Raw genomic sequence first — 113,063 nt, 5'->3', positions numbered from 1 at the left:
TGGGGCGTCCCTCGCTGCCGCCCTGCAGGACGACCACGTAGGAATCGGCGTCGGCGACCTGGGCCGCGTGACGCGGCACTTCGAAATGGGATGCATGTCCCGTCCAGGGACCGATCCGGTGCATCCCGCGCACGACGTTGATGTAATCGAAGACTTGGCCCTTGTTCTCGCCACCGCCGATGGCGATCCGGCGGCGGCGCATCACCGGCAGCAGCCAGAGCTCGGCCTTGGCGTCCGCCACGGAGCTCGCGGCGACGTCGATGCAGATCCGGTCGCCCTCCTCCCAGCTCCGGACCGGGACCTGGACCGGGCTGCCCGCCCGGGCGCGACGCAGCGCCCGCTCCAGGGAGTTGCGGTCCGAGCGGATCATCGAGGGCTCGCCGTTGACGATGGCCTGGGGCGTGAAGACCTGCCGCTCGCCGCGCAGGGACGCGTAGGCCCGCTGCCGCGCCGTGAAGGCGGGCTGGGCGTAGACATCTTTCCAGCCGAGATAGTCCCAGTAGGTGATCGGGAAGGTCAGGGCGATGATCCCGGGTTCGCGGGCGAACTCGGCGAGTACCCGCGATGCCGGCTGACAGGCGGCGCAGCCCTGGCTGGTGTAGAGCTCGATCACCACCGGGGTACGCTCCCCGGCCCGGACCTGGGCCGCACCCGCCGCCAGGACGCCGCCCGCGAGGAGCAGGGCAAGGCACAGGCCGGCGGTCCGGCGCGGGAGGGGCGTGGCGACGCGGCTCATGGGATCAGGATACCGTCGCCCGGCCATTCCCGGTCATCACGGTCGCTCGATTCCCGCCCGGCCCTGCCGCGTCCGGCCCCGGTGTCTGGGCCGGTTTCGGCTTCGGCAGCATCGCGGGGCGCCAGCGCCGGTGCATCCAGAGCCATTGCCCGGGATTCTCGCGGATCCATCCCTCGATCACCCGCGTCATCGCCTGCATCGCGCCCTGGACGTCGATGGCGCCGGAGGCATCGCGGGGCAGGTCGAGAGGTGGGGTCAGCTCGAGGTGGAAGCCCGACCCGTCGCGCCGGACCACCCGCGCGCCGTGGAGGGGGCATTCGTAATGGCGGGCGAGCTTGCCGAGCAGCGGGTTGACCAGGACGGGCTTGCCGAAGAACTCCACCACGACGCCGCGGGTGAAGTGCTGGTCGATGAGCTGGCCGAGATGGCCGCCGCGCTCGACCACGCCCTGCATGGCGAAGACCGCGCCCTGCCCCGCCGCCGCCAGGCCGCCCATGGTCTGGCGCCGGACCTCCTGCACCAGGCGGGCGGAGGCCGCATCGTTGGGGGGGCGGAAGATCGCGGTGGCGTCGAGGCCGAAGCGGGCCGCGCAGATCGCCGGCAATTCCCAGTTCGCCAGATGGGCCGAGAAGATCAGGCCCGGCTTGCCGTCATCGCGCAGATCGGCAAAGTGGCTCTCGCCCGCGACCGTGATGCGCCGGCTGGCCGTGAGATCGGCCGGGTCGATGTCGATCAGAGTGTGGAGATGGGCGTATTCCGCGCCGGTACGTCCGAGATTGTCCCAAGCCTCCAGGGCGAGGGCGCGGATTGCGGCCTCGTCGCGCTCCGGAAACGCGGCGCGCAGGTTCGCCATCGCGGTGCGGTGGGCGGGCAGGAAGGGGCCGATCGTCCGGACGATCCGGCCGCCGAGCCGGCTCGCACGCTCGGCCCCGAGGCTTCGCGCCAGCCAGAACAGGCCCCGGATCAGGGGAATCATCGCGAGCCCGGCGAGGCGTGGCAGGTTGCGCTTCAGGACGAGGGCGAGGCGAAGCAAAACGAATCCCGTGACGCGGGACGTTCCGGCGACGACCCTGGTTCCTGGCATAATTCATTTTTACGCGGGTGGGCACCCGTGTGCGCTGCAACTCAGAGCGTCACGAGGATCTTGCCGAACACCTTCCGCGATTCCAGCCGCTCGAGCCCCTGCGCGAAATCGGCGAGCGGCAGGACCGTGTCGATCACCGGCGTGATGCCCTGGGCCATCTTGCCCATCGCATCGCGGATGTTAACCATCGAGCAGCCGAACGAGCCGGTGATGCGGTACTGCTGCTGGAACAGCTGCATCAGGTTCATGGTGGTCGAGACGCCCGAGGTGGAGCCGCAGGTGACGAGGCGCCCGCCGCGCTTCAGGCACAGGAGCGAGCCGTTCCAGGTATCGGGTCCGACATGCTCGAACACCACGTCGACGCCCTTGCGCTTGGTCAGCCGCCGGACCTCGCCCTCGAAGCGCTCCTCGCGGTAGTTGATGACGTGGTCGGCGCCGAGCGCCTTGGCTTTCTCGCCCTTGGCGTCGTCGCCCACCGTGGTGAACACGGTGCAGCCGATGGCCTTGGCCATCTTGATCGCCGCGGTGCCGATGCCGGAGCCGCCGGCATGGACGAGGATGCTCTCGCCCGGCTCCAGGCGGGCATTGTCGAACAGCATGTGCTGCACGGTGCCGAAGGCCACCGGGGCGCAGGCCGCATCGGTGAAGCTGACGCCGTCCGGGATCTTGATGCCGAGGCGCGCCGGCATGGTCACCCGCTCGCGGGCGAAGCCGTCGATGTGGAAGCCCATCACTCCGGAGACGTCCTCGCAGAGGTTGTCGCGGCCCTCACGGCAGGCCTTGCACCGGCCGCAGGTCTGGGCGCCGTACATCGCCACCCGGTCGCCCTCGGCCAAGCCTTCGACGCCCTCGCCGACGCAGACGATCTCGCCCGAGGCCTCGGCCCCGACCGCGAGCGGCAGCTTGCGCTTGGCGAAGGCCATGCCGCGGAAGCCCCACACGTCGATGAAATTGAGGCCGACCGCACGCACGCGGATCTGGACCTCGCCGGGGCCGGGTGCGGCCGGTTCCGCGACATCCTCGAGGCGCAGGTCGCGGTCACCGTGGAGCTGGAGGGATTGCATGGGGCTCGCTTCTGTTCGCGGGGCGCCGCGGATGCCCCCGCGAGGGCCGGGCGTTCATGCGCCTCTCGCTAGCCTTCGCGGGACGAGGCATCAACCCGTGGGGTCGGCGTCACTCCGGCGACAGGTAGCGCCGTCGGGCCCAGCCGAGGATGGGGCCGGCCTTGACCCGGCACCAGGTCAGCCCGCTCGGGGTCTCGGCGGTGCAGCCGAAGCCGCGCAGGCGGGCGCCCACCGGGGCCTGCCCGAGGGCGGGCGCGGCGGCGTCGGGCGTCTCGCGGATGCTCAGGGACTCGCCGCGCGGAAGGCCATCAACGCGGAACGCCTCGGCCGCAGCGGTCGGGCCGGCGGCGAGGATCACGAGGGCCAGCGCGACGGAGACCGGGAGCATGAGGCGCGGGGACATCGAGCGCGGGGACATCAAGCCCAGGGACATGGCAGGCTCGCCCTCAGGAGCGGTGGACGCCCATCATCGCGGTGAGGCCACCGTCGACGGGCAGCACCGCGCCGGTGATGTAGGCGGCACCCTCGCCCATCAGGAAGGCCGCGAGGGCGGCGACGTCCTCCGGCCGGGCGAAGCGGCCGGCGGGGATCTGGCGCTCCATGCTGGCGCGGTAGGCGGCGTAGGGGGCCATCATCCCGGTATCGATGAAGCCCGGCGCGATCACGTTGACGGTGACGCCGCGCTTGGCCGATTCCACCGCCAGAGTGCGGCAATAGGCGATGAGGGCGCCCTTGGTGGCGGCGTAGGCGGCGTTGCCCGGATTGGCCCGCAGGGCCGCCACCGAGCCGATGGCGACGATGCGTCCCGCGCGCGCGCGGGTCATGTCCCGGACCAGGGACTTGGCCAGGCGCGTCAGCGACCAGAAGTTCACCTGCATGGCGGCCTCGGCCCGGTCCTGGTCCAGCATCGCCGCCAAGGCGTCGTAGGACTGGCCGGCATTGTGGACGAAGCCGTGGAAGCCGTCGCCGGCCTCGAGTTCCTCGCAGAACGCCTCGACGGCGGTGCGGTCGGCGAGGTCGAGGGCCTGCGCGGTGATCGTGCGGCCGGGATGGGCCGCCGAGAGCTCCCCGACCAGCCCCTCGGCGGCCTCGGCGGAGGAGCGGTAGGTGAAGGCGACGTCGTGGCCGGCGGCGACCAGCGCCCGCACGATCGCCGCGCCGAGGCCGGAAGTGCCGCCGGTGACGAGGACGCGGCGGTTGGGCTCCGTGTTGCTGTCCGTCCTCATGCCGGCTCGTCCGCCAGCACGAGGCAGGTGTTCTGGCCGCCGAAGCCGAAGGAGTTCGACAGCACCCGCCGCACAGGCACGTCGCGGGCCTCGGCCACGATGTCGAGGGGGATGGCGGGGTCGGGCACCGCGTAGTTGATGGTCGGCGGGATGCGGCCGTGTGCGATGGTGAGGAGCGAGATCACCGCCTCGACCGCACCGGCGGCCGTGAGGGTGTGCCCGATCATCGATTTGTTGGACGAGACCGGCAGGGCGCGGATGCGGTCGCCGAACACGGCGGCGCAGCTCATCGCCTCCATCTTGTCGTTCTCCGGGGTCGAGGTGCCATGGGCGTTCACGGTGTCGATGGCATCGGGGGCGGTGTCGGCGTCCTCCAGGGCGGCGCGGATGGCCGCGATGCCGGGAGCGCCGTCGGGGCTCGACCGGGTGCGGTGGAAGCCGTCGCCCTTCTCGCCGCACCCGAGCACGTAGCCGAGGATCTTCGCGCCGCGGGCGCGCGCCGCCGCGGCGTCCTCGAGCACGAGAGCGCCCGCGCCCTCGCCCATGACGAAGCCGTCGCGGTTCTTCGAGAAGGGCTTCGAGGCGGCCTCCGGCGGGTCGTTCTGCGTGGAGAGGGCCGAGAGCAGCGAGAAGCGGATCAGGGATTCCGGGTTCACCGAGCCGTCGGTGCCGATGCAGAGGGCGGCGGTGACCTCGCCGCGCCGGATGGCCTCGACGCCGAGCTGGATCGCGGTGGCGCCGGACGAGCAGGCGGTGGAGAGCGAGATCGGCGAGCCCTTGGTGCCGAAGCGGTCGGCGATGTGATCGGCCACCGTGCCGAAGATGAACAGGTCGTGCCAGGGGTCGAAGCGCCGGCTCGCGGCGGCGCGCTGCAGGTCGGTGTAGGTGATCGGACCGTTCTGGCCGGAGGCCTCGGCCAGGGCCTGGCGCTGCGGCCACTCGATCTCCACCGGAGGCACGGCGATGAACAGGGCACCGGGAAAGTCGCCGGGGCGGCCGATGCCCGATTGCGCGATCGCCTCGTCGGCGGCGGCCTCGGCGAAGCGCTGCGACAGGGCCGGCGCCACGAGCGGGTCGGTGTCGAGGAAATCGACGGTGCCGGCGATGCGGGTGCGCAGGCCCTCCGTGGGGAAGCGCCGGATGGCGTGAATGCCGGACCGGCCTGCCGTCAGCGCGGTCCAGTTGTCGGCCTGTCCCTGCCCCAGGGAAGTGACGATGCCGAGGCCGGTGACCGCCACCAGGGGCCGGCCCTTCGCGTCTCGGACCTTGTCGTCCCGGACTCTGGCGTCACGGAGAGGTTCGTTCGTCATTGCGCCGTCTTACACTCTTTTCGCACTCTTTTCGCCGCTGCCGGAGCCCGGGGGTCGTCCCGGGTCAGGCCGCCGTCACCCGAATCACGCCCTCGCCCCTGCGGTGGCCCACCACCGTCACCGCCACCTCGTGCAGGCCCCGCTCGGCGACGAGCGCTGCCGCCAGGGCTGCGCCGAAGGGCGCCACCGTCTCGAGGGAGTGGCCGGTGAGATCGCCCAGGGCCGTCACGGCCACGCCCGGCGCGAGGCGTGCCAGGGCAGCGCCTTCCTCGGCCGTGATCGGGGCGACGCCGGTGGCCCCGGCGAGAATCACTTCCGGAGCCTCGACGCCCGTCGCCGCCCAGAGGGCGGCAAGGCTGGCCTCGGTGCTGCCCGGTATGCGCTTCGTTCGGTCGCTGCCCACCGGGCCGAGACGGGCGAGGGCCCGCGCCCCGCGCGCGGCGGCGTGCTCGGCGGCTTCCAGCACCAGGAAGGCGGCAGCGCTGCCGAGGATGAAGCCGGCCTCGTCCTCCGGGCTGCGGTCGAAGACCGGGCGGAAGTCGCGGGCGCGCAGGTAGCCGCCCATCTCGTGGATCACCATGACGTCCGGGCGCTCGGCGCTGTAGGAGCCGCCCACCAGCATGCAGTCCACCTGGCCTGAGGCGATCCGCGCCTGGGCGATGCGCAGGGCGTCGGTGCCGGCGGCCTCCTCGCCCATGAAGGTGCGCGAGGCGCCGGTGACCCCGTGGACGATCCCGATATTGCCGGCGAGCAGGTTCGAGAGCTGGGCCAGGAAGAGGGTCGGGCGCAGGTCGTTCTGCAGGTGCTCGTTGAGATAGGCGCCCGGATCGGCGGCCTCGCGCAGGCCCGTGAGTATCGCGCCGTCCACCGCCGTGTCGCGCTCGCCGCCGCCGGCCGAGACCACGAGGTGCATGCGGCCCTTGAGGTCGGCATCGCCCTTCACCCCGGCGGACTCGAGGGCGAGGCCGGCGGCATAAACGCCGAGGCGCTGCCAGGGCTCCATCTGACGCTGGTCGGATTTCTTCGGGATCTGTCCGTCGAAGGCGAGCGGCGCGACCGGATGCACCGTGTAGGGCGCGAAGGTCTCTGTGTCGGTGCGCGCCGGCGTACCCGCTTCGAAGGCCGCGAGATGGGCCGCGATGCCCTCGCCCGCGCAGGAGACCAGGCCGATGCCGGTGACGACGACGTCGCGCGAAATGCTCATCTCACCCCGTCGCTCATCTCATGACACTCACGTCGGCACGGTCGCGGGCCGGCCCGGTCATGCGGGCTCGCCCGCGAGATCGAACAGCCCGATCCTGCGCGCCCGCTCGCGCATGGGCGCGTCGAGGCCGGCCGGGAACGGCATGGTGCGGAAGCGCAGTTCGGCATTGGCCAGCGGCTTGCCGTCGTGGCGGATCGCCGCCTTGGTCACCGCGTAGCCCGAGCCGTCATGTTCGAGGCTCGCCTCGATCTGCAACTCGGCGCCCGGGCCGACGAACGAGCGGAATCGCGCCTTGTCGACGCCCATCAGGAACGGCATCTGCCGAAACCCCAGATGGGCGAGCACGAGGTAGCCCGAGGCCTGCGCCATGGTCTCGGTGAGCAGCACGCCCGGCACCAGCGGGTGATCGGGGAAGTGCCCCTCGAAGACCGGGCTCTCCATCGGCACGCGGGCCAGGGCCTCGATCCGGCCGGCCTCCCGGTCGAACTGGGTCACGGCGTCGATCATCTCGAAATATTCGAGGCGCATGGCGTCCTAAGGTCCCGTGCGGGCGGGTGTTTCGAAGGGGCCGCGCCGGTGCCGAGAGGGCCCGGGCGGATCGGGCTCAGGCCTTGGCGGCCTTCTCGGCCACCAGGGCGTCGATGCGGGCGCAGAGGTTCTTCAGGACGAAGTACTCCTCGGCCGGCACCTTGCCCTCGTTGACCTCCTGGGTCCAACGCTCGAGGGGGAGCTTGATGCCGAAGGCCTTGTCCACCGCGAAGGCGATGTCGAGGAAGGCGAGCGAATCGATCCCGAGATCGTCGATGGCGTGGCTCTCGGGCGTGATCGTATCGCGCGGGATGTCGGCGGTGTCGGCGATGATGTCCGCGACGCGGTCGAAGGTTGCGGTGTGGGTCTGGTCGGACATGCGTTCTCGCCGTGTGACTGGGTATCCCACCGGATTCGGCCCGTGCCGATCGGGGGCCGGAGCGATCCGGCGCATGGTGCCCGGTGCCCCCGGTCGCGCAGCATGCCCCGTGGGCCGGCGCTGCTGCCGCCCTGGACAGTGAAGGCGGTCCCTTACACGAGGGGTGTAGGAGGGGCAACCTTGGCCATCACGGCGTCGCGATCGGGCCGTCGCCTCCATTCCGATCCCGCGACGATGGACTAGATGCACGGGCAGGACGTGCCGCCGCGGGCGGTCCCCAAGAGGTCGAGCGAGACGATGGCACATCTTCCCTCCGTGACGCCGGCCGGAGCGCCGCCCGCGGGCGGCCCCGACCCGCGCCCGGCCCCCGACCGTCCGACGCGTGCGGGCGCGCACCCGCTGCCGGGCCCGGCGCAGAGCCTGGCCCGGCTCGCCCTGGTTGTCGCTCTCGCGGGGCTCGGGATCTGGGTGCTGCACCACTTCATCCCGGCCCTGGTCTGGGCGGTGATCCTGGCGATCGCCCTCGGGCCGCTCTACGCCCGCGCCGAGCGGCGCTGGCCGCCGGGCCGGCACAACATCCTGCTGCCCCTCCTGTTCACTGCTGCGGTGGCCCTGGTCTTCCTGATCCCCCTCGTGGTGCTGGGGGTGCAGGCGGCGCGAGAGGCCCACGACGTGGTCGCCTGGGCGCGCTCCTTCGAGAAGTCCGGCATCCCGGTGCCGGACATCCTCGGCCATCTCCCCTTCGGCGCGGCGCAGGCCCAGGCCTGGTGGGCGGAGAACCTGAGTCACCCCGCCGCCGGCTCGGAGCTCCTGCACCGCTTCGACAATTCCTCGGTGATCGGGGTGACCCGTAGCCTCGGCGCGCAGATCGTCCGGCGCGTCGTGCTGTTCGGCTTCACCCTGGTGGCGCTGTTCTTCCTGTTCCGGGACGGCCGCGCGGTGGCCGCGCAGGTGCTCACCGCCAGCGCGAGGCTGTTCGGCCCGCGGGGCGAGCAGGTGGCGCGGCAGATGGTGGCCTCGGTCCACGGCACCGTGGACGGGCTCGTCCTGGTCGGCCTCGGCGAGGGCGTGCTCCTGGGGATCGTCTACTACCTCGCCGGCGTGCCGCACCCCGTGCTGCTCGGTGCGCTGACCGCGGTGGCGGCGATGATCCCGTTCGGGGCGCCGCTGGTCTTCGGCATCGCGGCCGCGATCCTGCTCGCCAACGGCGCGGTGGTGTCGGCGGTGGTCGTGGTGGTGGCGGGCTTCGTCGTCACCTTCGTGGCGGACCACTTCGTGCGTCCGGCGCTGATCGGCGGCACGACCCGCCTGCCCTTCCTCTGGGTGCTGCTCGGCATCCTGGGCGGCGTCGAGACCTTCGGCCTCCTCGGCCTGTTCCTCGGCCCGGCGGTGATGTCCGCGCTGATCCTGCTCTGGCGGGACTTCACGCAGGCCGAGCCCGCCGAGGCACCCCGGGCCTGAGGCCCGGGGTCAGGGGCCGCGCCTTACGCCGGGCGCGGCAGCTTGCAGCTGTCGAGGGCGTTCAGGGCCTTGGCACGGGCGGAATCGTTGAAGTAGCCGGTGCTGCGGTAGGCATCGAGTTCGCCCTTGTCGAGGCTCGCGAGCGTCTGGTTCGCGTAGCAGCCGCAGGGGCGCGCGAGGGAGACTTCGGAGACGTTCTGCAGGCGGGCCTGGGTGACGGTGCAGGCGTGGCGCACGCGGCCCGTCAGGTTGCCGGCGGAGGCCGTCTTCAGCGCCGGATCGGGCGTGTAGCCTTCGAGCGACGCGGTGGGTCCGGACTTGTTGGCGTTGCAGGCGGCGACGAGCGAGAGCAGGCCGGCGGCGAGCAGGAGCCGGCCGGTGCGCGGGGCGATGGAGCGCATGGAATGATGGGTCCGTGAAAGCGATTCGGGAACGAACCGGTTTCACGTCCGTGCCTCCGCCGCGCAAGGGCGCCGGAGCCACACTGGAACGGCAAACGCCGAAGCCTCCGGGAGGCTCCGGCGCACCGAGGGATTCAGCCGACGATGTCTGAATCCTGGAAGAACTGGGCGGTCTCGGCCTTGGCGTTCTCGAGGCTGTCGGAGCCGTGCACGGTGTTCTCGCCGACCGACTCGGAGAAGGTCTTGCGGATGGTGCCCTCGTCGGCGTTGGCCGGGTTGGTGGCGCCCATCACTTCGCGGTACTTGGCGACGGCGTTCTCGCCCTCGAGCACCTGCACGACGACCGGCCCGGAGGTCATGAATTCCACGAGCTCGCCGAAGAACGGGCGCTCCTTGTGGATCTCGTAGAACTTCTCGGCCTGGGCGCGGCTCATCTGGATGCGGCGCTGGCCGACGATGCGCAGGCCCGCCTTCTCGATCACGGCATTGACCGCTCCGGTCAGGTTCCGCTTCGTCGCGTCGGGCTTGAGGATGGAGAAGGTGCGCTCGCTGGCCATGGTCCGTCCGGTTGTGATCGCTCAGCCGAAAATGGCTTCGGCGCCGGGCTTATAGCGGGCGGGCTCCCGGCCCTCAACCCGAGGCGGATTCGCGGTGGATAACAGTGCCCACGGCGCCGATTTTCCCGCCGCCATGGCTTTGGCGCAACAGCGCCAGAAAAACGCCCGAATGCGGACGCCTCCTGTGGCCAGACGATCACGGCCCTCCCCGAGGGGGCAACTCCGATCCCTGCCGACCCTCTGGCCGCCGGCGTCCAGCCGCAGCCACGCCACATGGAGACCAGGACATGCGCGTCGCCTTCACCGCCGCCCTCATCCTCGCCGGCCTCGCCCCCGCCTCCGCAGCGCCGGCCCAGGACCCGTCGGGCACCTGGCTCACCGGGGACGGCCGCGCCAAGGTCCGCATCGACCGCTGCGGACCGGGCGCCGCCAACATCTGCGGGAAGGTGGTCTGGGCCAAGACCGCGACCAACGAGGACGGCACCCCGCGCACGGACATCAAGAATCCCGATCCGAAGAAGCGCGGCCGTCCGGTGATCGGCCTGACGCTCCTCGACAACCTGAAGCCCGAGGAGGCCAAGTTCTCCGGGGAGATCTACAACGCCGACGAGGGCAAGATGTATCAGGTCAGCCTGGAGCGGGAGAGCGGCTCGGAGCTGTCGGTCTCCGGCTGCCTGCTCAAGGTCCTCTGTGGCTCGCAGACCTGGACCCGGGTGCCGGACGTGAACCAGCAGGCCTCCGCGGCCACGCCCGAGACAACCCCGGCACCCCGGCCCGCGCCGAAGGCCGCCAAGGCCGCGCCCGCGAAGGCCGCTGCCCCGGCCGACTGACGGCGCCCCTGGCGACGGCACCCCAGATCGGGGCGCTCCAAGTCAGACCGCCGCGAAGCCCCGCTGCACGGCCGGCCGCGCCATGACGCGGTCGAGCCAGGCCCGCACGTGGGGCACGCTCGCGAGCTCGATGCTCTGCTTCTCGTGGTACTTCGCCCAGGGCAGGATCGCGATGTCGGCGATGGAGAAATCGCCCGCCACGTAGTCGCGGTCGGCGAGACGCTTGTCGAGGACGCCGTAGAGGCGCTGCGCCTCTGCCGTGAAGCGGTCGATGGCGTAGGGGATCTTCTCCTGGGCGTAGATGCGGAAGTGGTGAGCCTGGCCGAGCATCGGCCCGAAGCCGCCGATCTGCCAGAACAGCCACTCGTCCACGGCCACCCGCGCGCGCTCGTCGGCGGGATAGAGGCAGCCGGTCTTGCGCCCGAGATACTGCAGGATCGCGCCGGATTCGAACACCGTGATCGGCTCGCCGCCCGGGCCGTCCGGATCGACGATGGCGGGAATCTTGTTGTTGGGCGAGATCTTCAGGAAGTCCGGAGCCATCTGGTCGCCGCGGCCGATATTCACCGGCACCACCCGGTAGGGCAGCCCGCACTCCTCCAGCATGATCGGGATCTTCCAGCCGTTCGGCGTGCTCCAAGTGTGCACGTCGATGGGTTTTCCCGGCGCGTGTGCCATGCGGTTTTTCCGACCCAGTTCAGGCTCGCTCGATGCCCCGGAACAATCCGGGACGCGAGCGGAAGGTTGCAGACTCCGTGCCGGCGGCACGAACGGTGGATCGTGCCGATGCCCGTGCAGATGGCGCTTGCCCTCGCTCAGGGTTGTGGCTGTGATGCGGCCGGCCCGCCAGATGGCGGCGCCCAAACGTCCCGGGGGTCGTCATGCTGTCGTTCCGTTCGCGTCGCACCAGTGCTTTGTTCGCGGGCTTGCTGCTCCTGGCAAGCCCCCTCGTTGTGACAAGTCCCCTCGTCTCCGGCGGTGCGCTGGCGCAAGCGGTGGCGGCGCCCAAGCCCGCCAAGGAGCTCAGCGTCGGCCAGAGCGCGGCCCGCGAACGCCAGAAGAAGTGCGGCGCCGAGTGGCGCGCCCTCTCGGTCGCCGACAAGGCCGCGCAGGGACCGAAATGGCCGCAGTACTACAGCAAGTGCGTGAAGCGCCTGAAGCAGGTGAAGGCCTGAACCGCCCCCGCCGCCCGGCCTTCGTTCCGGGCGGTTCAGGGTCATTCGCGGACCACCGAGGAACGTAAGCCTGACCGTCCCGGTTTCCGATCCTGGCAGGGTGACTCCGGACGGGCGCGACGATGCGGGAACGGCAGGCGCTACAGCGCGCGGTGGCGGTGATGGCCCTGGTCCCGGTAGCGTCCGGCCTCTACGGCGTTCTGTTCGGCCTCAACGGGATCGGCCGCGGCGGCCTCGTCGACGTCTCGGCCGACAGTCATTTCCGCTACCTCTCCGGCCTGCACATGGGCATCGGCATCCTTTTCTGGACCTGCGTGCCGGGCATCGAGGCCAAGACCACCCTGTTCCGCTTCCTCACCCTGGTGGTGGCGCTCGGCGGCCTCGCCCGCTTGCTCGGCTGGGCGCTCACCGGTCTGCCCTCCTTCCTGATGATGGCGGCGCTGGCGGTCGAACTCCTCGTCACCCCCCTGCTCTGCCTGTGGCAGGCCCGGATCGCGGCCCGCCCGCCTGAGGCGTCGCCGCCCGGGATCGCCGGGTGAGCACCCTCGCCGATAGACGTCTCCGCTTGCCGGACCGGGTGCTCGCCGCCCTCGAGCGCGTGGTCCCCAAGCCCGCCGCCTGGGCCTTCGCCGTGCGGATCTGGCTCGCGATGATCCTCGCGCTCTACGCGGCCTTCTGGCTGCAGCTGTCGAGTGCCTCCTCGGCGGCCGTCTGCGTGGCGATCCTGGCCCAGCCCAAGCGCGGGCAGGCCCTGTCGAAGGCCCTCTACCGCTTCCTCGGCACCCTCGTGGGTGCGGCCGTGGCCATCGTCCTGATGGCGCTGTTCGCGCAGGACCGGGTCGTGCTCCTCGTGGCCTTCGCGACCTGGCTCGGCCTGTGCGTCTTCACCGCCCACTTCCTGCAGGATACGCGGGCCTATGGGGCCATGCTGTCCGGCTACACCGTGGCGATCATCGCCATCGCCCACATCGACACGCCGCAGAGCACCTTCGACGCGGCCGTCGACCGGGTCGCGGCGATCACCCTCGGCATCGTGGCGATCACCTTCATCAACGATGCCCTCGGCTCGCCGAGCATCTGGCGAACCGTCCGCGACACCCTCGGCGACGCCATCGCCGAGACCCGGACCTTCGCCCGCGAGACCCTGACGCGGGGCGATGCCGGCTCGGAGCGCACCGCTGCGCTGATCCGCAGGATCGCCGCCCTGCGGGGCGACGCCGGCGCCATCGCGGGCGAGCTCGACGACGGACCGGACCGGGCCGCAGGCGCCCGCAGCGCCATCGCGGCGCTCTACGTGATGGCGGCCGCCGCCCGCCACCTGCGGGCGGCCGTCGCCCGGCTGTCCGCCCCGACGGCCGCCGTCGCGGAGGCGCGCGCCCTCTGCCTCGCCCTGACCGAGCCGGAGCCCGATCCGGCCGCGGCCGTGGCGCGCCTGTCGGACCTGGTCGAAGACGCCGTACGCGCGAACGACCAGCCCCTCGACGCGATCCTGGCCCTGCAGCGCGCCCTCGACTTCGCCCGCGCGGCCCATTTCGCCGCCGACGGACACCGCGTCCTCGCCTGCGGCGGGCGTCCCCTGCGCGACGTGCCGCTCCCGACCCATCGCGACGTGCCCGAGGCCCTGCGCGGCGCGATGCGGGTGGTGATCGCCTTCGGCCTGACCGCTCTCCTTCTCGTGGCCGCCGGCTGGCCCGCCACCTCCTTCGCCCTGGTCCAGGTGGCGGCGACCTGCTCGCTCTCCTCGACCACGCCCGATCCGCGCGTCTTCGCCAAGGGCGTGCTCATCGGGATGCCGCTCGCCGCCCTCTGCGCCGGGATCGTGCTGTTCGGGGCACTCGCCGGCGTGCAGGGCTTTCCCCTGCTGGCCATCGCCATGGCGCCGGTGGTCTTCGCCGCCTGCTTCCTCAGCCTCAACCCGCCGACCTTCGGGATCGGCTTCATCCTGCTGGTATTCTTCCCCGTGCTGCTCTCGCCCGCCAACCCCCAGAGCTACGACCCGCAGGGGTTCCTCACCAACGCGTTCCTGGTGGTCTTCGCGGCGCTGATCCTGTTCTTCACCGTCCGGGTCATCCTGCCGGTCTCGAACTGCCGGCATCGGGCCTTCGCCCTCGACTCGGCCCGGCGCGCCCTGGTGGAGGCCCTGGCCGGCCGGGGCGGCGATGCCACGACCCGGACCAGCCTCAACAGCGACCGCCTTCTGCAATTCGCCCGCTGGAGTTCGGGCAGCGCCGCCGTGCGCCGGGCGAGCCTCGACCGCGCCTTCGATCTCGCCCGGATGGAATCGGCGGCCGCTCGCGCCCATGCGCAGTTGCGCGGCCTCGCCCGGGACGATGCCCTCGCGGCGGTCGCGGGCCAGGCCCGCACCGCTCTCGCGAGCGTCGATGCCGGCCGGATCCGGGAGGCGGCCGCAGCCCTCCTCGCCACGGGTGCACCGGCAACTCCGGCCACCCGCCTGCATCTCGCCCGGGCGGTGAGCGACCTCACCACGGTCGCCCACGTCGCCGAGGGCCAGGGGCGTTTCCTGCGCCGCCTCGGCATCCGGGCCTCCTGATGCGCAGCGACCTCGATCTCGGCGGCGTGCTGCTCTCGCCCTTCGTGGCCTACGCCGCCGGGGCGCTGGCGATCCTGGTCGTCCTGCGCCTACTCTTCGCGCGCCTGCGCATCGCCCGCTACGTCGCCAACCCGCCCCTGGCGGAGGCCGGCCTCTACGTCTGCATCCTTGCCCTCCTGATCGTGTTCCTGTGACGATGGCTCAAGACCCGCCCGCCGAGACCACCGCCGCAGAATCGAAGGCCCGGCCATCCGCCTCGGGGCCGGACACGAGCCCTCGCGCTCCCGGGCGCGGCCGCCGGGTGCTGCGCCTGCTGGTCACCGGGCTCATCCTGGCCTGCGCCTTCGTCGCGGCGGCCCTGGTCTGGCAGTTCTACGTCACCGCCCCCTGGACCCGCGACGGGCGGGTACGCGTGCAGGTCGCCAGCGTGGCGCCCCAGGTCTCGGGCCAGATCACGGAGCTGCGCGTCGCCGACAACCAGACCGTGAAGAAGGGCGACGTCCTCTACGTCATCGACCCCTTCGACTTCGAGGTCTCGGTGACCTCGGCCCAGGCCGAACTCGACAACCGCGAGGCCGACCTGCAGGTCAAGCAGACCCAGGCCGCCCGGCGCGAGGCGCTGACCACCCTCTCGACCTCCGTCGAGGAGAAGCAGCAATATGCCGGCACCGCCAAGATCGCCGAGGCAGCGGTGGCCTCGGCCAAGGCGCAGCTCTCGCAGGCCAAGGTCAACCTTCAACGCACCCAGGTGCGATCGCCGGTGAACGGCCGGGTGACGAACCTCCTCCTGCGCCCGGGCGACTACGCCACCACCGGCACGGTCAACATCGCCGTCATCGACACCGATTCGTTCTGGATCGACGGCTACTTCGAGGAGACCAAGATGGCCCATATCCACGTGGGCGACCCGGTCTCGGCCGAACTCCTCGGCTACGACCCCCTGATCCGCGGCAGGGTGGAGAGCATCACCCTGGGCATCAGCACCGCCAACGCCGCCGCGAGCACGCAGGGCCTGCCCAATGTCGATCCGGTCTACACCTGGGTCCGCCTCGCCCAGCGCGTGCCGGTGCGCATCCGGATCGAGCGGGTGCCCGAGGGCGTGACCCTGGTCGCCGGCATGACCGCCACCGTCTCGGTCGGCGAGCCCGGCGCCCACCGCCAGGACTGGCTCGCCCGCCTGCGCAGCCGCTTCACCGCGGCGGCTGCTCCCACCCCGTAGGCTGTGATGCCGGGCCGTCCGGTTGCATGGACGGCCAAGGGGCTGTGCTACAACACGTTTTCAAGGCTGCGGCGATGGGAATGAATACAGTCGCGAAAACGCGCAAATAGGCTCTTGACGCATCATCGATCTGGTCGCACCTTGTTGTGGTGCTTCGACGGCAAAGCACAGCTCAAGCAACGAGGAGGCCCTGATCGGTAAACGATCATGACCGACGAGAAGCAGGAGATGCGGGAATGACTCCACCCCAGCAGGCGGCTGCGGCGATCATCCAGGGCTGATTCGACCTGGACGTTGAGCAGCGCACGACGCGAATTACGGGACGGAAGCGGTCTCCGGGGCGCAGAAGCGGCCAGCACGGCACGACTTCAGACATGCACCAAGCCCCACCTCGGCCGCTTCCGCCGCCGATGTTCTCGGTCTGCTCATCAAGCAAGCCGCAGATTCATCAAAACTTCATCATAGTGACTGCTGTCGATTTTTAACGCACGTGGCTCTAGGCCATAGCGCATGAAACCCATGTTTTCGTACCGCCGAATGGCGGCGCTATTGCCTGCGCCGACGGAGAGTCCGAGATCTTCCACGCAGGTCAAAGCGTGTGCGACGACTGTCTGGATTAGGGCGGTCCCGACGCCAACGCGCCTCGTGTCGGGTCTGACATAGAGACCCCAGAGCGTACCCTTGTGCCGCAGTTTGCGCGCCTTCGGCACGTGAAATCCCGCTACGCCGGCAAGAGGCGCGCTTCCAAGCCAAGCTCCGAACACGACCTGTGTCTCAAGGGTCTCCGAGAACCAGGCGAGAGACTCCTCGGACGCCTCCTCCCAAGAGGCACCGAACGCTTCCGGATGGCGTTTCAGACCAGCGAGGCGAATGTCGCGGAAGGCCATCGCGTCTGCGTGGCCGAGGCGGCGACATAAAAGGCGTTCCATTACAACGCTCCGCGCGATGCCGCGCCCCATGCAGGTGGGCCGAGCATGTTCGGCGGCCCAGCACCACATGACTGATGCGGGCCGATACCCTGAGAGCCAGCGCCGATCGGCCTCGGACGCCAGATTGCGGCGACCGTCGCTGCCGCCGCGACAGGCCCTAGCCGTACGCGCCAGTCCCTCGACAAGTACGGATCCTCTCGCAATCCGCGAGTGGAAACACCCTATTGATCCGTCCGAGCGGCGTGAGCCCCCTCACTCGATCCCGAGCTTCGCCTTCAGCAGGGCGTTCACCGCCGCCGGGTTGGCCTTGCCGCCGGTGGCCTTCATGGTCTGGCCGACGAACCAGCCGAGCAGGGTCGGCTTTTCCTTGGCCTGCTGAACCTTCTCGGGGTTCTTGGCGATGATCTCGTCCACCGCCGCCTCGATGGCCCCGGTGTCGGTCACCTGCTTCATGCCGCGCGATTCCACGATCTGGCGCGGGTCGCCGCCCTCGGACCAGACGATCTCGAACAGGTCCTTGGCGATCTTGCCCGAGATCACGCCCTCGCCGATGAGGTCGACGATGGCGCCGAGCTGGTCTGCGGACACCGGCGTCGCCTCGATGCCCCTGCCCTCCTTGTTGAGGCGCCCGAACAGCTCGTTGATGACCCAGTTCGCCGCGGCCTTGCCGTCGCGGCCCTTGGCGATCGCCTCGAAGTAATCGGCCGAGGCGCGCTCAGCGATGAGAACGCCGGCATCGTAGGCGCTGAGCCCGTAGGACTCGATGAAGCGCGCCTTCTTGGCGTCGGGCAGCTCGGGCAGGCCGGCGGCGAGCGCGTCCACGTAGGCCTGGTCGAATTCCAGCGGCAGCAGGTCCGGATCGGGGAAGTAGCGGTAGTCGTGCGCCTCTTCCTTGGAGCGCATGGAGCGGGTCTCGCCCTTGCCCGGGTCGAACAGGCGGGTCTCCTGGCTGATCGTGCCGCCATCCTCGATGATCGCGATCTGGCGCCGGGCCTCGGTCTCGATGGCCTGGCCGATGAAGCGGATCGAGTTGACGTTCTTGATCTCGCAGCGGGTTCCGAGCGGGTCACCGGGTTTGCGGACCGAGACGTTCACGTCGGCGCGCAGCGAGCCCTTCTCCATGTCGCCGTCGCAGGTGCCGAGGTAGCGTAGGATGGTGCGCAGCTTGGTCACGTAGGCGCGCGCCTCCTCGGACGAGCGGAGATCCGGCCGCGAGACGATCTCCATCAGGGCGACGCCGGAACGGTTGAGGTCGACGAAGCTCTGGGTCGGGTTCTGGTCGTGCAGGGACTTGCCGGCATCCTGCTCCAGATGCAGGCGCTCGATGCCGACGGTGATCGACTCGCCGTCGGGCAGATCGACCAGCACCTCGCCCTCGCCGACGATCGGATCCTTGAACTGGCTGATCTGGTAGCCCTGCGGCAGGTCCGGATAGAAGTAGTTCTTCCGGTCGAACACCGAGCGATGGTTGATCCGCGCCTTCAGCCCGAGGCCGGTGCGCACGGCCTGAGCCACGCATTCCTCGTTGATGACCGGCAGCATGCCGGGCATGGCGGCGTCCACCAGGGAGACGTGGTCGTTCGGCTCGCCGCCGAATTCCGTCGAGGCGCCGGAGAACAGCTTGGAGCGGCTCGTGACCTGGGCGTGGATCTCCATGCCGATCACGACCTCCCAGTCGTGCAGGCCGCCCTTGATGAGCTTCTTGGGGTTCACGGCAGCGGTCATGATGGCCCGAGTTCAGCGTTGCGGGGCGCGGATGCGCGCCGGAGAGGTGGCGGGGCGCGTGTCTGCGCCGGAAAGGTGGAAGCGCCGGCCGGCGCGGTCAAGCGCGCAGGCGATAGAGCTGGTGGGCCAGGAAGCCCAGGGTGCCCCAGAGGAAGCCCGCGATCCAGCGCACGGGGAAGAAGGTCGGCCCGTCATGGCTCACCGGCGCCGGCCAGGGAATGCCGATCGCGGTCACGGCCCAGGACACCAGGACCGAGACCGCGAAGGCCATCAGCGAGACGAGGATGACCTTCACGAACTGGTCCGACTTCCAGCCCATCACCAGGGCGATGGCGATCAGCACCGGATCGAAGGCGGCCCAGATCCAGACGTCGAAGGGATAGACCGGGACCGTCATCGGGTGCGCCTCATGCCCACCACGCGGCGGGCAGCCGGGTCCGTCCGGCGGCGTCCTCGATCACCTGTGCGGCGGCGAAGAGCGTCTCCTCGTCGAAGGGGCGGCCGATGAGCTGGAGACCCAGCGGCAGCCCCTGCGCGTCGAGGCCGGCCGGCACCGAGATGCCGGGCAGACCCGCCATGTTCACCGTGATGGTGAACACGTCCTGCAGGTACATCTCGACCGGGTCGCCCGAGCCCTTCTCGCCGATGCCGAAGGCGGCCGACGGGGTCGCGGGGGTCAGGATCGCGTCGATGCCGGAGGCGTAGGCCTGCTCGAAGTCGCGCTTGATCAGGGTGCGGATGCGCTGGGCGCGCACGTAATAGGCGTCGTAGTAGCCGGCCGAGAGCACGTAGGTGCCGATCATGATGCGGCGCTTCACCTCGCGGCCGAAGCCGGCGGCGCGGGTGTTCTCGTAGAGCCCGGCAATGTCCTTGCCCGGCACGCGCAGGCCGTAGCGCACGCCGTCGTAGCGGGCGAGGTTCGAGGAAGCCTCGGCGGGAGCGACGATGTAGTAGGCCGGCAGGGCATATTGCGTGTGCGGCAGCGAGATCTCCCGCACCGTGGCGCCGGCGTCCCGGAGCATGGCCGCGCCCCGGTCCCAGAGCGCCTGGATCTCGGCCGACATGCCCTCGACCCGGTACTCCTTCGGGATGCCGATGGTCAGCCCCTTCACGCCGCGGGCGATCGCGGCCTCGAAGTCCGGCACGGGCAGGTCGGCGCAGGTGGTGTCGCGCGCATCCTGGCCGGCCATCGAACCGAGCAGGATCGCGCAGTCGCGCACCGTGCGGGCGATCGGACCGGCCTGGTCCAGGGAGGAGGCGTAGGCCACCGTGCCCCAGCGCGAGCAGCGGCCGTAGGTCGGCTTGATGCCGACGGTGCCGGTGAAGGCGGCGGGCTGGCGGATGGAGCCGCCGGTATCGGTCGCGGTGGCGCCGAGGCAGAGATGGGCGGCCACCGCCGCCGCCGATCCGCCCGACGAGCCGCCCGGCACCAGCTTGGCGTCCGATCCGGCACGGCGCCAGGGCGAGACCACGTCGCCGTAGGCGGAGGTCTCGTTGGACGAGCCCATGGCGAACTCGTCGAGGTTCAGCTTGCCGAGCATCACCGCGCCGTCGCGCCAGAGATTGGCGGTCACGGCCGATTCGTAGGCCGGGATGAAGCCCTCGAGGATCTTCGAGCCGGCCGTGGTCGCCACGCCCTCGGTGCAGAACAGGTCCTTGATCCCGAGGGGGATGCCCTCCAGCGGACGGGCCTGGCCTGCGGCGATCCGCGCGTCGGCCGCCTCCGCCATGGCGATGGCCCGGTCGGGCGTCTCGACGAGATAGGCGTTCAGCGCCCGCGCCTTCTCCATGGCGTCGAGATGCGCGCGAGTCAGGTCGGCGGCGGAGAAGTCCTTGGCCTTCAGCCCGTCGCGGGCCTCCGCCAGGGTGAGTTCGTTCAGAGAGGTCATGGGCGGCAGAGTCCTGGGCGCTCGTCCTGGTGGGTCCCGGGGAACCGCCGTCGCCGTTCGGGCGCCGGGCGGACCGTCCCTCGGGGCGGCCGGGTTTCGGGGTCGGCGGCGCGTGCGCCTACTCGACGACCTTCGGCACGAGGAAGTAATGGTCCTCGGTCTCGGGGGCGTTGGCCACGATGGCGTCGGCCTTGGCCCCGTCGGTGACCACGTCCTCGCGCTTCTTCATCGCCATCGGGGTGACCGAGGTCATCGGCTCGACCCCCGTCACGTCCACCGCGCCGAGTTGCTCGACGAAGGCCAGAATCGCATTGAGCTCGCCCTGCAGGGGAGCGACCTCGTCCTCGCTCACCGCGATGCGCGCCAGGTGCGCGATGCGCCTCACCGTCGTTGCGTCGACCGACATGCTGTCTTCAGATCCTCAGGCTCCCACCGCGGCCCGGCGGGGTTCCGCGGGCGATGGGGCGTCGGGCCGGGCTATAGCACCCGCCTTCGCGCGCTCGCAACGCCGGGCCTCTTCGCAGGCCGCCGCGCCGCGCGGATGCCGGGGCGTCAGGCGATCGCGTGATGGGGCAGGATCGGCGACTCGATGAGGATGCCGGCCTTGGACGGGACGAAGTCCGCCTGCCGGAACCCCACGAGCAGGATCTCGCAGGCCAGCGCCAGCATCAGTTTGTGCCGCAGGGGCATCCGGCGTCGCGCGGGGTTCGGCTGGGCGATCGGGTGGGGCATGCGGTCGGGTCCGGCGTCTTAACGATCGATTAACGATGCTCTGGCCGATCCGGTCCCGGCAAGGCTATGACAACGTTTCTTTAAGGTTAACGGCGAGCCGGAGGTGGATTTCATGTGGGAGACGGTGTTCTCGCCCTGCGCGCCGGGGCCGGTGGCGACCGAAGCGGCCCTCGACCGGGCCGAGGCCGAGCTCGGCTACGGGCTGCCGGAGAGCTACCGCACCTTCTGCCGGACCCTCGGGGCAGGGCTCGCGAACGGCTACTTCCGCGTGGCCGTCCCAAGCGAGGCCCCGGAGACCGACCTCGTCGCCCATTCCGAGCTGATCGCCCACAGCATCGCCACCGTCCTCGGCGACCGGCCTGAGCATCGCTTCGAGGTCGAGGGCGACGATCCCAGCGTGGTCGAGCGGGCCGGCTTCTTCGGGCGCTCCGAGGCCGGCGAGTTCCTGTTCTGGGACGTGGTGCCGGGGCGCGACGAGTACGAGATCTGGGTCCTGGGCGCCGATCTCGAATCCGTGCGCTTCGGCGGGGCCGACCTCGTCGACCTGATGCGGCGGAGCCAGGGACCGGCGGTGCGCGGCATCCTCGGCATGGGCGCCGAGCCCCTCCCCGCGAGCTTCGTCGGCGACGGCACCGAAGGCTCGGTCGGCCTGCACTGACCCGGAGATCCTGCACTGACCTGGCGGCATGGCTTGCCGGCCGGGGCCGGATCGCGCAGGAGAGGCGCCATCACGGGAGAGCGACGGACATGGACGAGGCCGAGATGCGGGCCTTCGCGGAGGCGTCGCAGGGCGGACCCCGCCTGATCGGGATCGACCTCGGCACCAAGACGATCGGGCTCGCCCTGTCGGATGTCGGGCGCCAGATCGCCTCGCCCCTGGAAACGATCCGGCGGGTGAAGTTCACCCCCGACGTCGCGCGCCTGCGGACCTTGTGCGAGATGCACGCCGTCGGCGGCCTCGTCATCGGCCTGCCCCTCAACATGGATGGCAGCGAGGGCCCGCGGGTGCAGTCGACCCGGTCCTTCGTGCGCAACATGAAGCCGCTGCTGCCCCTGCCCGTCCTCTACTGCGACGAGCGCCTCTCCACCGCCGCCGTCACCCGCGCGCTGATCGCGGCGGATGCCTCGCGGGCCAAGCGCGGCGAGGTCGTCGACATGCTGGCCGCCGCCTACATCCTGCAGGGGTGCCTCGACCAGATGCGCCGGGCGCTGGGCGACGGGGAACCCGACGACGACGCGTGACGGCCTTCAGCCCACCAGCGACACCGCCCCGCTTCCGTGGCGCTCGATGTGTCCGTCGAGCTCCAGCTCCAGAAGGATGGTCTGGACGACGCGGACGCCGAGGCCGGCGGTCCGCGCCAGCTCGTCGGTCCCGATCGGGGTCGGGCTGAGATAGGCGATCAGGCGGGCGCGGTCGTCGGCAGGTTCGGGCGCGACGAAATCCTCGGCCGGCATCGGCAGCACGATGCCGTCGACGTCGAGCTCGTCCCAGAAGATCGGGGCGTCGGCGAGGTCCGGCCGGTCGACGGCCAGGACCTCGGCGCTGCGCGGATCGGCGCCGCGCGCCAGCAAGGGGGCGATGACATCCGTGACGTGGCTGGTGTCGGAGACCAGCGTTGCCCCCTGGCGGATCAGGTCGTTGGTCCCTTCCGCCCGTGGATCGAGGGGCGAGCCCGGCACGGCGAAGACCTCGCGGCCCTGCTCCAGGGCGAAGCGGGCGGTGATCAGCGAGCCCGAGCGGCGGGCGGCCTCCACCACGACGGTCCCGTAGGCGAGGCCCGAGATGATGCGGTTGCGCCGGGGAAAGTCGCGCCCGCGCGGCTCCCACCCCATCGGCATCTCGGCCAGGACCGCCCCGCCCGCTTCCAGGATCGCCTCGACCAGGGCGGCGTGGTTGGCCGGGTAGATCCGGTCCTGTCCCCCCGCCAGCACCGCCACCGTGCCGGGCACCAGGGCGGCCCGGTGGGCGCGCGCATCGATGCCGCGGGCTAGCCCCGAGACCACGACGAGGCCGGCCTCGCCGAGGCCGTGGGCGAGGCGCTCGGTAAAGGCGAGGCCGGCGGCGGACGCATTGCGCGAGCCGACGATGGCGATGGCGGGGCGATTCAGGATCACGGCCTCGCCCCGGATCGCGATCAGCGGCGGCGCCGAATCGGCGGCCTGCAGCAGCTTCGGATAGTCCGCCTCCCCGAGCGCCACGAGACGCGCGCCGAGGCGACCGGCTGCGGCGATCTCGCCTTCGGCCTCGGCCCGGCTCGGCGGGGTGATGCGCCGACCGCTGCGACCGGTGAGGCCCGGCAGGGCCTCGAGGGCCGGGCCGGCGCCGCCGAAGCGGTTGATCAGGGTCCGGAAGCTGCGCGGGCCGATGCCCTCGCTGCGGATCAGGCGGAGCCAATCGAGACGCTGGGCATCGGTGAGCTGCATCGCCCTCCCCTTCCGGAGCGGGCGCTCAGGCCTCAGCCCTTCTGCCCGATGCGCCCCTCGGTCCCGTCGATCAGCCGGCGGATGTTGGGCGCGTGCTTCCACCATAGCAGGGCGGCGAGCAGGAGAAACAGAAATGCAACCGGTGGCTGTCCGAGCGCCCACAGGACGAGCGGCGTCAGGGCCGATGCCGCCAGCGCCGCGAGGGAGGAGTATTTCAGCGTGAAGGCGAGGCCGAGCCAGATGGCGGCGAAGGCCAGCAGGCCCAGCGGGCTCAGCGCCAGCAGGACGCCGAGGAAGGTCGCCACGCCCTTGCCCCCCTTGAAGCCGAGCCAGACCGGGAACAGGTGCCCGAGGAAGGCGCCGAAGCCGGCGACGAGGGCCGCCTCCAGCCCGAAGCGTCCGGCGAGGAGCACCGCGAGCGTGCCCTTCAGGGCGTCGCCCAGCAGGGTGGCGGCCGCGAGGCCCTTGCGCCCGGTGCGCAGCACGTTGGTGGCGCCGATGTTGCCCGAGCCGATCGCCCGCACGTCTCCGAGCCCGGCATAGCGGGTCAGGATCAACCCGAACGGGATCGAGCCGAGGAGGTAGCCCCCCGCCAGCGCCGCCAGCAGGAGGGGCCAGGGCAGTGCGTCGAGAGCGGTCACGCGGCGGCCTCGGTCTCTGTGGGCGCGCGGAAGACGAGGCGGCCCTCCACCATGGTCAGGACGGCGGCCCCCTGCAGGCGTGCCTCGTCGAAGGGCGAGTTCTTCGAGCGCGACTTCAGCGCGCGCTTGTCGAGGACATAGGGCAGGTCGGGGTCGATCAGCACGAGGTCGGCGGGGGCACCGGCCGCGAGGCGACCGGCCGCGCGCCCGAGGAGGGCCGCCGGGCTCGTGGTCAGGGCCGCCAGCAGGCGCGGCAGGGCGACGTCGCCGGTATGGACCAGCCGGAGCGCCGCGCCGAGCAGCGTCTCGATTCCGAGGGCACCGTCGGCGGCCTCGGCGAAGGGCAGGCGCTTGGTCTCGACGTCCTGCGGGTTGTGGTCGGAGACGACGACGTCGATCACGCCTTCGTTGAGGCCCGCCACCAGGGCGAGCCGGTCGGTCTCGTGCCGGAGCGGCGGCGAGAGCCGGCAGAAGGTGCGGTAATGGCCGATGTCGCCCTCGTTGAGGACGAGGTTGTTCACCGAGGCGCCGCAGGTGACGGGCAGCCCGTCCGCCTTGGCCCGGCGCACGATCTCGACCGAATCGGCGCAGGAGATCATCGCGGCGTGGTAGCGGGCGCCGGTGAGGCGCACGAGGCGGATGTCGCGCTCCAGCATCACCGTCTCGGCCTCGCGCGGGATGCCGAGGAGGCCGAGGCGGGAGGCCATCTCGCCCTCGTTCATCACGCCGTCGCCGACGAGGTCCGGCTCCTCCACGTGCTGCATCAGCAGGGCGCCGAAGTCGCGGGCATAGGTCAAGGCGCGGCGCATCACCTGGGCGTTGCGCACCGCCTTGAGGCCGTCGGTGAAGGCCACGGCGCCGGCCTCCTGCAGCAGGCCGAACTCGGCCATCTCCTGGCCGGCGAGGCCCTTGGTGATCGCGGCGGCCGGCAGCACGTGGACGCTGGCGGTGTCGCGGGCGCGGCGCAGCACGAAATCGACGATGGCCGGCCCGTCGATGACCGGGTTGGTGTCCGGCATGCAAACGAGCGTGGTGACGCCGCCGGCGGCCGCCGCCGCGCTGGCGCTGGCCAGGGTCTCGCGATGCTCGGCGCCGGGCTCGCCCACGAAGGCGCGCAGGTCGATCAGGCCGGGACTGAGCACATGGCCGCCGCAATTGATCGTCTCGGCCTCGTCCGGCACGCCCGCCAGCGGCCCCCAGCCGACATCGTGGATCAGGCCGTCGCGCACGAGGACGTGGCCGGGCGCCTGCCGGCCCGTGGCCGGGTCGCACAGGGTGGCGTTGGTCAGGAGGATGGGGCGCATCGTCATGCGTCGCGGTTTCGACCGGGCGCGCCGTGGCGTCAAGCGGCATGGGGGCGAGCACGCCGCTGCGGATGGCGACGGCGTGGCCTTCCAGGTCTCAGGCCTGTCGCCTCAGACCTCGTGGACCGGATCGTTGTCCGAGCCCTTGTTGAGCTTGAGGCCGTGCAGGCAATCCGCCTTCGCGACGTAGCTCTCGCTGCTCTTCGAGATCTCCTCGCCGTTCTTGGCGTAGTAGACCTAGTACCACTGACCCCGCGTGTCCTTCTTGACCTTGTAGCAGGGGTAGGAAATCGCCGACATCGTTTCGCTCCGCGGTCGACCGGTACCGCGCGCGGTATACCGGTAGGATTCAAACTCTAAGTTTTATATCCGCTGATTTGTTAACCTGAGAGAAATTTTTCAAGACAGTCGAGCCGAAAAAAAGGCCCCGCCCTTTCGGGCGAGGCCTCGTCATCGGGACGCCTGAGGTCTTACGCCGCCAGCGAGCGCAGGACGTAGGGCAGGATGCCGCCGTTGCGGAAGTATTCGAGCTCGTCGAGGGTATCGATGCGGCAGGTCAACGGGACCTCCCGCTTGGTGCCGTCGGCGGAGGTGATCTCGGCGATCATGGTCTGGCGCGGCTTCAGGTCGCCGGACAGGCCCCGGATCGAGACCGTCTCGTCGCCCTTCAGGCCCAGCGAGGCCCAGGACGTGTCGCCCTGGAAGACCAGGGGCACGATGCCCATGCCGACGAGGTTCGAGCGGTGGATGCGCTCGAAGCTCTCGGCCACCACGGCGCGGATGCCCAGCAGCTTGGTGCCCTTGGCCGCCCAGTCGCGCGACGAGCCGGTGCCGTATTCCTTGCCGGCGAAGACGACGAGCGGCGTCCCTTCGGCCTGATACTTCTGCGCGGCGTCGTAGATGAACATCCGCTCGCCCGAGGGCTGGAACAGGGTCCAGCCGCCCTCGACCACGTTGCCGGATTCGTCGCGGACCATCTGGTTCTTGATGCGGATGTTGGCGAAGGTGCCACGCATCATGACTTCGTGGTTGCCGCGGCGCGTGCCGTACTGGTTGAAGTCCTGCACCCGGACCTGATGCTCCTGCAGGTAGGCGCCCGCCGGGGAGTTCGCCCGGATGTTGCCGGCCGGCGAGATGTGGTCGGTGGTGATCGAGTCGAGGAACAGGCCGAGGATGCGGGCATCGACCACGTCCTCCACCGGCGCCGGGGTCTTCTGCATGCCGACGAAGTAGGGCGGGTTCTGCACGTAGGTGGAGGTCGAATCCCACTGGAAGGTCTCGGCCTCGGTGACCTCGACGGCCTTCCAGTAGTCGTCGCCGCCGAACACGTCGGCGTAGCGGGACTTGAACAGGGTCGAGGTGATGTTGGCCTCGATGAACTCCTGCACCTCGGCGCTCGAGGGCCAGATGTCCTTCAGGTAGACGGGCTGGCCGTCCGACCCGGTCCCCAGCGGCTCGGTGGTGATGTCGATCTGCATCGAGCCGGCCAGCGCGTAGGCGACGACGAGCGGCGGCGAGGCGAGGTAGTTCGCCCGCACGTCGGGGTTCACGCGGCCCTCGAAGTTGCGGTTGCCCGAAAGCACGGCGGCGGCGACGACGTCGTTGTCGTTGATCGCCTTCGAGATCGGGGCCGGCAGCGGCCCCGAGTTGCCGATGCAGGTGGTGCAGCCGAAGCCGACGAGGTTGAAGCCCAGGGCGTCGAGGGGCTTCTGCAGGCCGGCACTCTCCAGGTACTCGGCCACCACCTGGGAGCCGGGCGCCAGCGAGGTCTTCACCCAGGGCTTCGAGCGCAGGCCCTTGGCGACCGCGTTGCGGGCCAAGAGGCCGGCGCCGATCATCACGCTCGGGTTCGAGGTGTTGGTGCAGCTCGTGATGGCGGCGATCACCACGTCGCCGTGGCCGATGTCGAAGTTGGCGTCCTCCACCGGATAGCGCTTGGCGATGTCGGCGGCCTTCTTGAACTCGGTCTCCATGGACTGGGCGAAGCCGGGCTTGGCGCCGTCGAGGAGCACCCGGTCCTGGGGCCGCTTGGGGCCGGCGAGCGACGGGCGCACGTCGCCCATGTCGAGCTCCAGCGTGTCGGTGAAGACGGGGTCCGGCGTGGCCGCATCGCGCCACATTCCCTGCGCCTTGGCGTAGGCCTCGACGAGCGCGATCCGGTCGTCGGCGCGGCCGGTGACCTTGAGGAAGTCGATGGTCTTCTGGTCGATGGGGAAGAAGCCGCAGGTGGCGCCGTATTCCGGGGCCATGTTGGAGATCGTGGCGCGGTCGGCCACCGCCATGTCGTCGAGGCCGGGGCCGTAGAACTCCACGAACTTGCCGACCACGCCCTTCTTGCGCAGCATCTGGGTGACGGTGAGCACGAGGTCGGTGGCCGTGGTGCCCTCGGGCAGCTTGCCCGACAGCTTGAAGCCGACGACCTCGGGAATGAGCATCGAGAGCGGCTGGCCGAGCATCGCGGCCTCGGCCTCAATGCCGCCGACGCCCCAGCCAAGGACGGCGAGGCCGTTGACCATGGTGGTGTGCGAATCGGTGCCGACGAGGCTGTCCGGATAGGCGAGCTCGGTGCCGTCCTCGCTCTTGGTCCACACGGTCTGCGACAGGAACTCGAGGTTCACCTGGTGGCAGATGCCGGTGCCGGGCGGCACGACGGAGAAGTTGTCGAAGGCCGACTGGCCCCACTTGAGGAAGGTGTAGCGCTCGCCGTTGCGCGAGTATTCCAGCGCGACGTTGTCGGCCAGCGCCTTCGGGGTGCCGAACTCGTCGACGATGACCGAGTGGTCGATCACGAGATCGACCGGCACCAGCGGGTTGATCTTCTGCGGGTCGCCGCCCAGCGCCACCATGGCATCGCGCATCGCCGCCAGGTCGACGACCGCGGGCACGCCGGTGAAGTCCTGCATCAGCACGCGGGAGGGGCGGAAGGCGATCTCGGTCTCGGTCTTGCCCTTGTTGCCGAGCCAGGCGACGGTGGCCGAGATGTCGTCCTTCTTGACCGAGCGGTCGTCCTCGAAGCGCAGCAGGTTCTCGAGCAGCACCTTCATCGAGAAGGGCAGCGCGGTGGCGTCGGCGAGGCCCGACTTCTCGGCATGGGGAATCGAGTAGAAGGTGTAGGACTTGTCTCCGACGGTGAGGGTCTGGCGAGACTGGAAGCTATCGAGCGATGCCACGGCGTTGTAATTCCTCGCGAGCGGTTGGTCGAACACGCGCAGGCATAACCTGCGCCACGATAACACGTGTTCGGCTGGGAGCGCTGTGAAGCGCGCGCCGCCCCGGGGGTGCCCGGGTGAGGATGATGCGCGAAGGGCGATTTGGACGCCCTGAAACTCGCGCGGCGCAGCCTGCGCGCGTTATAGAACACTTCGAAACTGGCCGCTACCGGGGGCCTGACAGCGCGTGGGATCTGTTCGGTCGGCGCATGCACGTGGACGCTGCGCGGGGATAGGGATATGCGGACCTTCCGCTTCCAGCAGGACCCCCCGTGCGGCTGACCGCCCAAGACCTCGCCGTTCGCCGCTCCGGCCGCCGCATCTTCTCGGGCCTGTCCTTCGCCCTCGGGCCGGGGGAGGCGCTGACGGTCACCGGGCGGAACGGGGCCGGCAAGTCGACGCTGCTCGCGGTGTTGGCCGGCCGGCTCAAGCCCGAGGCCGGGACGGTCACGGTGGCGCAAGTCGGCGAGGCGACCCTGTCCGAGTGCCTGCACGTGGTCGGCCACCGCGACGGGCTGAAGAGCCCGCTGACGGCCGAGGAGAACCTCGCCTTCGCCCGTGACCTCCTCGGCGCGCCGACCGCGAGCCCGCGCGCGGCCCTGGAGGAACTCGGCCTCGGCCACGCCCTGCGGCTTCCCGTGGCCTACCTCTCCGCCGGTCAGCGGCGGCGGGTCGCGCTGGCCCGCCTCCTCGTCTGCCGGCGCCCGCTCTGGCTCCTCGACGAGCCGACGGCGGCCCTCGACGCCGCCTCGCAGGACGTTCTGGCCGGGATGATGGCGCGGCATCGCGCGGAGGGCGGCCTCGTGATCGCGGCGACGCATCAGGCGCTCGGCCTCGCCGACGCCCAGGACCTGCGGATCGAAGCGCCGGCCGCGCCCGCCGCGGCCCGGTCGATGGCGGCCGCCGACGAGGTGTGGTGGTGATGCGCGCCCTGAGGGCCCTCGTCGCCCGCGACCTCGCGCTCGCCGCCCGCGTCGGCGGCTCGGGCGCGCTCTCCCTCGTGTTCTTCCTGATGATCGTCGCCCTGGTGCCCTTCGCTCTCGGACCCGACCTCAACCTGCTCTCGCGGATCGGGCCGGCGATCCTCTGGCTCGCCGCCGTGCTCTCGACCCTGATCGGCCTCGACCGCCTGTTCCAGGCCGACGAGGAGGACGGCTCCCTGGACCTGATGACCGGCTCGCCGGCCCCCCTGGAGGGCGTCGTGCTCGCCAAGGTGCTGGCCCACTGGCTCACCACCGGCCTGCCGCTGGCGCTGGCCTCGCCTCTGTTCGGTCTCCTCGTCGCCCTCGATGGCCGGGCGATGGCGGCGACCGCCCTCACCCTCCTAGTGGGCACGCCGGCCCTGACCTTCGTGGGCGCGGTGGGCGCGGCACTGACCGCCTCGATCCGCCGGGGCGGACTCATCCTGGCGGTCGTGGTGCTGCCGCTGATGATCCCGACGCTGATCTTCGGGGTCTCGGCGAGTGAATCGGCCCTCGGCGGCACCGTCCCGTTCACCACGCCGCTGGCCATCCTGGGCGCCCTCAGCCTGATCGCGGGCGTGATCGGGACGCTCGCCGCCGCCGCCGCCCTGCGCTGGTCGGAATAGGGCGTCAGGCGATCGCCGTATTCCCCCGCAGGCCCGGACCTCGGAGATCCGATGCCGGGGCCTGGATGGCTGCCGGGAAGGCTTGACCGTCCGGCGACGCGGAGCGGGATTGCACCGCCCGGCCCGGGCGCCGGCCGATGCGCAGGGCGAGGCCGACGAACAGCGCGATCATGCCGGCCTCCAGGAGCAGCAGGGGGAGCCATGCATCGCCGAGGGGAATGGCGGCGAGATCGAGCGCCTCGCTGGCGATCACGGCCCCGATCGCGCCGGCGGTGAAGACCGGAAGGGAGCGACGGCCGAGGCGGGTCAGGAGGTGGTCGCGCGGCACCTGGTGCAGCAAACGGATCAGCGGGGCCCGCGGCAGGGCCATCACCACGTAGGCCAGGGCGAGAACGTGCAGGACGCGCAGGGGCGACTGGTAGGTCTTGCTCGCGCCGAACCAGAAGGTGTCGTTGCGCGTCGCGGCCCAGTCCGCCGCGGGCGGCCAGAGGCGGACCAGGACGACGGCCAGGACGAGGTAGCTGGCGAGATAGGCCAGCGCGAGACCGGTCAACCACCGGCTCCGCGGTAGGGCGACGCCGCCGACCATGCCCTGGCCGATCGCGATCCCGATGGAGAACACGAGAATCCAGGGCAGGATCGTCAGGGCGAAGGGCATGCCCGTGAGGCTGTTGGTCACCACCAGGTCGAAGTGACCGGCCGCGAGCCAGACGAGCAGCGCCGGCGGCAGGGGCGCCCAGAACCGCCATCCGGCGAGGCGCAGGAGGAGGGGCGCGACCAGCATCAGGGCGACGTAGAGGCGCAGGACGCCGGAATAGCCCACCGTCTGGCGCAGGCTCACGGCGTGGCTGAACACGCTCGGGAAGCCATGGTCCCGCAGCAGGCCGGTTTCCTCCGCATGCACGCCCGCGACGCCGCGCAGGGCTAGGATGGCCGCCAGGATGCCGAGCGTCGACAGGATGATGACGAGGTCGAAGGCGTAGATCCGGACGGCCCGCCGCCAGAGATGGGCGACGATCTCCGGGACCCGGCGTCGCGACGCCTGACCTCCCGCGAGGGCGACGGAGATTCCGCTGAGCAGGACGAAGATGTCGGCGCTGTCGGAGAATCCCAGCCGGGACGGCGAGACGGCTGCGATGGCGCCGTCCTGGATATGGTTCACGAAGATGTTGATCAGGCACAGGCCGCGGATGGCGTCGATCGTCGTCCTTCGCTGCGGCATGCCTCGCCCCGATCCGGCCCACACGCGGCAATCATAAGCACCGAGGCTTAAGGTTGCATTGCAACCGTCGGGCGTGATCCCGGGGAACGGTTCGACCGTGCCCCGGGCGGAGGATGCGCGCGCCTCACGCCGGATCGGCGTCGATCCGAATCCGCAGGATGGCGTAGGGCGGCGTCTGCAGGTCCTCGCCGCCGTTGTATTCCGGGCGGCGGTTCACCTGGGCGGACGAGACGTGCAGCCAGCGGTCCGGGGTGATCCAGAACGTGTCGGCCCAGATCAGGCGGGGGTCGGAGGCGATGATCGCCACGGTGCCGTCGGGGTCGCGCCGGCCGATGGCATTGAACTCCTGCATGGCGAGGTAGACCCGGTCCTTCGAATCGGTGGCGAGGCCGCCGGTCATGCCCTTCTCACCGAGATCCGTGACGCCGGCCGCCACCGCCGCGTCGCTGGCCTCTGGGTCGAGGAGCGCCGCGGTCTCCACAGCGTAGAGGCGGCGCCCGATCAGGGGCGCGTAGTACAGGCGCCGTCCATCGGGGCTCAGCGCGATGCCGTTGGCGCCGCCCTGGACCGGGCGCGGCGGCCCCTCCCCCTTCCGCTGCATCACGGGGCGGTCCTCGACGATCTTGAGGAGGCCCTTCTGCGACTTGGTGCTGGCATGGCCGGCGAGGCGCCGCACCACCCGGCCACTGGCGAGGTCGACGGCCAGGATGGCGCCCTCCCCGTCCTGGCCCTGATCGGTGACGTAGGCGCGGGCATACCCGTCGCGGATGTCCACCCGCAGGTCGTTGAGGGACGAGGTCGGGGTGATGCCGGCCTCCAACGGCACCACGCGCCGGATGCGGTTGTCGGCGAGATGGATCTGCACCAGCTTAGGCCCGCCCTTCACCGGCGGGCCGGAGCCGTCCGGCAGCCCGGCATCGAGGCACCACAGGGTATCATCCCGGTCGAAGACGCCGTTGGGCACGTGGAACAGGTGCGCCTGCGGCTGCTCGGGATCGGGTTGGTTCGTCGCCAAGTCGGGATAGGGTCGGACCTCGCCGTCCGCCAGCACCTCGCCCAGGGTGTAGGGCACCTTGGCATTGAAGCGCGGCATCATCACGAAGCGCCGGCCGCTGGCCGAGATGGCGAGGCCGGTGGGCGTCGAGGGCGCGTTCGCCGTGAAGGCGAGTTCGAGCCCGCCCGCCGCCCGGCTTGTGGCGACCTCCGGCGGCGACGCGGCCAGGGCCTCCCCCGGGAGAGTGAGGGCAGCCGCGCCGGTAAGGCCGGCACCGGCGAAGCCGGCAGCGAGGAGGTCACGGCGAGCGAGCGTCATGGCGAGATCCGGTCGAGCGGGACATGGGGCGTGGCGGGTCAGCCTCGGGCGGAGCCGCGCACCTTGAGGTCGATGGCGAGGACGTTCGCGCCCGCGCCGATGAAGAGGCGCCGTCCGTCCGGGCCTCCGAAGGCGACGTTGGCGGCGTCGGTCGCGGTGGCGATGCGGCCGAGGGGCGTGCCGTCGGGCGCGTAGATCCGTGCGCCGTCGAAGCAGGCGGCGTAGACCCGGCCCTCGGCATCCACCGCGAGGCCGTCCGGCACGCCGGCTTCGACGGTGACGAAGGGTTTCGGCGCGCCGAGCCTGCGGCCATCCATCACCGGGAAGGCCAGGATGGTGCGGGCGCCCTCCGGGTTCTTCAGGGCCGCGCTGGTGTCGCTGACGTAGAGGCGGGCGCCGTCCGGGCTGAAGGCGATGCCGTTGGGCTGGCCGACGGCGTCGGTCATGGCCTCGACCCGGCCCGACGGATCGATGCGGTAGACCCGCCGGGCGGCCTGCGCCGGCGTCGCCATCAGGCCTTCGTCCGGCATGGTGATGCCGAAGACGGGGTCGGTGAACCAGATCGCGCCGTCCGGCGCCAGGGCGGCGTCGTTGGGTGAATTCAGGGGGCGGCCCTCGAAGGCGTCGGCCAGCACCGTGAGGCGGCCATCCGGCTCGCGCCGCACCACGCGACGCCCGCGATGCTCGCAGGTGACGAGGCGGCCCTCGGCGTCAAGGGTGTTGCCGTTGGCGTTGTTCGAGGGATCGCGGAACACGCGTGAGCCGCCGTCGTCTGCGATCCGGATCATCCGGTTCGCCCGGACGTCGCTGACGATCAGCCCCCCGAGGCCGGGCGCGTAGCACAGGCCCTCGCACCAGCGCCCGCCGGCGTAGAGCGTGCGCAGCGGAGCGCCGGGATCGACCACGTCGCGGAGCCGCGGATCGTCGACCCGGACGATCGGAGTCGCTTCGGCCGGCCATCCCCGCAGGGCGAGGCCTGCGCCCGCGCCGGCGAGCCATGCGCGTCGTCGTATCGTCGGCATCGATCCTCGATCGGCGTCAGGCGTGGAAGGGTGCGCCGCCCCGGTCGGGGTGGCGCAAAGCGGTTCAGCGGGCGGCGGGGGGCGGCGCGGTCGAGCCCGTGGCGTCCGTCGCACCCGGCTTGAAGCTCCACAGCTCCGTCGGCAGGGCCGCGGGTGCACCGGGCTTGTAGAAGGCCGAATCCTGGATGTGCGAGGTCGTGACGTAGAGCGTCCCGTCGGGACCCTCGGCGAAGGTGTCGGGCCAGCGCAGGCGCTTGTCCTGCACCACGGTGCTCAGCGCATTCCCCTTGGCCGAGAAGTCGCGGACCTTGATCGAATCGTCCTGCGGCGAGGTCACGTACATCCGGCCGTCCTTGCGGGAGATGATCAGGCCGTCGGCCGGCCCATTCTCGCCCACGGTGTCGATGCGGCCCGCCACGCTCTTGTCGGCGAGCGCCGTCGGCATCAGCGCGGTGGTGATGCTCCCCGCGAGCGTCTCGGTGGGCAGGCTGTAGAGCGTCTTGCCCTTGATCGCCTGCCAGTACAGCGTCTTGCCGTCCGGGGAGAGGGCGATGCCGTCGGCGGCGAACTCGACGCCGCGGCCGTCCGGCCTGCGCAGGGGCTTGCCGTCATACGTCACGGTGACGCTCCTGTCCGGTTGCGTGGACGGATCGCCGTCGAGCACCCGGTGGGCGCGGCCGCCGTCGAGGTCGACCACCACCAGGGCGCCCTTCGCGCCGGAATCGGTGAGGTAGGCGGTCTTGCCGTCGGGGGAGAAGCGCACGTCGTTGAGGTACGAGCCCTGCGGCGCCACGCTCTCGTCGAAGGCGATGGTGCGCGCGGGCTGGTTGGTCTTCAGGTCGATCTCGACGAGCTTGGGACCCTCTGGCACCAGGGCTCCCATGGCGGGGGCGGCGGGATCGAGCACCCAGAGATTGCCGTTCGGGCCGGCCACGACGCTCTGCACGCAGACCCAGTGGTCCTTGGCCGCGATCTCGTCCTTGCGGGCGTTGCGCCAGGCGTTCCAGGCCGCATCCGGGAACGGCATCAGCGTGCCGTCCTTCAGTTCGGCCACCGAGACCTCGGTGTCCTCGGTCCAGCGGGGAAAGTTGACGAAGATGCGCCCATCCCTGGAGACGGTGACGCCGGTGACCTGATGGTCGAAGCTCGCCACCTTGGTGAGGGTCGCGGTCGGCGCGGCGGGGGCGCCCTGCGCCAGAACGAGTCCGGGCAGGAGGACGGCGCCCATCAGGGCGGCCGCGAGGGTCAGCGCCCGCTGCCCGGGGCGTGATTCGATGCGCGGAAACATCGGATTCGGGATCGTCGGTTGATCGGACAGGCGTCGCGTCATCGGCACATTCGGCATCGGAACCCTCGGTCTCGCAACGATCGGAGCGCCATGCGGCGCGAGCGATCATCGACGGCCCAACGCACGAGGCACCGGCCAAGGTTCATGGGCCGTGCGACGCGTGAACGGAGTTCGAAATCCCGGCGCGTGTGCTCCTGGTCTCCCCGGCGGCCCTCGAAATCGGGCCAGCGCCGCGGACTGTTCGCTCACGATTTTGTGATAGTTGCGACGAAGAGTTGAGACTGATTGGTTCTTTTTTAACAAACTCAGTGGATGAATTGTGCCGTTGAGCCGAAGTTGATGTTTTGTATTTATCAAATGCAACATCTAAGCCGGCCCTCACGGGCTGGCGACCGGCCGTCGGCTTCAGGCATGAGGATGTCAATGTTAGGGGCTGGCCTTCGCGCGACACTGGACGCTCTCGATCGATCACAGGGGCGGATCGAATTCGGTATGGACGGAACGATCCAGGATGCGAACCAGATCTTCCTCGACCTCGTCGGCTACACCTTCGACGAGGTTCGGGGCCGGCCTCACAGCCAGTTCGTTCCGCCCGAGGAGCGTGAGTCGCCCGCCTACCGGCAGTTCTGGGACTGCCTGCGCCGCGGCCAGTTCCAGGCGCGAGACTTCTGCCGGGTCACAAAGGACGGGCGCCGGATCTGGATCCAGGCGAGCTACAACCCGATCTTCGACCGGCGCGGACAGCCGATCAAGGTGGTCAAGTTCGCCACCGACATCACGGCCCAGACCGAACGGAACGCGGCCTATTCGGGGCAGATCGCGGCGATCAACCGCTCGCAGGCGGTGATCCACTTCACGCCGGACGGCATCGTCACCGACGCCAACCAGAACTTCCTCGACACCCTCGGCTACCGCCTCGAAGAGATCCAGGGACGCCACCACAGCCAGTTCGTGGCGTCGGAAGACCGGAATACGCCCGCCTATGCGGCGTTCTGGACGGCGCTGGCGGGTGGCGCCTATCAGGCCGGCGAGTTCCGTCGCATGGCGAAGGGCGGCCGCGAGGTGTGGATCTACGGCGCCTACAATCCTGTGCTGGGCGCAGACGGGCGGGTGCTCGCCGTGGTGAAGTTCGCCAGCGACGTCACCGCCCAGGTGGCCGACCGCCTTCGGCGGCTCCAGGGTCAGCAGGTGATCGACCAGGATCTCGGCCTGATCACGGGGTCCATCTCCGACGTCAGCCATCAGGCCACGCTCACGGCGCAGGCGGCGGCCCAGACCTCCGGCAACGTGCAGGCGGTGGCGGCCGGCGCCGAGGAATTCTCGGCGTCGATCGAAGAGTTGAGCCGTCACGCCGTCGAGGCGAAGGCCTCCTCCGACGAGGCGGTGGTCCGGGCCGAGGAGGCCTCCGGCATCGTCGCGGGCCTGACCTCGGCGGCCGACAAGATCGGCGAGGTGATCTCGGTCATCCGCTCGATCGCCGACCAGACCAACCTGCTGGCGTTGAACGCCACCATCGAGGCGGCCCGGGCCGGCGAGGCGGGGCGCGGCTTCGCGGTCGTCGCCGCGGAGGTGAAGGCCCTGGCCAACCAGTCCTCCCGGGCCACCGAGGAGATCGGGACGCAGATCGCGGCGGTGCAGAATTCCACCAATCAGGCGGTCAGCGCGATCGAAGCCATCGCCCGGACGATCGGCCATCTCAGCGAGATCTCGCTCAGCGTCTCGTCGGCGGTGACCGAGCAGGCCGCGGTGACCCGCGACATGTCCGTCAACATGCAGACCGCGGCCCGGAGCGTCGAGGTCGTGAGCCAGAACATGGACGGGATCGCCGCGGCCGCGATCGACGTCGATGCCTCTGTGCGCAAGGTGGGCGCCGCGGCCCGCGCCCTCGCCTGACCGGCGGATCGCGCGCGGCGCGCCCCTTCAATCCGGCCGATGCGCGGCCCCGGGCTGCATCATCGAGGGTTCGGAGGCCGAGCCCCGAACCCGGCCGCGCAGGGCCGGCGGCGTCCCGGCCCGTCCGGCTTCGCGCCGGTCGAGGCCGGGCACGACGCGCTCGGTGAGATCCACGCAGCGGCCGACCAACCACGTCATCCAGTTCATCGCGAAGCTCCCAACCGTGACCTGTCTGGATAGATCGGGTGCCGCATCCCCAAAGCGAGGGGGCAGGCGGGATTTTTCCGCGCCTGGTTCCGGGGCGGTGCGGGGGCTGCGCCCGGTCGAGAGGGCATCGCACGCCAGACCCCGATCCGACGGCGGGCGGATCGATGCTTCGCCCGGGCGCCGCCTCAGTCGAGGTCCTGCAGGTGGCGGGCGGCGATGACGGACGCGGCGGTGCGGTTCTCGACGCCGAGTTTCTCGTAGATGCCCTCCAGGTGCTTCGTCACCGTGCGGGGACTGAGCCCCAGGATCTCGCCGATGTCGCGGCTCGACTTGCCGCGCGAGAGCCAGAGCAGCACCTCCGCCTCGCGGCCGGTGACGCGCAGGCGCTGGCGCAGGCGCTCCAGCCCCGCCTCCGTGCCGTCCCGCGACAGGCGCAGCAGGATCTCGTCGCCGGTGCCGCCGATGAAGCTCAGGGCATAGGCCGTGCCCGCGCGGTCGGCGAGCGTCAGGGCCGGCGCGCCGGTGCCGGTCAGACAGGTCCGCAGCCAGGCGGCGCCCTGCGGCGGCAGGCTCAAGGGGGCGCCGGGCTCGGTGAAGCCGCCGAGCAGGCGGGCGGCCTGGGGCGTGCCCCACAGGACGGCGCCGTCGCGGTCCACCGCGAACAGGGTGCGGCCGGTGGTGTCGAGGGCGGCCCGGGCGCTCTGGGCCGCACGGGCACCCGCGAGGTGGACCCGGATGCGGGCCAGGATCTCGTCCGGCGCGATCGGCTTCGTGACGTAGTCGACGCCTCCCGCCTCCAGGCCCTTCACGATGTGCTCGGTCTCCGACAGCCCGGTCATGAAGATGACGGGGACATGGGCGAGGTGGCCCTTGGCCTTCAGGCGGCGGCAGGTCTCGAAACCGTCCATGCCCGGCATCATCGCGTCGAGCAGGATCACGTCCGGGGTGATCTCGTCGACCAGGGCCAGGGCGAGGTCGCCGGCCACCGCCACCAGGACGGTGGCGCCCGAGCGCTCGATCGCCTCGGTGAGAAAGCTCAGGGTCTCGGGGGAATCGTCGACCACGAGCACGGTGTCGCGCTGCGCCTCAGCCATTGGCGGCCGGCTCCAGCAATCCCTCGATCACCGCCCGGGCGCGGCGCAGGTCGAAGGCCGCGGTGAGTTCGCGCATCTGGGCGATGAAGGCCGTCGGCGCCGCGGGGCCATCCGCCATCTCGGCGAGCTTCGCCTCGATCCCGCGGACGTGGCCGATGCGCACGAGGCGCAGGAGGTCGGCGAGGTGCTCCGGGAGCGGGTCCGGCGAATCGGGTACGGGCGAGCCCGATCCGGAGGTCGGCGGCGCGGGGGCCTCCGCCGCCGTCCAGTCGAGCCCCAGGAGGCCGGTGACGCATTCGAGGAAGTCGCGCAGGTCGAAGGGCTTGGCGATGATCGCGTCGTGGGGGGCGTCGCTGCCGCGCGACGGGCTGATCTCGTGCACGTTGGCCGACATCATGGCGATGCGGGCGGTGTGGCCGGCCTCCCGCAGGGCCTTCGCCAGCACCCAGCCGCTCATGCCCGGCATGGCGATGTCGAGGAGGAACAGGTCCGGCGGGCACGTCGCGGCCAACGCCAGGCAGGCCGGGCCGTCGCCGGCCTCAAGCACCACGAGGCCGAGGGGCTCGAGGATGTCGCGCATCAGGCCGCGATGGGCGGCATCGTCGTCGGCGACCAGGATAGTGCGCCGCGCGCCCGTATAGCTCCGGGCCGGGGCGCTGGCCTGCGCCAGCACGGGCTTCGGGCGCGCCACCGAGGCGAGCATCAGGCGGACGCGAAAGCGCGTGCCGCGCCCGACCTCGCTCTCCACCGTGATCTCGCCGCCCATCACCTGGGCCAGCAGGTGCGCGATGGTGAGGCCGAGGCCGGTGCCGGGGGTCGACCGGGCCGCGGCGAGCGAGCCGCGCTCGAACGGCTCGAAGATGCGCTCCAGATCGTCCGGGCGGATGCCGAGGCCGGTGTCGCTGATCGTGAACACCGCGATCTGGCTGCGGTAGGTCAGGTCCAGGGTCACCGTGCCACTGGGCGTGAACTTGATCGCGTTCGACAGGAGGTTGAGCAGGATCTGGCGCAGGCGCTTCTCGTCGGTCGCGACCACCGCCGGCAGGGTCTCGGGCCGGGTGAAGCGGAACGCCAGGGCGGCGCCCTGCGCCTGGAGGCGGATCATGTCGACGATCTGGTCCAGGAAGTCGGCGAGCCGGACCTCGTTGCGGTGGATCTGGAGGCGCCCGGCCTCCATCCGGGAGATGTCGAGGAGGCCGTCGATCAGGCCGGAGAGGTGCTGGGCCGAGCGCCGGATCACCCGGATTCCGTTCTGGCGCGGGGCCGGGATCGAGGGATCGCCCTCCAGCAGTTGCGCGTAGCCGAGCACCGCGTTCAGCGGGGTGCGCAATTCATGGCTGATGCCGACCACGTAGCGGCTCTTGGCGAGGTTGGCGGCCTCCGCGATCTCCTTGGCCTGCTGCAGCTTGGCGTCCGTGACCTTATGGGCCTCGATCTCGGCCTGGTAGAGCCCGGTCTGCCGGGCGGTCTCCTCCAGGGCGACCCGGCGGCTCTCCTGGGCCAGCACGAACAGCCAGGCGACGATGCCCAGGATGACGATGAGGATCAGGAACACGCTGGTCAGCGCCGCGCCCAGCACCTCGCGGTGCTCGGGATGCTCGGCGCTCGCCCCCGCGTGCACGATGCCGAGGATCAGCCCGATCGCCGCCACCAGGGTGAGCATGAGGGCGAGGTAGCGGCCCAGCGGCGCGCCGATCCAGGCGGCGGTGCGGGCCGGGGCGACGCGCGCGAGCAGGTCCTGCGCCTGGGCCTCCAGGCGCCCGTGCGGCTTGCAGAGATCGCCGCAGCGGGCGTCCAGGGAACAGCAGAGCGAGCAGATCGGCCCGGCATAGGCGGGGCAGTGGGCCATGTCCTCCGGCTCGAACGGGTGCTCGCAGACCCGGCAGGTGATCTCGCTCGCCCCCTGCCAATCCGTCCGCGGGGTGCGGGCGAGGTAGTAGCGCCCGCCGGTGGCCAGGGCGATGGCGGGTGCGCCGAGACAGGCCACGGCCAGCGCCAGCATCGGCGCGAAAGGCACGGCGAGCCCGCCGAGCCAGCCCGCATGGGCCGCGAACCCGGTCAGGATCGCCAGCGCCATGGCGCCGGTGCCGACGGGGTTGATCGCGTAGAGGTGGGCGCGCTTGAACTCGATGCCGGGCGGCGACAGGCCGAAGGGCTTGTTGATGGCCAGATCCGCCGCCAGCGCCCCGACCCAGGCCGAGACCACCACGGCGTAGAGCGACAGGGTGCTGACGATGGTCTTGTCGATGCCGAGCTCCATCAGCAGGAGCGCGATGGCGACGTTGAAGACGAGCCAGACCACGCGACCCGGATGGCTGTGGGTCAGGCGCGAGAAGAAGTTCGACCAGGCGATGGAGCCCGCATAGGCGTTGGTGACGTTGATCTTGAGCTGCGAGACCACGACGAACAGCGTCATCAGGGCGACGGCGCCGAATCCCGAGGGCACCACGTAGCCGAAGGCGACCGCGTACATCCGCGTCGGCTCCCCGGCATGCTCGGCGGGCACGCCGTGCGCGAGGGCGAGGACGGCCAGGAACGAGCCGAGCAGGATCTTGAGCATCCCGGGCAGGATCCAGCCGCCGCCGGCGCCCAGCACCGCCGCCCACCAGCGCCCGGCACGGCCGGGCTCGCGCACGGGCACGAAGCGCAGGAAGTCGACCTGCTCGCCGACCTGGGCCAGCAGCGCCAGGAGGATGCCGGAGGCGACGCCGAAGCGGGGCCAGTCGAACCCGCCGATGCCGTCCGCCCCCGGATGCCCGAGCCAGGCCGAGACCGGCGCGTCACCGGCCCAGGCGATGCAGGCCAGGGGTAGCAGGTTGAGGACGATCCAGACCGGCTGCGTCCAGAGCTGGAAGCGGCTGATCATCGCGATGCCGTAGATCACCAGCGGGATCACCGCGAGCGCGCTGACGAGGTAGCCGAGGCTCGGCGGCAGCCCGAAGCAGAGCTCGAGGGCCAGCGCCATGATCGCCGCCTCGATGGCGAGGAACAGGAAGGTGAAGCTCGCATAGATCAGCGAGGTCACCGTCGAGCCGATATAGCCGAACCCGGCCCCCCGGGTGAGGAGGTCGATGTCGACGCCGTAGCGGGCGGCGTAGAGGCTGATCGGCGTCGCGGTGGCGAAGATGATCGCGCCGACGACGAGGAGGGCCGCCAGGGTGTTGGTGAAGCCGACGGTGAGCACCAGGGTGCCGCCGATCGCCTCCAGGGCCAGGAACGAGAGCGAGCCCAGGGCGGTCTGGGCGACCCGGAAGCCCGACCAGCGCCGCGCCTTCTTGGCGGTGAAGCGTAGCGCATAGTCTTCCAGCGTCTCGTCGGCCACGAGGCGGTTGTAGTCGCGCCGGATCGGCAGGATACGCTGGTGTTCGGTCATCGTGTGGCGCGGACGGTATCATGCGGCGCGGGGTCTGGCGCGGCATCCCGGCGCGTCCAAGACCGCGGCGCTCCGTCGTCCCCAGCTTAGCAAGGACCGTGCCCCGTCGATCGCGGTGCCATGGCGAAGCGCGCCCCGGTCCGGCGGGCGGCGCGGCGATCGGACCCGGGACTCGCGGGCAGTTCGCCAGCATGGGCCAGTGCGCCGGGCACCGACATACGCAAAACAGCGTATAGGCCGCACGACACGACGCGGCCTAGCCTTTGCGTCATCGATCCACGGCCATCCGACCGGCCGTGCGACGAGGATCAGGGGTTTTGGGCACGATGGCAGAGGACAAGGGCAACGGCCTGCAATCGGCGCTGCGGCGCAGGCTTCTCATGGGTCTGGCCGGCGCTCCGGCGATCGCCTTGATGCCGCGCATGAGCTTCGCGGCGGCACCGCCGACCTCGGCGGTGAACACCACCGGCCTCGCGGTGACCGATACCGAGGTCACGGTGGGGATCCTGCACTCGGCCACCGGCACGATGGCGATCTCCGAGACCGGTTCGATCCAGGCCGAGAAGCTCGCGATCTCGCAGATCAACGAGATGGGCGGCGTGCTCGGCCGCAAGATCAAGGTCATCCAGGAGGACGGCGCCTCCGACTGGCCGACCTTCGCCGAGAAGGCCAAGAAGCTTCTCGTCAACGACCATTGCGCGGCCGTGATGGGCTGCTGGACCTCCGCCTCGCGCAAGGCCGCGCTGCCGGTGTTCGAGCAGTACAACGGTCTCCTGTACTACCCGACCTTCTACGAGGGCCTGGAGCAGTCCAAGAACGTCTTCTACACCGGCCAGGAGGCCACGCAGCAGATCCTCGAATCGCTGAACTGGGTCACGAAGGAGAAAAAGGCCAAGACGTTCTTCTTCATCGGCTCGGATTACATCTGGCCGCGGACTTCGAACAAGATCGCCCGCAAGCACATCGAGAACGTTCTCAAGACCAAGGTCGTCGGCGAGGAATATTTCCCGCTCGGCCACACGCAGTTCAACTCGGTGATCAACAAGCTCAAGCTCACCAAGCCGGACGTGATCTTCACCGACGTCGTCGGCGGCTCGAACGTGGCGTTCTACAAGCAGCTCAAGGCGGCCGGCATCGACCTCTCGAAGCAGACCCTGCTGACGATCTCGGTCACCGAGGACGAGGTCGACGGCATCGGCGGCGACAACATCGCCGGCGCCTATTCCTGCATGAAGTACTTCCAGTCCCTGAAGAACCCGAACAACGAGAAGTTCGTCGCCGCCTTCCACAAGATGTGGGGCGAGAAGACCGTCATCGGCGACGTGACCCAGGCCGCCTATCTCGGCCCCTTCCTGTGGAAGATGGCCTGTGAGAAGGCCGGCTCCTTCGACGTCGACAAGGTGGTGGCAGCCTCGCCCGGCATCGAGTTCAAGGAAGCCCCGGAAGGCTACGTCAAGATCCACCCGAACCATCACCTCTGGTCGAAGACCCGCGTCGCCAAGGCGCTGCCGACCGGCCAGTTCGAGGTGGTCTACGAGAGCCCCGACCTGATCGAGCCGAACCCCTTCCCCAAGGGCTACCAGTAGGCTCGCGCGACGACCATCGCGACGCGCCCTCCTCCCCCCTTGCGAGGAGGAGTTGGAGGTGAAGGCGGCTCCGCGAGCCTCCGAAGCGGGAGGGTCATCCAGCCACCCCCACCCCTGGCCCCTCCCCGCAAGGGGGAGGGGAAAGTCTGCGGCCCGGATCGGCCCGATGCTTGCACGACCCGCGCGGCATCCTTCGGAGAACGAACCCATGTTCGGTGATTATTCGCTCGGGGATCTCAGCTCGATCTTCGTGATGCAGGGCTTCGCCGGGCTGATCCTGTTCTCGGTCTACGTCCTGATGGCCCTCGGGCTGGCGATCATCTTCGGCCAGATGGGGGTGATCAACATGGCCCACGGGGAGTTCATGATCCTCGGCGCCTACATGACCTATCTCTGCTCGGGCTTCTTCCAGACCCACCTGCCCGCCCTGTTCCCGGCCTACTTCTTCGTGGCGATGGCGCTGGCCTTCCTGGCCTCGGGCGCCCTGGGCATGCTGGTGGAATGGGCGCTGATCCGCCACCTCTACAAGCGTCCGCTCGACACGCTGCTGGCCACCTGGGGCCTCTCGCTGATCCTGCAGCAGGCCTACCGCTCGATCTTCGGCGCCCGCGAGGTCGGCGTGGAGCTGCCGTCCTGGCTGATCGGCTCCGTGCAGGTCACCGACACCATCGAGATCCCGATCAACGGCATGTTCGTCATGGCCGTCACCACCCTGATCACCCTCGGCGTCGCGATCCTGATGTACCGCTCGCGCTTCGGCGCCCAGGTCCGCGCCGTGGTGCAGAACCGCCCGATGGCCGGTGCCGTCGGCATCGACACCGAGAAGGTCGACCGCCTCACCTTCGGCCTCGGCTGCGGCATCGCGGGCATCGCGGGCTCGGCCTTCACCATGGTGGGCTCCACGGGGCCGACCTCGGGCCAGCTCTACATCGTCGACACCTTCCTGATCGTGGTCTTCGGCGGCGCCGCCTCGCTGCTCGGCACCATCGCCTCGGCCTTCTCGATCTCGCAGACGCAGTCGACCCTCGAATTCTTCCTCTCGGGCTCCACCGCGAAGGTGATCACGCTGCTGGCCGTGGTCGGCATCCTGATGCTGCGGCCCCAGGGCCTCTTCACCCTCAAGGTCCGGCGCTGAGGAGCCTGAACATGACCCGCTCCAAAACCCCCGTCGTCAACGACAACCCGTTCATGAAGCCCATGGAATGGGTGAGCCTCGCGCTCCTCGTCGCGGTGATCTTCGTCGTGCTGCCGATGCTGCTCGACGCCTTCCGCCTCAACCTCGTCGGCAAGTACCTGACCTACTCCTTCGTGGCGCTGGGCCTCGTCATCTGCTGGGGCTTCGGCGGCATCCTGTCCCTCGGCCAGGGCGTGTTCTTCGGCCTCGGCGGCTACCTCATGGCGATGTATCTCAAGCTGGAGGCCTCCAGCGTCGAGAACACGAAGATCCAGTCGACGCCGGGCATCCCCGACTTCATGGACTGGAACCAGATCACCGAGCTGCCCTGGTTCTGGAAGCCGTTCGCCAGCCTGCCCTTCACGATCATCGCCGTGATCGTGGTGCCGGCGTTCTTCGCCTTCGTCATCGGCACGGCGATGTTCCGCCGGCGCGTCGGCGGCACCTACTTCGCCATCATCACCCAGGCCATCGCCGCGATCCTGACGATCCTCATCGTCGGCCAGCAGGGCTATACCGGCGGCATCAACGGCATCACCGACCTGCGCACGCTCCACGGCTGGGACATCCGAACCGACAGCGCCCACAACCTCCTCTACTTCGTCAATGGGGGCCTGCTCGTCGGCTGCATCCTGTTCGCGCAGGCCGTGAAGAAGTCGAAGCTCGGGCGCATCCTGCTCGCCATGCGCGACAAGGAGGACCGGGTTCGGTTCTCGGGCTACCAGGTCGCGAGCTTCAAGACCTTCGCGTTCTGCCTCGCCGCCGTCTTCGCCGCCATCGGGGGCGCGATGTTCACCCTCCAGGTCGGGTTCATGTCCCCGTCCTTCGTCGGTATCGTGCCGTCGATCGAGATGGTGATCTACGCCGCCGTCGGCGGGCGCCTGTCGCTGTTCGGGGCCGTCTGGGGCACGCTCCTCGTCAACTGGGCCAAGACCAGCTTCTCGGAAAGCTTCCCCGAACTCTGGCTGTTCGGTCTCGGCGCCCTGTTCATCGCCGTGGTGCTGGCCTTCCCGAACGGCCTGGCGGGCATCTACAGCACCTACGTGGAGCCCCGCCTGACCCGGCGCGTGAAGGCCCTGGAGCCCGCCCCCGCCGTCGCCCTGCCCCACGGCACCCCGGCCGAGTAGGATCACCGATGAACGCCGCTCTCCTGCCCTCGCACATCATCGGCGCCGATCCGGCCGAGAAGAACTTCCTCCTGGCGGTGGAATCCCTCACCGTCTCCTTCGACGGCTTCAAGGCGGTCAACGACGTCTCGTTCTACGTCGACCCCAACGAGATCCGCGTCATCATCGGCCCCAACGGTGCCGGCAAGACCACGGTGCTCGATCTCATCTGCGGGCGCACCAAGGCCAGCTCCGGCTCGATCAAGTACAAGGGCCAGGAGCTGACCAAGCTCTCCGAGAGCGCCATCGTGCTCGCCGGTGTCGGCCGCAAGTTCCAGACGCCGTCGATCTACGACGACCTCACGGTGTTCGAGAACCTCGAGATCTCGTTCCCGCGCGGCCGCTCGGTCTTCGGGGCGCTCACCTTCAAGCGCGACGCCGAGGTCCGCGACCGGATCGAGGAGGTCGCCAGCATGATCTTCCTGAAGGACCAGCTCCTCGAACGGGCCGAGTTCCTCAGCCACGGCCAGAAGCAATGGCTCGAGATCGGCATGTTGCTGATCCAGGACCCGGAACTCCTCATGCTCGACGAGCCGGTGGCCGGCATGAGCGTCGGCGAGCGCATCAAGACCGCCGAACTCCTCAACGAGATCATCAAGGGCCGCTCGGTGCTGGTCATCGAGCACGACATGAAGTTCGTCGAGGACATCGCCCACCGGGTCACGGTGCTGCACCAGGGCAAGGTCCTGTCGGAGGGATCGATGGAGCGGGTCAAGAACGACCCCAAGGTCATCGAAGTCTATCTCGGCCACTGACGTCACAGACGGGATCGCGCCATGCTCCAGACCACGACTGCCCCGTCGTCCGTGCCGCCGGTTCAGGCCGGCCTCCAGCCGATGCTGGCGATCAGCGACCTGCACGCGGCCTACGGCCAGAGCGAGGTGCTGCACGGCCTCGACATCGCGGTGGCGCCCGGCGAGATCGTCGCCGTGATGGGCCGCAACGGCATGGGCAAGACCACGCTGATGAAGACCCTGATGGGCATCGTGCCGGTCAAGTCCGGCTCGATCCGGGTCGACGGCGACGAGGTCGGCGGCCTCAAGAGTCACCAGCGCGTCGCCAAGGGCCTCGCCTACGTGCCCCAGGGCCGGATGATCTTCTCGGCGATGACCGTGCAGGAGAACATCGAGACCGGGCTGACCGTGACCAACGAGCGCCGAGTGCCGCAGGAGCTCTACACGATGTTCCCGGTCCTGCTGGAGATGAAGGGCCGGCGCGGCGGCAACCTCTCGGGCGGCCAGCAGCAGCAACTCGCCATCGCCCGGGCGCTGGCGAGCCGGCCGAAGGTGCTCCTGCTCGACGAGCCCACCGAGGGCATCCAGCCCTCGATCATCCGCGAGATGGGCCGCACCCTGAAGAAGATCCGCGACGCGCGCGGCCTCTCCATCGTCGTCTCCGAGCAGGTGCTGAGCTTCGCCCTCGATGTCGCCGACCGGGTGCTGGTGATCGAGAACGGGTCGATCGTCCACGAGAGCCTGCGCGCCGACATCGACGAGGCCCAGGTCGCCCGCTTCCTCTCCGTCTGAGGCGGGGCGCTTTTCCCCTCCCCCTCGCGGGGAGGGGTTGGGGGTGGGGGTGGCGCAGGAGGCAACGCGCCGCTCGATCCTGCACCACCCCCACCTCCGGCTCCTCTCCGCACGGGGGAGGAGAGCGCGTTCCTGCACGCGCGGCACTTGAGGCTTTCACGAGAGCGGCCGGGCAGCGCCGGACACGCGACCCGAGCGGCTGCCCACCCACCAGAGGAGCGCGAAACATGCCCGAGACCCTGATCAAGGTCGATCTGACCCAATCGGCCTACGACAACGACATGGTGCACAATCGCTGGCACCCCGACATCCCCATGGTGGCGATGGTCAAGCCCGGCGACGACTTCATCGTCGAGACCTACGACTGGACCGGCGGCTTCATCAAGAACAACGATTCGGCCGACGACGTGCGCGACATCGACCTGTCGATCGTGCACTTCCTCTCCGGGCCGATCGGCGTCGAGGGCGCCGAGCCCGGCGACCTCCTGGTGGTCGACCTCCTCGACATCGGCGCGAAGCCCGAGAGCCAGTGGGGCTTCAACGGCTTCTTTTCCAAGAAGAACGGCGGCGGCTTCCTCGACGAGCACTTCCCCCAGGCCCAGAAGTCGATCTGGGACTTCGAGGGCATGTTCACCAAGTCGCGCCACATCCCCGGCGTGCGCTTCCCCGGCCTGATCCATCCCGGCCTGATCGGCTGCCTGCCCGATCCGAAGATGCTGGAGACCTGGAACACCCGCGAGAAGGCGCTGTTCGACACCGACCCCAACCGGGTGCCGGCGCTGGCCACCCTTCCCTTCGCGCCCACCGCCCATATGGGCCGGCTCAAGGGCGAGGGCCGCGACAAGGCCGCAGCCGAGGGCGCCCGCACGGTGCCGGGGCGCGAGCACGGCGGCAATTGCGACATCAAGGACCTGTCGCGCGGCTCGAAGATCTACTTCCCGGTCTACGTGCCGGGTGCGGGCCTCTCCATGGGCGACCTGCATTTCAGCCAGGGCGACGGCGAGATCACCTTCTGCGGCGCAATCGAGATGGCGGGCTGGGTCCACCTCAAGGTCAGCCTGATCAAGGACGGCATGGCCAAGTACGGGATCAAGAACCCGATCTTCAAGCCGTCGCCGATCACGCCGAAGTTCGACGATCATCTCATCTTCGAGGGCGTTTCCGTCGACGAGTACGGCAAGCAGCACTACCTCGACGTGACGGTGGCCTACCGCCAGGCCTGCCTCAACGCGATCGAGTACCTGAAGAAGTTCGGCTACTCGGGCGCCCAGGCCTACTCGATCCTCGGCACCGCGCCGGTCCAGGGTCACATCTCGGGTGTCGTCGACATCCCGAACGCCTGCGCCACCCTCTGGATCCCGACGAAGATCTTCGACTTCGACATCAATCCCGGTGCCGACGGACCGACGAAGTTCCTCGACGGCTCGATCCAGATGCCGCTGTCGCCGGACCTCTGAGCATGCCGGTCTATGATTACGCTTGCGACGCCTGCGGGCCCTTCACCGTGCTGCGCCCGATGGCGCAGTTCCGCGATCCGCACGACTGCCCCGATTGCGGGACGTCCTGCGGCCGCGCCTTCCTCACCGCGCCGAACCTCGCCTCCATGGATGCGGGCCGGCGCAAGGCGCACGCGACGAACGAGCGGAGCCAGCACGCGCCCCGCAAGTCCTCCGGGCACGGCCCCGGCTGCGGATGCTGCGGGACCAAGGCGAAGTCCGGCCCCGCGGCCGCCAAGAGCTTCCCGAACGCGCGGCCCTGGATGATCAGCCACTGACGACGTGAAAACCTCTCCCCTTCGCGGGAGAGGGTGGTCGCGGAGCGACCGGGAGCGGGGCGGCGCCGAGCTTTCCGAATGGGGCGGTGCTGCCCCTCTCCCGCCTGCTCCGCAGGCACCCTGCCCCGCTGAGGGGGGAGGGTTCGTAACCCCAAGGAGCACCCACGCCATGATGCACGGAGACATCTCGTCCAGCGCCGACAGCGTCGGCGTCGCGGTGGTGAACTACAAGATGCCCCGCCTGCACACGCGGGCGGAGGTGCTGGAGAACGCGAAGAAGATCGCCGACATGGTCGTGGGCATGAAGTCCGGCCTGCCCGGCATGGACCTCGTCATCTTCCCCGAATACTCGACTCACGGGATCATGTACGACGCTGCCGAGATGTACGAGACCGCCACCACGATCCCGGGGTCGGAAACCGACATCTTCGCCGACGCCTGCCGGAAGGCCAAGGTCTGGGGCGTGTTCTCGCTCACCGGCGAGCGCCACGAGGAGCACCCGAACAAGGCGCCCTACAACACCCTCATCCTGATGAACGACCAGGGCGAGATCGTGCAGAAGTACCGCAAGATCATGCCCTGGACGCCGATCGAGGGCTGGTACCCCGGCGACCGGACCTACGTCTCCGACGGCCCCAAGGGCCTCAAGGTCAGCCTCATCATCTGCGACGACGGCAACTACCCCGAGATCTGGCGCGACTGCGCCATGCGGGGGGCCGAGCTCATCATCCGCTGCCAGGGCTACATGTATCCGGCCAAGGAACAGCAGATCCTGATGTCGAAGGCGATGGCGTTCGCCAACAACACCTACGTGGCGGTGGCCAACGCCGCCGGCTTCGACGGGGTCTACACCTATTTCGGCCATTCGGCGGTGATCGGCTTCGACGGCCGCACCCTGGGCGAGTGCGGCGAGGAGGAGATGGGCATCCAGTACGCAGCCTTGTCGAAGTTCCTGATCCGCGATTCCCGCGCCCACGGGCAGTCGGAGAACCACCTCTTCAAGCTGCTCCACCGCGGCTATACCGGCATGATCGCCTCGAAGGAGAACCGGCACGGCCTCTCGGAATGCCCCTACGACTTCTACCGTCGCTGGATCGAGGACCCCGATGCCACCCGCGACGCCGTGCGGGCCATCACCCGCCAGAGCGTCGGCACCGAGGAATGCCCGATCGAGGGCATCCCCTTCGTCGGCAAGGGCGAGGCCCCGCCCGACCCGATGTGATCGTCCGTGTGACGCGCGCGCCACGCCCGCTTCGAATCGAGGGCCGGTTCCGCCGCCGCGGGGCCGGCCGACGCCGTTCTGCGTCGCGTTCCACCGTCATCCTTCGTTTGACCCGGGCGGGCGGCCCCTCTACCGCCCATGGCGAGACCGGCCGCTCCGGCCGCTGCCCCTGATCGAACCCCGGAAGGATGGACGTCGCGGCATGAGCCAGCCCGAGACCGACGCGCTCCTGCGCCGCGCCGAGGACCTGGAGCGGGAAGCCGCGCGACTGCGGGCCGAGGCGCGCCGGGCTGCCGGGTTGCCGGACGCCGCGGCGGAGGGTGAGGGGCGCGCGCCCGACCCGGTGCCGCACCGGCAGGCGATCCTCGACAGCACCACACGCTTCGCGATCATCGGGACGGACCGCGACGGGGTGGTGTCCGACTGGAACGCCGGGGCGGAGCGCATCTTCGGCTGGACCGCGGCCGACATCCGCGGCCGCGGCATCGCCCGCCTGTTCACCCACGAGGATCGGGCGATCGACCGGCCCGGGATCGAGATGCGCCTCGCCCTGGAGCGGGGCCGGGCCGATGACGAGCGCTGGCACCTGCGCGCCGACGGCTCCCGGTTCTGGGCCTCGGGCGAGATGATGCCCCTGCGGGACAGCGTCGGCACCCATATCGGCTACGTGAAGGTCGTGAGCGACCGCACTGCGGAACACCGGGCCGGGGACGCCCTGCAGAACGCGGAGATGCGCCTGCGGCGCGCCCAGGAGGCCGGCGGCATCGGCGTGTTCTCCGTGGGCATCGACGACGGCATCCTGCATCCGACCCCGGAATTCTGCCGCCTCTACGGCCTGCCCGAGGCCGCCAGCTACCCGGCCTCGGCCTTCGAGCGTCTGGTCATCCCGGCCGATTCGCACCTCGTCTCCTCGGCCGAGAGCCGCCGCCTGGGCGAGCCGCCGCGGGACGTGGAGTACCGCATCCGCCGCCCGGACACCGGCGCGCTGCGCTGGATCGCCCGTCGGGGCGAGATCGAGCGCGACGAGGCGGGGCGTCCGCTGCGGTTCTCCGGCGTCGCGCGCGACGTCACCGAGCAGCGCTCCGCCCGCGACGCCCTGGCCACCAGCGAGGCGCGCTACCGCGCCCTTTTCGAGGCCGTCGACGACGGCTTCTGCATCATCGAGTTCTTCGACGGGCCGCATGGACCCTGCAGCGACTACGTCCACGTGGAAGCCAATGCCGGCTACGAGCGCCATACCGGCATCCCCGACATCGTCGGGCGCACCCTGCGCGACCTCGCGCCGGACGAGGCCGAGGGCTGGCTCGAACTCTACGGCGGCGTCCTGCGCACGGGCACGTCGATCCGGTTCGAGCGGGCGTTCCCACTGGCCGATCGCCACATCGAGGTCTCCGCCGCCCGGATCGAGCCGGCGAGCCGGCGCCAGGTCTCGGTGCTGTTCCGGGACATCTCGGCCCGCCGGCAGGCGGAGGATGCCCTGCGCGCCAGCGAGGCCCTGGCCCGGGAGAACATCGAGCGGGTGCAGCTCGCGCTGGCGGCCGGCGCGATCATCGGCACCTGGCTCTGGGACCTGCCGACCGACCGATTCAGCGTCGACGAGGCCTTCGCCCGCAGCTTCGGCCTCGATCCCGCCGCCGGACGCGAGGGCCTCAGCCTCACCCAGGTCATCGAGACGGTGCATCCGGACGACCGCGCCGGCCTCGCCGAGGCGATCGAGGCCGCGATCCGCCGGGGCGGCGCCTACGCCCACCAGTACCGGACCCGGCGCGCCGACGGTCGCTACTACTGGCTCGAGGCCAACGGGCGGGTCGACCACGGCCCCGACGGCACCCCGCTGCGCTTTCCCGGCGTGCTCATCGACGTGGAGGAGCGCCGCGCCGGCGAGGCGGAACGCGAGCGCGTGACCGAGCAGCTGCGCAGCCTCAACGAGACGCTGGAGCAGCGCGTCGCCGAGCGCACGGCCGAGCTGATGCGGGCCGAGGAGGCCCTGCGCCAGTCCCAGAAGATGGAGGCGGTGGGCCAGCTCACCGGGGGCCTCGCCCACGACTTCAACAACATGCTGGCGGGCATCGTCGGCTCGCTGGAGCTGATGCAGACCCGGATGCTCCAGGGCCGGGTCGGCGACCTGGAGCGCTACATCGGCGCCGCGCAGGGGGCGGCGCGCCGGGCCGCGGCCCTGACGCACCGTCTCCTCGCCTTCTCGCGCCGCCAGACCCTGGCCCCGAAGCCCACCGACGTGAACCGCCTCGTCGAGGGCATGGAGGAGCTGGTGCGCCGCACGGTGGGGCCTGCGGTGTCGGTGGAGGTGGTGGGCGCGGCCGGCCTGTGGCCGACCCTCGTCGATCCGAGTCAGCTCGAGAACGCCCTGCTCAACCTCTGCATCAACGCCCGCGACGCCATGCCGGACGGCGGACGCATCGTGGTCGAGACCGGCAATCGCTGGATCGACCCGCGCGGCGCCCGCGAGCGCGACCTGGAGCCCGGCCAGTACGTCTCCCTCTGCGTCTCGGACAATGGGACGGGCATGACGCCGGACGTCGTCGCCAAGGCCTTCGATCCGTTCTTCACCACGAAGCCGCTGGGCGAAGGCACCGGCCTCGGCCTGTCGATGATCTACGGCTTTGCCAAGCAGTCGGGCGGCCAGGTGCGGATCTACTCCGAGCCCGGCGAGGGCACGATGGTCTGCATCTACCTGCCGCGCCATCTGGGCGAGGCGGTGGGGGTGGAGGCGGTGCCGGACCTGTCGGAGGCGGCCCGGGCGAAGGTCGGCGAGACGGTGCTGGTGGTCGACGACGAGCCCACGGTGCGGATGCTCGTCACCGAGGTGCTGGAGGATCTCGGCTATGCCGCGATCGAGGCGGCCGACGGTGCCTCGGGCCTCAAGGTGCTGCAATCCGACGTGCGCATCGACCTCCTCGTCACCGATGTCGGCCTGCCCGGCGGCATGAACGGCCGGCAGATGGCAGAGGCGGCGCTCGGGTCGCGACCCGGATTGAAGGTGCTTTTCATCACCGGCTACGCCGAGAACGCCGCCCTCAACCACGGTCATCTCGCGCCCGGCATGCAGATGCTGGTCAAGCCCTTCGCGCTCGAGGCCCTCGCCACCCGCATCCGTGGCCTGATCGAGGGAACGGGCTGAACCCGGGCGCGGACCGGCGGGGACGCCGGCCGTCGGGCCGAGCGGTCCCGGATCGCGCTGTCCCGGGCCGACCCGAACCCCTCCGCCGCCGCGGCATCCCCGCCGGAGCGGGCGCCGATCAGGCGGCCCGCACCGTCGAGAGGAAGCGGTGGACTTCGCCGCCGAGATGCTCCGACTGGCGCGAGAGTTCGCCGGCGGCGGCAAGAACCTGGCCCGCGGCGGCTCCTGTCTCCTCGGCCGCGCTCGCCACACCGGAGATGTTGCTCGTCACCTCGTTGGTGCCGATCGAGGCCTGCGAGACGTTGCGGACGATTTCCTGCGTCGCCGCGGCCTGCTGCTCGACCGAGGCCGCGATCGCCGCCGCCACGGCATTGATGTCGCGGATGCGTCCGGTGATCGAACCGATCGCCGTGACCGCCTGGCCGGTGGCGCCCTGGATATGGCCGATCTGCTGGGAGATCTCCTCGGTGGCCCGCGCCGTCTGGTTGGCGAGTTCCTTCACTTCCGCCGCGACCACGGCGAAGCCGCGGCCCGCCTCGCCGGCCCGCGCGGCCTCGATGGTGGCGTTGAGCGCCAGGAGGTTGGTCTGGCTGGCGATCGTCGAGATCAGGCTCACCACGTCGCCGATCCGGCTCACGGCGCCGCTGAGTTCCTGCACCAGGCCAGCCGTCGCGTCGGCCTCCGATACGGCGGACTGAGCGAGATTGGCCGAGCTCGAAACCTGACGGCCGATCTCCTGCACCGACGAGCCGAGTTCCTCGGCGGCCGCCGCCACGGTATTGACGTTGACCGAAGCCTCTTCCGCCGCGGCCGCCACCGTGGTGGATTGCGAAGCCGTCTGGGTCGCCGACGCCGTCATGGTCTGTGCCGTGGCCTGGAGTTCGGTGGCCGACGCGGAAACCATGCCGATGATTCCGCCCACGGCCTGCTCGAAATCTTCCGCCATCCGGCGCATGCCGATCTTGCGCTGCTCCTCGGCGCTCGCGCGTGCCGCGACGGTTTCCTCCTCGAGCTGGCGGGTGCGGATCAGGTTGGTCCGGAAGACTTCCACGGCGGTGGCCATCGCACCGAGCTCGTCGCGCCGGCCCATGGACGGAACGGTCGTCTCCGTGTCGCCGCTCGAGATGTGCTGCATGGCCCGGGTCATGCGCTCGATCGGACGGGCGACGCCGACGAAGGAGAAGATCATTGCGCCGACGGCCGTGACGATGCCGATGGCGAGCATGACGAGCGAGATATGGGTGGCCTCCGCCTGCTGCCGGCGCATGACCGCACCGGCGGCCTGGCCCCCCGCCACGTTGATGTCCACCAAGCGGCTGGCCGCATCGGCGACCGCCCGATAATTGGCGTGGTTTCCCTCACGGAAGAATTCCAGCGCCTCGTCCCTGTTGCTTTCCTTCAAGGAACGAAGTTTTCCCCAATCGGCCTTCAGGTTCGCCATCTTCGCGATCAGGTTGTCGTACGCTGCCTTTTCCTCCGGACCGCTGATCAGCGGCTTATAATCCTCGATCGCCTTGTTGCGCTCCTCGAGCAGATCTTGCGAGAGCTTGAAGTCGGCCTGCTCGATGGTGCTGTTGGGAGCTGTCAGATAGCGCAGCTGCGAGGTTCTGACCCTGAGCACCAGGCGGTTGATCTTGTGGGCCTGATCGATCGAAGGCATGCTGTTGGTGACCAGAGCTTCGGTGGTCGTCCCGATATCCTGGAGCTTGAGGAAGGTCATCAGGCCCTGCGCCGCCGAGATCGCGACGACGAAGCTGAAGAGGCCGATGAGGACTGTCTTGATTGGGAGGTTCATCGTCGAAATCCGGCGTGAGTGCGGCTCTTCCGAATTCATGGATGGGCGATATTAAATTATGATAAATCGTTCTCGTATCTATGTTTCGTGATGGCCTGCCGCTGAGCCGCGGGATTAATAACAGCGATGCCGTTCCTGGCCAGATGGCCCGTCGGGCGTGGCCGGTCAGGTCGCCGGGACGCGTGCCTCATCTCGGAGACCTCGAGGCCGGCCACTCTCCCGCGGTCGCGAGGGTCCGGTGCGCGGGACATCGCCGAAGCGGCGCAGGATCAAGCAGACGGATCGAGCGTGTCCGCTCTGCAGCGCGCTGCGCCGGCATCAGGGATGGATGGTCTCGATCTCATGCCGGGCGAAGGCATCTTGGAACGCCTCCGGCGGCGGCTTGTCCGTGACGATGCTCAGTTTCTCGGCAAGGCCGAAGGTGCAGAGATTGGCCTGGCGCCCGAACTTGTGGGAATCGGCGAGAAGGACGGCGCGGCGCGACTGTTCCCTCAGGGTTCGCCGAAGAACCGATTCGTGCTCCTCGTAATCCATCCAGCCATGATCGAGATCGCAGGCGGCGATCCCCATGAGGACGAGGTCGAAGAAGTAGCGCTGGGCATAGGCCACGGTCTCGTAGCCCACCAGCGCGTTGTCGTTGCTGCGCAGGGTGCCGGGCGTCAGGTTGATCCGCGCCGGCCCGCCGCCGAGATGCAGCGCCACGTCCACCGAATTGGTGGTGATCGTGAGGTTGCGGCCGGTGAGCCGCCGCGCCAGGGCCAGCGTGGTGGTCCCGGTGTCGATGAAGACCGACATGCCGTCCAGGATCAGGGCCTCCGCAAGAATCGCCACCCGTCCCTTCTCGCGGGTATTCAGCTTGCCGCGCTCCTGCAGCGGCCGCTCCTGGTCCAGACGCGGCGGCACCGCGCCCCCGTGGATGCGCCGGAGAAGGCCCCGTGCCTCGAGCACCTTCAGGTCGCGCCGGATGGTTTCTTCCGAGACCTTGAGGAAGAAGGCCACGTCCGCAACGCCGACCCGGCCCATCCCATGGAGGCGGGACAGAATTTCCTGGTGGCGATGATCTGTCAGCATGCGCGACGGCCGTCTTAGGGTTCATCGGATGATAACGACGATCCGGGTCCGCGGTCGCGCGGGAATGCGGATGCGGGAACCCGTATCCCATGCTCGTTTGCGTTGTAATGCAACCTTCGTATCGAATTTTGACCTGGGTTGAACTCTCAGCATGTGTGTCGGATCCGTCAGAAGTCACATTCGCGGATTCGGTCTCCGAGCCCCGATCGCCCGTGGGAACGAGCGCGGATCGCGCACATCCAGCCCCGTTTCGCGTCCGAAGGCACGATCCCGTCGATCTCGTCCGGACGGAATTCATCGTGGCCGGCGACGCGCATCCGTCCAGATTTTGAATTTTGTGGTCTTTGTGGATTTTTTGCTCAGGTTTGCGGCAGCCTGCCGATGCGCTGGGCAGCCTCGGACGGCGGTTGCCTGTCGGACGCATCGCCTGCGCAAACCAGCACTCGCGCGCCGCGCCCGCTCGGCCTAGCTTGGCCCATCCTCTCCCCTCAGGCGCGACCACATCATGCCCCAATGCCTCGTCTTCCGCGTGCCGACCCGGCATCCCGCCGACGTCTCGGGGGTGATGGATCTCATCGCCGCCGGCACCGTCGCGGCGGACGAGATCGTGGCGATCTTCGGAAAGACCGAAGGCAATGGCTGCGTCAACGACTTCACCCGCCAGCTCTCGGTGATGTCGCTGGAGACCGCCCTGGCCGACGCGATGGGCTGCACGCCGGCGGCGGTCGGCGCGCGGGTCGCCCTGGTCATGTCGGGGGGCACCGAGGGCGGCCTCTCCCCTCACCTCCTCGTGCTGGCGCGCCGCGAGAGTCCCGACGAGGCCGGCACGACGGCGCTCGCCGTCGGCACCGCCTTCACCGCCGATTTCCGCCCCGAGGAGATCGGCCGCATGGCGCAGGTGCGGGCGACGGCGGCGGCGGTCACCGAGGCTATGGCCCGGGCCGGGCTCGACGAGGCCGGGGACGTCCACTTCGTGCAGGTGAAGTGCCCGCTCCTCACCAGTGCGCGCATCCAGGAGGCCGCCGAGCGCGGCCAGGGCGTGGCGACCCACGACACCTACGCTTCCATGGGCCTGTCGCGCGGCGCCTCGGCGCTCGGCATCGCCCAGGCGCTGGGCGAGGTGTCGGGCGAAGACCTCGCGGATGCCGCCATCGGCGCGCGGCGGGACCTCTATTCCGGTCGCGCCAGTGCCTCGGCGGGCATCGAGCTGATGCGCAACGAGATCATCGTGCTGGGCAACGCCCGCGGCTGGTCGGGCCCCCATGCCATCGCCCATCGCGTCATGCGCGACGGCATCGACTTGTCCGCGATCCAGGGGGCCCTGGCCGATCTCGGCCTGCCCGCGGCCGGGCAGCTGGAGCCGGAGGCCGCCGAACGCGTGGCGGCCCTGCTCGCCAAGGCCGAGCCCTCCCATGACGGGCTGATCCGCGGACGCCGCCACATCATGAACGACGACAGCGACATCAACGCCACCCGGCACGCCCGCGCCCTCGTCGGCGGGGTCGCCGCCGCCGCGATCGGGCGCACCGACCTGTTCGTCTCCGGCGGCGCCGAGCACCAGGGGCCGGATGGCGGCGGCCCGGTGGCGATCATCGCCCGCGTGAGGAGCTGAGCGGCATGCCCGATTTCGACCTCGCCATCCGGGGCGGCACCCTGGTCACCGCCACCGACACGTTTCCCGCCGATCTCGGCATCCGCGGCGGGCGCATCGCGGCGATCGGCGCGCGGATCGCGGATGCGGCCCGCACGATCGACGCCTCCGGCCTCCTCGTCCTGCCCGGCGGCATCGACAGCCACGTCCACATCGCCCAGGAATCCGGTCCCGGCATCGTCATGGCGGACGACTTCGCCTCCGCGACCCGTGCGGCGGCGGCCGGCGGCAACACCTGCGTGATGCCCTTCGCGCTCCAGCCCCGCGGCGCCTCCCTGCGCGCGGCGACCCACGCCTACCGCGCCCTGGCGGAGGGGCAGTGCCACATCGATGTGGCCATCCACCTCATCGTCTCGGACCCGACGCCGGCCGTGCTCGGCCAGGAACTTCCTGCGCTGATCGCGGAGGGCTACACCTCGTTCAAAGTGTTCATGACCTACGACGACCTCGTCCTGAACGACCGCCAGATCCTCGACGTGTTCGACCTGGCGCGCCGCGAGGGCGCGCGCGTCATGGTCCATGCGGAGGGCTACGACGCCATCCGCTACATGACCGAGCGGTTGGAGAAGGCCGGCGAGACCCGCCCCTTCGGCCATGCCCTGTCCCGGCCGCAGGTGGTCGAGCGCGAGGCGGCGCACCGGGCGATCAGCCACGCCGAGCTCGTCGACCTGCCGATCGTCATCGTCCACGTCTCCGGCGAGCAGGCCATGGAGCAGATCGCCTGGGGTCGGCAGCGCGGCCTGAAGATCCACGCCGAGACCTGCCCGCAATACCTGACCCTGACCGCCGACCACATGAAGGGCCTCGGCTCCGACGACCCGATGGCGGGGGCGAAGTACGTCTGCTCGCCGCCGCCGCGGGAGGCTTCCAACCAGGCCGCGATCTGGCGCGGGATCCAGACCGGATTGTTCGACGTGGTCTCCTCCGATCATTGCCCGTTCCGCTACGACGATCCGGCCGGCAAGCTGAACCCGAAGGGCTGGACCTCCTTCCGCTGGGTGCCCAACGGCATCCCGGGCATCGAGACGCGCCTGCCCATCCTGTTCTCGGAAGGCGTCTCGGCGGGACGCATCTCCCTCAACCGCTTCGTGGAGCTCACCGCCACCAACCACGCCAAGCTCTACGGCCTCTATCCGCGAAAGGGCTCGATCGGGATCGGCTTCGACGCCGACCTGACGCTGTGGGACCCGAACCGCCGCGAGACGATCCGGCAGGCCGACCTCCACCACGGGGCGGACTACACCCCCTGGGAAGGGTTCGCGGTGACGGGCTGGCCGGTGATGACGCTCGCGCGGGGGACGATCGTCGCCGAGGACGGCCGGGTCACGGGGGCGATCGGGCACGGACGCGTGATCGATCGGGCCGTGGACGCGCCCTGAACCGGCCGGCCGCAGCCCTCTCCTCGCAAGGGAGCGGACAGCGCGCCGCGGCATCGAAGGGCGTCTGGCCCGCCCCTTGCTGGAGCCCGTCCCTTGCTGGAGATCGGGCGGGGAGACCATCATGGACGTCGAGCTGATCCGCCTGACCAAGCGCTACGGCGGCACGACCGCGGTGGACGGCATCGATCTGAAGGTGCGCTCGGGCGCCTATTGCTGCCTGCTCGGCCCCTCGGGCTGCGGCAAGACCACGACCCTGCGGATGATCGGCGGGCACGAGACCGTGACCTCCGGCGACGTGGTCATCGGCCCGCGCGCCGTGGGCGACGCCACGCCGGCCGAGCGCGGCACGGCGATGATGTTCCAGAGCTACGCCCTGTTCCCCCACCTCAATTGCCGCGACAACGTCGCCTTCAGCCTGAAGATGCGGGGCATCGCGAAGGCCGAGCGCCGCGCCAAGGCGCTGGCGATGCTCGACCTCGTTCAGATGGCCCATCTGGCGGAGCGCTTGCCGGCGCAACTCTCCGGTGGCCAGCAGCAGCGCGTGGCGCTCGCCCGTGCGCTGGTCACCGGACCCAAGGTCCTGCTCCTCGACGAGCCGCTCTCGGCCCTCGATCCGTTCCTGCGGGTGCGGATGCGGACCGAGCTGAAGCGGCTCCAGGCCGAGCTCGGCATCACCTTCATCCACGTCACCCACAGCCAGGAGGAGGCGATGGCGCTCTCCGACCTCGTGGTGGTGATGAACGGAGGCCGTATCGAGCAGGCGGCGGACCCCCGCACCGTGTTCGAGCGCCCCGCCACCGCCTTCGTCGCCCGCTTCATCGGCGGCCACAACATCATCCGGCTCCCTGACGCGACCGAGGTGGCGGTGCGTGCCGACCGCATGCGCCTCGGCCTGCAGGCCGGCCCGGAGGCGGTGCCGGCCCGCGTCGTCTCCGTGGAATACCAGGGCACCAGCGTGCATGTGGGCTTCGAGGCGGACGGCCTCGGCGGCGAGGCCGCCACCGCGCTCACGGCGGTGATCGACGACCGCGCCTACGCGGGTCATCCCCTGGCCCTCGGCCAGACCGTGCCGCTGGGCTGGGACGCCGACGCCGCCCATCGCCTGAGCGCCTGACCCGATCTCGTTTCCACAGAGGACCCTGCATGACGACCACGATCAAGCTGAGCCGCCGCACCCTGCTCCAGGGCGCGGGTGCCACCGGACTGGCGCTCGGCGCCGGCCCGATCACCGGCTTTCCCAACGTGATCGCCGCCGAGCCCGTGACCCTGCGCTACCTCGGCACCGCCGTGAACCAGTCCGGAGACATCGCCCGCAAGGTGAAGGAGGATCTGGGGATCACCATCGAGTACATCCCCGTCGTCACCGACGAGGTGACGAAGCGCGTGGTGACCCAGCCGAATTCCTTCGACCTCCTCGACACCGAGTTCTTCAGCCTGAAGAAGCTCATCCCGTCGGGCAACATCCAGGGCATGGATGCCCGCCGGATCAAGCAGGCCGACAACATCACCCCGGTCTTCACCAAGGGCGAAGTGGCCGGAAAGAAGATCGGCGACCAGGGCACGGCGCCCAGGAAGGTCTTCTATCTCGAGGGGCAGAACTCGAAGAACTTCGCGGGCTCGCCCACCGAGTGGATCACCCTGATCCCGACCACCTACAACGCCGACACGCTCGGCATCCGCCCGGACCTGATCAAGCGCCCGATCGCGAGCTGGAAAGAGCTCCTGAACCCCGAATTCAAGGGCAAGGCCTCGATCCTCAACATCCCATCGATCGGCATCATGGATGCCGCCATGGTGATCGAGGCCACGGGCGACTACACCTATCCCGACAAGGGCAACATGACGAAGGCCGAGATCGATCGCACCATCAAGCTGCTGATCGAGGCCAAGCGCGCCGGCCAGTTCCGTGCCTTCTGGCAGGACTTCAACGAATCCGTGAACCTGATGGCCTCGGGCGAGACGGTGATCCAGTCGATGTGGTCGCCCGCCGTCACCAAGGTCCGCAGCCAGGGCGTGGCCTGCACCTACCAGCCTCTCAAGGAGGGCTACCGCGCCTGGGCCACCGGCTTCGGCCTGCCCAAGACCCTGACGGGCCGCAAGCTCGATGCGGCCTACGACTTCATCAACTGGTTCCTCTCCGGATGGGCCGGGGCCTACCTCAACCGGCAGGGCTACTACTCGGCCGTGCTGGAGACCGCCAAGGCGCATATGGAGCCCTACGAGTGGGCCTACTGGATGGAGGGCAAGCCCGCCGAGAAGGACATCAAGGGGCCGGACGGCAGCGTGCTGGAGAAGGCCGGCGCCACCCGCGACGGCGGCTCCTTCGAGACCCGCATGGGCAGCGTCGCCTGCTGGAACGCCGTGATGGACGAGAACACTTACATGGTCCGCAAGTGGAACGAGTTCATCGCCGCGTGAGCGGCGGCGCAGCACGCCCCTCTCCCCTCGGCGGGAGAGGGTGGTCGCGGAGCGACCGGGCGCGGGGGCGACCTCTCCGGACAGGGCGCTCCCCTCTCCCGACCCGCGCGCACGCGCGGGCCACCCTCCCCCGCAGAGGGGGAAGGGTTTCGCGTGTCACGAGGGTCGAGCCATGACAGACACCGCCCTCTCCTCCCTCCCCACGATCGCGAAAAGTCCGGCCGCTGCAGCCTCCACCGCCAGCCTCACGGCCAAGACCCGGCGCCGGCAGGCGCTCGCCTATCTCCAGGCGGCGCCGATGGCGCTCGTGTTCCTGGTGTTCTTCGTGGTGCCGCTGGCGCTGACCCTGATCGTCAGCTTCTGGGAGTACAACGAGTACGAGATCATCCCGTCCTTCACGGTGCAGAACTACATCGACGTGTTCGAGGGCTGCCTCAACACCGCGGATGCCTGCACCACCGTGCGGACCTACCTGTCGACCCTGAAGTTCTGTGCGCTGACCTGGGCCTGCACCCTGCTGATCGGCTTCACGGTGGCGTACTTCGTCGCCTTCCACGTCCGCTCGAAGACCATGCAGATGGCGCTGTTCCTCGTCTGCACGATCCCGTTCTGGACCTCGAACGTGATCCGGATGATCTCCTGGATCCCGCTGCTCGGCCGCAACGGCCTCGTCAACGACACCCTGATGGGAATGGGGCTGATCAGGGCGCCGATCGAGGGCCTGCTCTATTCCGACTTCTCGGTGGTGCTCGCCTTCGTGCACCTCAACACCGTCTTCATGATCGTGCCGATCTTCAACAGCATGGCGCGCATCGACCGCTCGCTGATCGAGGCGGCCTATGATTCCGGGGCCACCGGCTGGCAGACGCTCTGGAACGTGGTGGTCCCCCTCGCCAAGCCCGGCATCGCCATCGGGTCGATCTTCGTGGTCACCCTCGTGATGGGCGATTTCGTCACCGTCGGCGTGATGGGCGGCCAGCAGATCGCCTCGGTCGGCAAGGTCATCCAGGTCCAGATGTCGGCCCTGCAGCTGCCGGCAGCCGCCGCCAACGCGGTGGTGCTGCTGGGCGCCGTGATGCTGATGATCGTGGCCATGACCCGGCTCATCGACCTGCGCAAGGAACTCTGATCGTGAGCGACCGCCCCCGCTCCCCGGCCTTCTACGCCCTGGCGGCGTTCTTCGCCCTGTTCGTCGCCTTCCTGTACGGGCCGACGCTGACGATCCTGGTGCTGAGCTTCCAGGGGCCGCAGGGCGGCCTCACCTTCCCGATGAACGGCGTCTCGACGCACTGGTTCGGCAAGCTCTGGGCCGGGCTCGGCATCGTCGACATCTGGGGCGCCCTGTGGCGCTCGCTCCGCCTCGGCCTCGTGGTCATGCTGCTCACCGTCGTCGTCGCGTTCTTCGCAGGGTTGGCCTTCCGCAAGCGCTTCCGCGGCGAGAGTGCGCTGTTCACCATCGCGGTGGCGAGCCTGATCGTGCCCTCCATCGTGGTCTCCCTCGGCATCGGCCTGGAATTCCGTCTCCTCGACGAGGCGGTGAAGTGGGCCGCCGCCGAGACCGGCTGGGGCTGGCTGCAGGAGCACGGCACCCTGATGGGGCTCTACACCTCGGCGCTGGGCGCGCACCTGACCTGGACCCTGCCCTTCGGCCTCCTCATCATGTTCGCGGTCTTCAACCGGTTCGATCCGGCCTACGAGGAGGCCGCCCGCGACCTCGGCGCCACAGGACCCCAGACCCTGCGCCACGTGGTGGTGCCGATCCTCGGACCGTCGCTGGTCGGCGTTGCGCTGTTCGGCTTCACCCTGTCCTTCGACGAGCTCGCCCGCACCAGCCAGGCCATCGGCGGCCGCAACACCCTGCCGCTGGAGCTGCAGGGCCTCACCACCACCGTCACGACGCCGGAGATCTACGCGCTGGGCACCCTCACCACCGGCATGTCGCTGGCGGTGATCGGGCTTGCCCTCGGGGCGAGCCTGTATCTGCAACGGCGCAAGGCGAAGGCCGGGTTGCGGCTGGGGTAAGGGTCGGGAAAGCCGCTCGCTGTAGGCTTCGGCACCGTTGCGTGACCGGAGCTCGCCCTCGCGATGACGCGTGCCTACCTCCTCGCCGCGGCGACGGCCGCGTGTCTGATCGGCCTGTCCTGGGCGGCGAACGGTTATCTCGGTGGCCTGGATCGTCTGCAGTGGGGCATCGACGGACGTCCCAACTGGTCCGCGCCGAGATGGATCGCGCTCGGCTTCGGACCGGGGGTGGGCCTCTTCGCCATGGCGACGATGTTGGTGCGGTGCCGGAGGGACCCCGACGGGACGCGGGCGTTCCGGACCCTCTTACCCATGAGCGCCATCCTGATCGGCGGGCACGTTTTCTACCTGTCCATGCTGTGGACTAAGGGAATCGCACAGCCGGGCTGATCCGCGCGACGCCTTCGCGTTTACACCGCCGCGTCCGCCAGCACCGGCGCCCGGTCCCCCTGGAACGCCGCGTGGGCCGCCTCGGTCCGCCAGCAGGCGGCCCGGTGGCCGGGCTGCACGGCCACGGAGGGCGGCGCCTCGACCCGGCAGCGTTCCTCGGCGAGGAAGCAGCGCGGGGCGAAGGGGCAACCCGGCGGGCGGTTGGCGAGGTCGGGCGGGCTGCCGGGAATCGTCTTCAGGCGCGTGCCCTTGGCGAGCGCGCCGTCGGCGCGGCTGCGCAGCAGGCCGATCGTGTAGGGATGGTGGGGATCGAGCACCACGTCGCGGGCGGAGCCCTCCTCGACGATGCGGCCGGCATACATCACCGCGATCCGGTCGGCGACTTCCACGGCGGCGCCGAGGTCGTGGGTGACGAAGATCGTCGAGAGGCCGAGTTCGGCCTGCAGCTCGCGCAGGAGCAGCAGGATCTGGATCTGCACGGTGGCGTCCAGCGCCGTCGTCGGCTCGTCGGCGAGCAGGACCTGCGGCCGGCAGGCCAGCGCCAGGGCGATCATCGCGCGCTGGCGCATGCCCCCCGACATCTCGTGCGGATAGGCGTCGAGGCGCCGCTCCGGGCTCGGGATGCGGACCCGCTCGAACAGCGCCAGGGCGCGCTGGCGCGCCGCGGCCGCGCCGATGCGCTCGTGCTGGCGGATCGCCTCGGTGATCTGCCGGCCCACGGTGTAGACCGGGTCGAGGGCGAGCAGCGGTTCCTGGAAGATCATCGCCACGGCCCGGCCGCGCAGGGCCCGCAGGGCTTTCGGCGACATCGCCATCACGTCGGCGCCGCCGACCCGGATCTCTCCGCCGATCCGCGTCCGGCGCTCCGGGTTCAGGCGCATGATCGCCCGCAGGGTGACGCTCTTGCCCGAGCCCGATTCGCCGATCAGCGCCACGGCCTGGCCGCGCTCGAGGGTGAGGTCGACCCCGTCCACGGCCTCGACCACGCCGCCGAAGACCACCGTCAGGCCGCGGATCGCCACCGCTGGGCCGGGTTCGGATGCGCTCATGCGGCCACCGTCAGGTCTGGGGCGAGCGCGTGGCCCGAGCCCGGCTGGCGGGCGAGGCAGGCGACGCGGTGGTGCGCATCGAGCGCGTCGAGGGGCGGGACCGTGGCCCTGCAGACGGGCTCAACCAGGGTGCAGCGGGGATGGAAGCGGCAGCCGGCGGGCGGGTCGATCGGGTTCGGCGGGTCGCCGGCGAGCGGCGCCACCTGCGTCCGGGCATCCGGGTCCATCGAGGGCATCGAGGACAGGAGGGCGGCCGTGTAGGGGTGGGCGGGGCTCGCCAGCACCGTGTCGGCGGGGCCGATCTCGACCACCTGCCCGAGATACATCACCGCCACCCGGTCGCAGATGAAGCGCACCACGTTGAGGTCGTGGGAGATGAACAGGTAGGTGAGGTTGAATTCCTGCTTGAGGTCCATCAGCAGGTTCAGCACCTGCGCCTCCACCGACTTGTCCAGCGCCGAGACCGCCTCGTCGAGCACCACGAGGCGGGGTTCCAGCGCGAGCGCGCGAGCGATGTTCACGCGCTGGCGCTGGCCGCCGGAGAGCTCGTGCGGATAGCGCGCGGCGAAACGCGCGGGCTCCAGCCCCACCCGGGCGAGCAGGGAGCGGGCGCGCTCGATGGCCTGGCGCTTCGGAACCCCGTGCACCTGCGGTCCGAAGGCGATGGAGCCCTCGATGGTCATGCGCGGATTGAGGGAGGAGTAGCTGTCCTGGAACACCATCTGGGCCTGGGCCCGGAAGTCGCGCAGGGGCAGCGCCCGGCCGCCGATGCGCTCGCCGTCGAACAGCAGATCGCCGGAATCGTGCCGGATCAGCCCCATGATGAGCCGGGCGGTGGTGGACTTGCCGCAGCCCGACTCGCCGACGACCCCGAGGGTCTCGCCCTTCAGGATCTCGAAGTCGACGCCGTCCACCGCCCGCACCACCGCCTTGGTGCCGCCCAAGCCCTTCTTGACGGGGAAGTGCTTCACGAGGCGGTCGACGGTGAGGAGGGGCTGGGCCGGGCCGCCCCGGTCGCGGGCGATCGGGACGGTGGGAGCGCCGATCGGCATGCTCATGCCTTCACCTCCATGGCGGACCGCAGGCCGTCGGAGAACAGGTTGAACGAGATCGAGACGACGAAGATGGCCAGCCCCGGCAGGGCCGCGACCATCGGGTTCACGTAGATCGCCGTGCGCAGGGTGTTCAGCATCAGGCCCCATTCGGGCTCGGGGGGCTTCACGCCGAGTCCGAGGAAGGACAGGCCCGAGGCCAGGATCATCGACACGCTGATGAGGCTGGTGGCGTAGACGAAGATCGGCCCGAGCACGTTGCCGAGCACCTGCACCCGCAGGATCGTCAGGGTCGAGGCGCCAGAGAGACGCGCCGCGTCGACGTAGTCGCGGGCACGGATCTGGGTGGTCACGCTCTCGGCCACGCGGGCGATCTGGGGCACGAACACGCAGGTCAGCGACACGATGGAGTTGAAGATGCCGGCGCCCAGCGCCCCCGACAGCGCGATGGCGAGCAGGACCGAGGGAAACGCGAAGAACACGTCCACCGTGCGCATCAGCACGGTGTTGACCCAGCCGCCGACGTAGCCGGCCAGGATGCCGATGCCGGACCCGATGACGAAGGCGAGGATGACGGGGGTGACGCCGATGAACAGGGACAGGCGGCCGCCCATCATCAGGCGGCTCAGCATGTCGCGGCCGAGCTCGTCCGAGCCGAGGCGGTAGGTCGCGTCGCCGATCGGCCTCAGGCGCCGCAGCATCGAGCCGCGATAGGGGTCCATCGGCGTGATCCAGGGCGAGAGCAGTGCGATCGCCACGATGGCGAGGATCACGCAGGCCGCGGCCATCGCCACGGGATCGCGCAGGAGCTTGTGGCCGACCTGCCCCCAGAAGCCGCGCGACGGCACGAAGGCGTCGGGCGCGGCTGGCGCGGGGGCGGCGCCGCCTGCGATGTCGAGGACCGGCGCGCCGGCCTGTGTCGCGAGTGCCATCAGCCCCTCTCGATGCGCGGGTCGAGCGCCGTCTGCACGACGTCGACGATGAGGTTGAGGGCGACGAAGAACATCGCCAGGACGAGGATCGAGCCCTGGAGCAGGGGCAGGTCGCGCTGGAAGATCGCGGCGTTGAGCAGGAAGCCGGTGCCGGGCCAGGCGAACACCGTCTCGATCAGGATCGAACCGCCGAGCAGGTAGCCGAGCTGCAGCCCCATGATGGCGAGCGCCGTCGGGGCGGCGTTCTTGACCACGTGCTTGAACACGCCGAACTCGCTCATGCCCTTGGCCCGGAGCGCACCCACGAAGTCCTGGGCCAGGATGTCGCCCACCAGCGCCCGGACGGTGCGGGCGATCACCCCCATGGGGATCACCGACATCGTGAGCGCGGGCAGGATGATGTAGCGCAGGTGATCGAGGTCGGGCCGCCAGTTGCCCGAGCCGTCCGGTCCGGCGCCGGTGGGCGGCAGCCAGCCGAGCTGGGCCGAGAACACGATGACCAGCACCATGCCGAGCCAGTAATGCGGCACGCTCACCCCGAAGACCGACACCGCCGAGGCGAGCCGGTCGAGGATCGAGTTGCGGAAGTAGCCGGCCACGAAGCCGAACAGGCAGCCGAAGGTGAAGCCGATCAGCGTCGCCACGAAGGCCAGGATCAGGCTGTTGACCACCGCCCGGCCGACCTCCTGCGCCACCGGGCGGCCGGTGGCGATGGAGATGCCGAGATCGCCCTGGAGCACGTGCCAGAGCCAGATCACGTACTGCACCGGCAGCGGCTTGTCGTAGCCGTAGGCCGCCCGCATGGCGTCGATGGTCTCCTGCGTGGCGTCCACCGGAAGCACGGCGCTCAGGGGGTCGCCGGGGGCGAGGTGGACCAGCATGAAGCAGACGACGCTCACGCCGAGCGCCACCGGCGTCACGGTGAGCAGGCGCTGGAGGATGAATTTCAGCATGGCCAGGCCCCTCCCCCGCGGAAGGGGGCGGGCCTGCGCCCCAGGGCGACCCGGATGTCCATCACTTGCCCATCGAGATCGGCGAGAAGTCCTGGAACCAGTTCTGCGCCTGCACGAAGCCCTTCACCTTGGGGCTCATCGCGCGCGGGTTGGTGTCGTGGGCCACCATCAGGAACAGGGCGTCGTCGACGTACTTCTCGTGGACCTTCTCCAGGACCTTGGTCTGCTCGGCCGGGTCGAAGGTGGTGCGGACCTGATCGAAGAGCTTGTCCATCTCGGGGTCGCAATAGTGACCCCAGTTGGTGCCGTTCGGGGCCGCGAGATTGCACTGGAGATGGCGGATGAAGCCCGTGAAGGGGTCCTGGATGAAGTAGGAGAAGTTCATCCCCGTCGCCTTGCGCGACATGTCGGACTTGGCGCCCGCGCGCCACAGGTTGATGAGCGTGTTCCACTCGACCACCTCGAACTCGACCTTGATCCCGACATCCGCGAGGTTCTGCTGGATGAACTCGTTCATCGGCAGGGGCTGCATCTGCCCCGAGCCCGAGGGCGCGATCAGGATCTTGGTGACGATGGGCTTGTTCGGCCCGTAGCCGGCCTCGGCCAGGAGCTTCTTGGCGGCCTCCGGATCGTAGGTCGGCTTGAAGGTCGGGTTGCCGAACCAGGCCGAGCCCGGCGGCATGAAGCCCTGGGCCGGAATCATTAGGCCGTTGAGCAGCTCCTTCATGCCCTCGCGGTCCACCGCGAGGTTGGCCGCCTTGCGCACGCGGATGTCGTTCCAGGGCGAGCCCTCGGCGCGGGAGAGGTGCCAGGTCCAGTTGTGCGGGTAGGCGTTGGTGACGATGCCGAACCCGGCGGCCTTGAGGGAGGCCACCGCGTCCGGCGGGGGCGCCTCGATCCAGTCGACCTGGCCGGAGCGCAGGGCCGCCACGCGGGCATTGGCCTCGGGCAGCGGCACGAGCACGAGCTTGTCGAGCTTCGGCACCCGGGCCGTGTCCCAATACGCCTTGTTGGGCGCCATCTCGGCGCGCTCGCGCGGGGCGAACAGGGTCAGCTTCCACGGGCCGGTGCCCGAGGGCGTCTTGGCGAAGGCGTCCCAGCTCCGGCCGACCTTCTCCCACTGGGCGGGCGACGAGATCATGATCCAGGCGATCTGATAGGGCAGCGTCGCGTCGGGGTTCTTGGTGACGACTTCGAGGGTGGTCGGATCGACGGCGCGGTAGCTCGCCACGGCCGGGATGCGCGAGCGCCCTTGCGCCGACTGGCGCGGGTCGAATTGCGGCGCGTCGTTCTTCAGGAGCTTGTCGAGGTTCCACACCACCGACTCGGCGGTGAAGGGCGAGCCGTCGTGGAAGGTCACTCCCTCGCGCAGCTTGAAGGTCCACTTGGTGTTGTCGGCGGGGTCGACCGTCCAGCTCGTGGCGAGGCCCGGCACCAGCACGGAGGGCTTGGTGGCGGAGGAGAGGTCCCAGTTGATGAGCCCGTCATAGACCGTATAGCCCGTGAACCGCATGCCCTCGCCGCCATTGTCGGCCTGGCCGGTGGTGAGCGGGATGTCGGAGGCGGTCATGCCGATCTTCAGCACGCCCTGGGCGAGGGCGGCGGGCATCATCACCCCGGACAGCAGGGTGGCGGCCAGAAGGCGGGACTTCGACCAGCGGGAGACGGAAGCGAACATGCGGGGACGGGTTTCCATGGGCTGCGTACGGCTTGACGAAACCGTGAATGCAATCCGCCGGCCAAACCGCCGCGCAGATCTCGCGGGCCGGGAGCGATCGTCCGCCCGCGATGTCGTCGCGTCTCCGCTTTCCGGACGCGCAGCCGCCCTGCATCCAGAATCATCAGGAAGAATAGTCGGGACGTTCCGGCCCGTCGTCGCGGTCGGCCGGACTGCCTCAGGGACGTGCGAAAACCTGGCCGTGCCCGCCGACATCTTCCTGGAATGCCTGCTTCGTGGGCATTCTTGCTGCCATCCGCTTCGCAACCGCCGACGCGATCAGAACGACAGCTTCAGCCCGCCGACGACGTTGCGCGGGGCTCCGGCGAAAAGATCGACCCGGTCGTACCGGCGAGGATTGCCGCGCCGTTCTCCAGGCCCGTGGCCCGGTTCAGGGTGCTGGTCAGGTTCTGTGCCGAGGCGACGTAGGTCGCATCGAGGAGATTGCGGACCTCCAGATAGAGGCTGAGGCGCTTGGCGTAGCCGCCGGCCAGCTCCGTCGCGTAGTGGATGTTGGGGTTGAGGATGGCATAGCCGGGCGTCCTCCAGAGGTTTCCGTTGTCGATGAAGACGCCGTCCTGGGCCACGGTCTCCAGGAAGGCGCCGAGCCCGTGGAAGGGACCGCCGCCCTGATCGTAGCCGACCCGCACCAGGAGCTGGTGCTCGGGCACGCCCGGGATCGACTTGCCGGCCCGGTCGAAACGGGCCGTGAAGGCACCGGCGCTCAGGCTTTCGGAGAAGCGCGTGTAGATCTTGTCGTCGAAGCCGTAGGCCAGCGTCCCGTGCCAGCCCGGCGCGAAGGCCCATTCGCCGCCGATCTCGAGGCCGTCGATCTCGCGGCCCGTCCGGGTGCGGAAGGCGAGCGCGCCGCCGGTGGCGTAGTTGCCGAACAGGGCCGAACGCGGACCGCGGAACACGTCGATGCGGCCATAGGCGCGGGGGTCGACGAGGTCGAAGCGCGAGGCGCCGTCCGGCTGGGTCAGGAGGAAGCCGTCCTCCAGCACGACCATGTTGCGGATGACGCCGGTGGAGCGGGCGTTGTTGCCCCGGATGGAGATCATCACGTCGCATCCGCCAGTGCCTTGGCGCACGGTCACGCCGGGACTGTTCGCCAGGACCGAGCCGATGCTGGTGGCCAGGCGGTTCTCGATCGTGTCGCTGCGTCCGACCCGCGTGAAGACCGCGCCCAGGGGCTGCTCGATCACGCTCGGTCCCGAGCCTGGGGGCGCCGCGACGCCGAAGGGCATGGGCGCCGGTCCCGGGCGCCCCTCCGCCGTGACCACGAGCTCCTCGAGGACGACGCCCGTCATGTCCTCGGCATGGAGGCCGGCCGACCCCAGCAGCACGGCCGCGGCCCCGAGGGACCCGATCCGGCGCGCGGGGGCCGGGCGGCGAGGAGGAGGAAGGGCGGCCATGCCGGTGTCGACCACGGGAGTGGGCGCGGATGACGCCGCGGCGGGAGAGGAGGATGAGGGCCGTCCGGACACGACCCGCCGCCGCCACCCTGGATCATCGGTACGGCTCGTAACCCTTGAAGCGCGGCCGACGACGAGGCCGACATCCTGTGGTCGTGACCTGTTGCACCCGGGCCAGGTCGATCGCCCTGCCCGGCTCCGGCGACGTCGTCACCGCGCCGCCTCGCGGTCGAGCAGCGCGCGCTTGCGGGCGACGCCCCAGCGATAGCCGGACAGCGCCCCGTCCGAGCGCACCACCCGGTGGCAGGGGACGACGACGGCCAGCCGGTTGGCGCCGCAGGCCTGGGCCACGGCGCGCATGGCCGTGGGAGCACCGATGGCCCGGGCGATCTCCGCATAGGTCGTCGTGGTGCCGATCGGAACGGCGCGGAGCGCGTCCCAGACCCGCTGCTGGAAGGCGGTGCCGCCGATGTCGAGGGGCAGGTCGAGCCCGCGCCCGGGCGCCTCGACGAGGCCGACGACCGCGGCCACCCAGAGGTCGAACGCCGCATCGCCGGGTGACAGGTCGGCCCGCGGGAAGCGGTCCTGGAGGTCGCGCACCAGGGCGTCGGGATCGTCGCCGAGGAGGATGGCGCAGACTCCGCGCGGCGTCGCCGCGACCAGGATGGCGCCGAGGGAGCAGGCGGCCACCGCGAACCGGATCGCGACGCCGGGGCCGCCCTTGCGGTAGGCGGACGGCGTCATGCCGAGCCGCCCGGAGCCCTGGGCGTAGAACCGGCTCGACGCGTTGTAGCCCGCCGCGAACACCGCCTCGGTCACAGTCCCGGCCGCCGGCAGGCGCCGGGCGACGCGCTCGGCGAGCCTGGCCGACGCGTAGGCCTTGGGCGTGATGCCGGTGACCGTCCGGAAGACGCGGTGGAAGTGGAAGGCGCTCAAGCCCGCCGCCGCCGCGAGCGACGCGAGGGTCGGCAGGGTCTCGGCCGCGTCGATCAGGCGGCAGGCCCGGGCGACCGCCGCCGCCTGCCGCTCGGCCATGGGGGCTTCGTTGGGCCGGCAGCGCCGGCAGGGCCGGAAGCCCGCCGCCTCGGCGGCGGCGCAGGTGGCGTGGAAGGTGACGTTGTCCGGCTTGGCCGCCCGCGACGGGCAGCTCGGACGGCAATACACGCCGGTGGTGCGGACCGCGTAGACGAACAGGCCGTCGGCCCCGGCGTCCCGGGCCGCGAGCGCGGCCCATCGCTGCGCGCTCTCGCTCTCGGACGTGCCGGAGGCCCCGGGCCGTGGTTCCGCTTCGGCGCGCCGCATGGGGGATGTCCTTCGTCGTCGGGGACCGATTCCGGCCGGGATCGGCTCGGTCACCGCATCCTTGCCCCGGGAGCCTCGGGGCCGCATCCCGATCCTTGCTTTCGAATCCGCTCCACGTCGATGTGTCCCGGAGGCGTGCGCTCGCGCAGGGCGCCCCGCAGGCATCGCCGCAGGTCGCCCGGTGTGGATCGCCACGCCCGGAACGTCACCCGCAATCCGTTCGCCAGGCCGCCCCTCCCCGTGGGCGCCCTCCCGTGACCGCGTGCCGATGACGGCCGGCCCCGGCCAGGGCGCAAAAGCATCGGGGCGAACGGAAACTCGGCGCAGATCCTGAGTTCTTTCCATCAACCACAGGAGTGACGATGAAAACGCTGACGCTCTCGACCTGCGTGCTGGTCCTGTCTTCCTTCGTTCTCGTGCAGATGGGCACGACGGCCGATGCCCGCTCGCGGCACAAGAAACGCGGTGTCGCGATCTCGAGCAGCCAGAACACCACCGGCGGCCGCCGCGGACGGACCCTCTCGCGCGGTGCGACCGGCGCTGATAGCGCGACCTCGAATTCCGCTGCGGGCGGAAATGCCGGCCAGCCGTCGCGCGCGAGCGGCACCGGCAGCGCCGGGGGTGGATCCGGAGGCAGTGGCGGTCTGTAGGGAAACGGACGGTCGACAGGGTCCGACGAGACCATGTCGACCCGACGGTTCTTGGATCTGCGGTGAACCGATGGGGCCGGCCGGTCAGGCCAGCCCCTCTCCGTTCAGGCGCGGCGGGCGTCGTATCCGGCCACGAGGGTGTGGGGCTTGGGGGCGCCGAGGCGGCCGCCGAGGAAGCCGGCGAGCGCGCCGAGGATCAGCGCCAGCGCGCCGTAGAAGGCGCCCTGGGTGGCCGCCGACTTGGTGGCCAGGGCGGCGGCCTCGGCCTTCTGCTTGGCGCTGGCCACGGCCGCGTCGTACTGCTTGCGGTAATCTTGGATCTGCGCCTTGGCCTGGTCGGCCGGGATGCCCTGCGCCTTGGCCAGCGCGTCGGCCGCGCGGGTCTCGGCCTCGGCCTTCTGGGCCGGATCACCGGTGAACAGCGCCCGGATGGCGGCCACGGCCGCGTCCTTGGCCGCCTGCGGGTCCTGGCCGGCCGCCTGCTGGCGCACCGTCTGCTCGATGCCGTCCAGCGGGTTGGTGATCTTCGACAGGGAGGGGGCGGCCGCCTGGGCGGCCGTCTGCACCGTGCCGCCCACCAGCGAGCCGGCGCCGCCCAGCGTGCTGGTCACGCCCGAGAAGGCGCCCCCGATCAGGCCGCCGGCCGCCGAGGTCAGGAGGTAGAGCACCACCAGGGTGGTCACCGCCCAGGAGACCAGCCCGTGCAGGCCGGCCGCGCCCGCGACGGGCTTGCCCGAGAGGCGCCCGGCGATGAGGCCGCCGGCGAGCGCGGCGACCACGCCCGAGGCCACGAACCAGAGGCCGGCACCCAGCGAGAGGGTGGAGGCGGCCGGGTTGTCGGCGCCGCTGGCGCCGACGCTGGACAGGCCCACGCCCACGCCGACCATGTTGAGGATGACCTGGCTCACCAGGGCGGTGACCGCACCGGCGAAGATCGCCCCCCACGACACCTGATGGAGCAGGACCGTGCGGACGTCGGATGAGGCGGCGGGAGTCGGGGACAGGATGGGCGAGGCGGCCACGGGATGCTCCGGATCGTTCGGGTGTCGGAAATGCGGGACGGGATCGTCAGAGCTTGCTGACGAGGAGGCCGAGGCCGAAGCCGACGAGGCCGGCGACGAGGAGCGAGGCGTGGGGCCACGCCACCGAGCGCTCGTGGACATCGTGCAACTGGCGCTTGCCCTGGTCGTAGGCGTCCTCGGCGTAGTCCGAGACCTCGTCGGCGACGTTGCGGACGGCGTCCTTGGCCTGGCCGTAGAGGTTCTCGGCCGAACCCTGGACTTCCCGCAGGCGCCCCTTCGCCGAATCCTCGCGCGATCCGACCAGATCGCCGATAGCGCCCTGGGCCTTGCCGGCGATCTCCTTGGCGGCGCCCGTCACACGATTGGTATCGACCATGATGTTCTCCAGTCTTTGTCGGCAGGAATGCTGCGCCGGGCCGGACCCGATGAGGCCGGGGCCGAGGCCGGGGCGCGTCGGTCACGGTGCACAAACGGGTTGTGCGCAATCCTGTTCCGGCCACGCTCGCGATTTCTGGTACGTACGCACTAGCGAGGCCGGACGGTGCATCAGGGGCACGCCGGATCGGGCGCTGCCCGGTCCGCCCGGCCGGGTCCTGCGGCGGGACCGTGACCACGCGCCCTCCGTGGGCCGTTCAACTTTCGTTCAGTGGCCCTTCACGGCTTGCAGCCCGTAGGTCGTCGGCCGATCGGAATGGCTCAAGGCGCCCCCGGTGTCTCGAATACCGGAGCCATGACGTGACGACTTCCCCCGAGAAGCCGAAGACCCATGGCCCGAAGCCCGCTGTCAGCGGCAGCGGTCCCTCGGGCGTCATCGATCAGCATCACGACATCTTCTTCGCGGCCGTCGAGACGACGTGGATGCCGATGATCGTCACGGACCCGCACCAGGCGGACAACCCGATCATCTTCGTGAACCGCGCCTTCGAGCGTATGACCGGCTACACCCGGGACGAACTGATCGGCACGAACTGCCGATTCCTCCAGGGACCCGAAACGGACCGCGAGGTCGTCGCCGACCTGCGCCTCGCCATCCGCGAGCAGCGCGAGTTCTCGACCGAGATCATCAACTACCGCAAGGACGGCGCCTCGTTCTGGAACGCGCTCTTCGTCTCCCCGGTGTTCAACCGGTCCGGCGAGCTCGTCTACTTCTTCGGCTCGCAGCGCGACGTCTCGCGTCGGCGCGATGCGGAGGAATCCCTGCATCAGGCGCAGAAGATGGAGAGCCTGGGCCGGCTCACCGGCGGCATCGCCCACGACTTCAACAACCTGCTGCAGGTGATCTCCGGGCACAACGAGGTCATGCTCGCGCTGATCGACCATCCCGACATCGACGTCGGGCGCCTGCGCCGTGCCGGAGAAGCCGTCCGCGACGCCTCCGAGCGCGCCGCCAAGCTGACCCACCAGCTCTTCGCCTTCTCGCGCAAGCAGCGCCTGGAGGGCCGGCTCCTCAACCTCAACGGTCTCGTCCACAGCATGAGCGAGATGGCCGAGCGCACGTTGGGCGACCACGTCACCCTGCGCCAGGAGCTGCTGCCCGACCTCTGGAACACCCGCATCGACCCGACCCAGGCCGATGTGGCGCTGCTCAACGTCAAGCTGAACGCGCGCGATGCCATGCCGGGCGGCGGGACCGTCACGGTGAAGACGGAGAACCTCCTGGTCGAGGACGAGGACGCCGCCCTGTTCAAGACGGTCGGACCCGGGGCCTACGTCGTGGGCTCCGTCACCGATACCGGGAGCGGCATGCCGCCCGAGATCCTGAGCCGCGTGATGGAGCCGTTCTTCACCACCAAGGGCGAGGGCAAGGGCACCGGCCTCGGCCTCGGCCTCGCCATGGTCTACGGCTTCGCCGAGCAATCGGGCGGCTCGGTGAAGATCTATTCCGAGGTCGGGCACGGCACGACCGTGCGCCTGCTGTTCCGGGCGAGCGACCAGAAGATCGAGGAGGAGCGCAAGGCGTCCCAGCGGGCCGCGGACCGGCACGGGACCGAGACGGTCCTCGTCGTGGACGACCGGCCGGACGTGGCCGAGACCGCAGGCATCATCCTGGAGGATTTCGGCTACAAGGTCATCGTCGCCGACGGCCCCCGGGCCGCCATCGAGATCCTCGAACGGGACCGAGACGGTCCTCGTCGTGGACGACCGGCCGGACGTGGCCGAGACCGCAGGCATCATCCTGGAGGATTTCGGCTACAAGGTCATCGTCGCCGACGGCCCCCGGGCCGCCATCGAGATCCTCGACGGCGAGCGCCGGATCGACCTCCTGTTCACCGACCTGATCATGCCGGCCGGAATGAACGGCGTCATGCTGGCCCGGGCCGCGCGCGAGCGCCAGCCGCGGATCAAGGTGCTGCTGACCACGGGCTATGCGGAGGCGTCCCTGGAGCGTACCGATGCCGGCGGCACAGAGTTCGAGATCATCAACAAGCCCTACAAGCGTCTTGAACTCGCGCGGCGCGTGCGACGCGTCATCGACGGTCCCACCGGGGTCGGCTGAGCGGGCGGGCGCCTCTGCCGGTCGCGACCGGGGCCGCGAACCGCTTCCGCCGGCCAGGTGCAGCGATGGCGGAGCAGATCCTCACTCCGCGCGAAGGTGGCACTCCGCGCCAAGGTGGCACTCCGCGCGAAGGTGGTCGCGGACATGCCGGAGGGTCGTCAACGTATCCATCTCACGCCAGAGGGCCTCCATGGCGTCCGTCGCGTCGTAGCCGGTCCGGGCCAGGATCCTGACGGTGGCGGCCTTGGCGGAGGAGGACGCCTCCACCTCGGCGATGCAGGCGCCGATCTCCGCGAGGCAGGCCGCCCGGTCGAGGCTGGGTCCGAAGCATTTCCCGATGGACGGGCGCAGGGACATATCGGGGTTCCGTCGTTCGATTCGGTGCCCTGCTCCTATCACGCTTCACGGGGCTATGTATGAAATCATACGTTCCGTCCCGTGGCACGAACCCGCGGCATGAACGACCCCGCGGCGCGTCGCACCCGTCGTGGGCCGACCGGATCCGTCGGAAGCGCGCCCATGGCGGGTCCGCGCCGCATCGGCCTCGTGATCTGCCCGGGTTTCGACGTCATGGGTCTGGCCATGACCGCGCCGTCGCCCTGGTCGAGCAGGATCCCGGCCGGACCATCGCCCAGCGCGTGGCGCGCGCCGGACTGGATCGGCACCCTCCTCGGCCTGATCGCCGGCGCCCGGGACCCCGATCGGAGGCCGGTCCGGGCGCGGACGCGCGCGCGAAAACTCGGGCTCGACCCGTCCGCCTCGCCTCGGGGGTCGGTGCGACGGGCGTCGAACCGAGGACCGGCCGCCGTGCTCAGGCGGCCGACCGCGCCAGCAGGATGACGACGACGATCGCCAGGACGAGCGAGACGAGCTTCCAGAACAGCACCGGATCGCGTTCCAGAAGGGCCGTCCGCCCGAGACCGGGCAGCGACGGGTTCGGATGGCGCAGGTCGTGGACGAACGCCGAGAGGACCTCGTAGCGCTGGGCCGGGTTCGGATGCACCGCCTTGCGCAGGGCCGCATCGACGTAGGGCGGCAGGCCGGGGCGCGCCGCGGCGACGGAAACGTAATGCAGGCGCCGCGCGCGCGCCTCGCTGAAGGCCCGTGTCGCCTCCGCGCCGTAGGGCAGGCGTCCGGTGAGCATCTGATAGGCGATCACGCCCACCGAGAAGATGTCCGATTGCGACGTGGCGGGCCGTCCGGCCAGGCATTCCGGTGCGGTGTACTGCACGGTCCCCAGGACCGTCTCGTCGATGGTCGGATCGTCGTCCGCGAGCCCGGCGATCCGGGTGGAGCCGAAATCGATGATCTGGACGGTGCCGGCGGCATCGATCAGGACGTTGTGGGGGCGCAGGTCCCGGTGCACCATCTCGCGCCGGTGGAAGGCTCGCAGGCCGACCGCGATCTGCTCGACGAGGCGCCGCACCTCCTCGAGCTCCGGGGCCGGGTTGTCGCGCAGCCACTGGGCGAGGGTCCGGCCTTCGACGTAGTCCATCACCGTGTAGAGGTGGCTGCGCCGCCGCGTCCGGGGCGGGGCGCCGAGCACGTGCGGGCTGTCGATGCGCCGCGCGACCCATTCCTCCATCATCAGCCTCTGCAGGCCGGCCGGGTCGGCGTGCAGGTCCGTCGACGGCACCTTCAGCGCGACCTTGCGTCCGCTCTCCGCGTCGATCGCCAGGTAGACGTGGCTGCGGTGGCTGCCATGCAGGGTCCGCAGCACGCGGTAGCCGTCGAACGTGGTCGGCGGATCGAGTAGCGGCGCCGGAGGCAGGTCGTCGATCCGGCCGGAGACCTCCGCGAGCGCGCCGTCGGGCACGGCCTCGACGCGCACGATCTGGACGGTGAGATTGTCGCCGCTGCCGTTCTCGTAGGCATCGCGGACGATCGCCTGGGCAGCCCGGTCGAGGTCGTCGCCGTGTCGCCTGATCTGCGCGACGATCGCCTCCGGCCGCACGTGCTCGTGCACGCCATCCGTCGTCAGGACGAACACGTCGCCCCGCTCGATCGCGACCGTGTGGTGGTCGATCTCGACATGCGCGGCCGCACCGAGCGCCCGACCGAGATAGGACTCGTCGGCGGAGACGGTGACGCGATGATCCTCGGTCAGCACTTCGAGCGAGCGCTGGACGACGCGCGCGATGCGGGCGTCGCCCACGTGGAAGATGTGGGCGGTGCGCGACCTGAGGACGAGGGCGCTGAAGGTGGTGACGTAGCCGCGCTCGCGTGCCCCTTCGGGATCGTGCCGGTACCGGTTCCGGCGGGTCTCCGCATAGAGCCACGAATTCGTCGCGGCGATGATCCGGCTCGCCGCCGTCTTCACCGACCAGGTCTCGGGCGTGTCGTAGTAGTCGGACAGGAAGCTCCTGACCGCCGTCTCGCTCGCGACGTGGCTGACGGGGCTGCTGCCGATCCCGTCCGCGATGGCGATGGCGCTTCCCCGCAGGGCCAGCGCGGCGCGCTCGGGGACGAGGGCGCCGTGGAAATCCTGGTTGGTCTCCTTGCGGCCGCGCTCGCTGCACTGGCCGAGGGAGAGAGTCAGAGTCGAAGGCATCGGCAGATCCCGGCGGTCGGGCCTGGCGCCGTGCGGCCCGACCGTTCGAGCCGGCGATCAGGCCGCGAGGCGGCGCTCCGCGTTGCCGACGGTCCGCTTCGGGGCCGTACGGACATGGGTGGTGTAGAGCGTCAGGCCCGTGAAGGCGAGGCCGCCGACGAGGTTGCCGAGGACGGTCGGGATCTCGTTCCAGAAGAAGTAATCGCCGATCGAGAACTGGCCGCCCATGAGCAGGCCGAAGGGGAACAGGAACATGTTCACCACGGAATGCTCGAAGGTCATGTAGAAGAACACCATGATCGGCATCCACATGGCGATCACCTTGCCGCTGACGGTGGTCGAGATCATCGCGCCGACGACGCCGGTGGAGACCATCCAGTTGCACAGCATGCCGCGGATGAAGATCGTGAACCAGCCGCCCACGCCGTGCGCGGCATAGCCGACGGTGCGCCGCTCGCCGATATGGGCGATGAACTCACCGACCTTGTCGGCCGGCGCCGTGAAGCCGAACGTGAACACGAAGCCCATCATGACGGCCACGGTGAGCGCGCCGAGGAAGTTGCCGAGGAAGACGAGGCCCCAGTTGCGCAGCACGCCGGCCCAGGTCACGCCGGGCCGGCGATCCAGGAGGGCGAGGGGCGCCAGCACGAACACGCCCGTGAGAAGGTCGAAACCCAGCAGGTAGAGCATGCAGAAGCCGACCGGGAACAGGGCGGCGCCGAGGATGGGGATGCCGGTCTGCTGCGTGATGCTGACCGCGAAGACCGCGGCGAGCGCCAGGATCGCCCCGGCCATGTAGGCGCGGATGACGGTGTCGCGGGTCGACATGAAGATCTTGGATTCGCCTGCATCCACCATCTTGGTGACGAACTCAGCAGGAGCGAGATAGGCCATTGCGGGTCCTTTTCGGGTTCGGGCGTCTGCGAGGCTCGCCGGACCGGCCGGGCGTCGGCCCGGAATCCGGCCACGCTCCATTGCGCGGCCTGCAGCCGGGGACGCACCTGCGGGCACGCCCCCCGTCCACGACGGGCAAGCAAGATCCAGACCCAGCGCGATCCGATCCTCGTCCGGGGATCGCTTCGGCGGACACCGATCCGGAGGACGCTCCTGGCCCGGCCCGCCCTCACGCGCCGGCCCGGGGTCGGACGTCGCGCACGGCCGGTCGCGTGACGCTGACAGGGTGGGCGGCCGGACGCCGTCGTCAGTGCTTCGGCCCCTGGGCATCGCAGGATCGCCCGCAAGATCCCTTCCGGCGCCCTGCCGGTGTCCACGCGGAAGCAGCCGACCTCCGTCCGAGCCGGCGCCTCTTCAGGATGGGATGTCCGACGCAAAGAAAAAGGGCCCCGTGCGGAGCCCTTGTTTTCTTCGGCCATTCCAAGAATTTGGAATGGTGGGCGCGACAGGGATCGAACCTGTGACCCCTACCATGTCAAGGTAGTGCTCTCCCGCTGAGCTACGCGCCCTCACCGGTGCCGCTCGGCGCCGGTGGAGGGGGCTATAGCGTGGGGTTCCGGGGGGCGCAAGGGCTCTCGCGCCTGGATTTTCCAGCCTGCACCGGGTCGCGCCGTGTCCGGTCTGCGGCGCTGCGCAGGCGGTGGAAATGCGCTATGGCCGACGCGGCCCGGCGCGTGACGGTGCATGCCGGTCCGGTCCGCCTCGCAGGGGGACCGGGAGGCGAGGTGACGGTCGGGGCATGGGGTTCAACGAAGAGTGCGATCCGGCCCGCCGCCGGTCCCGGAGACGGGCGATGATGCGCGCTGACGAGCGGAGCGCGTGACCATGCCCGCACCGGTGCTCACCGCCGCCCTCCCCCGCTCCCGCAAGGGGCCGGCGACGCGGCCCTTCGCGGCCGACGGCGCCGCCCTCGACCTCGACCTGGGGGAGGCCGGCCTCGGCGGCACCTGGGCGACGATCCGGTTCCGGGACGTCGGGAGCGGGGGCGTCTGCCGGCTGGTCCTGAGCGCCCGGTTCGTCGGGCGGGACGGCGCGGCCGGGACCGTGGTCCTCGCCGAGGAGGCGGAAGGGGGGGACCGCTTCGCCTGGACGGGGCGCCTTCCCGAGGGATTGCTGGCCCTGCGCCTGACGCCCCTCGCCCGCGAGACGGCGTTCCGCCTCGATGGATTCGTGATCCGCCGGCGCCGGCGCCCCGGCCTCGTCGCCCGCGCCCTTCGCCGGAACCCGGGACTCGCGGCGCGCGCCGTCTACTGGCGCGCCCTCGGCCTCAAGGTGCGCGGACGGGCGCTGCTCCTGCGCGCCCTCCACGACCGGACCGAGACCGGTTACCAGACCTGGATCGCCCGCTTCGACACCCTCACCGAGGCGGACCGGCGGCGCATCCGCGACGAGGTCGCGGCCTGGGCGGACCCGCCGCGGATCTCGGTGGTGATGCCGGTCCACGATCCGGCCCCCCGCGTCCTGGAGGCCGCCATCCGGTCGGTCCGCGCCCAGCTCTATCCGAACTGGGAGCTCTGCATCACCGACGACGCCTCCACCGATCCGGCGATCCCGCGCCTGCTCGCCCGCCACGCGCAGCAGGAGCCGCGCATCCGCGTCCACCGGCGCCCGGAGAACGGCCATATCGCCCGCGCCACCAACGACGCCCTCGCGCAGGCGGACGGGGCCTTCGTCGCCTTCCTCGACCACGACGACGTGCTGGCCGAAGGCGCGCTCTACCACGTGGCGGCCGCGATCCGGGCCGCGCCCGACCTCGTCGTGATCTACAGCGACGAGGACAAGATCGATGCGCGCGGGCGCCGGTTCGAGCCCCACTTCAAGTCGGGCTTCGACCGCGAGCTCCTCTACGGACAGAACTACATCAATCACCTCACGGTGATCCGCACCGAGGCGATCCGGGCCGTCGGCGGGCTGCGTCCGGGCTTCGAGGGCAGCCAGGATCACGATCTCCTCCTTCGGGTCACGGCCGGGCTCGAGCCCGCGCGCATCCGCCACATTCCGCGGGTGCTCTACCACTGGCGCGCGGCGGGCGGCTCGGGGACGTTCTCGGACCGGGCGCTGGAGCGGACCGAGGTGGCGCGGCTGCGCGCCCTGGCGGAGGTCGCCGCCCCCCTGGGGGCGACTGCGGCCCGGGGGCCGCTGGGCTTCAACCGGCTCGTCCGTCCGGTCCCGGAGCCGGTCCCCCTGGTCTCGGTCGTCATCCCGACCCGGGACCGAGCGGACCTGCTCGCCGTGGCCCTCGCGGGCGTCCTCGATGCGACCGATTACCCGGCCATCGAAGTCATCGTGGTCGACAACGAGAGCCGCGAGGCGCGCACGCGCGACCTCTTCACGCGCTTGGCGGTATCCGACGCGCGCGTCCGCATCCTGCCCGTCCCGGGATCCTTCAACTTCTCCGACCTGTCCAACCGCGGCGCTGCGGCGGCGCGGGGATCGCTCCTCCTGTTCCTGAACAACGACATCGAGGTGATCGAACCGGGCTGGCTGCGCGAAATGGTCTCCATCGCGCTCGCACCGGATATCGGCGCGGTGGGAGCGAAGCTGCTCTATCCCGATCGCACGCTCCAGCACGGCGGCATCGTTCTCGGGATCGGCGGCGTCGCCGGCCACAGCCATCCCGGCCTGCCCGAGGACGATCCGGGCTACTTCGCCCGGATGGTCCTGACCCAGGAGGTCTCGGCGGTGACCGGCGCCTGCCTGCTCCTTCGGACGGAGGTCTTCGCGGCGAGCGGCGGTTTCGACGCAGACGACCTCGCCGTCGCCTTCAATGATGTCGATCTCTGCCTGCGGTTGCGCGCGCGGGGTCTTCGCAACGTCTGGACGCCCCATGCCCGGTTGATCCACCATGAATCGAAGAGCCGGGGGGCGGAGGATACGCTCGAGAAACGCGAGCGCTTCGAGCGCGAGGTGCGGGTGATGCAGGATCGCTGGGCTGCAGAACTGCGCGCCGATCCCTATTACAATCCGAATCTTTCTCGGGATGCGGCGCGCTATCGGCTCTGATGCTGCGCTGCGGCGGCGTTCCGTCGCACCGCAAAGTCGCCGCAATCGGCCGCTTAATCCGCGATCACGCGGCGAAAAGAGAGGGTTCGTCGCGTCGCAGGTCTTCCTCGGTATCCTGAACTCCGGGGATCAAGGTCGGCCTCTCGCTCCATCTTCTGGCCAATTGCAGCGGACCGCGGCGAGGTCGGCGTCGGATCGAGGCGCGATATCCGGATTATGGCAATTGTTTGAAATTAACCGTTTCAGATAGAGAGAAGGTCATCGCTCATTACGGTGCTTTGCTCCTTCGTCTTGCCGGAATGATTGATGAAGACGTGCAACAGGGTCGGTGTTCCAGACCGGTGACTGCCCTGATTCGGGTCTCTCCGGTTGGACAGTAGCCTAGAGCCATACTAAGGATCAGGCTGGTTGCCGCCGGTGGTACAAATCGATCCTGTCCCCCGTTCAAGAGCGTGTGCGAATCGAACGTGACACAACGTACAGACATCGCGATCATCGGCCGTGCCTGCCGGCTTCCCGGCGCCTCGAGTGTCGACGGGCTTTGGCAACTTCTCACCGAGGCGCGATGCGCCGTCGGTCGCATCCCGGATGATCGGTGGTCGCTGGAGCGATTTGGGCATCCGCGCGCGCAGGAGCGTGGCAAGAGCTACACGTGGTCGGCCGGTGTTCTCGACGACATCTGGTCGTTCGATCCCGGCGTCTTCGGCATCTCGCCCCGCGAGGCCGAGCAGATGGACCCGCAGCAGCGGCTGCTCCTGGAACTCACCTGGGAGGCCCTGGAGGATGCGGGGCTGCGCCCTTCGGACGTGGCCGGCAGCCAGATCGGCGTGTTCGTCGGCGCCTCGTCCCTCGATTACGGCAATCTGCGCGTCCTCGACACTTCGTCGGGCGATGCCTACGCGGCCACCGGCAACACGCTCTCGATCCTGTCGAACCGCATCTCCTACATCTACGACCTGAAGGGGCCGAGCTTCACCGTCGATACGGCCTGTTCGTCGTCCCTCGTCGCCCTCGATGCCGCGGTCGCGGCCATCTCCAGCGGCCGGATCGACACCGCCGTCGTCGCCGGCGTGAACCTGCTGGCGAGCCCCTTCAACTTCATCTGCTTCTCGAACGCGCAGATGCTCTCGCGCACCGGCCTGTGCCAGGCCTTCTCGTCGAGCGCCGACGGCTACGTGCGCTCCGAAGGCGGCGTCGTTCTCGTGTTGAAATCCGCCAAGGCGGCGATGCGCGACGGCAGCACCGTGCGGGGCGTCATCGCGGCGAGCGGCGTCAACTCGGACGGCCGCACCACCGGCATCTCTCTCCCCTCCGGCTACGCGCAGGGCGCACTGCTGGAGCAGGTCTACCGCGAGGCCGAGATCGACCTCGATTCCGTGGTCTTCGTCGAGGCCCACGGCACCGGTACGCCCGTGGGCGACCCGATCGAAGCGAGCGCCATCGGCGGCAAGCTGGGCCGTCCGCGCAAGGCGCCCCTGCCGATCGGCTCGATCAAGAGCAATATCGGCCATACCGAGCCGGTCTCGGGCCTCGCCGGCCTGCTCAAGGCGAGTCTCGCCCTCGAGCATGACCTGTTTCCAACCTCATTGCATGCGGCCGAACTGAACCCCGAGATCCCGTTCCAGGATCTCAACCTGTCGGTGACGAACAAGCCTCTGCCCCTCGCCCGCGACGGCAAGGCGCGCTTCGCCGGGGTGAACTCCTTCGGGTTCGGCGGCACCAACGCCCACGTCGTCCTGACCGACGGTCAGCCGACTCGCGCTGCCGGCGCCACTCCCGAGGTGACCCGCACCCCGGAGGTGCTGCTGCTCTCCGCCCAGAGCCGCGCCGCCCTCAACGAACTCGCCCTCGACTACGCCGAGCGCTTCGACGGCGCGGACAAGGCCGAGATCGCCCGGATCGCCGCCGCTGCCGCCCATCGTCGCGAGCGTCTGTCCTCTCGCTTGGCCGTGACCCTGGACGCCGACCTCCCCGCGGTGCTGCGCGCCGTCGGCGAGGCCGAGGATGCACCCGACGCCCTGCTCGGGACCGCCGTTGACCGCGCGGCTGAGGTCGCCTTCGTCTATTCCGGCAACGGCAGCCAATGGGCCGGCATGGGTCGCGAGGCCCATGACCAGAACGCCGTCTTCAGAGAGGCCTTCGACCGCATCGACGGCCTGTTCCATGCCCTCTCCGGCTGGTCGCTGAAGGAAGCTCTGTTCGCGGAAGATCTGGACGAGCGCCTCGTCCTCACGCGGGTGTCGCAGCCCCTGATCTTCGCCATCTCCAGCGCCTCGACGACGGCCCTCCGGGCTCGCGGCCTCACGCCGAGCTACGTCCTCGGCCACAGCGTCGGCGAGATCGCGGCGGCCGAGGCCGCCGGCATCCTCAGCCTCGAACAGGCCGTGAAGGTCATCTTCTACCGCAGCAAGCACCAGGAAACGACGCGCGGCTTCGGCACGATGGCGGTGCTGCTCGCGCCCGCCGACGAGATCGAGCTGTTCCTGAAGGACTATCCGAGCCTCGACATCGCCGCCTACAACAGCCCGAAGGCCATCACGGTGGCGGGCCCGGTGGCGGATATCGACGCGGCCATGAAGGCGCTGTCACGCAAGCGTCGGCGCGGGCGCAAGCTTGACCTCGAATACCCGTTCCACGGCCGTCTGATGAACCCGACCGAGAAGCCGCTGCTGCGGGACCTCGCCGGGCTGAAGCCGCATGCCGCGACGACCCCGATGGTGTCGACCGTCACCGGTAAGGTGCTGGCCGGTGACCAGTTCGGAGCCGGCTACTGGTGGCGCAACATTCGCGAGCCGGTGCGCTTCTGCGAGGCCGTGCAGGAGGCGACCCGCCAGGGCGCCCGCGTCTTCATCGAGGTCGGCCCGCGCGCGACGCTGCTCTCGCATATCGGCGACGCCATCGAGCCGCTCGGTATCGAGAATGCCACCATCGGCGTCCTCCATCGCAAGCCGGCGGGCGGCGACCCGATCGCCCGCACCGTCGCGGCCGCCCTCGTCCAGGGTGCAGCCGTCGACGAGGTGACGGTGTTCGGAGAGAACCCGGCCGGCGATGTCTCGCTACCGCTCTATCCCTGGCAGCGCCGGACCTTCCGCCTGGCCGAGACCACCGAGGGGGTTGGCGCGGCGACTCCGCGTCCCTACCATCCGCTCTACGGTTCTCGCGTCGCGCCGGACGGCCTCGAATGGCACGGCCACGTCGACATCGCGACGTTGCCCGAACTCGATGATCACCGCATCGACGGCCAGGCGATCCTGCCCGGCGCGGCCTTCATCGAGATGGCGCTCGGCGTCGCCCGCGAGGCGATGAAGACCGATAGCGTGGTCCTCGCGGAGTTCGAGATCCAGTCGCCGATGGTGTTCGGTGAGGAATCCCTGCGGGAGGTCGCGGTGCGCGTCGCCGGTTCCGGCAACGCGATCCAGATCCTCAGCCGGCCGCGCCTGACCCAGGCCGCCTGGCAGCTCCACGCCGCGGCCAAGATCATCGACGGCAGCTTCCCGGCGCCCGAGCCGGTGGACATGCACGTTCCCGACGAGCAGGCCGTCGCAGGTGAAGGCCTGTACCGCTTGGCCGCCGCCTCCGGCCTGGGCTTCGGTCCGAGCTTCCGACAGGTCGCGGTGAGTGCACGCCTCGACGAGACCACCATCGTCTCCGAGCTGTTGCCCGCCGAGGTCGATGCCCGCTTCGGGCTGGTGCCCGCGCGCCTCGATTCCTGCTTCCACGGCCTCATCCTGCTCTTCGCCGGGCTGATGGGCGAAGGCTCGACCAAGGCCTACGTCCCGGTTCGCTTCGGTGAAATCCGTCTCGTGAAGCCCGGCGCCGTCATCGCCCGGGCGATGATCCGGACTCGGCGGGCGAACGAGCGCAGCATCCTGGCCGACTTCACCCTGGTGGATGCCGAGGGCGCGGTCATCGCCACGCTCCGGGAGGGCCGCTTCCAGGCCCTTCGGGCCAAGAACGGCAGCGATCTCGCAGCCTACGCCATCGCGCAGAGGCCCGAGCTCGCCACCGAGCCGACTGCTATCGCGATGGAGCGGGGAAAGCGCGTCGCGGACGCGATCCGTCCGGCCTTCAAGCTCGCCGTGGCACCCGCCGAGGCGCCGCTGGCGCCGGGGCACCTCCTTCTGGAAGGGTGGGCGACCTCGATGGCCTACCGTCTCGCGGAAGGCCTGCAGCGCTCCGGCACCGTGGCCATCGACGAGCGCGTGCCCGAGGCGATGCGCCCGTGGCTCCTCAATGCCCTTTACGCCCTCGAGAGCAGCGACCTCGCCACCCTCGACGGCGAGCGCTGGACGCTGCGCAAGGACGTGTCCCTGCCGGCGCCCGACGAGATCATGCGCTGGATCGCGGCGGACCATCCCGAACTGTCGGCCGAGCTCGTGCTCACCGCCGACATCGGCGCCGTGGTCGGACGGCTGCTCTCGGGTGGCCTGACCGAGGCCCCCAGCCTCTCGCAGAACGCCCTCGACGCCTTCATCCTGCGCAGTGCGACGGCGCGGGCTTCCGCCGACGTGATCGCCGATCTCGCGGAGTCCGGCCGCGCCGCCCTGCCCCGCGACCGCGCACTGCGGGTGCTTCAGGTCGGGTTCGGCCCGCTCTCCGCCCAGGCAGCCGCCTTCGCCGGCGGCATCGAGGCGCAACTGACGGTGTTCGAGGCCGACCGTCGCCTGGCGGAGCGCGCACGGCTTGCCCTGCCGCGCGGCGTCACCGTGATCGAAGACGCGGCCGAGCTCACGCCCGGCAGCTTCGACGCGATCCTGGCGAGCAACGTCCTGCACCGCTCCGAGCGGACGCTGCTCGGCACGGTCGCCGACGCCCTGGCCACGGGCGGTTTCCTCGTCGCCGTCGAGCCCGGCGCTTCGCTGTTCCGCGATCTCGTCTTCGGCCTGACGCCGGACTGGTTCGAGGCCACCGCCGACATGCCCGTGGGCCGCCTCGACGACATCACCGGCTGGCAGCGTGCGCTGAGCGACACAGGCCTGGTGCGGGTGGCGGTCGACCGCGCGGTCTCCGCCAACGGCGACGACCTCCTGTTCATCGCCGAGGCTCCGGTGCGGGCGAAGCCCGCCCCCGGACAGACCTTCGCTTTCGTCATCGGCTCGCACGACGCTTTCGCGGCGGAGACCGCCTCGTCGCTGGCGACCCTCCTGGTGGCGAGCGGCGTCCACGTCTCGATCATCCTCGACTCCGAGCAGTCCCTGCTCGAACTGGAACGCGAAACGCCGGACACGGTCGTGTTCCTCGCCGGCGCCTTCAATCAGGGTGGCGCGGCAGCCGATCGCCTGCGCGAGCGCTGCCTGAGCCTGAAGCGCTGCGTCGAGCATCTCGGCAGCCGCCAGACCAGGCTCTGGGTCGTCTGCCCCGGAGCGACCCGCGATGCCGGCGACTCGAGCGGATCGGTGGAAGCCGGCGTCTGGGCCTTCAGCCGGACGCTCGCCAACGAGGTGGCCAATCTCGACGTGCGTCGGATCGACCTCGCCCAGGCCCTCTCGACCAAAGTCGCCGCCGAGCGTCTGCGCGACCTGATCCTGTCGGGTACTCTCGAGACCGAAATCATCCTCGATGCCGACCGGACCCGAGTGATCCGGTTCTCGCCGGGCCAACTCGCCCGTCGTCCCGGAGCCGACGCGGTCCCGGCCCAGGCCGCACGCCTGGAGCGCAGCAACACGGGCGGCCTCAACGAGATGGCCTGGGGACCGGCGACGCGTCGGACGCCCGGTCGCGGCGAGGTCGAGATTGCGGTCGAGGCCACCGGACTCAACTTCCGCGACGTGCTCTGGGCCCTTTCGATGCTGCCCGAGGAGATCCTGGAGGATGGCTTCGCCGGGCCTCGCCTGGGCCTTGAAGTGGCCGGACGGGTTCTCTCCGTCGGCAAGGGTGTCGAGGCCTTCAAGCCTGGCGACCGCGTCGTCGCCTTCGCGCAATCGGGCTTCGCGACCCACATCGTCGTGCCCGAACTCGTGGTGGCCCCGAGCCCGCCCGGTCTCGATCCGCAGGCGGCCGCCACCGTGCCGGTCGCCTTCCTCACCGCCTATTACGGCCTCGTCAGCTGCGCCCGCCTGCGCCGTGGCGAGTGGGTGCTGGTCCATGGCGGCGCCGGCGGCGTCGGCCTCGCGGCTCTGCAGATCGCCAAGCTCAAGGGCGCGCGCGTCATCGCCACCGCGGGCTCGCGGGAGAAGCGCGCCCTGGTCAAGGCGCTCGGAGCCGAGCACGTGCTCGACTCGCGTTCCCTCGCCTTCGTGGACGATGTCCGCCGGATCACCGGCGACGGCGTCGGCGTGGTGCTGAACAGCCTGTTCGGCGAGGCGATGGAGCGAAGCCTCAACGTTCTCAAGCCCTTCGGCCGCTTCATCGAGTTGGGCAAGCGCGACTACGTCGCCAACACCCATATCGGCCTGCGCCCGTTCCGCCGGAATCTCTCCTACTTCGGTGTCGACCTCGATCAGGTGCTACAGCATCAGGGCGAGGACGGGGCCCGGCTGTTCCGTGAAGTCATGTCCCTGTTCAAGGAGGGCGGCCTGAAGCCGCTGCCCTTCCAGCCCTTCACGGCGGACGAGGTCTCGGACGCCTTCCGATTGATGCAGCAATCGGGTCACGTGGGTAAGATCGTCATCGCTCCGCCGAAGCCCGGCAGCGTGATGCAACCCGAGAAGTCCGCCTTCGCGATCTCCCCGGAAGGTGTCCACCTTGTCACCGGCGGCCTCGGCGGCTTCGGCATCGAGGCGGCCCGCTGGCTCGCGGACCGGGGCGCGAAGCACATCGTTCTCGTCGGCCGCAACGGGGCGGCGAGCCCAGACGCAAAGCAGGTGGTGGCCGATCTCGGTGCTCGCGGCGTCAACGTCGCCGCGATGGCCTGCGACATCACCAGCCGCAAGGCCGTGGACGCGCTGCTGGCCCAAGTGGAGCGCGAGGGCCGGTCCCTGGCCGGCGTGATCCATGGCGCGATGGTGCTGCAGGACGGTCTGATCGCCAACATCGACGCCGCCGCCCTCGACACGGTCATCCGGCCGAAGGTCATCGGTGCCGAGCATCTCGATGCGGCGACGCGCACGCGCGCGCTCGATTATTTCGTGATGTTCTCCTCGGCCACGACCTTCATCGGCAATCCTGGACAGGGTGCCTACGTCGCCGCGAACGGCTTCATGGAAGGTCTCGCCCGGCGCCGGCGCAAGCTCGGCCTGCCGGCGCTCGCCGTCGCCTGGGGTGCCATCGGCGATGTCGGCGTGCTGGCTCGCAACCGTGCGGTGATGGAGACCCTGGCGGGTCGCGTCGGCGTGACCCCGATGGATGCCCGCCACTGCCTCGATCTCATGGCCGACGCGCTGGAAGGCCAGGGGACGAACCCGGACGACGCGGTGATCGCGATTGCATCGATGCATTGGGGCAAGGCACGCGAGCGCCTCGCCACGATGAAGAGCCCGAGCTACGCCGAGCTGGGTTCGGACCAGCAGATGGAAGCCGGTACGGTGGCGGCCATCAACATCGGTATGCTGCTGAAGACGCAAGACATCGACACGGTGCGCAAGACGGTGGCGGACGCCATCGTGGAGGACATCGCGCGCATCCTGCGCCTGCCCAAGGACGACATCAGCCGCGTGCGCCATCTCTCTGAGATCGGCCTCGACTCGCTGATGGGCGTGGAACTCGGCGCCAGCCTGCAGGAGCGCTTCGCCCTGGAGGCGCCGCCCTCCGGCATCTCCTCCGGCCTCACCGTCAACGAGCTCACCGAGACCCTGATCCAGTCGATCGCGGCTCCGGTGGACGAGGCGGCGGCGGCCGTCATGAGTCTGGCCCAGCGCCATGCCAGCGAGGGCGTGGACGTCCGTACCCTCGAGCCCTTCCACGCGATGGTCGAAGAAAACAGCCTCGCCATCAAAGAAATCCTTCCGTGAACGATTCCCCTCTGAGGCATGCCGCATGAGCAATTCCGCGAGACCGGACGGCGGACGCGCGGCCCTGGCAGGCTTCGTGACGAACCGCCTCGGGCGTAACGCCAACCGGACGGCTCCTGCCCGTCCGGCACAACGCCCGTCGGGTGATCCATCCGTGCAGAACTTCGAGTCGCTTCCGGGCTATCGGGAACTGCGCCTCCAGCGCTCGGCCGCCGACCTGATCGGCCTTGGAAACCCGTTCTTCCGGGTGCATGAGACCAAGGCCGGCGCCACGACGCGCATCGCGGGCAAGTCGTTCGTCAACTTCTCGTCCTACGACTACCTCGGCCTCAATGGGCACCCGGACGTCAACGCGGCGGCATCACGGGCGATCGAGACCTACGGCACCTCGGCCTCGGCGAGCCGGATCGTGGCCGGCGAGCGCCCGGGGCACCTCTCTCTCGAGAAGGCCTTGGCGGACCACTACGACACCGAGGCCTGCGTGGTGATGGTGAGCGGCCACGCCACCAACGTCACGACGATCGGCGCCCTGCTGGAGCCGGGCGACGTCATCTTCCACGACGCCCTGAGCCACAACAGCATCGTCACCGGCGCGCAGCTCTCGGGTGCCCAGCGCCGCTCGTTCGCCCACAACGACCTCGATGCCCTCGAAACGCTGCTCGGCGCCACCCGCCACGAGCACCGCCGGGCACTGATCGTGGTGGAAGGCCTCTACAGCATGGACGGCGACGCGCCGGACCTCGCGGCCCTGATCGCCCTCAAGCAGCGCTACGATGCCTGGCTGATGGTCGACGACGCCCACGGGCTCGGCGTCCTCGGGCGCACTGGCATCGGCCTCGCCGAGCATTGCGACGTCGACCCGCGCGGGGTCGACATCTGGATGGGCACCCTCTCGAAGACGCTCTCGACCTGCGGCGGCTACGTCGCCGGACCGGCGCCGCTGATCGAGTACCTCAAGTGCACCGCCGGCGGCTTCATCTACAGCGTCGGCATCTCGCCCCCCCTCGCCGCCGCGGCCGAGACGGCCCTCGAGATCATGCATGCCGAGCCGCAACGGGTGGAGAGGCTGCGCCAGAACGGTCATCTGTTCCTGTCCTGTGCGAAGAAGCACGGGCTCGACACCGGGACCAGCCTCGGCCTCGCGGTGATTCCGGTCATCGTCGGCGACTCCCTGAAGTCGGTGACGCTGTCGGACCGACTCTACAAGCGCGGCATCAATGTGCAGCCGATCATCCACCCGGCGGTGCCGGAGCGGGCGTCGCGCCTGCGCTTCTTCATCACCTCCGAGCATACGCCGGAGCAGATTCGAGAGACCGTGGATGCGGTTGCAGAGGAACTGGCAGCCATCGAGAAGGGCGGTTCGCTGATCGAGCAGCTGATGGCCAAGCGCGGTAAGCCATAGGGTTTCGGGGGGCGTTCTCCGCCGCTTTCCGTCAGACTGCACCTTGTCCAGGCATCGGCGTCATCGCGCCGGTGCTTTTTTATGCTTTTCGCACCGATGCGGCCGATTGCCCTCGACCCCTGAGCAGGAGACACTGATGTCGCTATCTGTGTCTCATCGCAACCGGAACCCGGCCCGGAATGCGACGTTCGTCCTCAGCCCGTCGGTCAGGAGCCCGTCATGAGACAATCGACTGTCGCCTCCATCGCGCGACGTCTGATCAAAACCGTCACCGAGGCCAGCCGTTCGCTGATCGGTGCGATTCTCGAGGGTCCGATGCCCGCGCCCCAGCCGGTTCCCGTGCGCGTCCGCGCCGACCGGCGCCGTTGAGGCCATTCCGTTGAGATCGACGTGATGCGGCGCCGCTTCAGGCGCCCATCACGGTATCGAACAGCAGCTTTCCGTTCAGCACCACGATCACCGCCGCGATGGCCCAGGACAGGATCCTGAGCCAAGTCGGGATCGTGTGGGCCCCCATCTTTCGCCTGTCCGAGACGAACCCGACCAGGGGGATGACGGCGAAAGGAAGCTGCATCGACAGCACGACCTGACTCAGCACGAGCAATTTTGCCGTGCCTTGCTCCCCGTAGAGCGCCGTCACGCCCACTACCGGCACGATCGCGATGGCGCGGGTGATCAACCGCCGTGCCCAGTCGGGGATGTGCAGGCGGAGGAATCCCTCCATCACGATCTGCCCCGCCAGCGTCGCCGTGACCGTGGAGTTGAGGCCCGAGGCCAGCAGAGCCACCGCGAACAGCGTGGAGGCGATGCCGGCACCGAGCAGCGGCGACAGCAACTCGTAGGCCTGTTCGATCTCCTGGACGTCCGTGCGCCCCTGCGCATGGAAGACCGAGGCGGCCATGATCAGGATCGCGGCGTTCACGAACAGAGCGAGCATCAGAGCGATCGTCGAATCTGCCACCGCGAAGCGGATCGCGCCGCGCCGGCCCTCGTCGGTACGCGGATAGGCGCGTGTCTGGACGATCGACGAGTGCAGGTAGAGATTGTGCGGCATCACGGTGGCACCGATGATGCCGATGGCGATGTAGAGCGCGGCCGGGTTCCTGACGATCTCCGCCGAGGGCAGGAAGCCGCCGAGGATCGCATGGATCGGCGGCGCGGCCAGGGCGATCTGGATTCCGAAGCTGACGAAGATCACCACCAGCAGGGCGATCACGAAGGCTTCCAGGGCGCGAAAGCCCCGTCGCATCAGCAGCAGGATCAGGAAGACATCCAGCGCCGTGAGCGTCGCGCCGACGACCAGGGGTAATCCGAAGAGGAGCTTGAGGGCGATCGCGGTGCCGATGACCTCGGCGAGGTCGCAGGCGATGATGGCCGCCTCGCAGGCGATCCACAGCATCAGGCTGATGGGCCGCGGATAATGATCGCGGCAGGCCTGAGCGAGGTCGCGTCCCGTCGCGATCCCGAGCCGCGCGGACAGGGCCTGGAGCACGATCGCCATCAGGTTCGACAGCAGGATGACGGAGAGCAGCGTGTAGCCGAACTGCGCTCCGCCCGCGATGTCGGTCGCCCAGTTGCCTGGGTCCATGTAGCCGACCGAGACCATGTAGCCGGGTCCGATAAAGGCAAGGAGCCGGCGCAGCCACGTGCCGCTGGCCTGGACCGGAACGCTGGCATTCATCCGCCCGAGGCTCGGCTGGGCGTGCGTCTCCTTGCTGAAGCGCCAGGATCCCTCCGGTGGGGACGCCTCCGGTCGAGATCTTCCTGGATCCGAGATCGGTCCCGAAGCCGTGACGTGTTCGTGTCGAGCCATGCCTGCGCGTGTTTCCGGCGGGGGAAAACCGGGCGCCGCGAGGCGACCCGCCGCGTTATAGCAGGTGCTATAACAAGATCAAATGGCTAAATTCGGTGGGCGGATCGGTAGGGCCGCCGGCCGGAGCCCAGGCTCAGGACAACAGTAACCGCGGGTCGCAATCGACGTTCGCGCTCTCGTGGGCCGCGGCCTGCATGCTCCTGGAAATCCCGTGGATCACGGCACGCTGTTCCTCGAGAGCCGAGGATGCGCCGGTGACGAAGCCCCGCACCGCCACGATCGCGTGACCGATCGCCGTCAGGACCAAAACCAGCGTCGCCGGCTGACTTCCGGGATGATGGAACGAGCCGTGAAAGCCCGGCGATCCTCCCAAGGGCGCTTGTCTCGGTTGTCTACCGCCGTTGCGCCGTGTCCGCGATGCTGTGTACCTGATGAAGCTGCATCTGCCCGGTGATGCGGTCGGGGCCGTCAGAGCGAAACAAGCGGAGCCAAGCGGTATGAAGTGGCAGCGTCTCGCTCCGGCCGGCACGCGTCAGCAGATGGCGGTGACCGCGCTCGCTGGCGTCCTGCTCGGCCTCGGTGGCGTCACGGCGGGCGCCACGATGGTCAAGGCCTCCGAACGAGGCGGGCTCTTCGATTTCCTGGAGACGATCTTTCGCGGACCGGTCGCGGCTCCGGCGGTGACGATGCCGGCACGCCGCCGCCCCGCGCATTACGTCTCTCTGCCAGACTCCCGGCGTGTGACCGCGGCGCGCGTGGTTCGGCAGACTCCGAGACCCGTCGTCGACGCGACCGAACGTTCGGTCCGAGTCCGGCTCCCCAGGGGGGCGGCTGCGGCGAGGGGCGGCGCCTTCGTGCCGGGAGCGGGTTCGCCTACGGCGCTGGGTGCGCGCACCGTCTGCGTGCGCGCCTGCGATGGCTACATCTTCCCCCTTGGACGTCTCGGCGCCCGGGCCGACCTGCCGATCCATGAGGCCGCCTGTGCGGCCGCCTGCCCGAATACGCCGACGCGCCTGTTCACTTTGGGAGCCGGCGAGAGGGAACTCGATCGCGCCGTCGGACTCGACGGGCAGCCTTACCGCAGCCTGGCGGTGGCCAATCTCTACCGCACGAAACGGATCGAGCACTGCAACTGTCAGCCCGAGCAGGGCGTCGCCACACCGATGCCGATCCTTCAGGACATGACCGTGCGCGCCGGTGACATCGTCACGACCGAAGCGAGCGCCGCGGTCGTCACCCCGGTCAGGGCTGGCGGCTTCACCGTCGTCGATTTCCGCGAGGCCCGGGGCCTGTCGCGCCGGGCGCGGCGCGAGATCGACGCCAAGGTCGATGTGGTTCGCCGCGAGGCGGATGCCCGGGCCTTCCACAAGGCCCTGCGCAGTGCCGACCGCACAGGCCGCGTCCGGATCGCGGCGGCCGGGTTCGAGCCGGTCCCGCCACCGATCGAGGTCGAGCCGCGCTTCGTCCCGGTCAGGGCCCAGGCGCGCGTCGTGGTGGCATCGCCCTTCGTATACTGAGGCGGTCTCGGGCCTGATCGCACGCGTTGTCCCTGGCGCGGCGATGGCTTACGGCCGGATCCGGTCCCAAGCTTTCAGGAGCCGGCATGAGCGAGATCCAGTCCGATCCCGTGTTCGACGGGGCGCTGCCCCCGAGCGGCGAGACGGTGCGTCTGTCGCCCCTGGTCCGGCGGCGGATTGCGCCGAACGGCGGACCGTTCACGGCGACCGGCACCTGCAGCTACCTTGTCGGGAACGAGGCCGTCGCCATCATCGATCCGGGTCCGGCGGACGAGGGCCATATCGCGGCCCTCGTGGAGGCCTGCGCCGGTGCCACCGTCTTGGCCATTCTGGTCACCCACACGCATCGCGACCATTCGCCGGGAGCCCGCATTCTCCGGGCGCGCACGGGCGCACCGATCGTCGGCTGCGGTCCGCACCGGGCCGCCCGTGATCTGATCGAGGGTGAGATCCCTTATCTCGATGCCAGCGCCGACCGCGACCACGTGCCCGATCGGCCCATGCGCACGGGCGACACCGTCACGGGACCGGGTTGGACCCTGGAGGCCCTGGAGACCCCGGGCCACACCATGAACCATCTCGCCTTCGCGCTGCGGGAGGAGGCGGCCCTGTTCTCGGGCGATCACGTCATGGCGTGGTCGACCACCATCGTGGCGCCTCCCGACGGCGCGATGCGCGCCTACATGAACTCTCTTGAGGCCCTGCGCGACCGTCACGAGACGATCTTCTGGCCGGGCCATGGCGGTCCGGTGCGCGATCCCCGCCGCTTCGTGCGCGGCCTCGCCGCCCACCGGCGCCAGCGCGAGACCGCGATCCGCAGCCGCGTTGAGGGGGGCGACCGCGATATCCGCGCCATCGTCGCTGCGATCTACCAGGGCCTGAGCCCAGCCCTGCACGGCGCCGCCGCCCTGTCGGTCTTCGCCCACCTGGAGGACCTGGTCGAGCGCGGGATCGTGCTCAGCGACGGCCCTGCCCGGCTCGACGGCCGCTACGCGCCGGCCTGATCCCCCATCACTTCACCGCGATGGCGAGGTTGGCGACCTCGTCGAGATAGGCGCGGATGCGGTCGGCGTTGCTGCCGAGATCCCGCGTGCCGAGGCGCGAGGCGGAGCGAACGTCGATGCGCGCGCCGTCCGCCCGCGGGTGAACCCGAACGGTGACGTCGTCGGCGAGGTTGAGGATCGGGCCACGCGACACCGCCTCGATCCGCCCGTTACCGATGCGGCCGCCGGGGCGGATCGCCTCGACGATCTGCCAGCGCCGGTTCACCGCCGCCTTGCGGGCGAGCTCGAAGGCCTCGTCGGCATCGAGGTCGAGGGTGAGCGGTGCGATCTGCGGATAGGCGGCGCGCTGGGCGGCCCGCGCGGCGGGACCCGGATCGGGCGGATAGCGCCCGTCACGGGCCGCGAAGGCCACGCGCGAGCGCGAGAAGGCAGGTGGATTCTCGGTGTCGGTGGTCACGTCCGCGATGGCCGGGAGCCGTAGGCCGCGCAGGGCCGCGAAGGCCGGATAGGCGAGGACGAGGCTTGCCAGGAACAGGCCGGCCAGGGCCGCGCCAAGGCCGCGTGCGCCCTCGCGCCAGACCCGGACGAAGGCGACGATGGCGAAGAACACCGCGGCCGCCGCCAGAACGAGACCGGCCCCGAGGGTCGCCAGGGCCGGGCCGGCCTCGGCGCGCGGGTCGCGCACCAGGATCAGGGCGAAGAGGCTGACGAGCAGGGCCAGGACCGCGATGGTCCGCGAGACCGGGCCGGCGCGGGTGACGGGATCCTCATAGGGCAGACGACGCATGCTGTGACGAGATTCGCTGTCCGGAAGATCCGCGGGGCCGTGCGCCTGGAGCTTTACCGGTCCGCGCTCCGCGGCGCCACCCGGGCCGTGCATCGCGATGCTTCCGGGAGCGGCACCCCGTCTGCTATAGCCGCGCGACGATGCCCGCGCCCCCGCTCTCCCCGACACCTGCCGAGGCCGCCGATCCGCTGCGGGTCTGGTTCCGCTTCATCCGCCTCAACCGCCGCGTCACGGCGGCGATGGCGGGGGAACTGCGCGGGCTCGGATTGTCCATCCCGCAATTCGATGCGCTCTCCACCCTCACCGAGCGGGAGGGCATGACGCAGCAGGATCTGGCGGCACGCCTCTACGTCACCAAGGGCAACGTCTCCGGGCTGATCGACCGCCTCGTCGAGGCGGGACTCGTGGAGCGTCGCCCGATTCCGGGGGATCGGCGCTCGCATGCCCTGTACCTGACGCCCGCCGGAACCGACCTCGCGACCCGTGGGATCGTGGCGCAGAAGGCCTACGTGGCGCGCACCCTGGGACAGTTGCCGGCCAACGACATCGCGGATTTCGAGCGTCTCGTCCTGAAGTGGCGCGATCTCGCGCGTGATCTGTCGCATGAGCAGCGCGTCACCGGCAAAGCGGGCTAGAGGCCCAGCAGCGCCGGCAGATCCGCGGCCGAATTCAGGACGTGGTCGGCCAGCGGCGCCATCTCGTCGCGGGCTGCCGCACCAAGGGGGCCGCTCAGCACCGCGATCGCCATCGCCCCGGCGGCTCGGGCGGCCACGAGGTCGTAGGGCGAATCCCCCACCATGGCGATCCGGTGCGCCGGCACCGCGAGATGGTCGGCAAAGGCCGTGACCATGCCGGGCCTGGGCTTCGACCCGTGCCCGGAATCATAACCCGCCACGAAGGCGCAATGAGGCGTGAGGCCGAGGGCCTCGCATTGCGCCCGGGCCGAGGCCTCGGCGTCGTTGGTGGCGATGCCCAGGGCGTAGCCGCCGGCGACGAGGCGTGCGGCGAGATCGGCCGGCGCTCCGATCGGCGTCAGCGCGGCGAGGCCGGCCGCGCGGAACAGCGCATCCATCTCGGCGTAGAGCGCCGGGCCGGCGGGACGGTCCAGCACCTCGGCCCAGAGCGGGCCGTAGCCCGCCGAGGAGCCGGCGATGAGCGGCGAGGTCGGTGCGAAGCGCCGCCCGGCCTCGTCGTAGTGGCTGACCCGCATCAGGGCCTCCAGGCGCGCCCGGTCGCCGCCCGAGAGGTCGGACATCACCGAGAAGGCGGCGGGTCCCCAGGTCCGGTCGAAATCGACGAGCGTCCCGTCCTTGTCGAACAGGATGCCGCGGATCGTGCTCCCGAGAGGCTCAGGCCGCATCGCGGACCTTTTCGACCTCAATGACGACGCCCTGCGGCGTCATGCGCTCGCGGGCCACCATCCGGTCACCGGGTTCGAAGACGCCGAGGGCCACGTCGCGATCCGGTAGAACCACGGTGGTGGTCTTGTTGAGGTGAACGAGGACATGGCGCTTCTGGGCCAGGGACGCCGTCGCCCAGCGCTTCAGCTGGCCATAATACGGCTCGCGGCGCCAGGCGTTCGGCTGACCCGGATCGACCTGCACGTTCATGTGCCGCGAGACCGGATCGAGGCTCAGCACCATCTTGGCGCGTTCGGGCTTCCATTCCGAGCCGAGCCAGGCTTCCGTCATCCAGAGGCAGTGGAAGGCACGGCAATGGTCGGGCCGGGCCGCATGGATGGCGCAGCCCCGGCCCTGCTTGGTGTGCCGGCACCATTGCCCGGCGACGGACTCGACCGCGGGGACGTCGTAGACCTTGCAGCAGAGCGTACAGGTTCCGCAGGCGCGGCCCGGGGCCGGATGGGCCACGATGGTTGCAGGGTCGAGCATGGCATCGGATCCGGTTGCGACGTCGCGCGGGTTTATACCGGGTGCGCCTCTCGTTACAGTCGTGCACCCATGTCGGCCATCGGCCAACCGTCAGGCAAAAATATGCTCTCGAACCTCGCGACCCGCGACGTCGAAACCCTGATCCATCCCTACACGAACCTGGAGACCTTCCGCGAGACGGGACCCCTGGTGATCGAACGCGGACATGGGGTCTGGGTCTACGACAGCGATGGCCGGCCTTATCTCGAAGGCATGGCGGGGCTGTGGTGCACGGCGCTCGGCTATTCGAACGAGGAGTTGGTGGAGGCGGCCAGCGAGCAGATGGCGAGGCTGCCCTTCACCCACCTGTTCTCGGGGCGCAGCCACGATCCGGCGATCGAGCTCGCCGAGACCCTGAAGGAGCTGATGCCGGTTCCGACCTCGAAGATCTTCTTCACCTCATCGGGCTCGGAAGCCAACGACACTCAGGTCAAGTTGACCTGGTACATGAACAACGCGCTCGGCCGGCCGCGCAAGAAGAAGATCCTCTCGCACATCAAGGGCTACCACGGCGTCACGGTGGCCACGGCCTCGATGACGGGCCTGCCCGCCAATCACGCCGATTGGGACCTGCCCCTGCCGGGCTTCCTACACGTGGGCTGCCCGCACCATTACCGCTTCGGTCAGGAGGGCGAGAGCGAGGATGCCTTCACGACGCGCCTCGCCGCGGAGCTGGAAGCGGTGATCCTGCGTGAGGGGCCCGATACCGTGGCGGCCTTCGTGGCCGAGCCGGTGCTCGGTGCCGGCGGCGCCATCCTGCCGCCGACGGGATACTACGCGAAGATCCAGACGGTGCTCGACCGGTACGACGTGCGATTCATCGCCGACGAGGTGATCTGCGGCTTCGGCCGACTGGGGACCTGGTTCGGCTCCGAAGCGATGGGCATGCGTCCCGACAGTCTGTCCTTCGCCAAGGCGCTCACCTCCGGCTACCTGCCGCTGGGCGGCGTCTCGGTCGACGAGCCGCTCTATCGCCTGATGGTGCAGCAGAGCGCCAAGCTCGGCACCTTCGGCCACGGCACCACCTATTCCGGGCACCCGGTCGCCTGCGCCGTCGCCCTCAAGACCATCGCGATCTACAGGCGCGACCGCATCGTCGAAGGGGTCGCCGAGAAGGCCCCTCAGTTCCAGGCGCGCCTCTCGGCGCTCGGCGACCACCCGCTCGTCGGCGAGGCGCGCGGCATCGGCCTCATCGGCGGCATCGAGCTCGTGGCGGACAAGGCGTCCCGGCGCCAGTACGAGCCGAAGGCGGGGGTGGCGGCGCGGGTCGTCTCCTTCGCGCAGGCCGAGGGGCTGATCGTGCGATTCCTCGCCGGAGACCGCGTCGCGGTCTGCCCGCCCCTGGTGATCGCGCCGTCGGAGATCGACACCCTGTTCGACCGGCTGACCCGGGCTCTTGACCGGACCCTGGACTGGATCTCTGAGCAGAAGCTCGAGGTGGCTCCCCTCCGACGTTCCGAAAGATAAAGTGTGTCCCGCGACGGCATTCTTCGCGATGCATTATGTCTTTCGCGCTGCAATCACGAGACTGCTTAAGTGTTATGAAGACGGGTCACGGTCTCGATTTTCATCACGGTCGAGTGATCGTGAAGGTCTTAAGGTTTCGTTCAGGTTGGCTGCGGCTCTATGATACCCATGTCGCTTGAGAAGCGTCCGGGTGTAGCCATGAGGTGCCCGTGAGACGTGCATGGCTGAAAATCAGGCATCAGGAACTGATAAGGCCGATCGAGCACCACAGGGCAACCATCACATGTTCCCGCGCCAACAGACCTCACGCACTGCTCAACGGTCCGGCCGATCCACGATCATTGTCGATCATCAGGCCGAGACGTTCCGACCCGTCGCGCTTCCAGCCCTGGCGGCCGCCGTGCAGGCCGTTTCCGCCACTCGGAAATCCGCACGGACGAGGCTTCTGAGCAGTGCGATCTCCGCCCGGTTCGAACACGAGGACACGCCGCTCTCCTGAAAAATCGGGATCGTCCGCACCGGAAGGTGCCTTTCCACAGGCTCGGTATCCCTTCCTCAACGCCTCAGGCCTATCCGTCCGCAGAAGCACGGCACGCTCCTCGATTTCGTCATCATTGCCGGTGAGAGGACTGAGCCGCGCCCTTTGCGCGACCGAGGAGCCTGCCGATGTTGATCCTGCCGAGCCGCCGGCAGTTCCTGACCGGGCTCGGGGCGAGCGCGGGCGTCGTCGGGTCGACGGGTGTATACGCCTTCGGTATCGAGCCGCTCTACCGCCTCGTCGTCACGCCCTATGCACCGGTTCTGCCGAACTGGACGCCTGGCCTGAGCCTGCGTGTCGCCGTACTGGCGGACTTCCATGTCGGCGAGCCGTTCATGCCCCTCGACCGGATCGCCGAGATCGTCGACACCACGAACGCACTCAAGCCCGATCTCATCTTGATGCTGGGCGACTACCCGGCCGGCCCGAGCGTCACCTACCGGAAGATCCCGCTCACGGACTTCGCCCGGGTGGTCTCGGCGCTGCGCGCTCCACTCGGCGTTTACTCGATCCTCGGTAACCACGATTGGTGGGACGACAAACAGGCTCAGGCGCGCCTGGACGGGCCCGTCGCGGCCCAACGCGCTCTCGAGAACGTCGGCATTCCGGTCATGGAGAACGACGCCCTTCGCCTGGAAAAGGACGGCAAACCGTTCTGGATCGCCGGTGTCGGTGACCAGATCCCGTTCATCCTGCAGGACGTCGACCAGGGGCGCGACGATCTGCCGGGTACGCTCGCGAAGGTCACCGATTCCGCGCCGGTGCTCCTGATGATCCACGAGCCCGACCTGTTCGTCCACGTGCCGGACCGGGTCTCCCTGACGCTCGCCGGCCATACCCACGGGGGTCAGGTTCGGCTTTTCGGCTACTCGCCCGCCATCCCGTCCGTCCGCGGCAATGATTTCGCCTATGGCCACGTCGTCCGTAAAGGGCGGAACATGATCGTCTCCGGCGGCTTCGGCGTCAGTCGCATCCCCGTGCGCCTGGGTGTGCCCCCCGAGATCGTGCTCCTGAACCTCGGGACTGCCTCCGATCCGGCAGGCAAGACCGTTCAGGGGACGAGGCTCATCCACGGCTGAGCCCTGACACTTGGACCCGGCACCGGGGGCGGGATCGTCCCGCTCCGGCGCCGGCGACGCCTACTTCTTACCGGCCTTCGGTGCGGCAACCACCGTGCCCTTGGTCGACGGGGCCGCCGCGATCGTCTTCGTCACGGGCTTCTTCGCCTTCTTCGCCTCGCGACTTCCACGCTTCTGTTCAGCCGCCATGACATGTCTCCTCCCGGTATGGGTGAGGGATCATGGCACTCTTCCGCGAATAGGCCATCGGAATGTTTCGCGGGCCTTCCCAGCCCGACGCGGCGCCGGGCAGGTCGCCGCCCTCAGAGCGGGATGTTGTCGTGCTTCTTCCAGGGCTGCTCCATCTCCTTGGTGCGCAGCATGCTGAGCGCCCGGGCGACGCGCTTGCGGGTGGAGTGGGGCATGATCACCTCGTCGATGTAGCCGCGCTCGGCGGCCACGAAGGGCGAGAGGAAGCGGTCCTCGTACTCGCTGGTGCGCTCGGCGATCTTCTGGGCATCGCCGATCTCGCTGCGGAAGATGATCTCCACCGCGCCCTTGGCGCCCATCACGGCGATCTGCGCGGTCGGCCAGGCGTAGTTCAGGTCGGCTCCCACGTGCTTGGAGGCCATCACGTCGTAGGCGCCCCCGAAGGCCTTGCGGGTGATGATGGTGACGAGCGGCACGGTCGCCTGGGAATAGGCGAACAGCAGCTTGGCGCCGTGCTTGATCAGGCCGCCGTATTCCTGCGCCGTGCCCGGCAGGAAGCCCGGCACGTCCACGAAGGTGACGATCGGGATCGAGAATGCGTCGCAGAAGCGCACGAAGCGGGCCGCCTTGCGGGACGCGTCCGAGTCGAGCACGCCGGCCAGCACCATCGGCTGGTTGGCGACGAACCCGACCGTGCGGCCCTCGATGCGGCCGAAGCCGGTCATGATGTTGCGGGCATAGGTCGCCTGGATCTCGAAGAAGTCGCCCTCGTCGGTCACCCGCCGGATCAACTCGCCCATGTCGTAGGGCTTGTTCGGATTGTCCGGGATCAGCGTGTCGAGGCTCATGTCGAGGCGCAGGGGATCATCGAAGCTCTCGATTTCCGGCACGCCGTCGATGTTGTTGGCGGGCAGGAAGTCCACGAGGCGGCGGATCTGCAGGAGCGCTTCGACGTCGTTCTCGAAGGAACCGTCGGCGATGGAGGACTTGGTGGTGTGGACCTTGGCGCCGCCGAGCTCCTCCGCCGTCACGACCTCGTTGGTCACGGTCTTCACCACGTCGGGGCCGGTGACGAACATGTAGCTCGTGTCGCGCACCATGAAGATGAAGTCGGTCATGGCCGGCGAGTAGACGTCGCCGCCCGCACAGGGCCCCATGATGACCGAGATCTGCGGGATGACGCCCGAGGCCGCGACGTTGCGGCGGAACACCTCGCCATAGCCGCCGAGCGCCGCGACGCCCTCCTGGATGCGGGCGCCGCCGGCATCGAAGATGCCGATGATGGGCGCGCGCATCTTCAGGGCCATGTCCTGGACCTTGACGATCTTGGCCGCGTGCGATTCCGAGAGGGAGCCGCCGAACACCGTGAAGTCCTTCGAGAACAGGAAGACGGTGCGGCCGTTGATCGTGCCCCAGCCCGTGACGACGCCGTCGCCCGGAATCTTCTGCTTCTCCATGCCGAAATCGGTGGAGCGATGCTGGACGAACATGTCGAATTCTTCGAACGACCCGTGGTCGAGGAGAAGTTCGATGCGCTCGCGCGCCGTCAGCTTGCCGCGCTTGTGCTGGGCCACGACGCGGTTCTCGCCGCCGCCGAGGCGGGCCTGGGCGCGCCGCTCTTCCAGCTTCTCGAGAATGTCCTTCATGCGCGCTAGGCCCTGGTTGGAGAGATGACGCCGCGCCCCCGACGAACCTTGGCGGTCGCGATTTAAATGGGCCTTAGCATGCGGCGCTTTGCGCGAAAATCGATTTAACGGCTGAGGCGCGCGAGTTGCGCGGCGGCCTCGAACTCTGCCTGCCGCGCGGCGTGGCGAGCTTCGGCCTCCGCGTCGCGGCCCCAGACGCTCGCCTGGTAGGTCTCGTCCACGTGGGCCGCCGCCCAGGCTTCGGTCGGATCGACCTGCCCGCGCAGCACCGCGAGGGCGAGGACGAGCGATCCCGTCAGCGTCGTCAGCGTGTGGAGGGCGGCGAGCCGGAACGGTCCTTCGGTCTCCTCGATCGCCCGGCGCAGGGCCGCCACGGTGGTGTCCGGCTGGGCGACGTGCATCACGCCCTCGCCCAGAATGAAACGGACGCCGAGTTCCGTGTGCGCCCAGTCGAGGATCGGATCCCAGGCCTCGGCCTGGGCGCGCACGAGGCGCTCGGGATCCCCCGCCCGGTAGGCCAGGAGGTCGGTGCCCGCATAGGCCGAAAGGTCGTCCACCACCGCGTTTCGGCGTTGCGCCACACCGTCGATGGCCGTGTTGGCCAGTCGTGTCAGCGGCATGGTGGCGGGATCGATGACCGCGACCTGCGCCGCCCACTCGGCGGCCACGGCCTCGGCCAACGCTCGGGTTGGAAGGACGAGCGGGTTGCGGGCCGGCGTGTTCGCCGGACGTCCGTCGAGAGTCAATCGGAGACCGTCGCCGTGCTCGGCAAGGCCGGCCTCGCCGTAGAAGCGCTTCGGCAGGCTGGGCTTTCCGGGGCCCCGCGCCGCGCGGGTGGGATCAGGCTGTGAAGGGCTCTCGGGTTCGCCGAGCCAGTCGGGTTGGGATTCGTCGCTCATGTCCCTGCAGATAGGGCATCGGCGCGCGGGCTGCGAGACGCGTAGCGGACCTTCCAGGCTCTCAGCCCTCGATCGTAGACCGCACGTGCGGATCGCCGGAGAACAGGGCGCCGAGGTCGTCCGCGGTGTCGACGACGATGGAGGCGCCGGCGTTGAACAATGCACCGACGGGGTGATAGCCCCAGGCCACGCCCACGGCGGCGGCGCCGGCATTCACCGCCATCGTCATGTCGTAGGTGGTGTCGCCGATCATCACCGTGGCGTTGGGCTCCGCACCGGTCGCGGCCATGGCCTGGAGCAGCATGGCGGGATCCGGTTTCGAGGGGGCGTCGTCGGCGCTCTGGGTGGTGGCGAACCAGCCTTCCCAGCCATGCGTCTCGATCAGGCGGTCGACGCCGCGCCGCGCCTTGCCGGTGGCGATGCCGAGCTGCACGTCGTCGCGGGCATGAAGCCGGGTGAGCAGTTCGCCCATGCCCGGGAACAGGGGTTCTTCGTAGTTCGGGTCGAGACGCAGGATGTTGAAGGCGCGCTTGTAGCTCTCAGACAATCCCTCGATCGGACCGTCGTCGCCGACCAGGCGGCGGAACGCCTGCGGCAGGGACAGGCCCACCACCGAGAGCGATTCGCCGCGGCTCGGTGCCGTCAGACCATGTTCGGCGAAGGCCATGCCCTGCGCGGCAACGATGAGGTGCTGGCTGTCGACGAGGGTCCCGTCGACGTCGAAGATGATGAGCTTCAAGGACGCGACCTCACACTGCGGACGGTGCTCCTCACGGCTGGCGGGCGGGAGCCGATTGCGGCTGTCCGGCACGGGGACGGTCGTAGCCGAGCTTGCACCGGATGAGGAAGCGGCGCCGGGCGCCCCCGCGCAGCCCGCGGGCATGGGACATGCGATTGCAGGCCGCGTAGGACGGCCGGCGCGACCGTCCGACCTGCGCCGCGCCGCGGCCGCCGCCCGTGCCGGAAACCTGTCCCGCTCCCCCGGCTCGCGACGGACCCTGCGCCGGAGGCTGGGCGGCCGGTGCCACCTGGGGCTGCCCTGCCGGCTGGGTTTGAACCTGTGCGGGGGTCTGAGACTGACCCTGGGGCCGGCTCTGCCCGGCAGGATTGCCCTGCGCCATCGCCGAAGTGCCGAGCGACGGGCCGACGCCCCAGGGTGCGAGGGCGAGGAGCGCGCAGGCGATCACGGTTGCGGGCGTCAGGATCGTGTCTCGATGCATCGTGGCGCGACGGTCCTTGGCCGGCGGCGAGGCGCCCACCGGGATGGATCGAGAGGATAAGGCATGGCGGGCGCTTGCCAAGGTGCAACCCCGACGCCCTCACTCCCAGTCCTCCGGCGAGGTGCCGCACCTTCCGACGGGCGGGAGGGGGCGCTCAGGCTTCGGGCGCCTCGACGATGGGGTCGTAGCGGGACGCATCGAATCCGAGCAGGTTCCAGCTCTGCGCCATATGCGGCGGAAGCGGGGCCGTGACGTCGACCGGCTGACCGGTGCGCGGATGCGGGATCACGATTCGGCGCGCGAGCAGGTGCAGACGGTTCTGGATGCCGCCGGGCAGCTCCCAGTTCTCGATGCTGAAGTACTTCGGATCACCCACGATGGGATGCCCGATATGGGCCGCGTGGGCCCGCAGCTGATGTGTCCGGCCCGTCACCGGCTTCAGCGACAGCCAAGACAGCTTCTGCGCCGCGTTGTCGACCATGGCGTAGTAGGTCAAGGCGTGCGCGGCGCCCTCGTCGCCGTGCTTGGCCACGCGCATGCGTGCATCCGCGTCCGTGGGCTCCTCCTTGGCGAGATAGGTCGAGATCCGACCCTGCGCCATGCGGGGGACGCCGGCGGTGAGTGCCCAGTAGACCTTGCGGGCCGAGCGGGAGCGGAAGCTCTTGGCCAGTGTCGCGGCGGCCAGCCGCGTCTTGGCCACGATCAGACAACCCGCGGTGTCCTTGTCGAGGCGGTGCACGAGGCGCGGCTTCTGCCCGTCCTTGCCGGTCAGGGCCTCCAGCAGACCATCGACGTGCCGCACGGTACCGGATCCGCCCTGCACCGCGAGGCCGAAGGGCTTGTTCAGGATCATCATCTCGGCATCCTCGTAGAGGATGAGAGAGCGGATGAAGTCGGCGTCGGTGGCGTCCTTCGCGGCCGAGCGGGGGCGCTCGCCCTGCGCCTCGAGCTTGAGCGGCGGCACGCGCACGCTCATGCCGGGCTCCAGCCGGTCGTTGGGCTTGGCGCGCTTGCCGTCGACCCGCAGCTCGCCCTTGCGCACGATGCTCTGGACGCGGGTGAAGGGAAGCTGGGGGAAGCGCGTGGTCAGGAAGCGATCGATGCGCATGCCGGACTCGTCCTCCTCCACCGTGAGGGTCTGGACGCCGGAGGCGAGGGTGGCGGAGGCGGCCGCGCGCTGCTCGCGCCGGGTCGGTCCCTCCGGTGCCGGTGCGGTCTCGTGCGAGGCGGCGCCCGGGCGCCGTGCCGGCGCCGGCCGCTCGGCCCGGGTCCGCGGTGCACGCCGGGGCGCCTCCTCGAACGTCCCGAGGGCATCCCGCGGGGCCGACTCGCGGTCGCTCGCCTCCTGGCCGGGGCGCCAGGGCGCGTGCTTGGCCGCCGCATCGCCGCGCCCCTGCGCCGCGCGCTGAGCGGCATCGAGGGCGCTGGTGCGTGGGCCCGTGCGCTCGCGTTCGGGCCGCTTGAAGGTGCTCGGCTTGCCTGGCCGGGCGGGGCGGCCGGGAGGTGCGCCTCGGCCCGTACCGGCGCCCTTGCGCCCGGAACCGCCGCGTGAAGGTGGTCGTGTGGTCATGGCCTGCTCGTAGCATCGGCGGGCCTCGCCACAAAGCGCGCGCGGACCGTGCAGCCATGCGAGGCACGGTTTTCGCGCTGCCGACGCCGCCTCAGGCCGCGCGCCGCGCCGCCTCCAGGGTCAGTCCGGTGCCGACGGAACCGAAGGTGTCGCCCTCGACGACCCGGGCGTTGGGTACGCCGGCGGTCAGGGCGGCGCGGACATGGGGCAGGCCGGTGGACCCCCCCGTGAGGAAGAGTGCGTCGATGCGGTTCGCTGTCAGGCCGGCCTGGGACAGGCACCGGGCGATCCGCTCGGCGATGCGGCGGGCGAGTTCGTCCGTGTGGCCGACGAGCCCCGGCCGGTCGATCTCGGCCCCGAGACCCGCTTCGACCCAGTCCAGGTCGACCCGGCCCTGCCCCGCCTCCGAAGTCGCGATCTTGGCGCCCTCGACCTCCATTGCCAGCGAGTGGCCGCGCTCGGCCTCCACCACGGCGTGGAGCCGGGCCAGGAGGTCGGGGCGCTGCGCGTCGCGGCGGACCTCCTCGATCTCGCGCAGGGTCTTGGCATTGTAGAGTCGGTTGATGCTCGACCAGGTGGCGAGATCGTGGAAGTAGCCCGAGGGCACGTCGATGTCGCCGCGATTCATCGCGCTGCCGAGGCCGAGGAGCGGCATCACGGTACCGAGGCTGAGGCGGCGGTCGAAGTCGGTCCCGCCGATCCGCACGCCGTCATTGGCCAGGATGTCGCCGCTGCGGTCGGGGCGCGCATGCCGCTCCGGCGAGAGCCGCACGATGGAGAAATCCGAAGTGCCGCCGCCGATATCCGCGATCAGGGCGACCTCCTCCGACCGGACCTGCTGCTCGTAGTCGAGCGCCGCGGCGATCGGCTCGAACTGGAACGAGACGTGTCGGAAGCCGATCGCGGTGGCGATCGCCCGCAGGGCGTCCTCGGCCCGGGCGTCACCCTCGGGGTCGCCATCGACGAAGTGGACCGGGCGGCCATGCACGACGGTGTCGAGGACACGGCCGGTCTCGGTCTCCGCCCGCGCCTTCACGGCGGCGAGGTAGCGCCCGATCACGTCGCGGAACTTGATGCGCTCGCGGCCGACGGGGGTCGTCTCCTCCAGCAGGGAGGAGCCCAGTACCGACTTCAGGCTCCGCATCAGCCGGCCCGGCGTCCCCTCGAGATACTCGGTCATGGCGGCGCGACCGACGACGGGTGCCTGTCCCGGCGGGAAGAAGATCGCGCTGGGGATCGTGAGGTGGCGTCCCTCCAGCGGCACGAGGTGCGGCCGCTGACCGGTGACGAGGCCGAGGGTGGTGTTGGACGTGCCGAAATCGAGGCCGCAGGCCGCCATGGAGGTCTCCGGACACGGGTCCGCTGGATGAGGGGCCGCCGACCTACAGCCTGCGCCGCGCCGGGTCCACCTGTCTCAGCGCTCGAAATCGCCCGCCCGGCTCGCTTTCAACGTGGGGCTGCCGCCGCCGAAGCGGCGCTTGAGCCGCACGATCGCCTCGCGCTGCAACTCGCTGACAGGGGAGTGAGCGCCCGCCACCTCGGAGAGCATCTGGACGAACTGCTGGCGTTCGGCCTCGGTCAGGCTGTCCCGCAGGAGGGGAAGCAGTTCGTCCGCCACCAGGGAGAACGGGCGGCGGGCCTCGGTGAGGCGCCAAGCGCGCTCGAACATCGCCGAGATGGATTCGACGTCGAGCGGCGACTCCATGAATTCGAGGATCTTGGTCTTCTCGGCAGCGGTGACGGGGCTGCCGGTCCGAACGATCTGGATCATCAGGATCACGGCCGCGAGGCGCACGTCGCGCACACGCTTCAGGGGCGTTCCGAAGATGTCCTGGAGGCTCGAGCGCGCCCGGCGCTGAAGGCCCTTCGTGTCCCGATTGACTTCCTCGAGAGCCTTCACGGTACCGTGGGCTCGAACCACCCAGAACACGACTCCGCCCACGATTCCGAGCAGCGCGAGTATCACCACCATGCGAGCTTGCCTCCTGGCCGAGAGAATTCTCGGATGCACGTCCGGACGCGAGCATAACGTCGCGGGTGGTGCGGCGCAGCCCCGCAGGAGCGGGCGGAGGGTGAATACGGCCCGGGTCGCCGGAACGCCACCGAGGACCGTGTCGGCCGCGCGGATCAGGGTTCGCCGAGATACCGATGGCGGAGGTGGCGCAGAAAATCCTCGGTTCCGAGGGGTTTGCCCGTCGCCGCGACGAGAAGCTCATCGGTCTCCGGCAGGCTGGCGCGAGCGTGCACGGTGTCGCGCAGCCAACGGCGCAAGCCCGAAAAATCCCCCGCCGCCAGGCCCGCCGGGATGCCCGGCACCTCGGCGCGGGCGGCGCGGAAGAGCTGCGCGGCTGCCATCGCGCCGAGGGTATAGGTCGGGAAGTAGCCGAAGCTTCCGCTCGGCCAGTGAATGTCCTGCAGGCAGCCCTGCCGGTCGTCCGGGACGGTGAGACCGAGAAGGTCGCGCAGGCCGTCGTTGAAGGCGCCGGGCAGGTCGGCCACCGCCAGATCGCCCGCGATCATCGCCCTCTCCAGCTCGTAGCGTAGCAGGATGTGGGCCGGATAGGTCACCTCGTCGGCATCGACCCGGATGAACCCCGGAGCGACGCGCGTGTAGCGGCGGTGCAGGTTCTCGGCGCTCCAGGCGGGCCCCTCCCCGCCGAAGGCTTCCGCCAGGATCGGCGCCAGGTAAGCGCAGAACTCGGCCGAACGGCAGGCCTGCATCTCCACCAGCAGCGACTGACTCTCGTGCAGGGTCATGCCCCGTGCCGTTCCGACCGGCTGGTGATGCCACGCAGCGGGCAGGCCCTGCTCGTAGAGGGCATGGCCGGTCTCGTGCAGCACGCCCATCAGGGCGCCGGTGGCATCGGCGACATCGTAGCGGGTGGTGATGCGCACGTCGTCCGTGGCACCGCCGCAGAATGGATGCAGGCTCACGTCGAGGCGACCCCGCTCGAAATCGAAGCCGACGGCGCGCATCAGCCGTTCGCCGAGCACCTTCTGCGTCTCCACCGGGAAGGGACCAGGCAGCGGGCATGGCGCCGGCTCGCGCGCCTGGCGGGCCCGGATCGTCTCGATCAGACTCGGCAACGTGGCCCGCAGGTCCGCGAACAGCGGATCGATCGCCGCGCGGCGCATGCCGGGATCGTAGCCGTCGAGGAGGGCGTCGTAGGGATCGAGGCCGAGGGCGGCGCCCTTCGCTGCGCCGACCTCCCGCTGCAGACACAGGGTCTCGGCCAGGGCCGGGGCCAGCATCGCGAAATCGGCCTGCGCCCGGGCTTCGCGCCAGATCATTCCGGATCGCGACGAGGCCTTGGAACTGGCCGCCACGAGATCGGCCGGCACCGCCGAAGCGTGGAGATAGGCCCGGCGCATCTCGCGCAGGTTTGCCAGTTCCCATTCGCCGAGGCTCGGAGCCGCGTCGAGGGCGCGTGCGATCAGGTCGCCGGTCTCCGCCGCCGTCAGGATTTCGTGGCCGATCACGGCGAGTTGCGCGAGTTGCTCCGCCCGCATGGGGGCCGCACCGCCGGGCATCAGCGTCTGTCGGTCCCAGTGAAGGAGACCGGCGGCGTCACCGAGGGCGCCGAGGCGCGCGAACCGGGCGGAGAGGAGCGGATAGGCCTGCATGAGCGTGTGGGGGCGTCCTGTTCATGGCCTGCGCCCGGCGCCTGCCGGCCGGCGGTGGAGAGGCCGTTTCGAGGCCTCTCGCGCCAGGAGCGGTGCGATGCCACCGGACGCATCCGGGTGAATCCACCATGTCGGGGACCCGGGTGCAAGGTCCGCACAGCGCGCGCCTCGGACGTGGGGAGATCCCCGTCGCGCCGATTTCGCGAGCGGCCAGAACAGATCGGCTTGCGCAGGTAAGCAGTTAACGCAGCATTAGCGGATTGGCGCTACTTTGATCCACATGGATCAGCCGTCCCTTCCATTCAGCCACGACCACGCCGTCTTCGATTTCAGCGGACTGCCGCTGTCGCGGATCGCCCGGGTGGTCGCGGTCCCCGGGCCCGTAGCGATGGCGGAGGCCGCATCGGACGATTTGGAACTGCGGCCCCTCCTTCGGAAACTGTTTCCTTGGATCTCCGCGCAGGTTGCGGCCGCCATCGGGCTCGGCACCTGCCTCGCGCAGGCGATGCCGCCGGTGGCTCCGGTGCTGGTCCCGGCCGACGACATGAACTTCGCCTTGCGCCTCGGCGACGCCTCGGAGGTGATGCGACCGGTGCCGAGCGCCATCCGGGATGGTTTCCATCTCCGGTTCAGCTCGATCGACTGACAAGTCCCGGTCCCTTCACGGATGGCGAGACCCGCCGTCGCCTGCGCCGGATGACGTGCTCCATCCGCCTGGAAGGCCTTGTGCGGGCCCTGCATCCGTGACGAGCGACAGGCCGTCGAGATGACGGGATGTGCCTGTCGGTCGCTGCGCCTTAGTGCAGGTCGTAGTGGAACGCGAAGTTCGACGCCGCCAGGCTCTCGGCGACCACACCCTTCAGGAGGATGTGATCGGCGGGGCTGAACGTGATCAGCGTGTCGTGCCCCGTGGTCTGCATCAATCCCTTCAACTGAGCGAAGTCTGAAGCCAGGGTGGCATTGAGATCGATCACATCGTGACCGGCACCAGTTCCTGCATCGAAGCCGGTGACTGCGCTGCTTCCGAACGCCTTGTTGAAGACCAGCGTGTCGCTCTGTCCCTTCAGGGAGATCGCCTCCGCAGGCCCATCGACCTTGAAGGCGATGTTCGACCCGTAGATCGTCACCGCGTGTGAACCGTCCGCTTTCGTGGTGTCGAGGTAGAGGGTCTTCGCGTCGGCGCCGTAGCTTGCATGGGAGGCCACGTAATCCCTGCTGGTGACGCCGCTTGCGTAGACGTCGTAGGACTTGTCGGAATGCTGGACGGTCTTGTTGGTGAGCGTGCCGGCCGCGTCGTAGGTCTCGGTGGTGGTGTCGAGCCCGACGACCTTCTTCATCATCAGGCTGCCGTCGGTGCGGAACTGCTCCATCAGCACGGCCTTGCCGGCACTGTCGTAGCTCGTGTGGGACGAGGCGTAGTCCTTGCCGGTGACGCCGCTTGCGTAGACGTCGTAGGACTTGTCGGAATGCTGGACGGTCTTGTTGGTGAGCGTGCCGGCCGCGT

96 protein-coding genes, 1 tRNA gene and 3 pseudogenes (1 of these 100 running past the window's edge) are annotated in these 113,063 nt (G+C 69.9%); 41 read left to right on the top strand and 59 right to left on the bottom strand.

Annotation, left to right across the window (positions count from 1 at the left end; all coding sequences use genetic code 11):
- The 9 genes from AC0IWM_RS16045 to AC0IWM_RS16005 all read right to left on the bottom strand — a co-directional run.
- Window positions 1-736, bottom strand: the 5' portion of a protein-coding gene (locus AC0IWM_RS16045; RefSeq protein ID WP_471756603.1) for a DUF1223 domain-containing protein. 38 nt of this gene lie to the left of the window's left edge; 736 of the gene's 774 nt are visible here — the first part of the coding sequence; its start codon is at window positions 734-736; its stop codon lies beyond the left edge, outside the window.
- A 4-nt stretch (window positions 737-740) separates the two neighbouring features.
- A complete protein-coding gene (locus AC0IWM_RS16040) occupies window positions 741-1,769 on the bottom strand; it encodes a lipid A biosynthesis lauroyl acyltransferase (RefSeq protein WP_471756601.1) in 1,029 nt (342 codons plus the stop codon).
- 92 nt (window positions 1,770-1,861) lie between these two features.
- Window positions 1,862-2,884: a zinc-binding dehydrogenase gene (locus tag AC0IWM_RS16035; RefSeq protein WP_471756599.1), complete on the bottom strand. Its 1,023-nt coding sequence runs from the start codon at window positions 2,882-2,884 to the stop codon at window positions 1,862-1,864.
- A gap of 109 nt (window positions 2,885-2,993) precedes the next feature.
- Entirely contained in the window at window positions 2,994-3,272 is a 279-nt protein-coding gene (locus tag AC0IWM_RS16030; protein ID WP_471756708.1) for an SH3 domain-containing protein, read from the bottom strand.
- A gap of 58 nt (window positions 3,273-3,330) precedes the next feature.
- Window positions 3,331-4,110, bottom strand: coding sequence for an SDR family NAD(P)-dependent oxidoreductase (locus tag AC0IWM_RS16025; protein WP_471756597.1), 780 nt, complete (start codon window positions 4,108-4,110; stop codon window positions 3,331-3,333).
- Window positions 4,107-5,420 (bottom strand): beta-ketoacyl-ACP synthase, encoded by a 1,314-nt coding sequence (locus AC0IWM_RS16020; RefSeq protein ID WP_471756595.1) that lies wholly within the window; start codon window positions 5,418-5,420, stop codon window positions 4,107-4,109. The genes AC0IWM_RS16025 and AC0IWM_RS16020 overlap by 4 nt, the downstream gene beginning before the upstream one ends.
- Window positions 5,421-5,484: 64 nt before the next feature.
- A complete protein-coding gene (locus AC0IWM_RS16015) occupies window positions 5,485-6,624 on the bottom strand; it encodes a beta-ketoacyl-ACP synthase (RefSeq protein ID WP_471756593.1) in 1,140 nt (379 codons plus the stop codon).
- Window positions 6,625-6,681: 57 nt separating this feature from the next.
- Window positions 6,682-7,152, bottom strand: coding sequence for a 3-hydroxyacyl-ACP dehydratase FabZ family protein (locus AC0IWM_RS16010; protein ID WP_471756591.1), 471 nt, complete (start codon window positions 7,150-7,152; stop codon window positions 6,682-6,684).
- A 76-nt stretch (window positions 7,153-7,228) separates the two neighbouring features.
- Window positions 7,229-7,531: an acyl carrier protein gene (locus AC0IWM_RS16005; RefSeq protein WP_055949487.1), complete on the bottom strand. Its 303-nt coding sequence runs from the start codon at window positions 7,529-7,531 to the stop codon at window positions 7,229-7,231.
- Between the two features lie 297 nt (window positions 7,532-7,828).
- Here AC0IWM_RS16005 and AC0IWM_RS16000 point away from each other — a divergent pair, with 297 nt between their 5' ends.
- On the top strand, window positions 7,829-8,992 hold the full coding sequence (locus AC0IWM_RS16000) for an AI-2E family transporter (protein ID WP_471756589.1): 1,164 nt from the start codon (window positions 7,829-7,831) through the stop codon (window positions 8,990-8,992).
- A gap of 23 nt (window positions 8,993-9,015) precedes the next feature.
- Here AC0IWM_RS16000 and AC0IWM_RS15995 read toward each other — a convergent pair whose 3' ends face one another.
- Together AC0IWM_RS15995 and ndk are read right to left on the bottom strand one after the other, a co-directional pair.
- Complete coding sequence (locus tag AC0IWM_RS15995; RefSeq protein WP_471756587.1) at window positions 9,016-9,393, bottom strand: hypothetical protein; 378 nt, start codon at window positions 9,391-9,393, stop codon at window positions 9,016-9,018.
- A 134-nt stretch (window positions 9,394-9,527) separates the two neighbouring features.
- Window positions 9,528-9,950: a nucleoside-diphosphate kinase gene (ndk, locus tag AC0IWM_RS15990; RefSeq protein ID WP_471756585.1), complete on the bottom strand. Its 423-nt coding sequence runs from the start codon at window positions 9,948-9,950 to the stop codon at window positions 9,528-9,530.
- A gap of 287 nt (window positions 9,951-10,237) precedes the next feature.
- Here ndk and AC0IWM_RS15985 point away from each other — a divergent pair, with 287 nt between their 5' ends.
- Entirely contained in the window at window positions 10,238-10,780 is a 543-nt protein-coding gene (locus tag AC0IWM_RS15985) for a DUF2147 domain-containing protein (RefSeq protein ID WP_471756583.1), read from the top strand.
- A gap of 42 nt (window positions 10,781-10,822) precedes the next feature.
- On the opposite strand, the gene AC0IWM_RS15980 is transcribed toward AC0IWM_RS15985, so the two are convergent.
- Window positions 10,823-11,458 carry a glutathione binding-like protein gene (locus AC0IWM_RS15980; RefSeq protein ID WP_471756581.1) on the bottom strand — a complete coding sequence of 212 codons (636 nt, stop codon included), beginning with the start codon at window positions 11,456-11,458 and terminating at the stop codon, window positions 10,823-10,825.
- 275 nt (window positions 11,459-11,733) lie between these two features.
- Here AC0IWM_RS15980 and AC0IWM_RS15975 point away from each other — a divergent pair, with 275 nt between their 5' ends.
- The 5 genes from AC0IWM_RS15975 to AC0IWM_RS15955 all read left to right on the top strand — a co-directional run bounded on the left by AC0IWM_RS15975 (window position 11,734) and on the right by AC0IWM_RS15955 (window position 15,725).
- On the top strand, window positions 11,734-11,955 hold the full coding sequence (locus AC0IWM_RS15975) for a hypothetical protein (RefSeq protein ID WP_431739885.1): 222 nt from the start codon (window positions 11,734-11,736) through the stop codon (window positions 11,953-11,955).
- Between the two features lie 122 nt (window positions 11,956-12,077).
- Window positions 12,078-12,494: a DUF4345 domain-containing protein gene (locus tag AC0IWM_RS15970; protein WP_471756579.1), complete on the top strand. Its 417-nt coding sequence runs from the start codon at window positions 12,078-12,080 to the stop codon at window positions 12,492-12,494.
- Entirely contained in the window at window positions 12,491-14,506 is a 2,016-nt protein-coding gene (locus AC0IWM_RS15965; RefSeq protein WP_471756577.1) for an FUSC family protein, read from the top strand. Before AC0IWM_RS15970 ends, AC0IWM_RS15965 begins: the two co-directional genes overlap by 4 nt.
- Window positions 14,506-14,700 (top strand): DUF1656 domain-containing protein, encoded by a 195-nt coding sequence (locus tag AC0IWM_RS15960; RefSeq protein ID WP_056468889.1) that lies wholly within the window; start codon window positions 14,506-14,508, stop codon window positions 14,698-14,700. Before AC0IWM_RS15965 ends, AC0IWM_RS15960 begins: the two co-directional genes overlap by 1 nt.
- A 2-nt stretch (window positions 14,701-14,702) precedes the next feature.
- Entirely contained in the window at window positions 14,703-15,725 is a 1,023-nt protein-coding gene (locus tag AC0IWM_RS15955; protein WP_471756706.1) for an efflux RND transporter periplasmic adaptor subunit, read from the top strand.
- A gap of 428 nt (window positions 15,726-16,153) precedes the next feature.
- Here AC0IWM_RS15955 and AC0IWM_RS15950 read toward each other — a convergent pair whose 3' ends face one another.
- The 6 genes from AC0IWM_RS15950 to AC0IWM_RS15925 all read right to left on the bottom strand — a co-directional run bounded on the left by AC0IWM_RS15950 (window position 16,154) and on the right by AC0IWM_RS15925 (window position 21,000).
- Window positions 16,154-16,654, bottom strand: a complete 501-nt coding sequence (locus AC0IWM_RS15950) for a GNAT family N-acetyltransferase (protein WP_471756575.1) — start codon at window positions 16,652-16,654, stop codon at window positions 16,154-16,156.
- A gap of 252 nt (window positions 16,655-16,906) precedes the next feature.
- Complete coding sequence (gene gatB / locus AC0IWM_RS15945) at window positions 16,907-18,379, bottom strand: Asp-tRNA(Asn)/Glu-tRNA(Gln) amidotransferase subunit GatB (protein ID WP_471756573.1); 1,473 nt, start codon at window positions 18,377-18,379, stop codon at window positions 16,907-16,909.
- A gap of 97 nt (window positions 18,380-18,476) precedes the next feature.
- Complete coding sequence (locus tag AC0IWM_RS15940; protein ID WP_056468880.1) at window positions 18,477-18,776, bottom strand: hypothetical protein; 300 nt, start codon at window positions 18,774-18,776, stop codon at window positions 18,477-18,479.
- A gap of 10 nt (window positions 18,777-18,786) precedes the next feature.
- Entirely contained in the window at window positions 18,787-20,268 is a 1,482-nt protein-coding gene (gene gatA, locus AC0IWM_RS15935; RefSeq protein WP_471756571.1) for an Asp-tRNA(Asn)/Glu-tRNA(Gln) amidotransferase subunit GatA, read from the bottom strand.
- Between the two features lie 118 nt (window positions 20,269-20,386).
- Window positions 20,387-20,674: an Asp-tRNA(Asn)/Glu-tRNA(Gln) amidotransferase subunit GatC gene (gene gatC / locus AC0IWM_RS15930; protein ID WP_108038164.1), complete on the bottom strand. Its 288-nt coding sequence runs from the start codon at window positions 20,672-20,674 to the stop codon at window positions 20,387-20,389.
- A 146-nt stretch (window positions 20,675-20,820) separates the two neighbouring features.
- Window positions 20,821-21,000 carry a hypothetical protein gene (locus tag AC0IWM_RS15925; protein ID WP_471756569.1) on the bottom strand — a complete coding sequence of 60 codons (180 nt, stop codon included), beginning with the start codon at window positions 20,998-21,000 and terminating at the stop codon, window positions 20,821-20,823.
- Between the two features lie 112 nt (window positions 21,001-21,112).
- On the opposite strand from AC0IWM_RS15925, the gene AC0IWM_RS15920 reads away from it, so the two are divergent.
- On the top strand, window positions 21,113-21,658 hold the full coding sequence (locus AC0IWM_RS15920; protein ID WP_471756567.1) for an SMI1/KNR4 family protein: 546 nt from the start codon (window positions 21,113-21,115) through the stop codon (window positions 21,656-21,658).
- An 89-nt stretch (window positions 21,659-21,747) separates the two neighbouring features.
- A complete protein-coding gene (ruvX, locus tag AC0IWM_RS15915) occupies window positions 21,748-22,242 on the top strand; it encodes a Holliday junction resolvase RuvX (protein ID WP_471756565.1) in 495 nt (164 codons plus the stop codon).
- A gap of 6 nt (window positions 22,243-22,248) precedes the next feature.
- Here ruvX and dprA read toward each other — a convergent pair whose 3' ends face one another.
- The 4 genes from dprA to acnA all read right to left on the bottom strand — a co-directional run bounded on the left by dprA (window position 22,249) and on the right by acnA (window position 28,539).
- On the bottom strand, window positions 22,249-23,424 hold the full coding sequence (gene dprA / locus AC0IWM_RS15910) for a DNA-processing protein DprA (protein ID WP_471756563.1): 1,176 nt from the start codon (window positions 23,422-23,424) through the stop codon (window positions 22,249-22,251).
- A gap of 32 nt (window positions 23,425-23,456) precedes the next feature.
- Window positions 23,457-24,065 carry a glycerol-3-phosphate 1-O-acyltransferase PlsY gene (gene plsY, locus AC0IWM_RS15905; protein WP_471756561.1) on the bottom strand — a complete coding sequence of 203 codons (609 nt, stop codon included), beginning with the start codon at window positions 24,063-24,065 and terminating at the stop codon, window positions 23,457-23,459.
- A complete protein-coding gene (locus AC0IWM_RS15900) occupies window positions 24,062-25,369 on the bottom strand; it encodes a dihydroorotase (protein WP_471756559.1) in 1,308 nt (435 codons plus the stop codon). The genes plsY and AC0IWM_RS15900 overlap by 4 nt, the downstream gene beginning before the upstream one ends.
- Window positions 25,370-25,839: 470 nt before the next feature.
- Window positions 25,840-28,539: an aconitate hydratase AcnA gene (gene acnA / locus AC0IWM_RS15895; protein WP_471756557.1), complete on the bottom strand. Its 2,700-nt coding sequence runs from the start codon at window positions 28,537-28,539 to the stop codon at window positions 25,840-25,842.
- Window positions 28,540-28,850: 311 nt separating this feature from the next.
- Here acnA and ccmA point away from each other — a divergent pair, with 311 nt between their 5' ends.
- Window positions 28,851-29,501 (top strand): heme ABC exporter ATP-binding protein CcmA, encoded by a 651-nt coding sequence (gene ccmA / locus AC0IWM_RS15890; protein ID WP_471756555.1) that lies wholly within the window; start codon window positions 28,851-28,853, stop codon window positions 29,499-29,501.
- Window positions 29,501-30,166, top strand: coding sequence for a heme exporter protein CcmB (gene ccmB, locus AC0IWM_RS15885; RefSeq protein WP_200930014.1), 666 nt, complete (start codon window positions 29,501-29,503; stop codon window positions 30,164-30,166). The genes ccmA and ccmB overlap by 1 nt, the downstream gene beginning before the upstream one ends.
- Window positions 30,167-30,170: 4 nt before the next feature.
- Here the strand turns inward: ccmB and opgC are convergent, their stop codons facing one another.
- From opgC to AC0IWM_RS15865, 4 genes are all read right to left on the bottom strand, one after another.
- Window positions 30,171-31,388 (bottom strand): OpgC domain-containing protein, encoded by a 1,218-nt coding sequence (gene opgC / locus AC0IWM_RS15880; protein ID WP_471756553.1) that lies wholly within the window; start codon window positions 31,386-31,388, stop codon window positions 30,171-30,173.
- Window positions 31,389-31,512: 124 nt separating this feature from the next.
- A complete protein-coding gene (locus tag AC0IWM_RS15875; RefSeq protein ID WP_471756551.1) occupies window positions 31,513-32,700 on the bottom strand; it encodes an SMP-30/gluconolactonase/LRE family protein in 1,188 nt (395 codons plus the stop codon).
- A 38-nt stretch (window positions 32,701-32,738) separates the two neighbouring features.
- On the bottom strand, window positions 32,739-33,722 hold the full coding sequence (locus tag AC0IWM_RS15870; RefSeq protein ID WP_471756549.1) for an SMP-30/gluconolactonase/LRE family protein: 984 nt from the start codon (window positions 33,720-33,722) through the stop codon (window positions 32,739-32,741).
- Window positions 33,723-33,786: 64 nt separating this feature from the next.
- The gene (locus tag AC0IWM_RS15865) at window positions 33,787-35,010 is read right to left on the bottom strand and encodes an L-dopachrome tautomerase-related protein (RefSeq protein ID WP_471756547.1); all 1,224 of its coding nucleotides are present in this window, start codon (window positions 35,008-35,010) and stop codon (window positions 33,787-33,789) included.
- Between the two features lie 417 nt (window positions 35,011-35,427).
- Between AC0IWM_RS15865 and AC0IWM_RS15860 the strand changes: the two genes are divergently transcribed.
- On the top strand, window positions 35,428-36,903 hold the full coding sequence (locus AC0IWM_RS15860) for a methyl-accepting chemotaxis protein (protein WP_471756545.1): 1,476 nt from the start codon (window positions 35,428-35,430) through the stop codon (window positions 36,901-36,903).
- 27 nt (window positions 36,904-36,930) lie between these two features.
- On the opposite strand, the gene AC0IWM_RS15855 is transcribed toward AC0IWM_RS15860, so the two are convergent.
- The 3 genes from AC0IWM_RS15855 to AC0IWM_RS15845 form a co-directional block, all read right to left on the bottom strand.
- Window positions 36,931-37,101, bottom strand: a complete 171-nt coding sequence (locus tag AC0IWM_RS15855; RefSeq protein WP_471756543.1) for a hypothetical protein — start codon at window positions 37,099-37,101, stop codon at window positions 36,931-36,933.
- A gap of 194 nt (window positions 37,102-37,295) precedes the next feature.
- A complete protein-coding gene (locus AC0IWM_RS15850; protein ID WP_471756541.1) occupies window positions 37,296-38,204 on the bottom strand; it encodes a response regulator in 909 nt (302 codons plus the stop codon).
- Window positions 38,197-41,577 (bottom strand): hybrid sensor histidine kinase/response regulator, encoded by a 3,381-nt coding sequence (locus AC0IWM_RS15845; protein ID WP_471756539.1) that lies wholly within the window; start codon window positions 41,575-41,577, stop codon window positions 38,197-38,199. The genes AC0IWM_RS15850 and AC0IWM_RS15845 overlap by 8 nt, the downstream gene beginning before the upstream one ends.
- Before the next feature lie 326 nt (window positions 41,578-41,903).
- Here AC0IWM_RS15845 and urtA point away from each other — a divergent pair, with 326 nt between their 5' ends.
- The 9 genes from urtA to AC0IWM_RS15800 all read left to right on the top strand — a co-directional run bounded on the left by urtA (window position 41,904) and on the right by AC0IWM_RS15800 (window position 53,164).
- Window positions 41,904-43,163, top strand: coding sequence for an urea ABC transporter substrate-binding protein (gene urtA / locus AC0IWM_RS15840; protein ID WP_056468834.1), 1,260 nt, complete (start codon window positions 41,904-41,906; stop codon window positions 43,161-43,163).
- A 208-nt stretch (window positions 43,164-43,371) separates the two neighbouring features.
- Entirely contained in the window at window positions 43,372-44,298 is a 927-nt protein-coding gene (gene urtB / locus AC0IWM_RS15835; RefSeq protein ID WP_056468831.1) for an urea ABC transporter permease subunit UrtB, read from the top strand.
- A gap of 53 nt (window positions 44,299-44,351) precedes the next feature.
- Window positions 44,352-45,464, top strand: coding sequence for an urea ABC transporter permease subunit UrtC (gene urtC / locus AC0IWM_RS15830; RefSeq protein ID WP_471756704.1), 1,113 nt, complete (start codon window positions 44,352-44,354; stop codon window positions 45,462-45,464).
- An 8-nt stretch (window positions 45,465-45,472) separates the two neighbouring features.
- Window positions 45,473-46,258, top strand: a complete 786-nt coding sequence (gene urtD / locus AC0IWM_RS15825; RefSeq protein ID WP_471756537.1) for an urea ABC transporter ATP-binding protein UrtD — start codon at window positions 45,473-45,475, stop codon at window positions 46,256-46,258.
- 81 nt (window positions 46,259-46,339) lie between these two features.
- Window positions 46,340-47,029 (top strand): urea ABC transporter ATP-binding subunit UrtE, encoded by a 690-nt coding sequence (urtE, locus tag AC0IWM_RS15820; RefSeq protein ID WP_471756702.1) that lies wholly within the window; start codon window positions 46,340-46,342, stop codon window positions 47,027-47,029.
- A gap of 227 nt (window positions 47,030-47,256) precedes the next feature.
- Window positions 47,257-48,486, top strand: coding sequence for a formamidase (fmdA, locus tag AC0IWM_RS15815; RefSeq protein ID WP_471756535.1), 1,230 nt, complete (start codon window positions 47,257-47,259; stop codon window positions 48,484-48,486).
- Window positions 48,487-48,488: 2 nt separating this feature from the next.
- The gene (locus AC0IWM_RS15810; protein WP_471756533.1) at window positions 48,489-48,803 is read left to right on the top strand and encodes an FmdB family zinc ribbon protein; all 315 of its coding nucleotides are present in this window, start codon (window positions 48,489-48,491) and stop codon (window positions 48,801-48,803) included.
- 169 nt (window positions 48,804-48,972) lie between these two features.
- Complete coding sequence (locus AC0IWM_RS15805) at window positions 48,973-50,025, top strand: aliphatic amidase (RefSeq protein WP_471756531.1); 1,053 nt, start codon at window positions 48,973-48,975, stop codon at window positions 50,023-50,025.
- A 202-nt stretch (window positions 50,026-50,227) separates the two neighbouring features.
- The gene (locus tag AC0IWM_RS15800) at window positions 50,228-53,164 is read left to right on the top strand and encodes a PAS domain-containing hybrid sensor histidine kinase/response regulator (RefSeq protein WP_471756529.1); all 2,937 of its coding nucleotides are present in this window, start codon (window positions 50,228-50,230) and stop codon (window positions 53,162-53,164) included.
- A 118-nt stretch (window positions 53,165-53,282) separates the two neighbouring features.
- Here AC0IWM_RS15800 and AC0IWM_RS15795 read toward each other — a convergent pair whose 3' ends face one another.
- A complete protein-coding gene (locus AC0IWM_RS15795) occupies window positions 53,283-54,959 on the bottom strand; it encodes a methyl-accepting chemotaxis protein (RefSeq protein WP_471756527.1) in 1,677 nt (558 codons plus the stop codon).
- A gap of 318 nt (window positions 54,960-55,277) precedes the next feature.
- On the bottom strand, window positions 55,278-56,030 hold the full coding sequence (locus tag AC0IWM_RS15790) for a DeoR/GlpR family DNA-binding transcription regulator (protein WP_471756526.1): 753 nt from the start codon (window positions 56,028-56,030) through the stop codon (window positions 55,278-55,280).
- 505 nt (window positions 56,031-56,535) lie between these two features.
- On the opposite strand from AC0IWM_RS15790, the gene atzD reads away from it, so the two are divergent.
- The 7 genes from atzD to AC0IWM_RS15755 all read left to right on the top strand — a co-directional run bounded on the left by atzD (window position 56,536) and on the right by AC0IWM_RS15755 (window position 63,890).
- Complete coding sequence (gene atzD, locus AC0IWM_RS15785) at window positions 56,536-57,642, top strand: cyanuric acid amidohydrolase (protein WP_471756524.1); 1,107 nt, start codon at window positions 56,536-56,538, stop codon at window positions 57,640-57,642.
- A 5-nt stretch (window positions 57,643-57,647) separates the two neighbouring features.
- Window positions 57,648-59,060 carry a dihydropyrimidinase gene (hydA, locus tag AC0IWM_RS15780; protein WP_471756522.1) on the top strand — a complete coding sequence of 471 codons (1,413 nt, stop codon included), beginning with the start codon at window positions 57,648-57,650 and terminating at the stop codon, window positions 59,058-59,060.
- 121 nt (window positions 59,061-59,181) lie between these two features.
- The gene (locus AC0IWM_RS15775; protein ID WP_471756520.1) at window positions 59,182-60,174 is read left to right on the top strand and encodes an ABC transporter ATP-binding protein; all 993 of its coding nucleotides are present in this window, start codon (window positions 59,182-59,184) and stop codon (window positions 60,172-60,174) included.
- A 29-nt stretch (window positions 60,175-60,203) separates the two neighbouring features.
- Complete coding sequence (locus AC0IWM_RS15770) at window positions 60,204-61,478, top strand: ABC transporter substrate-binding protein (RefSeq protein WP_471756518.1); 1,275 nt, start codon at window positions 60,204-60,206, stop codon at window positions 61,476-61,478.
- Window positions 61,479-61,650: 172 nt separating this feature from the next.
- Window positions 61,651-62,607, top strand: coding sequence for an ABC transporter permease (locus AC0IWM_RS15765; RefSeq protein ID WP_471756516.1), 957 nt, complete (start codon window positions 61,651-61,653; stop codon window positions 62,605-62,607).
- Window positions 62,607-63,500, top strand: a complete 894-nt coding sequence (locus AC0IWM_RS15760) for an ABC transporter permease (protein WP_471756700.1) — start codon at window positions 62,607-62,609, stop codon at window positions 63,498-63,500. Before AC0IWM_RS15765 ends, AC0IWM_RS15760 begins: the two co-directional genes overlap by 1 nt.
- A 63-nt stretch (window positions 63,501-63,563) precedes the next feature.
- A complete protein-coding gene (locus AC0IWM_RS15755) occupies window positions 63,564-63,890 on the top strand; it encodes a hypothetical protein (protein ID WP_471756514.1) in 327 nt (108 codons plus the stop codon).
- Window positions 63,891-63,910: 20 nt separating this feature from the next.
- On the opposite strand, the gene AC0IWM_RS15750 is transcribed toward AC0IWM_RS15755, so the two are convergent.
- The 7 genes from AC0IWM_RS15750 to ada form a co-directional block, all read right to left on the bottom strand.
- Window positions 63,911-64,939, bottom strand: a complete 1,029-nt coding sequence (locus AC0IWM_RS15750) for an ABC transporter ATP-binding protein (protein WP_471756512.1) — start codon at window positions 64,937-64,939, stop codon at window positions 63,911-63,913.
- Window positions 64,936-65,997, bottom strand: a complete 1,062-nt coding sequence (locus AC0IWM_RS15745) for an ABC transporter ATP-binding protein (protein ID WP_471756510.1) — start codon at window positions 65,995-65,997, stop codon at window positions 64,936-64,938. The genes AC0IWM_RS15750 and AC0IWM_RS15745 overlap by 4 nt, the downstream gene beginning before the upstream one ends.
- Window positions 65,994-66,923: an ABC transporter permease gene (locus tag AC0IWM_RS15740; RefSeq protein WP_471756508.1), complete on the bottom strand. Its 930-nt coding sequence runs from the start codon at window positions 66,921-66,923 to the stop codon at window positions 65,994-65,996. Before AC0IWM_RS15740 ends, AC0IWM_RS15745 begins: the two co-directional genes overlap by 4 nt.
- Entirely contained in the window at window positions 66,923-67,876 is a 954-nt protein-coding gene (locus AC0IWM_RS15735) for an ABC transporter permease (RefSeq protein ID WP_471756506.1), read from the bottom strand. Before AC0IWM_RS15735 ends, AC0IWM_RS15740 begins: the two co-directional genes overlap by 1 nt.
- Before the next feature lie 61 nt (window positions 67,877-67,937).
- Complete coding sequence (locus AC0IWM_RS15730; protein ID WP_471756698.1) at window positions 67,938-69,488, bottom strand: ABC transporter substrate-binding protein; 1,551 nt, start codon at window positions 69,486-69,488, stop codon at window positions 67,938-67,940.
- Between the two features lie 398 nt (window positions 69,489-69,886).
- Window positions 69,887-71,008: a TonB-dependent receptor domain-containing protein gene (locus AC0IWM_RS15725; RefSeq protein ID WP_471756504.1), complete on the bottom strand. Its 1,122-nt coding sequence runs from the start codon at window positions 71,006-71,008 to the stop codon at window positions 69,887-69,889.
- A gap of 210 nt (window positions 71,009-71,218) precedes the next feature.
- Entirely contained in the window at window positions 71,219-72,310 is a 1,092-nt protein-coding gene (gene ada, locus AC0IWM_RS15720; RefSeq protein WP_471756502.1) for a bifunctional DNA-binding transcriptional regulator/O6-methylguanine-DNA methyltransferase Ada, read from the bottom strand.
- A 362-nt stretch (window positions 72,311-72,672) separates the two neighbouring features.
- Here ada and AC0IWM_RS15715 point away from each other — a divergent pair, with 362 nt between their 5' ends.
- Window positions 72,673-72,960 (top strand): hypothetical protein, encoded by a 288-nt coding sequence (locus AC0IWM_RS15715; protein WP_471756500.1) that lies wholly within the window; start codon window positions 72,673-72,675, stop codon window positions 72,958-72,960.
- A gap of 104 nt (window positions 72,961-73,064) precedes the next feature.
- On the opposite strand, the gene AC0IWM_RS15710 is transcribed toward AC0IWM_RS15715, so the two are convergent.
- Together AC0IWM_RS15710 and AC0IWM_RS15705 are read right to left on the bottom strand one after the other, a co-directional pair.
- Window positions 73,065-73,982, bottom strand: a complete 918-nt coding sequence (locus AC0IWM_RS15710) for a PhnA-like protein (RefSeq protein ID WP_471756498.1) — start codon at window positions 73,980-73,982, stop codon at window positions 73,065-73,067.
- A gap of 46 nt (window positions 73,983-74,028) precedes the next feature.
- On the bottom strand, window positions 74,029-74,358 hold the full coding sequence (locus AC0IWM_RS15705) for a CsbD family protein (RefSeq protein WP_471756496.1): 330 nt from the start codon (window positions 74,356-74,358) through the stop codon (window positions 74,029-74,031).
- 86 nt (window positions 74,359-74,444) lie between these two features.
- On the opposite strand from AC0IWM_RS15705, the pseudogene AC0IWM_RS15700 reads away from it, so the two are divergent.
- A pseudogene (locus AC0IWM_RS15700) lies at window positions 74,445-76,040 on the top strand (histidine kinase famiy protein); the annotation flags it as partial.
- 52 nt (window positions 76,041-76,092) lie between these two features.
- Window positions 76,093-76,479, top strand: a pseudogene (locus tag AC0IWM_RS15695) (response regulator); the annotation flags it as partial.
- Window positions 76,480-76,560: 81 nt separating this feature from the next.
- Here AC0IWM_RS15695 and AC0IWM_RS15690 read toward each other — a convergent pair.
- From AC0IWM_RS15690 to AC0IWM_RS15675, 4 genes are all read right to left on the bottom strand, one after another.
- Complete coding sequence (locus AC0IWM_RS15690) at window positions 76,561-76,836, bottom strand: hypothetical protein (RefSeq protein ID WP_471756494.1); 276 nt, start codon at window positions 76,834-76,836, stop codon at window positions 76,561-76,563.
- Between the two features lie 454 nt (window positions 76,837-77,290).
- Window positions 77,291-79,030: a protein kinase domain-containing protein gene (locus AC0IWM_RS15685; RefSeq protein WP_471756492.1), complete on the bottom strand. Its 1,740-nt coding sequence runs from the start codon at window positions 79,028-79,030 to the stop codon at window positions 77,291-77,293.
- 57 nt (window positions 79,031-79,087) lie between these two features.
- Window positions 79,088-79,924: a formate/nitrite transporter family protein gene (locus AC0IWM_RS15680; protein WP_471756490.1), complete on the bottom strand. Its 837-nt coding sequence runs from the start codon at window positions 79,922-79,924 to the stop codon at window positions 79,088-79,090.
- A 494-nt stretch (window positions 79,925-80,418) separates the two neighbouring features.
- Window positions 80,419-80,493 (bottom strand) — tRNA-Val (locus tag AC0IWM_RS15675).
- A 316-nt stretch (window positions 80,494-80,809) separates the two neighbouring features.
- Here AC0IWM_RS15675 and AC0IWM_RS15670 point away from each other — a divergent pair.
- The 4 genes from AC0IWM_RS15670 (at window position 80,810) to AC0IWM_RS15655 (ending at window position 92,647) form a co-directional block, all read left to right on the top strand.
- A complete protein-coding gene (locus AC0IWM_RS15670) occupies window positions 80,810-82,987 on the top strand; it encodes a glycosyltransferase family 2 protein (protein ID WP_471756696.1) in 2,178 nt (725 codons plus the stop codon).
- A 467-nt stretch (window positions 82,988-83,454) separates the two neighbouring features.
- A complete protein-coding gene (locus AC0IWM_RS15665; protein WP_471756488.1) occupies window positions 83,455-90,876 on the top strand; it encodes an SDR family NAD(P)-dependent oxidoreductase in 7,422 nt (2,473 codons plus the stop codon).
- Between the two features lie 25 nt (window positions 90,877-90,901).
- Window positions 90,902-92,278: an aminotransferase class I/II-fold pyridoxal phosphate-dependent enzyme gene (locus tag AC0IWM_RS15660; protein WP_471756486.1), complete on the top strand. Its 1,377-nt coding sequence runs from the start codon at window positions 90,902-90,904 to the stop codon at window positions 92,276-92,278.
- A 219-nt stretch (window positions 92,279-92,497) separates the two neighbouring features.
- On the top strand, window positions 92,498-92,647 hold the full coding sequence (locus AC0IWM_RS15655) for a hypothetical protein (protein WP_471756484.1): 150 nt from the start codon (window positions 92,498-92,500) through the stop codon (window positions 92,645-92,647).
- A gap of 37 nt (window positions 92,648-92,684) precedes the next feature.
- On the opposite strand, the gene AC0IWM_RS15650 is transcribed toward AC0IWM_RS15655, so the two are convergent.
- Together AC0IWM_RS15650 and AC0IWM_RS15645 are read right to left on the bottom strand one after the other, a co-directional pair.
- Window positions 92,685-94,091, bottom strand: a complete 1,407-nt coding sequence (locus AC0IWM_RS15650; protein ID WP_471756482.1) for an Nramp family divalent metal transporter — start codon at window positions 94,089-94,091, stop codon at window positions 92,685-92,687.
- A 133-nt stretch (window positions 94,092-94,224) separates the two neighbouring features.
- A complete protein-coding gene (locus tag AC0IWM_RS15645; RefSeq protein ID WP_471756480.1) occupies window positions 94,225-94,464 on the bottom strand; it encodes a hypothetical protein in 240 nt (79 codons plus the stop codon).
- A gap of 28 nt (window positions 94,465-94,492) precedes the next feature.
- Between AC0IWM_RS15645 and AC0IWM_RS15640 the strand changes: the two genes are divergently transcribed.
- The gene (locus AC0IWM_RS15640; RefSeq protein WP_471756478.1) at window positions 94,493-95,608 is read left to right on the top strand and encodes a DUF2865 domain-containing protein; all 1,116 of its coding nucleotides are present in this window, start codon (window positions 94,493-94,495) and stop codon (window positions 95,606-95,608) included.
- Window positions 95,609-95,694: 86 nt separating this feature from the next.
- Entirely contained in the window at window positions 95,695-96,612 is a 918-nt protein-coding gene (locus tag AC0IWM_RS15635) for an MBL fold metallo-hydrolase (RefSeq protein WP_471756476.1), read from the top strand.
- A 7-nt stretch (window positions 96,613-96,619) separates the two neighbouring features.
- On the opposite strand, the gene AC0IWM_RS15630 is transcribed toward AC0IWM_RS15635, so the two are convergent.
- Window positions 96,620-97,399, bottom strand: a complete 780-nt coding sequence (locus AC0IWM_RS15630; RefSeq protein ID WP_471756474.1) for a DUF1499 domain-containing protein — start codon at window positions 97,397-97,399, stop codon at window positions 96,620-96,622.
- 140 nt (window positions 97,400-97,539) lie between these two features.
- Between AC0IWM_RS15630 and AC0IWM_RS15625 the strand changes: the two genes are divergently transcribed.
- The gene (locus tag AC0IWM_RS15625) at window positions 97,540-98,034 is read left to right on the top strand and encodes a MarR family winged helix-turn-helix transcriptional regulator (RefSeq protein WP_471756472.1); all 495 of its coding nucleotides are present in this window, start codon (window positions 97,540-97,542) and stop codon (window positions 98,032-98,034) included.
- On the opposite strand, the gene AC0IWM_RS15620 is transcribed toward AC0IWM_RS15625, so the two are convergent.
- Both AC0IWM_RS15620 and AC0IWM_RS15615 read right to left on the bottom strand, forming a co-directional pair.
- Window positions 98,031-98,759: an HAD family hydrolase gene (locus AC0IWM_RS15620; protein WP_471756470.1), complete on the bottom strand. Its 729-nt coding sequence runs from the start codon at window positions 98,757-98,759 to the stop codon at window positions 98,031-98,033. The genes AC0IWM_RS15625 and AC0IWM_RS15620 overlap by 4 nt on opposite strands.
- A complete protein-coding gene (locus AC0IWM_RS15615; RefSeq protein ID WP_471756468.1) occupies window positions 98,749-99,288 on the bottom strand; it encodes a hypothetical protein in 540 nt (179 codons plus the stop codon). The genes AC0IWM_RS15620 and AC0IWM_RS15615 overlap by 11 nt, the downstream gene beginning before the upstream one ends.
- A gap of 102 nt (window positions 99,289-99,390) precedes the next feature.
- Between AC0IWM_RS15615 and AC0IWM_RS15610 the strand changes: the two genes are divergently transcribed.
- Together AC0IWM_RS15610 and AC0IWM_RS15605 are read left to right on the top strand one after the other, a co-directional pair.
- Complete coding sequence (locus tag AC0IWM_RS15610) at window positions 99,391-100,794, top strand: aminotransferase (protein ID WP_471756466.1); 1,404 nt, start codon at window positions 99,391-99,393, stop codon at window positions 100,792-100,794.
- 666 nt (window positions 100,795-101,460) lie between these two features.
- Window positions 101,461-102,411, top strand: a complete 951-nt coding sequence (locus AC0IWM_RS15605) for a metallophosphoesterase (protein ID WP_471756464.1) — start codon at window positions 101,461-101,463, stop codon at window positions 102,409-102,411.
- 60 nt (window positions 102,412-102,471) lie between these two features.
- Here AC0IWM_RS15605 and AC0IWM_RS15600 read toward each other — a convergent pair whose 3' ends face one another.
- From AC0IWM_RS15600 to AC0IWM_RS15560, 9 genes are all read right to left on the bottom strand, one after another.
- Window positions 102,472-102,600: a hypothetical protein gene (locus AC0IWM_RS15600; protein WP_471756462.1), complete on the bottom strand. Its 129-nt coding sequence runs from the start codon at window positions 102,598-102,600 to the stop codon at window positions 102,472-102,474.
- A 113-nt stretch (window positions 102,601-102,713) separates the two neighbouring features.
- Window positions 102,714-104,246: an acyl-CoA carboxylase subunit beta gene (locus tag AC0IWM_RS15595; RefSeq protein WP_471756460.1), complete on the bottom strand. Its 1,533-nt coding sequence runs from the start codon at window positions 104,244-104,246 to the stop codon at window positions 102,714-102,716.
- A 104-nt stretch (window positions 104,247-104,350) separates the two neighbouring features.
- The gene (locus AC0IWM_RS15590; protein ID WP_471756458.1) at window positions 104,351-105,145 is read right to left on the bottom strand and encodes an ATP12 family chaperone protein; all 795 of its coding nucleotides are present in this window, start codon (window positions 105,143-105,145) and stop codon (window positions 104,351-104,353) included.
- A gap of 61 nt (window positions 105,146-105,206) precedes the next feature.
- Complete coding sequence (locus tag AC0IWM_RS15585; protein WP_471756456.1) at window positions 105,207-105,884, bottom strand: HAD-IA family hydrolase; 678 nt, start codon at window positions 105,882-105,884, stop codon at window positions 105,207-105,209.
- 31 nt (window positions 105,885-105,915) lie between these two features.
- The gene (locus tag AC0IWM_RS15580) at window positions 105,916-106,365 is read right to left on the bottom strand and encodes a serine/threonine protein kinase (RefSeq protein ID WP_471756454.1); all 450 of its coding nucleotides are present in this window, start codon (window positions 106,363-106,365) and stop codon (window positions 105,916-105,918) included.
- 154 nt (window positions 106,366-106,519) lie between these two features.
- The gene (locus AC0IWM_RS15575; protein WP_471756452.1) at window positions 106,520-107,935 is read right to left on the bottom strand and encodes an RluA family pseudouridine synthase; all 1,416 of its coding nucleotides are present in this window, start codon (window positions 107,933-107,935) and stop codon (window positions 106,520-106,522) included.
- Between the two features lie 91 nt (window positions 107,936-108,026).
- Window positions 108,027-109,274: an Hsp70 family protein gene (locus AC0IWM_RS15570; protein ID WP_471756450.1), complete on the bottom strand. Its 1,248-nt coding sequence runs from the start codon at window positions 109,272-109,274 to the stop codon at window positions 108,027-108,029.
- Between the two features lie 75 nt (window positions 109,275-109,349).
- Window positions 109,350-109,907 (bottom strand): tellurite resistance TerB family protein, encoded by a 558-nt coding sequence (locus tag AC0IWM_RS15565; RefSeq protein WP_471756448.1) that lies wholly within the window; start codon window positions 109,905-109,907, stop codon window positions 109,350-109,352.
- A 155-nt stretch (window positions 109,908-110,062) separates the two neighbouring features.
- Window positions 110,063-111,559: a carboxypeptidase M32 gene (locus AC0IWM_RS15560; protein WP_471756446.1), complete on the bottom strand. Its 1,497-nt coding sequence runs from the start codon at window positions 111,557-111,559 to the stop codon at window positions 110,063-110,065.
- A 280-nt stretch (window positions 111,560-111,839) separates the two neighbouring features.
- Here AC0IWM_RS15560 and AC0IWM_RS15555 point away from each other — a divergent pair, with 280 nt between their 5' ends.
- Window positions 111,840-112,205, top strand: a complete 366-nt coding sequence (locus tag AC0IWM_RS15555; RefSeq protein WP_471756444.1) for a hypothetical protein — start codon at window positions 111,840-111,842, stop codon at window positions 112,203-112,205.
- A gap of 151 nt (window positions 112,206-112,356) precedes the next feature.
- Here the strand turns inward: AC0IWM_RS15555 and AC0IWM_RS15550 are convergent.
- A pseudogene (locus AC0IWM_RS15550) lies at window positions 112,357-113,063 on the bottom strand (hypothetical protein); the annotation flags it as partial.

It is taken from the genome of Methylobacterium sp. AC433 (assembly GCF_979253015.1).
This window is presented reverse-complemented; position numbering and strand designations above follow the sequence as displayed.

Bases quoted from the DNA above. Each gene is read 5' to 3' on its own strand.
- AC0IWM_RS16035 (WP_471756599.1), bottom strand. From the start codon at position 2,884: ATGCAATCCCTCCAGCTCCACGGTGACCGCGACCTGCGCCTCGAGGAT.
- AC0IWM_RS16030 (WP_471756708.1), bottom strand. From the start codon at position 3,272: ATGCTCCCGGTCTCCGTCGCGCTGGCCCTCGTGATCCTCGCCGCCGGC.
- AC0IWM_RS16025 (WP_471756597.1), bottom strand. From the start codon at position 4,110: ATGAGGACGGACAGCAACACGGAGCCCAACCGCCGCGTCCTCGTCACC.
- AC0IWM_RS16020 (WP_471756595.1), bottom strand. From the start codon at position 5,420: ATGACGAACGAACCTCTCCGTGACGCCAGAGTCCGGGACGACAAGGTC.
- AC0IWM_RS16015 (WP_471756593.1), bottom strand. From the start codon at position 6,624: ATGAGCATTTCGCGCGACGTCGTCGTCACCGGCATCGGCCTGGTCTCC.
- AC0IWM_RS16010 (WP_471756591.1), bottom strand. From the start codon at position 7,152: ATGCGCCTCGAATATTTCGAGATGATCGACGCCGTGACCCAGTTCGAC.
- AC0IWM_RS16005 (WP_055949487.1), bottom strand. From the start codon at position 7,531: ATGTCCGACCAGACCCACACCGCAACCTTCGACCGCGTCGCGGACATC.
- AC0IWM_RS16000 (WP_471756589.1), top strand. From the start codon at position 7,829: ATGGCACATCTTCCCTCCGTGACGCCGGCCGGAGCGCCGCCCGCGGGC.
- AC0IWM_RS15995 (WP_471756587.1), bottom strand. From the start codon at position 9,393: ATGCGCTCCATCGCCCCGCGCACCGGCCGGCTCCTGCTCGCCGCCGGC.
- ndk (WP_471756585.1), bottom strand. From the start codon at position 9,950: ATGGCCAGCGAGCGCACCTTCTCCATCCTCAAGCCCGACGCGACGAAG.
- AC0IWM_RS15985 (WP_471756583.1), top strand. From the start codon at position 10,238: ATGCGCGTCGCCTTCACCGCCGCCCTCATCCTCGCCGGCCTCGCCCCC.
- AC0IWM_RS15980 (WP_471756581.1), bottom strand. From the start codon at position 11,458: ATGGCACACGCGCCGGGAAAACCCATCGACGTGCACACTTGGAGCACG.
- AC0IWM_RS15970 (WP_471756579.1), top strand. From the start codon at position 12,078: ATGCGGGAACGGCAGGCGCTACAGCGCGCGGTGGCGGTGATGGCCCTG.
- AC0IWM_RS15960 (WP_056468889.1), top strand. From the start codon at position 14,506: ATGCGCAGCGACCTCGATCTCGGCGGCGTGCTGCTCTCGCCCTTCGTG.
- AC0IWM_RS15955 (WP_471756706.1), top strand. From the start codon at position 14,703: ATGGCTCAAGACCCGCCCGCCGAGACCACCGCCGCAGAATCGAAGGCC.
- AC0IWM_RS15950 (WP_471756575.1), bottom strand. From the start codon at position 16,654: ATGGAACGCCTTTTATGTCGCCGCCTCGGCCACGCAGACGCGATGGCC.
- gatB (WP_471756573.1), bottom strand. From the start codon at position 18,379: ATGACCGCTGCCGTGAACCCCAAGAAGCTCATCAAGGGCGGCCTGCAC.
- AC0IWM_RS15940 (WP_056468880.1), bottom strand. From the start codon at position 18,776: ATGACGGTCCCGGTCTATCCCTTCGACGTCTGGATCTGGGCCGCCTTC.
- gatA (WP_471756571.1), bottom strand. From the start codon at position 20,268: ATGACCTCTCTGAACGAACTCACCCTGGCGGAGGCCCGCGACGGGCTG.
- gatC (WP_108038164.1), bottom strand. From the start codon at position 20,674: ATGTCGGTCGACGCAACGACGGTGAGGCGCATCGCGCACCTGGCGCGC.
- AC0IWM_RS15925 (WP_471756569.1), bottom strand. From the start codon at position 21,000: ATGCCCCACCCGATCGCCCAGCCGAACCCCGCGCGACGCCGGATGCCC.
- AC0IWM_RS15920 (WP_471756567.1), top strand. From the start codon at position 21,113: ATGTGGGAGACGGTGTTCTCGCCCTGCGCGCCGGGGCCGGTGGCGACC.
- ruvX (WP_471756565.1), top strand. From the start codon at position 21,748: ATGGACGAGGCCGAGATGCGGGCCTTCGCGGAGGCGTCGCAGGGCGGA.
- dprA (WP_471756563.1), bottom strand. From the start codon at position 23,424: ATGCAGCTCACCGATGCCCAGCGTCTCGATTGGCTCCGCCTGATCCGC.
- AC0IWM_RS15900 (WP_471756559.1), bottom strand. From the start codon at position 25,369: ATGCGCCCCATCCTCCTGACCAACGCCACCCTGTGCGACCCGGCCACG.
- ccmB (WP_200930014.1), top strand. From the start codon at position 29,501: ATGCGCGCCCTGAGGGCCCTCGTCGCCCGCGACCTCGCGCTCGCCGCC.
- opgC (WP_471756553.1), bottom strand. From the start codon at position 31,388: ATGCCGCAGCGAAGGACGACGATCGACGCCATCCGCGGCCTGTGCCTG.
- AC0IWM_RS15875 (WP_471756551.1), bottom strand. From the start codon at position 32,700: ATGACGCTCGCTCGCCGTGACCTCCTCGCTGCCGGCTTCGCCGGTGCC.
- AC0IWM_RS15870 (WP_471756549.1), bottom strand. From the start codon at position 33,722: ATGCCGACGATACGACGACGCGCATGGCTCGCCGGCGCGGGCGCAGGC.
- AC0IWM_RS15865 (WP_471756547.1), bottom strand. From the start codon at position 35,010: ATGTTTCCGCGCATCGAATCACGCCCCGGGCAGCGGGCGCTGACCCTC.
- AC0IWM_RS15860 (WP_471756545.1), top strand. From the start codon at position 35,428: ATGTCAATGTTAGGGGCTGGCCTTCGCGCGACACTGGACGCTCTCGAT.
- AC0IWM_RS15855 (WP_471756543.1), bottom strand. From the start codon at position 37,101: ATGACGTGGTTGGTCGGCCGCTGCGTGGATCTCACCGAGCGCGTCGTG.
- AC0IWM_RS15850 (WP_471756541.1), bottom strand. From the start codon at position 38,204: ATGGCTGAGGCGCAGCGCGACACCGTGCTCGTGGTCGACGATTCCCCC.
- AC0IWM_RS15845 (WP_471756539.1), bottom strand. From the start codon at position 41,577: ATGACCGAACACCAGCGTATCCTGCCGATCCGGCGCGACTACAACCGC.
- urtA (WP_056468834.1), top strand. From the start codon at position 41,904: ATGGCAGAGGACAAGGGCAACGGCCTGCAATCGGCGCTGCGGCGCAGG.
- urtB (WP_056468831.1), top strand. From the start codon at position 43,372: ATGTTCGGTGATTATTCGCTCGGGGATCTCAGCTCGATCTTCGTGATG.
- urtC (WP_471756704.1), top strand. From the start codon at position 44,352: ATGAAGCCCATGGAATGGGTGAGCCTCGCGCTCCTCGTCGCGGTGATC.
- urtD (WP_471756537.1), top strand. From the start codon at position 45,473: ATGAACGCCGCTCTCCTGCCCTCGCACATCATCGGCGCCGATCCGGCC.
- urtE (WP_471756702.1), top strand. From the start codon at position 46,340: ATGCTGGCGATCAGCGACCTGCACGCGGCCTACGGCCAGAGCGAGGTG.
- fmdA (WP_471756535.1), top strand. From the start codon at position 47,257: ATGCCCGAGACCCTGATCAAGGTCGATCTGACCCAATCGGCCTACGAC.
- AC0IWM_RS15810 (WP_471756533.1), top strand. From the start codon at position 48,489: ATGCCGGTCTATGATTACGCTTGCGACGCCTGCGGGCCCTTCACCGTG.
- AC0IWM_RS15805 (WP_471756531.1), top strand. From the start codon at position 48,973: ATGATGCACGGAGACATCTCGTCCAGCGCCGACAGCGTCGGCGTCGCG.
- AC0IWM_RS15800 (WP_471756529.1), top strand. From the start codon at position 50,228: ATGAGCCAGCCCGAGACCGACGCGCTCCTGCGCCGCGCCGAGGACCTG.
- AC0IWM_RS15795 (WP_471756527.1), bottom strand. From the start codon at position 54,959: ATGAACCTCCCAATCAAGACAGTCCTCATCGGCCTCTTCAGCTTCGTC.
- AC0IWM_RS15790 (WP_471756526.1), bottom strand. From the start codon at position 56,030: ATGCTGACAGATCATCGCCACCAGGAAATTCTGTCCCGCCTCCATGGG.
- atzD (WP_471756524.1), top strand. From the start codon at position 56,536: ATGCCCCAATGCCTCGTCTTCCGCGTGCCGACCCGGCATCCCGCCGAC.
- hydA (WP_471756522.1), top strand. From the start codon at position 57,648: ATGCCCGATTTCGACCTCGCCATCCGGGGCGGCACCCTGGTCACCGCC.
- AC0IWM_RS15775 (WP_471756520.1), top strand. From the start codon at position 59,182: ATGGACGTCGAGCTGATCCGCCTGACCAAGCGCTACGGCGGCACGACC.
- AC0IWM_RS15770 (WP_471756518.1), top strand. From the start codon at position 60,204: ATGACGACCACGATCAAGCTGAGCCGCCGCACCCTGCTCCAGGGCGCG.
- AC0IWM_RS15765 (WP_471756516.1), top strand. From the start codon at position 61,651: ATGACAGACACCGCCCTCTCCTCCCTCCCCACGATCGCGAAAAGTCCG.
- AC0IWM_RS15755 (WP_471756514.1), top strand. From the start codon at position 63,564: ATGACGCGTGCCTACCTCCTCGCCGCGGCGACGGCCGCGTGTCTGATC.
- AC0IWM_RS15750 (WP_471756512.1), bottom strand. From the start codon at position 64,939: ATGAGCGCATCCGAACCCGGCCCAGCGGTGGCGATCCGCGGCCTGACG.
- AC0IWM_RS15745 (WP_471756510.1), bottom strand. From the start codon at position 65,997: ATGAGCATGCCGATCGGCGCTCCCACCGTCCCGATCGCCCGCGACCGG.
- AC0IWM_RS15740 (WP_471756508.1), bottom strand. From the start codon at position 66,923: ATGGCACTCGCGACACAGGCCGGCGCGCCGGTCCTCGACATCGCAGGC.
- AC0IWM_RS15735 (WP_471756506.1), bottom strand. From the start codon at position 67,876: ATGCTGAAATTCATCCTCCAGCGCCTGCTCACCGTGACGCCGGTGGCG.
- AC0IWM_RS15730 (WP_471756698.1), bottom strand. From the start codon at position 69,488: ATGATGCCCGCCGCCCTCGCCCAGGGCGTGCTGAAGATCGGCATGACC.
- AC0IWM_RS15725 (WP_471756504.1), bottom strand. From the start codon at position 71,008: ATGGCCGCCCTTCCTCCTCCTCGCCGCCCGGCCCCCGCGCGCCGGATC.
- ada (WP_471756502.1), bottom strand. From the start codon at position 72,310: ATGCGGCGCGCCGAAGCGGAACCACGGCCCGGGGCCTCCGGCACGTCC.
- AC0IWM_RS15715 (WP_471756500.1), top strand. From the start codon at position 72,673: ATGAAAACGCTGACGCTCTCGACCTGCGTGCTGGTCCTGTCTTCCTTC.
- AC0IWM_RS15705 (WP_471756496.1), bottom strand. From the start codon at position 74,358: ATGGTCGATACCAATCGTGTGACGGGCGCCGCCAAGGAGATCGCCGGC.
- AC0IWM_RS15690 (WP_471756494.1), bottom strand. From the start codon at position 76,836: ATGTCCCTGCGCCCGTCCATCGGGAAATGCTTCGGACCCAGCCTCGAC.
- AC0IWM_RS15685 (WP_471756492.1), bottom strand. From the start codon at position 79,030: ATGCCTTCGACTCTGACTCTCTCCCTCGGCCAGTGCAGCGAGCGCGGC.
- AC0IWM_RS15680 (WP_471756490.1), bottom strand. From the start codon at position 79,924: ATGGCCTATCTCGCTCCTGCTGAGTTCGTCACCAAGATGGTGGATGCA.
- AC0IWM_RS15670 (WP_471756696.1), top strand. From the start codon at position 80,810: ATGCCCGCACCGGTGCTCACCGCCGCCCTCCCCCGCTCCCGCAAGGGG.
- AC0IWM_RS15660 (WP_471756486.1), top strand. From the start codon at position 90,902: ATGAGCAATTCCGCGAGACCGGACGGCGGACGCGCGGCCCTGGCAGGC.
- AC0IWM_RS15655 (WP_471756484.1), top strand. From the start codon at position 92,498: ATGAGACAATCGACTGTCGCCTCCATCGCGCGACGTCTGATCAAAACC.
- AC0IWM_RS15650 (WP_471756482.1), bottom strand. From the start codon at position 94,091: ATGGCTCGACACGAACACGTCACGGCTTCGGGACCGATCTCGGATCCA.
- AC0IWM_RS15635 (WP_471756476.1), top strand. From the start codon at position 95,695: ATGAGCGAGATCCAGTCCGATCCCGTGTTCGACGGGGCGCTGCCCCCG.
- AC0IWM_RS15630 (WP_471756474.1), bottom strand. From the start codon at position 97,399: ATGCGTCGTCTGCCCTATGAGGATCCCGTCACCCGCGCCGGCCCGGTC.
- AC0IWM_RS15625 (WP_471756472.1), top strand. From the start codon at position 97,540: ATGCCCGCGCCCCCGCTCTCCCCGACACCTGCCGAGGCCGCCGATCCG.
- AC0IWM_RS15620 (WP_471756470.1), bottom strand. From the start codon at position 98,759: ATGCGGCCTGAGCCTCTCGGGAGCACGATCCGCGGCATCCTGTTCGAC.
- AC0IWM_RS15615 (WP_471756468.1), bottom strand. From the start codon at position 99,288: ATGCTCGACCCTGCAACCATCGTGGCCCATCCGGCCCCGGGCCGCGCC.
- AC0IWM_RS15610 (WP_471756466.1), top strand. From the start codon at position 99,391: ATGCTCTCGAACCTCGCGACCCGCGACGTCGAAACCCTGATCCATCCC.
- AC0IWM_RS15605 (WP_471756464.1), top strand. From the start codon at position 101,461: ATGTTGATCCTGCCGAGCCGCCGGCAGTTCCTGACCGGGCTCGGGGCG.
- AC0IWM_RS15600 (WP_471756462.1), bottom strand. From the start codon at position 102,600: ATGGCGGCTGAACAGAAGCGTGGAAGTCGCGAGGCGAAGAAGGCGAAG.
- AC0IWM_RS15595 (WP_471756460.1), bottom strand. From the start codon at position 104,246: ATGAAGGACATTCTCGAGAAGCTGGAAGAGCGGCGCGCCCAGGCCCGC.
- AC0IWM_RS15590 (WP_471756458.1), bottom strand. From the start codon at position 105,145: ATGAGCGACGAATCCCAACCCGACTGGCTCGGCGAACCCGAGAGCCCT.
- AC0IWM_RS15580 (WP_471756454.1), bottom strand. From the start codon at position 106,365: ATGCATCGAGACACGATCCTGACGCCCGCAACCGTGATCGCCTGCGCG.
- AC0IWM_RS15575 (WP_471756452.1), bottom strand. From the start codon at position 107,935: ATGACCACACGACCACCTTCACGCGGCGGTTCCGGGCGCAAGGGCGCC.
- AC0IWM_RS15570 (WP_471756450.1), bottom strand. From the start codon at position 109,274: ATGGCGGCCTGCGGCCTCGATTTCGGCACGTCCAACACCACCCTCGGC.
- AC0IWM_RS15565 (WP_471756448.1), bottom strand. From the start codon at position 109,907: ATGGTGGTGATACTCGCGCTGCTCGGAATCGTGGGCGGAGTCGTGTTC.
- AC0IWM_RS15560 (WP_471756446.1), bottom strand. From the start codon at position 111,559: ATGCAGGCCTATCCGCTCCTCTCCGCCCGGTTCGCGCGCCTCGGCGCC.
- AC0IWM_RS15555 (WP_471756444.1), top strand. From the start codon at position 111,840: ATGGATCAGCCGTCCCTTCCATTCAGCCACGACCACGCCGTCTTCGAT.